This is a genomic window from Stenotrophomonas sp. ESTM1D_MKCIP4_1, assembly GCF_003086895.1.
Taxonomy (GTDB): Bacteria; Pseudomonadota; Gammaproteobacteria; order Xanthomonadales; family Xanthomonadaceae; genus Stenotrophomonas.
In genome coordinates this window covers 2,588,733-2,703,240 of record NZ_CP026004.1, presented here as the reverse complement: position 1 = coordinate 2,703,240, position 114,508 = coordinate 2,588,733, and the positions used below count along the sequence as shown (strand labels likewise).

General features: G+C 66.3%; 104 protein-coding genes and 1 tRNA gene (2 of these 105 only partly in view). 54 read left to right on the top strand and 51 right to left on the bottom strand.

The genetic code is table 11. From position 1 onward, the window contains the following. The 3 genes in view from metH to C1924_RS12375 are tightly spaced (at most 7 nt apart) and all read right to left on the bottom strand, a layout consistent with a single transcriptional unit that may run on beyond the window. Positions 1-2,335 carry the 5' portion of a methionine synthase gene (gene metH / locus C1924_RS12385; protein WP_108765572.1) on the bottom strand. Its footprint begins 350 nt before the window's first position, so only the first 2,335 of its 2,685 coding nucleotides appear in the window; it begins with the start codon at positions 2,333-2,335; the stop codon falls past the left edge of the window. Continuing rightward, complete coding sequence (locus C1924_RS12380; protein WP_108765571.1) at positions 2,332-3,426, bottom strand: homocysteine S-methyltransferase family protein; 1,095 nt, start codon at positions 3,424-3,426, stop codon at positions 2,332-2,334. The genes metH and C1924_RS12380 overlap by 4 nt, the downstream gene beginning before the upstream one ends. Positions 3,427-3,433: 7 nt before the next feature. Continuing rightward, entirely contained in the window at positions 3,434-4,363 is a 930-nt protein-coding gene (locus tag C1924_RS12375; RefSeq protein ID WP_108765570.1) for a metalloregulator ArsR/SmtB family transcription factor, read from the bottom strand. Between the two features lie 163 nt (positions 4,364-4,526). On the opposite strand from C1924_RS12375, the gene C1924_RS12370 reads away from it, so the two are divergent. After that, complete coding sequence (locus C1924_RS12370; protein ID WP_108765569.1) at positions 4,527-5,675, top strand: acyl-CoA dehydrogenase family protein; 1,149 nt, start codon at positions 4,527-4,529, stop codon at positions 5,673-5,675. 196 nt (positions 5,676-5,871) lie between these two features. On the opposite strand, the gene C1924_RS12365 is transcribed toward C1924_RS12370, so the two are convergent. The 3 genes from C1924_RS12365 to C1924_RS12355 are packed head-to-tail and all read right to left on the bottom strand — an operon-like array spanning position 5,872 to position 10,976. Then, a complete protein-coding gene (locus tag C1924_RS12365; protein WP_108765568.1) occupies positions 5,872-9,042 on the bottom strand; it encodes a multidrug efflux RND transporter permease subunit in 3,171 nt (1,056 codons plus the stop codon). A gap of 15 nt (positions 9,043-9,057) precedes the next feature. Further along, positions 9,058-10,320: an efflux RND transporter periplasmic adaptor subunit gene (locus C1924_RS12360; protein ID WP_108765567.1), complete on the bottom strand. Its 1,263-nt coding sequence runs from the start codon at positions 10,318-10,320 to the stop codon at positions 9,058-9,060. Then, positions 10,320-10,976, bottom strand: coding sequence for a TetR/AcrR family transcriptional regulator (locus tag C1924_RS12355; protein WP_108765566.1), 657 nt, complete (start codon positions 10,974-10,976; stop codon positions 10,320-10,322). The genes C1924_RS12360 and C1924_RS12355 overlap by 1 nt, the downstream gene beginning before the upstream one ends. Before the next feature lie 263 nt (positions 10,977-11,239). On the opposite strand from C1924_RS12355, the gene C1924_RS12350 reads away from it, so the two are divergent. From C1924_RS12350 to C1924_RS12340, 3 genes are all read left to right on the top strand, one after another. Further along, positions 11,240-16,216, top strand: coding sequence for an NAD-glutamate dehydrogenase domain-containing protein (locus C1924_RS12350; protein WP_108765565.1), 4,977 nt, complete (start codon positions 11,240-11,242; stop codon positions 16,214-16,216). 282 nt (positions 16,217-16,498) lie between these two features. After that, positions 16,499-17,272 (top strand): NAD kinase, encoded by a 774-nt coding sequence (locus C1924_RS12345; RefSeq protein ID WP_108765564.1) that lies wholly within the window; start codon positions 16,499-16,501, stop codon positions 17,270-17,272. A 47-nt stretch (positions 17,273-17,319) separates the two neighbouring features. After that, on the top strand, positions 17,320-18,267 hold the full coding sequence (locus C1924_RS12340; protein WP_108750020.1) for a 5'-nucleotidase: 948 nt from the start codon (positions 17,320-17,322) through the stop codon (positions 18,265-18,267). A 373-nt stretch (positions 18,268-18,640) separates the two neighbouring features. On the opposite strand, the gene C1924_RS12335 is transcribed toward C1924_RS12340, so the two are convergent. The 12 genes from C1924_RS12335 to asnS all read right to left on the bottom strand — a co-directional run bounded on the left by C1924_RS12335 (position 18,641) and on the right by asnS (position 29,158). Continuing rightward, on the bottom strand, positions 18,641-19,192 hold the full coding sequence (locus C1924_RS12335) for a DUF2939 domain-containing protein (RefSeq protein ID WP_108765563.1): 552 nt from the start codon (positions 19,190-19,192) through the stop codon (positions 18,641-18,643). Between the two features lie 42 nt (positions 19,193-19,234). Beyond that, complete coding sequence (locus C1924_RS12330) at positions 19,235-20,227, bottom strand: aldo/keto reductase (RefSeq protein ID WP_108765562.1); 993 nt, start codon at positions 20,225-20,227, stop codon at positions 19,235-19,237. Beyond that, positions 20,227-20,913: a DUF2461 domain-containing protein gene (locus tag C1924_RS12325; RefSeq protein WP_108765561.1), complete on the bottom strand. Its 687-nt coding sequence runs from the start codon at positions 20,911-20,913 to the stop codon at positions 20,227-20,229. Before C1924_RS12325 ends, C1924_RS12330 begins: the two co-directional genes overlap by 1 nt. After that, entirely contained in the window at positions 20,910-22,349 is a 1,440-nt protein-coding gene (gene sbcB, locus C1924_RS12320) for an exodeoxyribonuclease I (protein ID WP_108765560.1), read from the bottom strand. Before sbcB ends, C1924_RS12325 begins: the two co-directional genes overlap by 4 nt. Next, positions 22,349-23,716, bottom strand: coding sequence for an NAD(P)/FAD-dependent oxidoreductase (locus C1924_RS12315; RefSeq protein WP_108765559.1), 1,368 nt, complete (start codon positions 23,714-23,716; stop codon positions 22,349-22,351). Before C1924_RS12315 ends, sbcB begins: the two co-directional genes overlap by 1 nt. A gap of 30 nt (positions 23,717-23,746) precedes the next feature. Continuing rightward, on the bottom strand, positions 23,747-25,021 hold the full coding sequence (gene kynU, locus C1924_RS12310) for a kynureninase (protein WP_108765558.1): 1,275 nt from the start codon (positions 25,019-25,021) through the stop codon (positions 23,747-23,749). A 163-nt stretch (positions 25,022-25,184) separates the two neighbouring features. After that, entirely contained in the window at positions 25,185-25,706 is a 522-nt protein-coding gene (locus C1924_RS12305) for a 3-hydroxyanthranilate 3,4-dioxygenase (RefSeq protein WP_108765557.1), read from the bottom strand. A 19-nt stretch (positions 25,707-25,725) separates the two neighbouring features. Continuing rightward, positions 25,726-26,388, bottom strand: a complete 663-nt coding sequence (can, locus tag C1924_RS12300) for a carbonate dehydratase (RefSeq protein WP_108765556.1) — start codon at positions 26,386-26,388, stop codon at positions 25,726-25,728. Between the two features lie 71 nt (positions 26,389-26,459). Beyond that, a complete protein-coding gene (locus C1924_RS12295) occupies positions 26,460-27,098 on the bottom strand; it encodes an FMN-binding negative transcriptional regulator (protein WP_108765555.1) in 639 nt (212 codons plus the stop codon). 10 nt (positions 27,099-27,108) lie between these two features. Then, positions 27,109-27,423 carry a hypothetical protein gene (locus C1924_RS12290; RefSeq protein ID WP_108765554.1) on the bottom strand — a complete coding sequence of 105 codons (315 nt, stop codon included), beginning with the start codon at positions 27,421-27,423 and terminating at the stop codon, positions 27,109-27,111. Positions 27,424-27,430: 7 nt separating this feature from the next. Then, on the bottom strand, positions 27,431-27,730 hold the full coding sequence (locus C1924_RS12285) for a hypothetical protein (protein ID WP_108765553.1): 300 nt from the start codon (positions 27,728-27,730) through the stop codon (positions 27,431-27,433). Between the two features lie 33 nt (positions 27,731-27,763). Then, positions 27,764-29,158, bottom strand: a complete 1,395-nt coding sequence (gene asnS, locus C1924_RS12280; protein ID WP_079222389.1) for an asparagine--tRNA ligase — start codon at positions 29,156-29,158, stop codon at positions 27,764-27,766. Positions 29,159-29,288: 130 nt separating this feature from the next. On the opposite strand from asnS, the gene C1924_RS12275 reads away from it, so the two are divergent. The 7 genes from C1924_RS12275 to zipA all read left to right on the top strand — a co-directional run bounded on the left by C1924_RS12275 (position 29,289) and on the right by zipA (position 36,171). Then, complete coding sequence (locus C1924_RS12275) at positions 29,289-29,627, top strand: iron-sulfur cluster assembly accessory protein (protein WP_006452998.1); 339 nt, start codon at positions 29,289-29,291, stop codon at positions 29,625-29,627. A gap of 60 nt (positions 29,628-29,687) precedes the next feature. After that, positions 29,688-30,230 carry a CbrC family protein gene (locus C1924_RS12270; protein ID WP_108765552.1) on the top strand — a complete coding sequence of 181 codons (543 nt, stop codon included), beginning with the start codon at positions 29,688-29,690 and terminating at the stop codon, positions 30,228-30,230. Positions 30,231-30,411: 181 nt separating this feature from the next. Further along, entirely contained in the window at positions 30,412-30,849 is a 438-nt protein-coding gene (rpsF, locus tag C1924_RS12265; protein ID WP_049445625.1) for a 30S ribosomal protein S6, read from the top strand. 11 nt (positions 30,850-30,860) lie between these two features. Continuing rightward, on the top strand, positions 30,861-31,091 hold the full coding sequence (gene rpsR, locus C1924_RS12260) for a 30S ribosomal protein S18 (RefSeq protein ID WP_002804494.1): 231 nt from the start codon (positions 30,861-30,863) through the stop codon (positions 31,089-31,091). Positions 31,092-31,196: 105 nt separating this feature from the next. Continuing rightward, on the top strand, positions 31,197-31,649 hold the full coding sequence (rplI, locus tag C1924_RS12255) for a 50S ribosomal protein L9 (protein WP_108765551.1): 453 nt from the start codon (positions 31,197-31,199) through the stop codon (positions 31,647-31,649). A 234-nt stretch (positions 31,650-31,883) separates the two neighbouring features. Then, on the top strand, positions 31,884-35,387 hold the full coding sequence (smc, locus tag C1924_RS12250; protein WP_108765550.1) for a chromosome segregation protein SMC: 3,504 nt from the start codon (positions 31,884-31,886) through the stop codon (positions 35,385-35,387). Between the two features lie 46 nt (positions 35,388-35,433). After that, positions 35,434-36,171, top strand: coding sequence for a cell division protein ZipA (gene zipA, locus C1924_RS12245; protein ID WP_108765549.1), 738 nt, complete (start codon positions 35,434-35,436; stop codon positions 36,169-36,171). 184 nt (positions 36,172-36,355) lie between these two features. Here zipA and C1924_RS12240 read toward each other — a convergent pair whose 3' ends face one another. Beyond that, positions 36,356-37,459 carry a pyridoxal phosphate-dependent aminotransferase gene (locus tag C1924_RS12240; RefSeq protein ID WP_108765548.1) on the bottom strand — a complete coding sequence of 368 codons (1,104 nt, stop codon included), beginning with the start codon at positions 37,457-37,459 and terminating at the stop codon, positions 36,356-36,358. Positions 37,460-37,688: 229 nt separating this feature from the next. On the opposite strand from C1924_RS12240, the gene ligA reads away from it, so the two are divergent. The 11 genes from ligA to C1924_RS12185 all read left to right on the top strand — a co-directional run bounded on the left by ligA (position 37,689) and on the right by C1924_RS12185 (position 51,724). Continuing rightward, entirely contained in the window at positions 37,689-40,160 is a 2,472-nt protein-coding gene (gene ligA, locus C1924_RS12235) for an NAD-dependent DNA ligase LigA (RefSeq protein WP_174208994.1), read from the top strand. Between the two features lie 52 nt (positions 40,161-40,212). Further along, a complete protein-coding gene (locus C1924_RS12230; protein ID WP_108765546.1) occupies positions 40,213-40,698 on the top strand; it encodes a GNAT family N-acetyltransferase in 486 nt (161 codons plus the stop codon). Then, the gene (gene epmA / locus C1924_RS12225) at positions 40,695-41,651 is read left to right on the top strand and encodes an EF-P lysine aminoacylase EpmA (protein ID WP_108765545.1); all 957 of its coding nucleotides are present in this window, start codon (positions 40,695-40,697) and stop codon (positions 41,649-41,651) included. The genes C1924_RS12230 and epmA overlap by 4 nt, the downstream gene beginning before the upstream one ends. A gap of 132 nt (positions 41,652-41,783) precedes the next feature. Beyond that, the gene (locus C1924_RS12220) at positions 41,784-42,521 is read left to right on the top strand and encodes a DUF3011 domain-containing protein (RefSeq protein ID WP_108765544.1); all 738 of its coding nucleotides are present in this window, start codon (positions 41,784-41,786) and stop codon (positions 42,519-42,521) included. Between the two features lie 47 nt (positions 42,522-42,568). Beyond that, positions 42,569-43,633 carry an S-methyl-5-thioribose-1-phosphate isomerase gene (gene mtnA / locus C1924_RS12215; protein WP_108765543.1) on the top strand — a complete coding sequence of 355 codons (1,065 nt, stop codon included), beginning with the start codon at positions 42,569-42,571 and terminating at the stop codon, positions 43,631-43,633. A 258-nt stretch (positions 43,634-43,891) separates the two neighbouring features. Further along, the gene (gyrA, locus tag C1924_RS12210) at positions 43,892-46,606 is read left to right on the top strand and encodes a DNA gyrase subunit A (protein ID WP_108765542.1); all 2,715 of its coding nucleotides are present in this window, start codon (positions 43,892-43,894) and stop codon (positions 46,604-46,606) included. Positions 46,607-46,801: 195 nt separating this feature from the next. Continuing rightward, positions 46,802-49,342, top strand: a complete 2,541-nt coding sequence (locus C1924_RS12205; RefSeq protein WP_108765541.1) for a membrane-bound PQQ-dependent dehydrogenase, glucose/quinate/shikimate family — start codon at positions 46,802-46,804, stop codon at positions 49,340-49,342. 177 nt (positions 49,343-49,519) lie between these two features. Continuing rightward, on the top strand, positions 49,520-49,987 hold the full coding sequence (locus C1924_RS12200; RefSeq protein WP_108767052.1) for a transposase: 468 nt from the start codon (positions 49,520-49,522) through the stop codon (positions 49,985-49,987). 696 nt (positions 49,988-50,683) lie between these two features. Continuing rightward, positions 50,684-51,067 carry an energy transducer TonB gene (locus C1924_RS12195; RefSeq protein ID WP_159094799.1) on the top strand — a complete coding sequence of 128 codons (384 nt, stop codon included), beginning with the start codon at positions 50,684-50,686 and terminating at the stop codon, positions 51,065-51,067. A gap of 10 nt (positions 51,068-51,077) precedes the next feature. Beyond that, positions 51,078-51,311 carry a hypothetical protein gene (locus C1924_RS12190; RefSeq protein WP_159094798.1) on the top strand — a complete coding sequence of 78 codons (234 nt, stop codon included), beginning with the start codon at positions 51,078-51,080 and terminating at the stop codon, positions 51,309-51,311. Next, the gene (locus C1924_RS12185; RefSeq protein WP_343125668.1) at positions 51,284-51,724 is read left to right on the top strand and encodes a serine hydrolase domain-containing protein; all 441 of its coding nucleotides are present in this window, start codon (positions 51,284-51,286) and stop codon (positions 51,722-51,724) included. Before C1924_RS12190 ends, C1924_RS12185 begins: the two co-directional genes overlap by 28 nt. Before the next feature lie 238 nt (positions 51,725-51,962). Here the strand turns inward: C1924_RS12185 and C1924_RS12180 are convergent, their stop codons facing one another. Then, positions 51,963-52,355 carry a DUF3037 domain-containing protein gene (locus tag C1924_RS12180; protein WP_108765538.1) on the bottom strand — a complete coding sequence of 131 codons (393 nt, stop codon included), beginning with the start codon at positions 52,353-52,355 and terminating at the stop codon, positions 51,963-51,965. Continuing rightward, on the bottom strand, positions 52,333-53,109 hold the full coding sequence (locus tag C1924_RS12175) for a HipA family kinase (RefSeq protein ID WP_108765537.1): 777 nt from the start codon (positions 53,107-53,109) through the stop codon (positions 52,333-52,335). Before C1924_RS12175 ends, C1924_RS12180 begins: the two co-directional genes overlap by 23 nt. Before the next feature lie 156 nt (positions 53,110-53,265). Here C1924_RS12175 and C1924_RS12170 point away from each other — a divergent pair, with 156 nt between their 5' ends. The 8 genes from C1924_RS12170 to C1924_RS12135 all read left to right on the top strand — a co-directional run bounded on the left by C1924_RS12170 (position 53,266) and on the right by C1924_RS12135 (position 61,375). Next, entirely contained in the window at positions 53,266-53,595 is a 330-nt protein-coding gene (locus C1924_RS12170; protein WP_108765536.1) for a hypothetical protein, read from the top strand. Positions 53,596-53,728: 133 nt separating this feature from the next. After that, positions 53,729-56,191, top strand: a complete 2,463-nt coding sequence (locus C1924_RS12165; protein ID WP_108765535.1) for a prolyl oligopeptidase family serine peptidase — start codon at positions 53,729-53,731, stop codon at positions 56,189-56,191. Positions 56,192-56,336: 145 nt separating this feature from the next. Continuing rightward, complete coding sequence (locus tag C1924_RS12160; RefSeq protein WP_108765534.1) at positions 56,337-56,663, top strand: hypothetical protein; 327 nt, start codon at positions 56,337-56,339, stop codon at positions 56,661-56,663. Between the two features lie 60 nt (positions 56,664-56,723). Then, positions 56,724-57,023: a hypothetical protein gene (locus C1924_RS12155; protein WP_108765533.1), complete on the top strand. Its 300-nt coding sequence runs from the start codon at positions 56,724-56,726 to the stop codon at positions 57,021-57,023. A gap of 133 nt (positions 57,024-57,156) precedes the next feature. Then, complete coding sequence (locus C1924_RS12150; protein ID WP_108765532.1) at positions 57,157-59,541, top strand: GH92 family glycosyl hydrolase; 2,385 nt, start codon at positions 57,157-57,159, stop codon at positions 59,539-59,541. Between the two features lie 131 nt (positions 59,542-59,672). After that, a complete protein-coding gene (locus C1924_RS12145) occupies positions 59,673-60,092 on the top strand; it encodes a hypothetical protein (protein WP_108765531.1) in 420 nt (139 codons plus the stop codon). Positions 60,093-60,139: 47 nt separating this feature from the next. Further along, a complete protein-coding gene (locus C1924_RS12140; protein ID WP_254051277.1) occupies positions 60,140-60,892 on the top strand; it encodes an SGNH/GDSL hydrolase family protein in 753 nt (250 codons plus the stop codon). Positions 60,893-60,907: 15 nt separating this feature from the next. Beyond that, entirely contained in the window at positions 60,908-61,375 is a 468-nt protein-coding gene (locus tag C1924_RS12135) for a hypothetical protein (RefSeq protein WP_108765529.1), read from the top strand. A 9-nt stretch (positions 61,376-61,384) separates the two neighbouring features. Here C1924_RS12135 and C1924_RS12130 read toward each other — a convergent pair whose 3' ends face one another. Further along, positions 61,385-61,930 (bottom strand): thioesterase family protein, encoded by a 546-nt coding sequence (locus C1924_RS12130; protein ID WP_108765528.1) that lies wholly within the window; start codon positions 61,928-61,930, stop codon positions 61,385-61,387. Between the two features lie 69 nt (positions 61,931-61,999). Between C1924_RS12130 and C1924_RS12125 the strand changes: the two genes are divergently transcribed. Genes C1924_RS12125 through C1924_RS12110 form a run of 4 tightly spaced genes read left to right on the top strand, consistent with a single transcriptional unit; the run spans position 62,000 to position 64,664 of the window. Continuing rightward, positions 62,000-62,581, top strand: coding sequence for a TetR/AcrR family transcriptional regulator (locus tag C1924_RS12125; protein WP_108765527.1), 582 nt, complete (start codon positions 62,000-62,002; stop codon positions 62,579-62,581). A gap of 44 nt (positions 62,582-62,625) precedes the next feature. Beyond that, a complete protein-coding gene (locus C1924_RS12120; protein WP_108765526.1) occupies positions 62,626-63,006 on the top strand; it encodes a VOC family protein in 381 nt (126 codons plus the stop codon). Then, positions 63,003-63,782, top strand: a complete 780-nt coding sequence (locus tag C1924_RS12115) for a hypothetical protein (RefSeq protein WP_108765525.1) — start codon at positions 63,003-63,005, stop codon at positions 63,780-63,782. Before C1924_RS12120 ends, C1924_RS12115 begins: the two co-directional genes overlap by 4 nt. 9 nt (positions 63,783-63,791) lie before the next feature. After that, positions 63,792-64,664, top strand: a complete 873-nt coding sequence (locus C1924_RS12110; RefSeq protein WP_216821541.1) for a hypothetical protein — start codon at positions 63,792-63,794, stop codon at positions 64,662-64,664. A gap of 70 nt (positions 64,665-64,734) precedes the next feature. On the opposite strand, the gene C1924_RS12105 is transcribed toward C1924_RS12110, so the two are convergent. The 8 genes from C1924_RS12105 to hutI form a co-directional block, all read right to left on the bottom strand. Then, positions 64,735-66,843, bottom strand: coding sequence for a TonB-dependent receptor (locus C1924_RS12105; RefSeq protein ID WP_108765523.1), 2,109 nt, complete (start codon positions 66,841-66,843; stop codon positions 64,735-64,737). Between the two features lie 213 nt (positions 66,844-67,056). Next, the gene (locus C1924_RS20335) at positions 67,057-67,929 is read right to left on the bottom strand and encodes a hypothetical protein (protein WP_159094796.1); all 873 of its coding nucleotides are present in this window, start codon (positions 67,927-67,929) and stop codon (positions 67,057-67,059) included. 1 nt (position 67,930) lies between these two features. Then, positions 67,931-69,553, bottom strand: a complete 1,623-nt coding sequence (locus C1924_RS12100; protein ID WP_108765522.1) for an AAA family ATPase — start codon at positions 69,551-69,553, stop codon at positions 67,931-67,933. An 89-nt stretch (positions 69,554-69,642) separates the two neighbouring features. Next, on the bottom strand, positions 69,643-71,112 hold the full coding sequence (locus C1924_RS12095; RefSeq protein WP_108765521.1) for a serine hydrolase domain-containing protein: 1,470 nt from the start codon (positions 71,110-71,112) through the stop codon (positions 69,643-69,645). 125 nt (positions 71,113-71,237) lie between these two features. After that, positions 71,238-72,905, bottom strand: coding sequence for a urocanate hydratase (gene hutU / locus C1924_RS12090; protein ID WP_108765520.1), 1,668 nt, complete (start codon positions 72,903-72,905; stop codon positions 71,238-71,240). After that, positions 72,902-73,756, bottom strand: coding sequence for an N-formylglutamate deformylase (hutG, locus tag C1924_RS12085; protein WP_108765519.1), 855 nt, complete (start codon positions 73,754-73,756; stop codon positions 72,902-72,904). Before hutG ends, hutU begins: the two co-directional genes overlap by 4 nt. Next, entirely contained in the window at positions 73,753-75,294 is a 1,542-nt protein-coding gene (gene hutH, locus C1924_RS12080; protein WP_108765518.1) for a histidine ammonia-lyase, read from the bottom strand. The genes hutG and hutH overlap by 4 nt, the downstream gene beginning before the upstream one ends. Then, complete coding sequence (gene hutI / locus C1924_RS12075; protein WP_108767051.1) at positions 75,291-76,514, bottom strand: imidazolonepropionase; 1,224 nt, start codon at positions 76,512-76,514, stop codon at positions 75,291-75,293. The genes hutH and hutI overlap by 4 nt, the downstream gene beginning before the upstream one ends. Positions 76,515-76,581: 67 nt before the next feature. Between hutI and C1924_RS12070 the strand changes: the two genes are divergently transcribed. The 4 genes from C1924_RS12070 (at position 76,582) to C1924_RS12055 (ending at position 79,380) form a co-directional block, all read left to right on the top strand. Continuing rightward, positions 76,582-77,952, top strand: a complete 1,371-nt coding sequence (locus tag C1924_RS12070) for a formimidoylglutamate deiminase (RefSeq protein WP_108765517.1) — start codon at positions 76,582-76,584, stop codon at positions 77,950-77,952. Between the two features lie 44 nt (positions 77,953-77,996). Beyond that, entirely contained in the window at positions 77,997-78,725 is a 729-nt protein-coding gene (hutC, locus tag C1924_RS12065; protein WP_108765516.1) for a histidine utilization repressor, read from the top strand. Between the two features lie 71 nt (positions 78,726-78,796). Then, positions 78,797-78,979, top strand: a complete 183-nt coding sequence (locus C1924_RS12060; RefSeq protein ID WP_108765515.1) for a type II toxin-antitoxin system HicA family toxin — start codon at positions 78,797-78,799, stop codon at positions 78,977-78,979. Positions 78,980-79,002: 23 nt separating this feature from the next. After that, complete coding sequence (locus C1924_RS12055; protein ID WP_254051134.1) at positions 79,003-79,380, top strand: type II toxin-antitoxin system HicB family antitoxin; 378 nt, start codon at positions 79,003-79,005, stop codon at positions 79,378-79,380. Between the two features lie 337 nt (positions 79,381-79,717). Here C1924_RS12055 and C1924_RS12050 read toward each other — a convergent pair whose 3' ends face one another. The 3 genes from C1924_RS12050 to C1924_RS12040 form a co-directional block, all read right to left on the bottom strand. Next, positions 79,718-80,755, bottom strand: coding sequence for a restriction endonuclease (locus tag C1924_RS12050; protein ID WP_108765513.1), 1,038 nt, complete (start codon positions 80,753-80,755; stop codon positions 79,718-79,720). Positions 80,756-80,993: 238 nt separating this feature from the next. Continuing rightward, the gene (locus C1924_RS12045; protein WP_108765512.1) at positions 80,994-81,485 is read right to left on the bottom strand and encodes a phasin family protein; all 492 of its coding nucleotides are present in this window, start codon (positions 81,483-81,485) and stop codon (positions 80,994-80,996) included. A gap of 81 nt (positions 81,486-81,566) precedes the next feature. After that, on the bottom strand, positions 81,567-81,842 hold the full coding sequence (locus tag C1924_RS12040; RefSeq protein WP_108765511.1) for a polyhydroxyalkanoic acid system family protein: 276 nt from the start codon (positions 81,840-81,842) through the stop codon (positions 81,567-81,569). Between the two features lie 124 nt (positions 81,843-81,966). Between C1924_RS12040 and C1924_RS12035 the strand changes: the two genes are divergently transcribed. The 4 genes from C1924_RS12035 to aroA all read left to right on the top strand — a co-directional run bounded on the left by C1924_RS12035 (position 81,967) and on the right by aroA (position 86,699). Next, positions 81,967-82,776 (top strand): FHA domain-containing protein, encoded by an 810-nt coding sequence (locus C1924_RS12035; RefSeq protein ID WP_108765510.1) that lies wholly within the window; start codon positions 81,967-81,969, stop codon positions 82,774-82,776. Between the two features lie 215 nt (positions 82,777-82,991). Further along, positions 82,992-84,077, top strand: a complete 1,086-nt coding sequence (serC, locus tag C1924_RS12030; protein ID WP_108765509.1) for a 3-phosphoserine/phosphohydroxythreonine transaminase — start codon at positions 82,992-82,994, stop codon at positions 84,075-84,077. A gap of 51 nt (positions 84,078-84,128) precedes the next feature. Beyond that, positions 84,129-85,319 carry a prephenate dehydratase gene (pheA, locus tag C1924_RS12025; RefSeq protein WP_108765508.1) on the top strand — a complete coding sequence of 397 codons (1,191 nt, stop codon included), beginning with the start codon at positions 84,129-84,131 and terminating at the stop codon, positions 85,317-85,319. Positions 85,320-85,391: 72 nt separating this feature from the next. Beyond that, positions 85,392-86,699 carry a 3-phosphoshikimate 1-carboxyvinyltransferase gene (aroA, locus tag C1924_RS12020; RefSeq protein WP_108765507.1) on the top strand — a complete coding sequence of 436 codons (1,308 nt, stop codon included), beginning with the start codon at positions 85,392-85,394 and terminating at the stop codon, positions 86,697-86,699. A 218-nt stretch (positions 86,700-86,917) separates the two neighbouring features. Here the strand turns inward: aroA and C1924_RS12015 are convergent, their stop codons facing one another. Both C1924_RS12015 and C1924_RS12010 read right to left on the bottom strand, forming a co-directional pair. After that, complete coding sequence (locus C1924_RS12015) at positions 86,918-87,481, bottom strand: energy transducer TonB (RefSeq protein ID WP_108765506.1); 564 nt, start codon at positions 87,479-87,481, stop codon at positions 86,918-86,920. 118 nt (positions 87,482-87,599) lie between these two features. Beyond that, positions 87,600-88,238 (bottom strand): energy transducer TonB, encoded by a 639-nt coding sequence (locus C1924_RS12010; RefSeq protein ID WP_108765505.1) that lies wholly within the window; start codon positions 88,236-88,238, stop codon positions 87,600-87,602. A 113-nt stretch (positions 88,239-88,351) separates the two neighbouring features. Between C1924_RS12010 and serS the strand changes: the two genes are divergently transcribed. Next, the gene (serS, locus tag C1924_RS12005) at positions 88,352-89,632 is read left to right on the top strand and encodes a serine--tRNA ligase (protein WP_108765504.1); all 1,281 of its coding nucleotides are present in this window, start codon (positions 88,352-88,354) and stop codon (positions 89,630-89,632) included. 62 nt (positions 89,633-89,694) lie between these two features. On the opposite strand, the gene C1924_RS12000 is transcribed toward serS, so the two are convergent. After that, the gene (locus tag C1924_RS12000) at positions 89,695-90,045 is read right to left on the bottom strand and encodes a ligand-binding protein SH3 (RefSeq protein ID WP_108765503.1); all 351 of its coding nucleotides are present in this window, start codon (positions 90,043-90,045) and stop codon (positions 89,695-89,697) included. A 147-nt stretch (positions 90,046-90,192) separates the two neighbouring features. Next, the gene (locus tag C1924_RS11995; RefSeq protein WP_108765502.1) at positions 90,193-90,777 is read right to left on the bottom strand and encodes an NAD(P)H-dependent oxidoreductase; all 585 of its coding nucleotides are present in this window, start codon (positions 90,775-90,777) and stop codon (positions 90,193-90,195) included. A gap of 124 nt (positions 90,778-90,901) precedes the next feature. On the opposite strand from C1924_RS11995, the gene C1924_RS11990 reads away from it, so the two are divergent. The 4 genes from C1924_RS11990 to C1924_RS11975 all read left to right on the top strand — a co-directional run bounded on the left by C1924_RS11990 (position 90,902) and on the right by C1924_RS11975 (position 93,762). Further along, on the top strand, positions 90,902-91,894 hold the full coding sequence (locus tag C1924_RS11990) for a LysR family transcriptional regulator (RefSeq protein ID WP_079222336.1): 993 nt from the start codon (positions 90,902-90,904) through the stop codon (positions 91,892-91,894). Positions 91,895-91,996: 102 nt separating this feature from the next. After that, positions 91,997-92,086 (top strand) — tRNA-Ser (locus C1924_RS11985). A gap of 441 nt (positions 92,087-92,527) precedes the next feature. Then, positions 92,528-93,556 carry an RHS repeat-associated core domain-containing protein gene (locus C1924_RS11980; protein ID WP_108765501.1) on the top strand — a complete coding sequence of 343 codons (1,029 nt, stop codon included), beginning with the start codon at positions 92,528-92,530 and terminating at the stop codon, positions 93,554-93,556. Then, positions 93,553-93,762 (top strand): hypothetical protein, encoded by a 210-nt coding sequence (locus C1924_RS11975; protein ID WP_108765500.1) that lies wholly within the window; start codon positions 93,553-93,555, stop codon positions 93,760-93,762. Before C1924_RS11980 ends, C1924_RS11975 begins: the two co-directional genes overlap by 4 nt. 117 nt (positions 93,763-93,879) lie before the next feature. Here the strand turns inward: C1924_RS11975 and C1924_RS11970 are convergent, their stop codons facing one another. Beyond that, entirely contained in the window at positions 93,880-96,633 is a 2,754-nt protein-coding gene (locus tag C1924_RS11970) for a UvrD-helicase domain-containing protein (protein ID WP_108765499.1), read from the bottom strand. 624 nt (positions 96,634-97,257) lie between these two features. Here C1924_RS11970 and C1924_RS11965 point away from each other — a divergent pair. Then, on the top strand, positions 97,258-97,665 hold the full coding sequence (locus C1924_RS11965; protein ID WP_108765498.1) for a hypothetical protein: 408 nt from the start codon (positions 97,258-97,260) through the stop codon (positions 97,663-97,665). Between the two features lie 21 nt (positions 97,666-97,686). Here C1924_RS11965 and C1924_RS11960 read toward each other — a convergent pair whose 3' ends face one another. After that, positions 97,687-98,058 (bottom strand): DUF805 domain-containing protein, encoded by a 372-nt coding sequence (locus C1924_RS11960; RefSeq protein ID WP_108765497.1) that lies wholly within the window; start codon positions 98,056-98,058, stop codon positions 97,687-97,689. Positions 98,059-98,213: 155 nt separating this feature from the next. Here C1924_RS11960 and C1924_RS11955 point away from each other — a divergent pair, with 155 nt between their 5' ends. Further along, positions 98,214-98,669 carry a hypothetical protein gene (locus C1924_RS11955; protein ID WP_108765496.1) on the top strand — a complete coding sequence of 152 codons (456 nt, stop codon included), beginning with the start codon at positions 98,214-98,216 and terminating at the stop codon, positions 98,667-98,669. Between the two features lie 29 nt (positions 98,670-98,698). On the opposite strand, the gene C1924_RS11950 is transcribed toward C1924_RS11955, so the two are convergent. From C1924_RS11950 to C1924_RS20580, 10 genes are all read right to left on the bottom strand, one after another. Further along, a complete protein-coding gene (locus C1924_RS11950; RefSeq protein ID WP_108765495.1) occupies positions 98,699-100,384 on the bottom strand; it encodes a PAS domain-containing sensor histidine kinase in 1,686 nt (561 codons plus the stop codon). Positions 100,385-100,458: 74 nt separating this feature from the next. Next, entirely contained in the window at positions 100,459-101,652 is a 1,194-nt protein-coding gene (locus tag C1924_RS11945) for a GAF domain-containing sensor histidine kinase (protein ID WP_159094795.1), read from the bottom strand. A gap of 154 nt (positions 101,653-101,806) precedes the next feature. Next, the gene (locus C1924_RS11940) at positions 101,807-103,570 is read right to left on the bottom strand and encodes a sensor domain-containing phosphodiesterase (protein WP_108767050.1); all 1,764 of its coding nucleotides are present in this window, start codon (positions 103,568-103,570) and stop codon (positions 101,807-101,809) included. Positions 103,571-103,762: 192 nt separating this feature from the next. Further along, positions 103,763-105,883, bottom strand: coding sequence for a methyl-accepting chemotaxis protein (locus tag C1924_RS11935; RefSeq protein ID WP_108765493.1), 2,121 nt, complete (start codon positions 105,881-105,883; stop codon positions 103,763-103,765). A 144-nt stretch (positions 105,884-106,027) separates the two neighbouring features. After that, complete coding sequence (locus C1924_RS11930) at positions 106,028-106,297, bottom strand: hypothetical protein (RefSeq protein ID WP_108765492.1); 270 nt, start codon at positions 106,295-106,297, stop codon at positions 106,028-106,030. Between the two features lie 122 nt (positions 106,298-106,419). Further along, on the bottom strand, positions 106,420-107,163 hold the full coding sequence (locus C1924_RS11925) for an SOS response-associated peptidase family protein (RefSeq protein ID WP_108765491.1): 744 nt from the start codon (positions 107,161-107,163) through the stop codon (positions 106,420-106,422). A gap of 15 nt (positions 107,164-107,178) precedes the next feature. Beyond that, positions 107,179-107,361 carry a hypothetical protein gene (locus C1924_RS11920; protein ID WP_108767049.1) on the bottom strand — a complete coding sequence of 61 codons (183 nt, stop codon included), beginning with the start codon at positions 107,359-107,361 and terminating at the stop codon, positions 107,179-107,181. A gap of 16 nt (positions 107,362-107,377) precedes the next feature. Continuing rightward, positions 107,378-107,626 (bottom strand): hypothetical protein, encoded by a 249-nt coding sequence (locus C1924_RS11915; protein ID WP_108765490.1) that lies wholly within the window; start codon positions 107,624-107,626, stop codon positions 107,378-107,380. Between the two features lie 141 nt (positions 107,627-107,767). Then, complete coding sequence (locus tag C1924_RS11910; protein WP_108765489.1) at positions 107,768-108,964, bottom strand: MFS transporter; 1,197 nt, start codon at positions 108,962-108,964, stop codon at positions 107,768-107,770. A 97-nt stretch (positions 108,965-109,061) separates the two neighbouring features. Then, positions 109,062-109,964 carry a hypothetical protein gene (locus tag C1924_RS20580; protein ID WP_254051133.1) on the bottom strand — a complete coding sequence of 301 codons (903 nt, stop codon included), beginning with the start codon at positions 109,962-109,964 and terminating at the stop codon, positions 109,062-109,064. A gap of 70 nt (positions 109,965-110,034) precedes the next feature. On the opposite strand from C1924_RS20580, the gene C1924_RS11900 reads away from it, so the two are divergent. Beyond that, positions 110,035-110,541, top strand: coding sequence for an N-acetyltransferase (locus tag C1924_RS11900; protein WP_108765488.1), 507 nt, complete (start codon positions 110,035-110,037; stop codon positions 110,539-110,541). Positions 110,542-110,581: 40 nt separating this feature from the next. Here the strand turns inward: C1924_RS11900 and C1924_RS11895 are convergent, their stop codons facing one another. Both C1924_RS11895 and C1924_RS11890 read right to left on the bottom strand, forming a co-directional pair. Then, positions 110,582-110,806 (bottom strand): hypothetical protein, encoded by a 225-nt coding sequence (locus tag C1924_RS11895; RefSeq protein WP_108765487.1) that lies wholly within the window; start codon positions 110,804-110,806, stop codon positions 110,582-110,584. Between the two features lie 62 nt (positions 110,807-110,868). Beyond that, on the bottom strand, positions 110,869-111,306 hold the full coding sequence (locus C1924_RS11890) for an acetyltransferase (protein WP_108765486.1): 438 nt from the start codon (positions 111,304-111,306) through the stop codon (positions 110,869-110,871). A gap of 152 nt (positions 111,307-111,458) precedes the next feature. On the opposite strand from C1924_RS11890, the gene tadA reads away from it, so the two are divergent. The 4 genes from tadA to C1924_RS11870 all read left to right on the top strand — a co-directional run. Beyond that, positions 111,459-111,986, top strand: a complete 528-nt coding sequence (tadA, locus tag C1924_RS11885) for a tRNA adenosine(34) deaminase TadA (RefSeq protein WP_108765485.1) — start codon at positions 111,459-111,461, stop codon at positions 111,984-111,986. Between the two features lie 75 nt (positions 111,987-112,061). Continuing rightward, positions 112,062-112,634 carry an oligoribonuclease gene (gene orn, locus C1924_RS11880; protein WP_108765484.1) on the top strand — a complete coding sequence of 191 codons (573 nt, stop codon included), beginning with the start codon at positions 112,062-112,064 and terminating at the stop codon, positions 112,632-112,634. Between the two features lie 156 nt (positions 112,635-112,790). Beyond that, entirely contained in the window at positions 112,791-113,663 is an 873-nt protein-coding gene (locus C1924_RS11875) for an EcsC family protein (protein WP_108765483.1), read from the top strand. Between the two features lie 281 nt (positions 113,664-113,944). Next, on the top strand, positions 113,945-114,508 hold the 5' portion of the coding sequence (locus tag C1924_RS11870; RefSeq protein WP_108765482.1) for an alkene reductase. It continues 552 nt past the right edge of the window; the window shows 564 of its 1,116 coding nt (coding positions 1-564); it begins with the start codon at positions 113,945-113,947; its stop codon lies off the right edge, out of view.

The window sequence follows — 114,508 nt, the reverse complement described above, 5'->3', positions numbered from 1 at the left end:
AGAATTCCGTACGCACGCGCTGGTGCAGGCGCTCGGCCAGGGCTTCGGCAAAGCGGTCGGCAAGGGCCTTCAACAGGATCGCGTTGTAGTCGTCATGCTCGGCCTCGAAGCGCGCCACGTGGGCGTCGATGCCGATGCCGGCAGTGACCGCGAACGCGCCGATCCAGTCCTGCCGGCCGCTGTCGGCCGGGGCGATGAAGTCGGCCAGGCAGAAGTCCGGGCGCTCGGCGGGCTTGTCCACCTGCTGGCGCAGGAAATGCAGGGTGGCTTCGCCCTGCGGGTGCTGCACACGCACGTCATCGCCGACGCTGTTGGCCGGCCACAGGCCGAACACGGCCTTGGCCTGCAGCCACTTCTCATCGACGATCCGTGTGAGCATCGCACGCGCATCGCGGTACAGCTCGCTGGCCTGGCTGCCGACAATCTCGTCGGTGAGGATGGCCGGGTACTTGCCGGCCAGCTCCCAGGCCTGGAAAAACGGTGTCCAGTCGATGTAGTCGACCAGTTCGGCCAGCGGGTAATCATCGAACACGTGCAGGCCGGGCTGCTTCGGCGCTGGCGGTACGTAGCTGGCCCAGTCGCTCTGGAACTTCTGCCCGCGTGCGTGTTCCAGCGACACCAGGCGCTTGGCATCGCCGCGGTTGCGGTGGCGCGCGCGGATCTCGGCGTAGTCGGCCTCGTTGGAGGCGACGAAGGCGTCGCGCAGATCGCGCGAGATCAGCGACTGGGCCACGCCCACGGCACGCGAGGCGTCCTTCACCCACACCGTCGGCGCCTTGTAATGCGGGTCGATCTTCAGCGCGGTATGCGCGCGTGAGGTGGTTGCGCCACCGATCAGCAGCGGCAGATCGAAGCCCTGGCGCTCCATTTCGCGCGCGACATGGCTCATTTCTTCCAGCGAGGGCGTGATCAGCCCGGACAGGCCGATCAGGTCGGCGTTGTGCTCGCGCGCGGCGTCGAGAATCTTCTGCGCCGGCACCATCACACCCAGATCCACCACCTCGAAGTTGTTGCAGGCCAGCACCACGCCGACGATGTTCTTGCCGATGTCATGCACATCGCCCTTCACCGTGGCCATGATGATCTTGCCGTTGCTGCGCGCGGTGTCGCCGCTGCGCGCCTTCTCGGCCTCGATGTACGGCAGCAGGTAGGCGACGGCCTTTTTCATCACGCGCGCTGATTTCACCACCTGCGGCAGGAACATCTTGCCCGCACCGAACAGGTCGCCGACCACGTTCATGCCGTCCATCAACGGGCCTTCGATCACGTCCAGCGGTCGGCTGGAGGCCTGCCGGGCCAGTTCGGTGTCTTCTTCAACGAACGCATCCAGGCCGTGCACCAGCGCATGCGCCAGGCGCTGCGCCACCGGCTTTTCGCGCCAGGCCAGGTCTTCGGTTTTCGCCGCGCCCTTCCTGCCCTTGTAGCGCTCGGCGATCTCCAGCAGGCGTTCGGTGGCGTCACTGCGGCGGTTGAGGATCACGTCCTCCACGCGCTCGCGCAGTTCCGGGTGCAGTTCGTCGTAGATCGGCATCGCGCCGGCGTTGACGATGCCCATGTCCATGCCGGCGGCGATGGCGTGGTACAGGAACACCGAGTGGATGGCCTGGCGGACGGTTTCGTTGCCGCGGAACGAGAACGAGACGTTGGAAACGCCGCCGGACACATGGCAGTGCGGCAGGGTCTGCTTGATGATGCGGGTGGCTTCGATGAAGTCGACCGCGTAGTTGTCGTGCTCTTCGATGCCGGTGGCAACGGCGAAGATGTTCGGATCGAAGATGATGTCCTGTGGCGGGAAGCCGATTTCATCGACCAGGATGCGGTAGGCCCGCGTGCAGATCTCGACCTTGCGCGCGCAGGTGTCGGCCTGGCCGGCTTCGTCGAAGGCCATCACCACCGCGGCCGCGCCATAGCGCAGTACCTTGCGCGCGTGCTCGCGGAACAGCGCCTCGCCTTCCTTCAGCGAGATCGAATTGACCACGCTCTTGCCCTGCAGGCATTTCAGGCCGGCCTCGATCACGCTCCACTTGGAGGAGTCGACCATCACCGGAATGCGCGCGATGTCCGGCTCGGACATGATCAGGTTGAGGTAGCGGGTCATCGCCGCTTCCGAATCGATCAGGCCCTCGTCCATGTTGACGTCGAGGATCTGTGCACCGCTGGCCACCTGCTGCCGGGCCACATCCACGGCTTCCTCGTAACGGCCTTCCTTGATGAGCTTGCGGAACTGCGCGCTGCCGGTGACGTTGGTGCGTTCGCCGACATTGACGAACAACAGGTCGGGCGTGATGACCAGCGGCTCCAGCCCGGACAGGCGGGTGTAGGGCACGGTGCTCATGCGGCGTGCTGCTCCACGGAGGCGGGCAGGGCCCGTGGCGGCAGGCCGGCCACAGCCTCGGCAATGGCGCGGATATGGTCCGGGGTGGAACCGCAGCAGCCGCCGACCAGGTTCAGCAGCCCATCCTCGGCAAAGCCGCGCAGCGTGGCGGCCATTTCCTCGGGGGTCTCGTCGTACTCGCCAAAGGCATTGGGCAGGCCCGCATTGGGATGGGCGCTGACGTGGCAGTCGGCCACCTGCGAGAGGGTTTCCACGTGCGGGCGCATGGCATCGGCGCCCAGCGCGCAGTTCAGGCCGATCGACAGCGGGCGCGAATGTGCCAGCGAGGCATGGAACGCATCGGCGGTCTGCCCCGAGAGGGTGCGGCCGGAGGCATCGGTGATGGTGCCGGAGATCATCACCGGCAGGCGCGCGCCGCGTGCATCGAAGGCCTCTTCCAGCGCATACAGCGCGGCCTTGGCGTTGAGGGTGTCGAAAATCGTCTCGACCATCAGGGTGTCCGCACCGCCGTCGATCAGCCCTTCGATGGCTTCGCGGTACGTATCGCGCAGTTCATCGAAGCTGGTGTTGCGGAAGCCAGGATCGTTCACGTCGGGGCTGATGGACGCGGTGCGGCTGGTCGGCCCGATCACGCCGATGACGAAGCGCGGCTTGTCCGGCGTGGTCGCTTCGACCGCGTCACAGCAGGCGCGGGCGACGGCGGCGCCTGCCTTGTTCAGCTCATACACCAGGTGTTCCAGATGGTAATCGGCCTGGCTGACCGAAGTGGCGTTGAAGGTGTTGGTTTCCACCAGGTCCGCGCCCGCCTCGAGATAGGCGGTGTGGATCCCGGCGATGATCTCCGGCCGGGTCAGCAGCAGGAGATCGTTGTTGCCCTTCAGGTCGTGGCCCTCCGGCGTGCCGTGGTCGCAGCCGGGGCCATGGCTGTGGTCGTAGCCGCCGGCAAAACGTTCGCCGCGGTAATCCGCTTCCTGCAGGCCATGGCGCTGGATCATCGTGCCCATCGCGCCGTCGATGATCAGGATGCGCTCGCGCAGTGCGGCGAGCAGGGCATGGGCACGTTCGGGATGCAGCCAGGGCAGGGCGGACACGGCGACCTCAGGGCTTGTTGGCGATCAGCGAGATGACTTCAAAATGCGGCGGGCGCTTTTCACGGGTGACGGTTTCCAGGCTGGAGACCTGCAGGCCGGCCTTGTCGACGAACCTGCGCAGTTCCTTGTCGCTGAAACCCAGGTTGACGTGGCCATAGGCTTCCACCGCAGCCTTGTGCTCGTGGCGGGCCAGGCTGCACAGCAGCAAGCGGCCGCCCGGGCGCAGCACGCGTGCGGACTCGGCCACCGCCTGCGCCGGCTTGCTGGCGTAGGTGAGGGCGTGCATCAGCACGACCAGGTCGAAGCTGCTGTCCTTGAAGGGCAGGGCGTGCATGTCGCCCTCGCGCACTTCCACGTTGGGCAGGCGGCGCAGGCGCTCGCTGGCAGCGGCCACCACGCGCGCGCTGGTGTCGATGCAGACGTAGCGGCTTGCGTGCGGGGCCACCAGTTCGGCCAGCACGCCATCGCCGGAAGCGATGTCCAGCACGTCACCGGTCTCCAGCAGCGGCAGCGCGGTGCGGGCCAGGGCTTCCCAGGTGCGGCCCGGCGAGTAATGGCGTTCCATGTCTCCGGCCACGCTGTCGGCCCAGTTCTGGTCGGCGGCGCGGTTGGCCATCACCGTGGCAACACGCTCGGCATCCTGGCGCAGCAGCGGATCGTCGCTTCCGTTGCTCAGGGCATGCCACAATGCGCGCTGCGCCGGGTCCAGCTGGGCATCGTCGAAGCGGTAATAGGCCGACACGCCGGCACGCCGGTCGCGGACCAGGCCGGCCTCTTTCAGGCGCGCAAGGTGGGTCGATACCCGTGGCTGGGCCAGCCGGGTGATCGCCGACAGTTCGGCCACGGTCAGCTCTTCCTGTTCCAGCAGCGCCAGCAGGCGCACGCGGGTGGCGTCGGCGAACACCTTCAGGCGGGTCGACCAGTCTTCCAGATCCATAAATATCTACCTATCGCGATATAGAGATATATTCGCCGACCGCACCCGTTCCGGTCAAGCCGCCGCCCTCCCCAAGTCAGCCTCCGTTGCGCGGCCCCGGTACAATCGGCGCACCTGGGCGCGCTGTGCGTGGCCCATATCATCATGTCCCTGGGAGGGTGTTGTGGATTTCAGCTTTACTGAAGAGCAGTTGATGCTGCAGGACGTGGCGCGGCGCATCGCGCAGGAGAAGATCGCCCCGAGCGCGGAGCACCATGACCGCACCGGCGAGTTCCCCCTGGAGAACATCCGCCTGCTGGGCGAGAACGGCCTGATGGGCATCGAAGTGCCGACCGAATACGGTGGCGCAGGCATGGACCCGATTGCGTACGTGCTGGCGATGGTGGAGGTCGCCGCCGGTGATGCTGCGCACTCGACCATCATGTCGGTCAACAATTCGCTGTTCTGCAACGGCATCCTGACCCATGGCAGCGAGGCGCAGAAGCAGATCTACGTGCGCGCCATTGCCGAAGGCACGGCCATCGGCGCGTTCGCCCTGACCGAGCCGCAGTCCGGTTCGGATGCCACCGCCATGCGCTGCCGCGCGGTCAAGCAGGCCGACGGCACCTACGTCATCAATGGCAAGAAGAGCTGGATCACCTCCGGCCCGGTGGCCAAGTACATCGTGCTGTTCGCGATGAGCGAGCCGGACAAGGGCGCGCGCGGCATCACCGCGTTCCTGATCGATACCGACAAGGCCGGTTTCGGCCGTGGCAAGACCGAGCCGAAGCTGGGCATCCGGGCCTCGGCCACCTGCGAGATCGAGTTCAACGATTACGTGGCGCAGCCGGAAGACGTGCTGGGCCAGGAAGGCGAAGGCTTCAAGATCGCCATGGGCGTGCTCGACGCCGGCCGCATCGGCATCGCTTCGCAGGCCATCGGTATCGCCCGTGCCGCGTATGAGGCGACCCTGGAGTACGTGAAGGACCGCAAGGCCTTCGGTGCCGCCATCGGTACCTTCCAGATGACCCAGGCCAAGATCGCCGACATGAAGTGCAAGCTGGACGCGGCCCTGCTGCTGACCCTGCGCGCGGCGTGGGTGAAGGGCGAGGGCAAGCGTTTCAGCAACGAGGCGGCCATCGCCAAGCTGACCGCCTCTGAAGCGGCGATGTGGATCACCCACCAGGCCGTGCAGATCCACGGCGGCATGGGGTATTCCAAGGAAATGCCGCTGGAGCGTTACTTCCGCGATGCCAAGATCACCGAGATCTACGAGGGCACCTCGGAAATCCAGCGCCTGGTGATTGCCCGCAACGAGACGGGCCTGCGCTGACGGCCTTGAAGAGCGCCAACCAAGGTTGGCCTCTACAGACGTTGCTGCGCTGAGGGGCGGTGCATGCTGCGCTGGCAGGTGCCAGCCTTGGCCGTCATGCATTGAAGCGCGCCAACCAAGGTTGGCCTCTCTACAGAAACCTGCAAAAAAGGCCCCGGATCGCTCCGGGGCCTTTTCATTTCACTTCACTGCCGGATCAACGATCCGGGCGGTGTGCCGATTCGGCGTCGCGCTGGCGCTCCATGAACTCCTTGGAGGGCTCGTCCAGCTTGTCGCCCAGCATGCGGCGCACCACCACGAAGAACACCGGGATCATCAGCAGGCCCAGCAGGGTGGCGAACAGCATGCCGCCGATCACGCCGGTACCGATGGCGTGGCGGGAGTTGGCGCCCGCGCCGGTGGAGATGGCCATCGGGATCACACCCATGATGAACGCGAACGAGGTCATCAGGATCGGGCGGAAGCGCAGGCGGGCCGCTTCGATGGTGGCATCGCGCAGGGTCTTGCCCGCTGCACGCTGCTCCACCGCGAACTCCACGATCAGGATCGCGTTCTTCGCGGCCAGGCCGATCACCGTGATCATGCCGATCTTGAAGAAGATGTCGTTGGGCAGGCCGCGCAGCATCGACAGGCCGATGGCACCCAGCACGCCCAGCGGCACCACCAGCAGCACCGCCACCGGGATCGACCAGCTTTCATACAGTGCGGCAAGGCAGAGGAACACCACCACCACCGACAGCACCAGCAGCAGCGTCGCGGCGTTGCCGGCCAGGATTTCCTGGTAGGACATGCCCGACCAGTCGTAGCCGTAACCGGCCGGCAGGTCGTTGGTGACGATGTCTTCCATCGCCGTCATCGCTTCACCCGAGCTCTTGCCCGGCGCCTGCGAGCCGACGATGTTGATGGCCGAGTAGCCGTTGTAGCGGCTCAGTGACGGCGGCGCCGACACCCATTCCGACTTGACCACCGTGCTCAGCGGGATCATGGCGTTGGTGCCGTCGGCATTGGTGGTCAGGCTGGACGGGCTGTAGAAGCTCTTCAGCGATTCCTGGCCGGTACGGAACGGCGCGTCGGCCTGCATGGTCACGCGCTTGATGCGGCCCTGGTAGAAGAAGTCGTTGACGTACACCGGGGCCAGCATCAGCTGGATGGTGCTGTAGACGTCCGACACCGACATGCCCATCGACTGCGCCTGCACGCGGTCGACGTGCAGCGCCAGCTGCGGGGCGTTTTCCAGGCCGTTCGGGCGCACGCCGGCCAGCTTGTCGCTTTCCTGCGCCGCCTTGCCCAGCAGGATGTTGCGTGCCTGCGTCAGCTGTTCATAGCCCTGGCCACCACGGTCCTGCAGCCACATGTCGAAGCCGCCGAACTGGCCCAGGCCCTGCACGGTCGGCAGGTTGACCACGAAGATCTGCGCTTCCTTGATGCCGTAGAACGCGCCGTTCATGTTCTGGATGAACTCCGGCACGGTCACCTTGCGCTCGTCCCACGGCTTGAGGCGGATGAAGCCCATGCCCACGTTCTCGCCGGAGCCGACGAAGCTGAAGCCGGCAATCTGCATCAGGCCTTCGTAGCCTTCCTGGTCCTTCAGGATGCCGCGCATCTGGGCGAAGACTTCGTTGGTCTGGCCCTTGGTCGAACCCGGCGGCAGCTGCACGATGGCCAGTGCGTAGCCCTGGTCTTCTTCCGGCAGGAAGCTGCCCGGCATGCGGGTGAACAGGAAGCCGCACAGGGCGGTCAACACCACCGCCAGGATCATCCAGCGCGGCGCATGCTTCACCGCCGAGGTGATGTGGCCGACGTAGGTGCCGCTGATCTTGTCGTAGTACTTGTTGAAGGTACGGTAGACGATGTTCGGGTGGTCGTTGTGGGTCGGCTTGAGGAAGGTCGCGCACAGGGCCGGGGTGAAGCCCAGCGCCAGGAACGCGGAGAACGCCATCGAGATGGCGATGGTCAGCGCGAACTGCTTGTAGATCTCACCGGCCGCACCGCCCTGCAGGGCTGACGGAATGAACACCGCGGCCAGCACCACGGTGATGGCCACCACCGCACCGGTGATCTGGGTCATCGCCTTCTGCGTGGCCGGCTTCGGCGCCAGGCCTTCCTCGGTCATGATGCGTTCGACGTTCTCGATCACCACGATCGCGTCATCGACCACGATGCCGATTGCCAGCACCATCGCGAACAGGGTCAGCTGGTTGATGGTGAAGCCGATCAGCCACATGCCCAGGAAGGTACCCAGCAGGGCCACCGGGATGACCAGGGTGGGGATGATCGTCGCGCGGAAGTTCTGCAGGAAGATCAGCATCACCAGGAAGACCAGCAGGACCGCCTCGAACAGGGTCTTGACCACTTCCTCGATGGAGATCTTGACGAAGGTGGTGCTGTCGTACGGAGAGAACCAGCTGACACCGGCCGGGAAGCTCGGCTGCAGCTCGTCCATCTTGGCGCGCACGGCATCGGCCACGTTCAGGGCGTTGGCGCCCGGCAGCAGCTGGATGGCGAACGCGCCGGCCGCCTGGCCGTTGTACTGGGTGTCGAAGCCGTAGTTGTTGGCACCGAACGCCACGCGGGCGACGTCCTTGAGCAGCACGCGCGAGCCGTTGGCATTGGCACGCAGGATGATGTTCTCGAACTCTTCGGGCGAGCTGAAGCGGCCTTCGGCCGAGACCGTGGCGGTGAAGTGGCCGTCAGGCGAGGGGTCCGAACCCAGCGAACCGGCAGCGAACTGCACGTTCTGCGCGCGGACCGCAGCCAGCACTGCGCTGGCCGACAGGCCGTAGCCCTGCATCTTTTCCGGGTTGAGCCAGATGTTCATGGCGTACTCGGAACCGAACTGCTGGGTGCTGCCGACGCCGGGGATACGCGAGACCTGGTCGAGCACGCGCGAACCGACGATGTCGTTCAGTGCGTCGCGGCTTATGGTGCCGGTGTCCGAGCGCAGGCCGACCACCATCAGGAAGCCGGCGTTGGCCTTGGCCACCACCACACCCTGCTGGGTCACCTCCGAAGGCAGGCGTGGCGTGGCCAGCGACACCTTGTTCTGCACCTGCACCTGGGCGATGTCCGGATCGGTACCGGTCTCGAAGGTCAGGGTGATCTGCGCACGGCCGTTGGAGGACGATGACGAGCTGAAGTACAGCAGGTGATCGATACCGGTCAGCTGCTGCTCGATCACCTGGGTGACCGACTTTTCGGTGGTGTCCGCGCTGGCGCCGGGGTAGGTGGCCTGGACGGTCACCTGCGGCGGGGCGATGTTGGGGTAGGACTCGACGCCCAGGTTGAGGATCGCGATCACGCCGCTGAGCGAGATCAGGATCGCCACCACCCAGGCGAAGACTGGATGTTCGATGAAAAATTTAGGCATGACGGAAGGTTCCCGTTACTGCTTGTTCGATTCGGTGGCGGCCGGTTCGGCCTTGTCGGCCGCGTCGGGCGTGGCCGGTGCCTTGTCGGCGCCGGCTGCAGCAGCGGCTGCCGGGGCAGCGCCACCAGCGGCAGGCTGGCCGTTGGCATCCTGGCCCGGCGTCCAGGGCTTGGCCGTGGCCGGCGCCCCTTCCTTCACCTTCTGCACGCCCGCCACCACGATCTTGTCACCGGCGGCCAGGCCGTCGCTGACCATCCAGTTGCCGCCCTGTGCGCCTTCGGTCTTGACGTTCTTGCGCACGACCTTGCCATCAGCGCCGACCACCATCACGAAGCCGCCCGCGCTGTCACGCAGCAGCGCCTGCTGCGGCACCAGGTAGGCGTTGTTGCGCTCGCCCAGGTTGGCCTGGAAGCTGACGAAGGCACCCGGCAGCAGGATCTTCTGCGGGTTCGGCAGCACCGCGCGCAGCGAGACCGCGCCGGTGGTCGGGTCGACCGTGGTGGAGGAGAAATCCAGCGTGCCGGCTTCGCTGTAGGCGGTGCCATCGGCCAGCTTGACGTTGACGGTGGCCTTGCCATCGCCGGACAGCGCCAGGGCACCGCGGGCCTGCTGCGCACGCAGCTGGCTCAGTTCGTCCACGCTCAGCGAGAAGTTGACGTACAGCGGGTCCAGCTGGTCCACGGTGGTCAGCAGGGTCACATCCCCCTGGCCGACCAGCGCACCTTCGGTGACCTGCTGCTTGTTGGCCACGCCGCTGATGGGCGCGGTCACTTCGGCATAGCCCAGGCTGATGCGCGAGGAGGTGACCGAGGCTTCGGCCTGCTTCACCGCCGCCAGGGCGGTGCGCTCAGCGGCTTCGGCGCTGTCCAGGTCGGACTTGGACACGAACTGCTGCGGTGCCAGCGAACGGGCGCGGTCGGCGGCAACCTTGGCATTGGCATAGGTCGCGCGGGCCGAGGCCAGCTGTGCTTCGGAGGCGTTGAGGGTGGCCCGCAGCGGCGCCGGGTCGATCAGGAACAGGGTCTGGCCCTGCTTGACCTCGCTGCCTTCCTGGTAGACGCGCTTGAGCAGCACGCCCGGTACGCGCGCACGCACATCGGCGCTGCGGAACGGCGACAGGCGGCCGACCAGTTCACGCTGCAGCGGCAGGGTCTGCGGCTTGGCGTCGATGACGCCCACCTCCGGCGGCGGGGGCGTCTGCTGTTCCGGCTTCTTGCAGGCGGCCAGCGCGACGGCAACGGCGCACGTCAAGGCAAGGGTGCGGAGTGGGGCGGTCATCAGGAGAAACTCCGGGGTTGGTTTGTAGTGGGGGCCGGCGACCGCAGTGGCGCAAAGGCGCGCAGGAAGCTGTCGACGGAGAATTCTGCCCAGCGCCGACGCAACTGCGCGTCATCACGGTGGGGGGTATGGAAGCGCTGTTTGTCGAAATCCTGACCGGCGATCATGCTCAGCAGCAGTTCGGCCATGAAGTGCGGGTCGTCATGCCGGAGCTGGCCACGCATGCAAACGGTTTCAATCCATTCAGCAAGATGAAGCGTCAGCGCGCCTGCACCCTCGCGGTACAGCGTACGCGCCTCTTCGGGAAACTGGGACGCATCGGCAGCAATCAATCGGCAGGCCTGGCCCACGTGGGGCTGGTTGAAGTGCTCCAGGAAGTCGGTGGCGAACTGCAACAGGCTGGCACGCAGGTCGTCACTGCGGAGTGCACGCAGCAGGATGCCGCTGGCATCGCCGACGTGCCGCTGCACGACCCGGCGCAGCAGGTCCTGCTTGCTGCCGTAGCGCGAATACAGTGTCTGCTTGGAGCACCCGGCCTGCTGGGCCACCGCGTCCATGCTCACCTGCATGCCCTGCCGGCCCAGCAGTTCGCGCACGGCATCGAACACGCGCTGATCGCGCGCATCCAGGGCAGCGGGGAGGTAGGCCGGGTTCACGCGGTGGACTATACCGTCCAGTTCAGGATTGTGGAATCGTGCCGTTAGTCCTGCATCCGCTTCTGCGTGCCTGTTCCGGTAACACGGTTTGCCGATCCTGTCGGCAGCGTTGCGAAGGTTGCCGATGCCATACCCATGCGAACTGAATAGGCGTCTAAACCGGAGCAAACCCGGCATTTCATTATTCCGTCCTGCAGCAAGGCCTTTTCCTGCAACAGGGCTACAATTTCATTTTCCCAACTGAGCAAGCGCCCCGCTCTGCCATGAAACCGCAAAAAACCGCAGCCAAGACCGTGAAAAACAAGACCAAACCAGCTGAGTCGGAGGTCGCAGTGACCGCTGGTTTCTCCCTGGAGCCGGTGTACACGGCCTTGCGCAAGCGTTACCCCGCGGCCGCGCAGGCCGAGGCAGTGGCATTCGCCGCCGATTTCTACAAGCGCATGGAGTCGGACGAGTTCCCGCACCACACCGCTGAAGAGTGGGCGGCGCTGGCGGCAGACACCCTGGAGTTCGCACGTGCACGCAAGGCCGGCAGGGCCAATGTGCGCGTGTTCAACCCCACCGCCAAGGCCAACGGTTGGGAATCGCCGCACACCGTGCTGCAGATCATCAACGACGACATGCCGTTCCTGGTCGACACCGTGACCATGTCGTTGGCCGAACTGGGCGTGGGCGTGCATGTGCTCGGCCACCCGGTCCTGCGTTTCACCCGCGACAAGGCCGGCAAGCTGGCCAAGGTGGGCGAGGGCGATGCCGAATCGGTGATGCTGCTGGAAATCGACCGCCAGCCGGCCGAAGCCATGGCCGCCATCGAGCAGGCCATCAACAAGGCGCTGGATGAAGTGCGCGCCATCGTGCGCGACTGGCAGCCGATGAAGGACAAGGCGCTGGCGCTGGCCGACGATCTGGGCAGCCGCGCGCTGCCGGTCGACGATGCCTCGCGTGCCGAAGCGCAGCAGTTCCTGCGCTGGGCGGCCGACAACCACTTCACCTTCTTCGGCTACCGCGAATACCGCGTGGAGAAGCAGGGCAAGGAAGAGGTGCTGGCGCCGCTGAACGACACCGGCCTGGGCCTGATGCGTGGCAAGGACAAGTCTGCCGCCCGTCCGGTCAAGACTCTGGCCGCGCAGGGCCTGAACACCACGTCCGGGCTGAAGGACGCGCTGATCCTGACCAAGACCAATGCCCGTTCGCGCGTGCACCGCGCCGGCTACATGGACTACATCGGCGTGCTGGAATTCGACGCCAAGGGCAAGATCATCGGCGAGCAGCGCTTCCTGGGCCTGTTCACCTCCAGCGCCTACAACCGCCGCCCGTGGGAGATCCCGCTGGTGCGCCAGCGCCACGAATACGTGATGAAGCAGTCCGGCCTGGCCCCGGCCAGCCACAGCGGCAAGGCCCTGCGCCACATCCTGGAAACCCTGCCGCGCGAAGAACTGTTCCAGTCCAGCGAGGACGAACTGTTCCGTACCGCCATGGGCGTGCTGGGCCTGCAGGAGCGCGTGCGCAGCCGCCTGTTCCTGCGCCGCGACAAGTACAGCCGTTTCATTTCCGCGCTGGTCTACCTGCCGCGCGAGCGCTTCAACACCGATGTGCGCCTGCGCATCGAAGCCATGCTGAAGGACGCGCTGCACGGTGAGTACGTGGACAGCTCGGTGGTGCTGGGCGAATCGCCGCTGGCCCAGGTGCACCTGATCGTGCGCCCGAAGCCGGGTGAAATGCTGGACGTTGATACCGCCGAACTGGAACAGAAGCTGGCCCAGGTGCTGCGCAACTGGCAGGACGACCTGCGCGAAGCGCTGGTGTCCCGCCATGGCGAGACCGAAGGCCTGCGCATCGCGGCCCGCATCGGCAAGGCGCTGCCGGCCGGCTACATCGAAGACAACAGCACCGCCGTTGCCGCCAACGATGTCAGCCAGCTCGACGCCCTGACCGGCCCGGACGATCTGCGCCTGAGCCTGCAGGCCGTGCCGCGCGAAAGCGGCGATGGCCTGCGCCTGAAGCTGTACCGCCAGCTGGATGACATCCCGCTGTCCGATGCGCTGCCGATGATGGAAAACATGGGCCTGCGCGTGATCGCCGAGCGTCCGTACCGCCTGTCGGTCGACAACGCCCCGGTGTACGTGCAGGACTTCGAGGTGGAATCCACGGCCGGTGCCATCGATGCCGCCCGCGTCGATGAAGCCTTTGGCGAGACCTTTGCCCGCGTCTGGCACGGCGATGCCGAGAACGATGGCTTCAACCGCCTGGTGCTGGCCGCCGGCCTGCACTGGCGGCAGGTCGCCATGCTGCGTGGCTACTGCAAGTACCTGCTGCAGACCGGCGTGCCGTTCTCGCAGGCCTATGTGGAAGGCACCTTCTCGCGCTACCCGCTGCTGGCGCGCCTGCTGGTGGAACTGTTCGAGGCCCGCTTCGACCCGGCCACCGGGCACGAGAGCAAGGACGACATCGCCGCTGGCCAGGCCCACCTGAAGGCGCACTTCGATGTGCTGGCCGCCGGTGATGACGCCACCCTGAAGGTGCTCAAGACCGTCGTCGATGCGCGCAAGGGCAACCGCGATGCGCAGATGCAGGCCGCGCGCGAAGCGCTGCTGAAGCTGATGGACCGCGTGTCCAGCCTGGACGAGGACCGCATCCTGCGCTCGTTCATGGGCGTGATCGACGCGACCCTGCGCACCAGCTACTACCAGACCGATGCCAACGGCCAGCATGGCCACGTCATCAGCTTCAAGTTCGATTCGGCGCTGGTGCCGGACCTGCCGAAGCCGCGCCCGTACCGCGAAATCTTCGTCTACGGCCCGCGCGTGGAAGGTACCCACCTGCGCTTCGGCGCGGTGGCCCGTGGCGGCCTGCGCTGGTCGGACCGCCGCGAAGACTTCCGCACCGAGGTGCTGGGCCTGGTCAAGGCGCAGATGGTGAAGAACACCGTCATCGTGCCGGTCGGCGCGAAGGGCGGCTTCTTCGCCAAGATGCCGCCGGTCAACGGGGATCGCGATGCGATCTTCGCCAACGGCGTGGCCTGCTACAAGCTGTTCATCCAGGGCCTGCTGGACATCACCGACAACATCGTCAACAACAAGATCGTGCCGCCGGTGGATGTCGTGCGCCACGACATGGACGATCCGTACCTGGTGGTGGCCGCCGACAAGGGCACCGCGACCTTCTCCGACATCGCCAACGGCCTGGCCATCGCGCACGGCTTCTGGATGGGCGATGCGTTCGCCTCCGGCGGTTCGGTGGGTTACGACCACAAGGGCATGGGCATCACCGCCCGCGGTGCGTGGGAATCGGTCAAGCGCCACTTCCGTGCGCTGGGCCGTGACAGCCAGACCCAGGACTTCACCACCGTGGGTGTGGGCGACATGTCCGGCGACGTGTTCGGCAACGGCATGCTGCTGTCGCGCCACATCCGCCTGCTGGCCGCGTTCGACCACCGCCACATCTTCCTCGACCCGAACCCTGATGCGGCTACTTCGTTCGTCGAGCGCGAGCGCATGTTCACCGTGCCGCGTTCGAGCTGGGCCGACTACGATGCCAAGCTGATCAGCAAGGGCGGCGGCATCTACCCGCGCAGCCTGAAGTCGATCGAGATCACCCCGCAGGTGCGTGAAGCGCTGGGCCTGGACGAGAACGTCAAGGCACTGTCGCCGAACGATCTGATGAGCGCGATCCTGAAGGCGCCGGTCGACCTGCTGTGGAACGGCGGCATCGGTACCTACGTCAAGGCCGCCAGCGAGCAGCACAGCGATGTCGGCGACCGCGCCAACAACGCCCTGCGCGTGAACGGTGGCGAGCTGCGCTGCAAGGTGGTGGGCGAGGGTGGCAACCTGGGCATGACCCAGCTGGGCCGCATCGAGGCCGCCCAGGCCGGCGTGCTGCTCAACACCGACTTCATCGACAACTCGGCCGGTGTGGACACCTCCGACCATGAAGTCAACATCAAGATCCTGCTCAACGATGTGGTGCGCGCCAAGAAGCTGACCGTCGAGCAGCGCAACAAGCTGCTGGCGTCGATGACCGATGAGGTCGCCGACCTGGTGCTCAACGACAACTACCGCCAGAACCAGGCCCTGAGCCTGATGGAGCGGATGGCGGTCAAGCGCCTGGGGTCCAAGCAGCACTTCATCCGTACCCTGGAACAGCAGGGCCTGCTGGATCGCCAGATCGAGTTCCTGCCGTCCGATGCGGAGCTGTCGCAGCGCAAGGCACGTGGCCAGGGCCTGACCCGTCCGGAACTGTCGGTGCTGCTGTCCTATTCCAAGCTGGTCGCGTTCGCGCAGCTGCTGGATTCGGACATCCCGGAAGATCCGTACCTGTCCAAGGAACTGCAGCGCTACTTCCCGACCCCGCTGCAGAAGAAGTACGCCGACGCGATGGAGCGTCACCGCCTGAAGCGCGAAATCATCGCCACGGCCGTGACCAACCAGACCATCAACCGCATGGGCGCCACCTTCCTGATGCGCATGCAGGAAGACACCGGCCGCACCATCGCCGAGGTCGCCAAGGCCTACACCATCAGCCGTGAAACGCTGGATGCCCGCGCGCTGTGGGCGCAGATCGACGCCCTCGACGGCACCCTGCCGGAGTCGGTGCAGATCGACGCACTGGAAGTGATCTGGAAGCTGCAGCGTTCGTTCGTGCGCTGGCTGCTGTCGCGCCCGGGCCCGATGCCGGGCATCACCGAGGCGGTCAACCGCTACCAGGGGCCGTTCAACGACATCCGCGTCGCCTCGGGCGTGCTGCCGGATGCGCAGCGTCCGACCTACGAAGCCCTGGTGGCCGAGTGGAAGGAAAAGGGCCTGCCGTCGGCGCTGGCCCAGCAGCTGGCCGAACTGCACTTCCTGGAACCGGCGTTCGACATCATCGAACTGGCCCGTACCCGCAAGCTGAAGCCGGTGGACGTTTCCAAGGTCCACTTCCGCCTGGGCGATGCCCTGCAGCTGCCGTGGCTGTTCGAGCAGATCGACGCGCTGGAGGTCAACGGCCGCTGGCATGCCGTGGCCCGTGGCGTGCTGCGTGACGAACTGGCCGCACACCACCGCAACCTGGCGGGCCAGGTGCTGGGCACCAAGGGCAGCAGCGCTGAAGCGAAGGTCGCCAGCTGGATCGGCCGTGACGACAGCAGCCTGCGCTTCACCCTGTCGATGCTGGCCGAACTGGCCGAGCAGAAGACCCTGGACTACCCGACCGTTTCGGTCGCGGTGCAGCGCCTGGGCCAGCTGGCCGCACATGGTGCGTAAGCGCATTCGCGCTGACGCCCCACGGTTTGCTCTGCAAACCGTGGGCCCCATGCCAACCATGCTCCCAGACCCCCGCGCCGTTGGCGCGCCCCCCTGACTCGGGGGGGCTCCTGATCTGCAGCAGTTGGAGGAACGGCCCCGCGAAAGCGGGGCCGTTCTGCGTTGCCTGGTAGTGCCGGCCGCTGGCCGGCAACCGCATGAGCCGCAACCGGGTGCGGCTGCCGGCCAGCGGCCGGCGCTACCGGGTATGCTCTTGCTGGCACACCCCACCCGGATCCACCGATGAGCGACACCCCCCGCATCGCTTTCCTGGCCAGCACCACCGAACCGGCGCAGATGGCCCGCGCGGCGATGGTTTCCCGCTATGGCGACCACGCACCCGACCAGGCCGATGTGCTGTGCCCGTTGGGCGGCGACGGTTTCATGCTGCAGACCCTGCACCGGCATGGCCACCTGGGCAAGCCAGTGTTCGGCATGAAACTGGGCACCGTCGGCTTCCTGATGAACCAGTACCGCGCCGAGGATGACGTGATCGCCCGTATCGCCCGTGCCGAACCGGCCAATCTGCGGCCGTTGCAAATGGTGGCGCTCACCGAATCGGGTGCCAGCACCGGTTCGCTGGCCTACAACGATGTCTCGCTGCTGCGCCAGACCCGCCAGGCTGCACATATCGGCATCGATCTCAACGGCCAGGAGCGGGTGGCCGAGCTGATCGGCGATGGCGTGCTGGTAGCCACGCCGGCCGGCAGCACGGCCTACAACTATTCGGCGCACGGTCCGGTGCTGCCGCTGGGCTCCCACACCATCGCCTTGACGCCGCTGGCGCCGTACCGGCCGCGGCGCTGGCGGGGCGCCATCCTGAAGGCAGACACGGAAGTGCGTTTCCGCGTGCTTGACCCGTACAAGCGTCCGGTCAGCGTCACCGCCGATTCGCACGAAACCCGCGACGTGGTGGAAGTCACCATCCGTGAATCGAAGGAGCACCGGGTGACCCTGCTGTTCGACCCGGAACACAACCTGGAAGACCGGATTCTGAGCGAACAGTTCGTTTTTTGACGACAATACGCTGCCGGCCCCGCCGATCGCTTGAAGGACCCCCACCGATGGGAGACAACACCCCCCGTCTGCTGACCGTCGCGGTGACCTCGCGCGCGCTGTTCGATCTGGAAGAAAGCCACGCGCTGTTCGAGAGCGACGGCGTGGCGGCCTATGCCGAGTACCAGCGCCAGCACGAGGACGACATCCTCGGCCCCGGCGTGGCCTTTCCGGTGGTGCGCAAGCTGCTGGCGCTGAACCAGGGCGCCAGCCCGGAAAACCCCCGGGTGGAAGTGATCCTGCTGTCGCGCAACTCGGCCGACACCGGCCTGCGCATCTTCAATTCCATCCAGCACTACGGCCTGGGCATCATCCGCGCGACGTTCACCGCAGGCGAACCGACCTGGCCATACGTGAAGCCGTTCGGCACCGACCTGTTCCTGTCGGCCAACCCGGAATCGGTGCGCAGCGCGTTGCGCCATGGCATCGCCGCGGCAACCATCCTGCCCAAGCCGCCGGGTGAAACTGCCGCAGCGGCGGAAGACCAGGTGGTGCACAGCGAGCGCAATGCCGGCCAGCTGCGCATCGCCTTCGATGGTGATGCGGTGATCTTCGGTGATGAGAGCGAGCGCATTTCACGCGAGCAGGGCGTGGAAGCGTTTGGCCGCCACGAGCGCGAGCGTGCGCGCGAACCGCTCAGCGGTGGCCCGTTCCGTGGCTTCCTGTCGGCCCTGCATACGCTGCAGGAAGTGTTCCCCGCCGGCGAAAGCGCACCGATCCGCACCGCGCTGGTGACCGCACGCTCGGCGCCGGCGCACGAGCGGGTGATCCGCACGCTGCGCGAATGGGGCGTGCGCCTGGATGAGGCGCTGTTCCTGGGGGGCCGGCACAAGGGCCCGTTCCTGCAGGCGTTCGGCGCGGACATCTTCTTTGACGATTCGCAGCACAACATCGACAGCGCCCGCGAGCACGTAGCGGCCGGCCACGTCCCGCACGGCGTCGCCAACGAAGGCTAGGCCCGGTAGCTGCCAACCTTGGTTGGCATCGCGGCGCAGCCGCGCCCACCAAGGCGCACGAGGCCCCGGTAGCTGCCAACCTTGGTTGGCATCGCGGCGCAGCCGCGCCCACCAAGGCAGACGAGGCCCGGGTAGCTGCCAACCTTGGTTGGCATCGCGGCGCAGCCGTGCCCACCAAGGCAGACGAGGCCCGGGTAGCTGCCAACCTTGGTTGGCATCGCGGCGCAGCCGTGCCCACCAAGGTGGGCATCTACCAGAGCGGGGTACGGCGAATGCGAGCATCGCGGCGCAGCCGCGCCCACCAAGGTGGGCGTCTACCAGAGCGCGGTACGGCGGATGCGCACGAGCCAGGTGGGCATCTCCCAGAGCGGACCTACGGGCTGCCCGACATCCCCAACTGCAGATCCACCACCTTCCAGCGCAGGCCCTGCGGTTCCAGCACCACCTTCAACGGCGGTTCGCCGGGGCCGCGCTGGACCTCGACGACAAATCGGTCCAGCGACTCGAAACGGTGCTCGGCGTCTTTCAACGGCCGGGCCGGTTCGGTCGGGCCGAACGCATCGCCACCCTGCAGTTCATTGCGGCCGCGCTTCCAGAGGACGTGGCCCTGCAACATCGCGCCGATGCCGGTCGGCGTGACCATGGTGTCCACCGCCGCGCCACCCAGCTGGTCGCCCAGCCCGTACAGCAACGCCCCGAACGGGCTGGCTGCCACGTCCGGTCCGGCCTGCCGAACCAGGTAATCGTTGAGCTGAGCACGTAGGCTGCTGCGCACGCGTGGGAAGTCCACGTAGCGTTCCAGTTTCGCCGTATCGCGCTGCTCGATGGCCTTGGACAGGCCGTGCACGGTCAGGTACGGGCCACTGAACCACCAGGCGACCACGGCCAGGGCGAGGGCAACCAGGATGCCGATGAGTTTCTTCATGGTACCCAGACTGCCGCAAGTGCGGCCGCCGCAGGTTAAGCGTCAGTGACTGGGTGAGCCGCTGCCATCGCCGAACGCGGCCACCAGCCGCTGCCGTTCGGCGCCGTCCAGCCGATCGACGCGGGTCTGCAGCACCTGCTGCAGGCTGGCGACGCGGGTCGTGCCGAGGATGCCGCAGGCCACGCCGGGGTGCTGCAGCACATAGGCAAAGGCGGTCTGGGCCGGGCGCTGGCTGTGCACAGACGCCACCGCGCGGCGCATCGCGTGGGCGCTGCGCATCAAGGCGCGGCTGCTGGGCTTGAGCCACGTGCGCGCGAGATACCAGGCATCAGCCAGGCGGGGCAGGCGCGGCCGCGCCGGCAGCAGATGGCCCTGGGCCAGCACGGTGCCGGCCAGCACACCGATGCCGGCGGCGTGCAGCGCGTCGATCAGCGGCTCGCGGTCCTGCTGCAGCGCGTTGTAATCCAGCAGCACCACGTCGAAGGCCTCGGGGTGGGCGATCATCCAGCGCAGGGTCACCGCCGAATGGGTATTGATGCCGGTGTAACGGATCAGGCCGCGCTCACGCAGACGCTGCAGCGCGGCCAGCAGGTCATCGGTGATGTCGTGCTCGCTGGCGCCGTGCAGCTGGTAGATGTCCAGGTAATCCAGGCCCAGGTTGCGCAGCGACGCTTCGCAGCTGGCGGTGATCGCCGCGGCGGAAAAGTCGCGCTGCTCGGCGCCACTGATGCCGGCCTGGCCGGTAAGCGTGCCGCCCTTGCTGGAGATCACCAGGGAATCACGCGGGAAGCGTGCCAGCAGCGGGCGCAGGATGCGGCCCAGGCGAGGTTCGGCATGGAAGCCGGAATAGTTGTGGCCGGTGTCCAGCAGGTTCACCCCCTGCGCCAGCGCGTGTTCGACCACGGCGGCCGCCGCGCTTTCGGCGAAGCGGCGGTGGCCCCAGAAGCCGGAACAGCCCAGGCCGATGGGCGAGACCTGCAGGCCGGTGCGGCCGAGCACGCGCCGCTGCTGCGCCAACGGCAGTTCCGCCATCATCAGAATTCCAGGTCCAGTGCAGCGCAGAGATAGTCGACGAACGGGCCCAACGCCGCCAGATCCTTGCCCAGCGTGGAGAGCAGGCGTGGACCGGTCATGGTGTCGTCGTCCAGCGAGCGCCACATGACCCAGTTGCGATGCTTGAGATCGTCGATGAACTCGAAGTCGGCCGGGAAGCCGCGTGGCGGTCGCACCAGCTTTTCAGTCTGCTCGAAATCAAAGCGCTTGCGCAGGGCCGGTGCGTGGGCGGCCGCCTTCCAGCTGCCCGGGTTGTCGAGGATGAAATGGCGGATGCGCCGCTGCGTGTCTGGCTCGGGGTGCCACACGCCGGCGCCGACGAAGCTCTCGCCCGGCTGCAGGTGGATGTAGAACGAGGGCGCTGCCACTTCGCGGCGGCGCTCATGGAACAGGCGGGCGCCCTGCCAGGTCTTGTAGGGTGATTTGTCGTTGGAAAAACGCGCGTCGCGATGGATGCGGAACAGGGAGCCACCGACGCCGCGCGTGTCGGCGCGGAAGTGGTCGCTCACCTCGGTCAACGCCGGCTGCAGGTCGCCCAGCAGGCGAAGGAAGGGCTGCCGTACGTGGTCCTCGTACTGCTGCCGATGGTCGTTGAACCAGGCTTTCTCGTTGTGCCGCGCCAGGCTGCGCAGAAACTTGAAACTGGCGTCGGAGAAATACGTGCTCACAGGTTCTCCTGCAGGTGGTGGCCCCAGTCGCGCAGCGACTGCAGCAGATGGGTCCGGCGCGCGTCGTCTGGCGCTTCGGCGGCCAGTGCCTCGATCTGCTGCTGGTACTGCGGCAGGTTCAGTTCGCCCAGGCCGCCATCGCCCAGCAGGCGCTGGCGGCGGTAATCCTGCCAGCGCTCGCGTTCAGCCGGTGCGAGGCTGTCGGGATGGTTGCGTGCGCGGTAGCGGAACAACAGTTCGGGCAGGCGCGGGTCACGGAAGCGGCCTTCCAGCGCGGCCAGCTGCTGCGGCGCGCTGGTGCGCGCCAGGGCCAGCAGGGGCTTGTCGCCGGCACCGAGGAAGCCGTCGTACAGCGATGCGTCGACGTCGGATACGGTGGCCGGCCGCGGCTGGTTGAAGACCTGTCGGGCCTTCTCGGCCAGCTGCGGGGCGACCGCACGCAGTTGCTCGGCTTTGGCTTCGATCGCCGCCACGTCCAGCCCGAGGCGGGCGTGATCGTCAGCGCGCAGGTGGTTCCAGGCCACCAGGGCGGGCACCTTGTTCAGATGCACTTCCTTCAGCGGCACGCGTGCCACGCCCTCGGGCAGTTCGCTGGCACGCAGGTACAGGCGTTGGGCGATGACCTCGGCCGGCAGTTCCAGCAGGTCGTCGATCCCGCCGTCCAGGTCGAACACGATCACCCGGTTGTTGATGGTCGGGTGCATGGCCAGCGGCAGCACCGGCGCGGCACACAGGCGGCTGGCCGGGTAGCGCATGGAAATGTGCAGCACCGGCTTCATCGCGCCCACGTCCAGCAGGCTGCCGACGAAACGCTTGTCGCGCAGCTTCAGCGCGTACTCCCACAGCCGTGTCTGCGACTGCTTGAACAGGCGCGCCATGCCGATGGTGGCGCGCACGTCCGACAGCGCTTCGTGCGCGTCGCCCTCGCGTACGCCATTGGCCTCGGCAAGATGCTCCAGCTTGAACGACGTGGCGCCATCCTCGCGCAGCGGCCACTGGATGCCCTCCGGGCGCAGGGCGCGCATCATCCGCAGCATGTCCAGCAGATCCCAGCGTGAGTTGCCGTTGCGCCACTCGCGCTCGTAGGGATCGTGGAAGTTGCGGAACAGGCCGTAGCGGATGAACTCGTCATCGAAGCGCAGGGTGTTGTAGCCCAGCGCGCAGGTACCCGGCCGCGACAACTGCTCGTTGATGCGGTCGAAGGCCTCGGCTTCGCTGATGCCTTCGGCCATGGCCTGCTGCGGGGTGATGCCGGTGACCAGCGTTGCCATCGGTGAAGGCACCAGATCGTCGGCCGGGCGCACGAAGAAGCTGACCGGTGTGTCGATCACGTTGAGGTCGGCATCGGTGCGCATTGCTGCGAACTGCGCGATGCGGGTGCGGCGCGGGTCCTGGCCGAAGGTTTCCAGGTCGTAGAACAGGAAGCTGTCGGCCATCAATGTGCGCCCTCCAGGACCGGCAGCTGCGCATGGATCTGCGCTTCCAGCGTGGCCCAGTCGATGTTGTCCAGGGTGGTGTGGCCGGCCGTGGCCGCCACCAGCAGGTCGCGCTGGATCTCCGTGCGGCGCAGCGCTTCGGCATACGGCGTGTGCAGGAAGGTCACCATGGTGTAGTGCGGTACGAAACGGGTCGGCCAGCGGCGCTGCAGTTCCTGTTCCAGCTCGCGCTGCAGGAGGAACGCCGGATCGGCCACGCGATCCCGCATTTCCAGGTAGTTGTCCAGGGCCATCTGCTGGATCGCACGCGCGTTGGGTTTGCGCTCGGCTTCAAAACCAGCGAAGGCGCTTTCCAGGTCGTCGGCGTCCTGCAGGTGGCGGGCCAGCGCCACGCAGTCCTCGAAGGCACAGTTCATTCCCTGGCCGTGGAAGGGCACCATCGCGTGCGCGGCGTCGCCGATCAGCACGGCGCGCCCGGCCTGGTGCCAGCGGTCCAGGGTCAGGGTGCCCAGCAGGCCCGGTGGGTGCTGTTCCCAGTCCGCGCGCAGGTCCGGTATCAACGGCAGCGTGTCGGCGAACTCACGCGCGAACAGCGCCTCGGCCTGCGCACCGGTGGTGACCGTGGCGAAACTCGGCTCGCCCTTGTTCGGCAGGAACAGGGTGACGGTGAAGGTCCCTTCGTGGTTGGGCAGGGCAATGCACATGTAATGCCCGCGTGGCCAGATATGCAGCGCGTTGCGCTCGATGCGGAAGCTGCCGTCGGCTGCCGGGGGAATTTCCAGTTCCTTGTACGAGTGGTCGAGGAACGCGATGTCCTCGCCCAGCGGCGCACGCCGGTTCATCGCTGCGCGCAGTGCCGAACCGGCACCATCGGCACCGATCAGCGTGTCGAAAAGGATGTCGTGCGGGCTGTCGTCGCGGTCGTCGATGAAGCGCGCGTAGCCGGCATCGAAATCCACGGTGTGCAGGCGGCGGTGGAAATGCACGGTGGCACCGGCCTGCTCGGCCAGTTCCAGCAGGGTGGTGTTCAGATCGCTGCGGTGGATCGACCAGATCACTTCGCTGTCGTCGCGCCCATAGCGCTGCAGCTGCGGTTCGCCCTCGCGCGGGTGCACCATGCGTCCGCGCATCATCACCGCGCGCGCCATCACCTCATCCTCCACGCCGGCCTGGCGCAGCGCGTTGCGGCCGCGCTCGGCCAGCGCCAGGTTGATGGACCGGCCACTCTCGTAGTCGGCCACGCGCGGGTCGCCGCGGCGCTCGTACAGGGTGATGCGCCAGCCCTGCCGGGACAGCAGGATGGCCAGCAGGGAACCGGCGAGGCCGGCACCGATGATGCTCAACGAGCGGGAAGCGTGTGCGATCAACGAACTGTCCAGCAGTAGGGGAGGGGCGGCTTACAGGCCGGCCCAGGCTTCCACTTCCTCGACGAAGTGGTGCACGTCCAGGTAGCGGTTGTAGAGAGGAGTGGGCGAAATGCGGATCACGTCCGGTTCGCGCCAGTCACCCAGCACGCCGATGGCGCGCAGGTGGTCGAACAGGGCTCGGCCACGCTCGCGGCCGGCGATCACCCGCAGCGAGAGCTGGCAGCCGCGGCGCTCGGGTTCGGACGGGGTGACGATGTCCAGCACCTGCGGCAGCCGTGCCCGCACCAGCGCATCGAGCAGGCCGGTCAGGGCAAGCGACTTGCGGCGCAGTGCCTCCATGCCCGCGCGCTCGAACAGGTCCAGCGATGCTCGCAGCGGCGCCAGGCCGAGGATCGGTGGGTTGCTCAGCTGCCAGCCTTCGGCACCGATGGCGGGGGTGAACTGCGGCGCCATCTGGAAGCGCGTTGCTTCATCGTGGCCCCACCACCCGGCGAAGCGGGGCAGGGTGGCATCACGATGGTGGCGTTCGTGCACGAAGGCACCCGCGACCGCGCCCGGGCCGCTGTTGAGGTACTTGTAATGGCACCACACGGCGAAATCCGGTGCGACCTCGTGCAGATGCAGCGGCATGTTGCCGACCGAATGGGCCAGATCGAAGCCGATGCGTGCGCCCTGCAGGCGGGCGATGCGGGTGATCGCATCAAGGTCGAAGGCCTGGCCCGTGCGGTACTGCACGCCTGGCCACAGCACCAGCGCCAGGCGCGGCCCATGTTCCCCGATGGCGCGCTCGATGGCGTCCATCGAGATCGTGCCGTTGGCTTCGTCCGGCTGCACTTCCACCAGGCAGTCGGCGGGGTCGAAACCATGGAAGCGGATCTGCGCTTCCACCGCGTGGCGGTCGGTCGGGAACGCGCCGGCCTCCATCAGGATGACCGGGCGCTCGGCAGTGGGCCGGTAGAAGCTGACCATCATCAGGTGCAGGTTCACGCTCAGCGTGTTCATCGCCACCACTTCGCTGGGCAGCGCACCGACCACGCGGGCCAGCTGGGCGCTGACCAGGCGGTGGTAGGACAGCCACTGGGTGGGGCCGGTGAAGTGGCCTTCCACGGCCAGTTCGCCCCACTGCTTCATCACTTCCTGCACGGCGGCCTGCGCACCACGCGGCTGCAGGCCCAGCGAGTTGCCGACGAAGTAGGTCTGTTCGCCGCCGCCATGGCGCGGAATCAGGAATTCGTTACGCAGCGGGCGCAGCGGATCGGCGGCGTCCAGCGCGATGGCGTGGGTGCGGTTGAGCAGGTCGGACATGGGCGGGCAACAGGCTGCAACGGGGCTGCCAGTGTAGCGCTTGGGGCTTGACCCGGTAGTCGCCAACCTTGGTTGGCGCACGTGCAGGCAGGCGCCCACCAAGGTGGGCATCTACCAGAGCGGGGGCGGGCAGGCGCCCACTACGGTGGGTATTTACGACCCTTCAGCCCGCCGCCGGCGCAGGCAGCGGGTCCACGTGCCCGCACTGGCTGCAGGTGCGCAGTTCCAGGCTGGCCTGGTACCGCGCGAATACCTTGGGCAGGTCGGTTTCGATGTTCTGCAGCGGGAAATACTCTTCGTGCAGTTTGTGGTTGCAGCGCTCGCAGTGCCAGATCACGCCGTCCTTTTCGTGCGGCAGGCGCTTGCGCTCCACCACCAGGCCGATGCCACCGGGCGGGCGCCGCGGCGAATGAGGTACCTTCGCAGGCAGCAGGAAGATCTCGCCGGCGCGGATGGGAATGTCGCGCACCGCGCCCTCCTCCTGCACCTTCAGCACCATCTCGCCTTCCAGCTGGTAGAACCACTCCGGGCCTTCGTCATAGTGGTAGTCGGTGCGCGAATTCGGCCCGCCCACCACCATCACGATGAAGTCGCCGTTGTCGATCATCTTGTTGCCAACCGGCGGCTTCAGCAGGTGGCGGTTTTCTTCGATCCAGGCATGCAGGTTGATCGGCGCGGCGAGCATGGTTCGTTTCCTCGGGGGGTCAGTCGCGCTTGCCCTTGCGCGGCACGTAGGACAGGGCCTTTTCGTAGGCCGGCTGCAGTTCTTCCGGTGAACCGACGTCGATGCCCATCTCGCGCACGCGGCCGTCCTTCAGGCTGTAGACCCAGCCATGCACCATCAGCTTCTGGCCGCGGGCCCAGGCGTCCTGCACGATGGTCGAGCGGCACAGGTTGGCGACCTGCTCGATCACGTTCAGCTCGCACAGGCGGGCATGCTTGAGTTCATCGGTGTCGATCGCATCGATGATCGCGGTGTGCTTCTGCATCACATCGCCGACGTGGCGCAGCCAGTTGTCAGCCAGGCCGACGCGGGTGTTGTGCAGGCACGCATGCACGCCACCGCAGCCGTAGTGGCCGACGATCAGGATGTGCTTCACCTTCAGCTGGTCCACCGCGTACTGCACCACGCTCAGGCAGTTCAGGTCGGTGTGGGCGACCACGTTGGCCACATTGCGGTGCACGAAGACTTCGCCCGGGGCCATGCCGATGATCTGGTTGGCCGGCACGCGCGAATCGGAACAGCCGATCCACAGGTACTCCGGGTGCTGCTGCTTGGCCAGCTGGTGGAAGAACTCGGGGTCTTCCTTCTCGATGCGGTCGGCCCAGTCGCGGTTGTTCTGCAGCAGCTTGTGGATGTCTTTCATGTTCGGGTCCCTGGCGTCGGGTGGGCGAAGCGCGTGGCCGTCCGGTCACGTCATCGCGGGAAACAATGCGCTCAGCCGCTGGCGGCGGTCTGTTCGCGGTGCCAGCGCATCCACTGCGCCAGCTCGGTGAAATGCGGGGTGTCGAGCTTTTCCAGTTCGGCGATGACTGCCTGCTGGTTGGCCTCGGGGTGGTTCTGGCTCAGTTTCAGCTTCAGCTGTACCTGTTCGACCTGGAAGCGGAAACCGATGATGCCGCGCAGCTGGCGACGGTGGTCGTCGCGCTGTGGCTCGAACTGCCAGGCCTGGCCGACACTGGCTTCAAAGCGGTCGCCGATGTCGGAGACCAGCTGGGCCAGTACGTCGGTATCGTCGAAGCGCTGCAGCTGGCCGCGCAGTTCGGCGGCGGCATAGTTCCAGGTCGGTACGCGCGATGCCGCTTCCTTGTCCGGGTACCAGCTGGCGGACACGTAGCCGTGCGGGCCGTCGACCAGTACCTTGGCCGCGCCGTCGTGGCGCGCCTGCGGGTTGGCCCGGGCCCAGTGGCCGCGCAGTTCGATCCGGTCGCCGTCGCGGCGGTACAGCACTGGCACGCGGGTCAGTTCGGGCAGGCCGTCCTCCCCGGTGGTCAGCACGGTGACGAACGGATCACGCGCCAGCAGGCGATCCAGCCAGAGCAGGTCGGTCGCGGCGAAGTCGCGCGGGGTGAACATCGGTCGCGCCTTACGCGCGCGCGCCCAGCGACTGCACCATGCGACCGCGCAGTCCTTCATCGCTGCCGGCCTGCGGCGGCTGCACTTCGTGCAGGCTGAAGCCACGCACCAGGGCGTCTTCTTCGTCCAGGCCGTCGTACTCGACGAACTCGGCGTCGAACAGCTGCGAGCGCGCGGTGTCTTCGCTGTCATAGCTCAGCGTGTTGCCATCGCTGTCGAGCACTTCGGCGGTGCCCGCCGGGCGTACCCGCAGGCGGGCCCAGATCAGGGTGTTGCCGAGGCTGGCCAGCCACCAGCTGTCGCGGGCGTCGGTGTTGTCGTTCATCGGTGTGTTACCAGAGCGAGGCCAGCCAGAGCAGGGCGGCCATGCCCAGTCCAGCCAGCAGGGTCAGCAGCGATACCCAGGCCGGTGTCGCCAGCCCGGACAGCGAACGGTCCGGCTGCTGGCGGTAATCGCGGCGCAGCAGCCAGGCCAGGGCGTCGGGCTTGAGGAAGGCGCCAGTGCCGAAGCGCGCGGCGAGCGCCGGATGGCGGTCACGCACGTGCACCAGGGTCAATGGCCAGAAGATCACGAAGGCACTGAACCCGGCCACTGCGACGCCAACGAAACAGAGGGCGAAGAACAGGGTCATGGGGGCAGTACCTCCGTGGTCGTGGGGTGTGGCTTAGAAGTCCGCGCTGCCCGGGGCGCGCGGGTAGGGGATCGCATCGCGGATGTTGGACAGGCCGCAGACGTAGACCACCAGGCGCTCGAAGCCCAGGCCGAAGCCGGCGTGCGGCACCGAACCGTAGCGGCGGAAATCGCGGTACCAGCTGTAGTGCTCGCGATCCAGGCCGAACTGGGCCATGCGCGCATCGAGCACGTCCAGGCGCTCTTCGCGCTGGCTGCCGCCGATGATCTCGCCGATGCCCGGGGCCAGCACGTCCATCGCGGCGACGGTCTTGCCGTCGTCGTTCAGGCGCATGTAGAAGGCCTTGATGTGCTCCGGATAGTTGGTCACCACCACCGGGCGGCCGACGTGTTCTTCGGTCAGCCAGCGCTCGTGTTCGGTCTGCAGGTCCAGGCCCCATTCCACCGGGAAGTCGAACTTCTTGCCGGACTTCTGCAGCAGGCTGACCGCATCGGTGTAGTCGATGCGCTCGAACGGGGCATTGATGAAGTCTTCCAGCTTGGTGATCGCGTTCTTGTCCACGCGCTCGGCGATGAAGGCCAGATCGTCACCACGTTCGTTCAGTACGGCGCGGAACAGGTACTTCAGGAACTCTTCGGCCAGACGCGCGTCTTCGGCCAGGTCGGCGAAGGCGATTTCCGGCTCGATCATCCAGAATTCCGCCAGGTGGCGGGTGGTGTGGCTGTTCTCGGCACGGAAGGTCGGGCCGAACGTGTAGACCTTGCTCAGCGCCAGGCAGTAGGCCTCGACGTTCAGCTGGCCGGACACGGTCAGGAAGGTTTCCTTGCCGAAGAAATCGCGGCTGAAATCGATCGCGCCCTTCTCGTCGCGCGGCAGGTTCACCATGTCCAGGGTGGACACGCGGAACATCTGGCCGGCGCCTTCAGCGTCGGAGGTGGTGATGATCGGGGTGCTGATCCAGTTGAAGCCGTTCTCGTGGAAGAAGCGGTGCACGGCCTGGGCCAGGCAGTTGCGGATGCGGGTGACCGCGCCGAACAGGTTGGTGCGCGGGCGCAGGTGCGCCACTTCGCGCAGGAATTCCGGCGACATCGGCTTGGGCTGGATCGGGTAGGTGAGCGGGTCTTCCACCCAGCCGACCACTTCCAGCGCGCTGGCCTGGATCTCGAACGACTGGCCCTTGCCCTGCGACTTCACCAGGGTGCCGGTGGCGATGACCGAGCAGCCGCTGGTCAGGCGCTTGATCTCGTCGAAATTGGCCAGCGTGTCGTTGGCCACGACCTGGATCGGCGCGAAGCAGGAACCGTCGCTCACATTGACGAAGGCCAGATTCGCTGAACCGCGCACCGTGCGCACCCATCCGCGTACCGTGACTTCTCCGCCTTCCGGGATCTTCCCGGCAAGCGCATGTTCAACGCTGACCACCGTCATGACTTGAATCCTCTGCTGATCGACTCGATCTGTGAACACGGGAGTTTACCGGTTGCAGCGTTCTGCTTGCGAGGCATTTTTCGCGGCCGCCGGCTCCTTATAATGTCCCCGTACCCCTGGAGTAAGCCTCATGGCCGTCAGCCTGACCCCCATCGCCTTCGAGCGCGTGCAGCGCTTCGTCGCCCAGACCCCCGGCGCCCTGGGCCTGCGCTTCGGCGTGACCAAGACCGGCTGCTCCGGCTGGGGGCACGTGACCGACCTGGCCCGTGACGAACGCGAGGGAGACACCGTGTTCGACCAGGATGGCGTGAAGATCTATGTCGACGCCAAGAGCCTGGCCCTGGTGGATGGCACCGTCATCGACTTCGGCAAGCACGGCCTGAGCGAGACCTTCACGTTCAGCAACCCGAACGCCACCGCCGAGTGTGGCTGCGGCGAGAGTTTCACCACCGACGCCGACAAGGCCTGAGGGCCGGCCGCCGGGCGTGGCACTGCGGCGCTGGGAACTGCCCTGGACTGGAATTCGTCGATGGAACGGCCGGTTTTCACCTATCACCCCAATGCCTACGTGACTGCCTTTGAAGCGGTCGATGGGGTCTGTGACGGCTGCGGCCAGCCCCGCACGCTCCGCTACCGCGGGCCGTTCTACTCCCACGCGAACCCCGATTATCTGTGCCCCTGGTGCATCGCCGACGGCAGCGCATCAGCACGCTATGACGGCGAATTCACCGGCTGGAGCGATATCGAGGGGGTATCGCCGGATCCGGCTGATCCGCCTCCGACCATCCCCCGCGAGCTCCTGCTGGAGATCTGCGAGCGCACGCCGGGCTACCCCTCGTGGCAGCAGTCTGTGTGGCTCAGCCATTGTGAACGGCCCTGCGCGTTCCTCGGATTTGCCGGCAGCCAGGACCTGCTGCCGATCCTGGATCAGGTCCGGCCGGACGTGCTGGCGGTCAACCCGCGCGACGCCGATTGGGTACTCGAACACCTGACCCGTGATGGGGAGATGGTCGGCTGCCTGTTCCAATGCCTGCAGTGCGGCCAGCACCGCCTTCACGTCGATCTGGGCTGACGATCCGGGCTGAATGGGCTGCCGGGTTCAGCTTGCCGGCGCGCCGCCTGGTTGCCCGCCACCCCCAACTGCGCCATAATGCGCGGCTTCCTGCCTTCCTGGCGGGAACCCTTGCCCCACCGCGGTATCCACGGCGGGGGGCTGTCCGGCCGCAAGGCCACATCCGAAAGGTAGAAAAAACATGAGTCGTCATTACGAAATCGTGTTCATGGTCCACCCGGACCAGAGCGAGCAGGTCCCGGCCATGATCGAGCGCTACAAGTCGCTGGTCGAGAACGGCAACGGCACCATCCACCGTCTGGAAGACTGGGGCCGCCGCCAGCTGGCGTACCCGATCCAGAACCTGGTGAAGGCGCACTACGTGCTGCTGAACATCGAAGCCGACCAGGCCGTTCTGAACGAACTGACCGAAAGCTTCCGCTTCAACGACGCCGTGCTGCGCAACCTGGTCATCAAGCGTGACGAGGCTGACACCGAGCAGTCGCTGATCATGAAGAGCAAGGACGAGAAGGGTGACAAGCCGGAGCGCGGTGAGCGCCGTCGTCGTGACGACGAAGAAGGCGAGTCCACCACCACCGCTGACAACGAAGCCGGCGACGACGCCGCTTCCGCCGCCTAAGGAGCCTTCCCATGTCCAAGTTCTTCCGTCGCCGCAAGTTCTGCAAGTTCACGGCTGAAGGTGTGAAGGAGATCGACTACAAGGATCTCAACACCCTGCGCCAGTACCTGACCGAGAACGGCAAGATCGTGCCGAGCCGCGTCACCGGTACCAAGTCGAAGTACCAGCGCCAGCTGGCGACCGCCGTCAAGCGCGCTCGCTTCCTGGCCCTGATTCCGTACACCGACAACCACGACGTCTGATGCCCGGCGGGGCGGCCCGGTGCCGCCCCCGCTGTGCCAGCTATTCGGACAGCCTTTGTTGCGGGGCATGACCTCGCTAACGAATAACTTACCTGGAGCAATACCATGCAGCTGATCCTCCTGCAGAAAGTCACCAACCTCGGCAACCTGGGCGACCTGGTCGACGTGAAGCCGGGCTACGGCCGTAACTTCCTCGTGCCGCAGGGCAAGGCCGTTCCGGCCACCGAGAGCAACAAGGCCGAGTTTGAAGCCAAGCGCGCCGAGTACGAAGCCAAGGCCCAGGCCATCCACGCCGACGCTGACGCCCGCAAGGCCAAGCTGGAAGGCGCGAGCGTGACCATCGCCGCCAACGCTTCGACCGAAGGCAAGCTGTACGGCTCGGTCGGCGCCCGCGAAATCGCCGATGCCTTTACCGCTGCCGGCCTGCCGCTGAGCAAGAGCGAAGTCATCCTGGGCGAAGGCGCCTTCCGCAACATCGGTGAGTACGACGTCCTGGTGCACCTGCACGCCGACGTTGAAACCACCGTCAAGGTTGTGGTTGAAGCCGAAAAGGCCTGATCCCACGCCGCAAGGCCTGGTGTCACCAGAACGGGCGCCCGCAAGGGTGCCCGTTTTGTTTTGGGGAAGGCCCGGCGCCCGCAGCCTTGGCCGGATCACGTTCCACGCCCCTCGTAGAACACAGCCACATCGGTATACTCAGGGCGTCACGCCCGTTCCACGGCCAGCGATCCCAGCAGGATCAAGGACTTGGAGGGTAAGCAGGCCGCTCGCCGGCCCCAGTCCGGAACCTCTATGCGTCTTTCCACGATCAAGCTGTCCGGCTTCAAGTCGTTCGTCGATCCGACCACCCTGCACCTGCCGACCAACATGACCGGCGTGGTGGGGCCCAATGGCTGCGGCAAGTCGAACATCATCGACGCCGTGCGCTGGGTCATGGGCGAAAGTTCGGCCAGCCGGCTGCGCGGCGACTCGCTGACCGACGTGATCTTCTCCGGTTCCAACGCCCGCAAGCCGGTTTCGCAGGCCACCGTCGAGCTGATCTTCGATAATTCGGACCACACGATTTCCGGCGAGTACGCCTCGTTCAACGAAATATCGGTCAAGCGCACGGTCAGCCGCGACGGCAGCAGCAACTATTATCTCAATGGCACCAAGTGCCGCCGCCGCGACATCACCGATCTGTTCCTGGGCACCGGCCTGGGGCCGCGCAGCTACTCGATCATCGAGCAGGGCATGATCAGCCAGATCATCGAGGCGCGCCCGGAAGACCTGCGCGTGTACCTGGAAGAAGCGGCCGGCATCTCCAAGTACAAGGAGCGCCGCAAGGAAACCGAAACCCGCATCCGCCACACCCGCGAGAACCTGGACCGCCTGGGCGATCTGCGCGATGAGATCAGCAAGCAGCTCGAACACCTCAAGCGCCAGGCCCGGCAGGCCGAGCAGTACCAGGCGCTGCAGGAAGAGCGCCGGGTCAAGGATGCCGAGTGGAAGGCGCTGGAGTTCCGTGGCCTCGACGGCCGCCTGTCCAAGCTGCGCGAAGGGCTGTCGCAGGAAGAAACCAAGCTGCAGCAGCTGATTGCCGACCAGCGTGAGGCCGAAGCCCGCATCGAGACCTCGCGCGTGCGCCGCGAAGAGGCCGCCGATGCACTCAATACCGCACAGGCCGCCGTCTACCAGGTCGGCAGCACGCTGGCCCGTGTCGAGCAGCAGATCCAGCACCAGCGTGAACTGTCGCAGCGCCTGCACAAGGCGCGCGACGAAACCCGGCAGGCATTGTCCGAGCTTGGCCAGCACATCAGTGGCGACGAAGCCAAGCTGAGGGTGCTGCGCGAGGCCGTCGACGATGCCACCCCGCAGCTGGAAGCGCTGCAGGAAGAGAACGAGATCAAGCAGGAAAGCCTGCGCGAGGCCGAAGACCGCCTGGCCAGCTGGCAGCACCGCTGGGAACAGCACACCTCGCAGAGCTCGGAAGCCTCGCGTGCCGGCGATGTCGAGCGGACCCGCGTGGACTACCTGGACAAGCAGATCCTTGATGCCGACCGGCGCCGCGAAGCGCTGGCCGGCGAGCGCGCCGGGCTGGACGTGGATGCGCTGGAAGAAGCCTTCGAGCAGCTGTACCTGCAGCATGAAACGCAGAAGACGGCGCTGGACGAACTCGGCGAGGACGTCGAACGCCGCAAGCAGGGCGTGACTGCCGTGCAGGAACAGCAGCGCACCGGCCAGAATGAACTGGCCGAGCTGCGCAAGCAGTCCAATGGCCTGCGTGGCCGCCTGGCGTCACTGGAAACCCTGCAGCAGGCCGCGCTCGGCCAGGAGCAGGGCGCCGCCGTGGCGTGGCTGAAGGCTCACGGGCTGGATTCGGCTGCACGCGTGGGCGAGCGTTTGGATGTCGATGCCGGCTGGGAAAATGCCGTGGAAAGCGCGCTCGGCCAGCTGATCGAGGGCGTGCTGGTGGAGGAGCCGGCGCGTCTGGTCGATGCGCTGGGCGAACTCGGCGATGGTCACATCGCGCTGGTGGCCGACGCATCCGGCGAACTGAACGTGGCGCCGACCTCGCTGGCCGCACGCGTGCGGGGCCCGGTGGCCATCCGCCGCCTGCTGGCCCACCTGCACGGTGCCCGTGACCTGGCCGAAGCGAAGACGCTGCAGGCCGGCCTGCCCGAGGGCGATTCGATCATCACCCAGGGCGGCGAGCGCCTGGGCCAGGGCTGGCTGCGGGTGTCGCGTTCCGGTGCCGCCCAGCAGGGTGCACTGCTGCGCGAACGCGAGATCAACGAACTGCGCGAGCAGATCGAACAGCTGCAGGACCGCGAGGCCGCAGTGGAAGAGCAGCTCGCGGCATTCCGTGACCAGTTGCTGGCGGCGGAGCAGCAGCGCGAGGACGCGCAGCGGGCGCTGTACCAGGCGCATCGTGCGGTGTCCGAACTGGCCGGCCAGTTGCAGGGCCAGCAGGGCAAGGTGGAAGCAGCGCGCACGCGCATCGATCGCATCGAAGGTGAGCTGGGCCAGCTGCTGGAAACCCTGGACGTCAACCGCGAACAGGCGCGCGAGGCGCGTTCGCGGCTGGAGAGTGCGGTCAGCAGCATGGGCGATCTGGAATCGACCCGGCAGGGCCTGGAAGGCGAGCGTCGTCAGTTGACCGATGCGCGCGATGTGGCCCGCGAAGCCGCGCGCGCGGTGCGCGAGCGTTCGCATGCACTGGCCCTGACTCTGGAGTCGCAGCGTGCGCAGGTGGCATCGCTGAGCCAGGCATTGGAGCGCATGAGTACCCAGCGCGGGCAGCTGGATTCGCGCCTGGGCGAACTGCATTCGCAGCTCGACGAAGGCGATTCGCCGGTCGAATCGCTGCAGGCCGAACACCAGAACGCGCTGGAAGAACGCGTGCGTGCCGATCGCGTGCTGACCGAAGCACGCACGCTGCTGGACGGCATCGACGCCGAACTGCGCAATTACGAACAGACCCGCCACCAGCGCGACGAACAGGCGCTGGCCCAGCGTGAGCGAATTTCGCAGCGCAAGCTTGACCAGCAGGCGCTGGTGCTCAGTGCCGAGACCCTGCAGGGTGCGGTGGAAAAGGCGGGTTTTGTGCTGCGGGACGTGCTCAACGCGCTGCCGGACGATGCCCGCCTGGGCGACTGGGAACAGGCCGTTCACCAGATCGACGGACGCATGCGCCGGCTGGAGCCGGTCAACCTGGCCGCCATCCATGAGTACGGAGAAGCATCGCAGCGTTCGGACTATCTGGACGCGCAGCACACCGACCTGACCACCGCGCTGGAAACCCTGGAAGACGCCATCCGCAAGATCGACCGCGAAACCCGTGGCCGCTTCAAGGACACCTTCGACCGCGTCAATGCGGGCGTGCAGGCACTGTACCCGCGCCTGTTCGGTGGCGGCCATGCCTATCTGGAACTGACCGGCGAGGACCTGCTGGATACCGGCGTGACCATCATGGCGCGCCCGCCGGGCAAGCGCGTGTCCAGCATCTCGCTGCTGTCCGGCGGTGAGAAGGCGATGACCGCGGTCGCCCTGGTGTTTGCGATCTTCCAGCTCAATCCCGCGCCCTTCTGCCTGCTGGACGAGGTGGACGCGCCGCTGGACGAGGCCAACGTCGGTCGCCTGGCCAACATGGTCAAGGAGATGAGCGAGAAGGTGCAGTTCCTGTTCGTCAGCCATAACAAGGCGACGATGGAGGCGGCCCACCAGCTGTCGGGCGTCACCATGCGCGAGCCGGGCGTCAGCCGCCTGGTCAGCGTGGACCTGGAAGAAGCCGCGCGATTGGCGGGCGCGGCCTGACGTGCCATTCTAGTTACCTGAATGAACTAGCCGGAGAACCTACCGAATGACCGACACGGCATTGTTGCGCATCGGCATCCTGGCCGCCGGCCTGCTGCTGGTTGCCGCGATCTTCCTGTTTGGCCGTCCGAAAAAGAAGCCGCAGGGGCGCCGCGTGGAAAGCACGGAACCGAGCAGCGGTGAGCGCCGCGAGCCGGTGCTGGGCGAAGACGGCGTGGCCTTGGGCGAGAGCCGAAGCGAGCCGGGGCTGGGCGACGAAGGCCAGCAGGCGGAACTGGGCCTGGCCGATACCGACCCGGGCAGCAGCGATCTGGGCAAGCGTGCGACCCAGGACTTCGACAAGATCGTGTCGTTGTTCGTGGCCGCCCGCGCCGGTGAACAGCTGCGTGGCGAGGACATCGTGGTGGCGGCCGAAAAGACCGGCCTGGTGTTTGGCCATATGAACGTGTTCCACCGCCTGGTGGAAGGCCATCCCGAGCGCGGCCCGATCTTTTCGATGGCCAGCATCATGAAGCCGGGCAGCTTCGACATGGGCAACATCCGCGCCATGGAAACCCCGGCCATCGCCTTCTTCCTGACCCTGCCGGCACCGCTGACCGCGCTGGATGCCTGGGAAAAGATGCTGCCGACCGTGCAGCGCATGGCCGAGCTGCTTGATGGCGTGGTGCTGGATGACAGCCGCAACGCCTTGGGCCGCCAGCGCATCGCCCACATCCGCGACGAGCTGCGTGCCTACGATCGCCAGCACCAGGCACCGCCGCTGACCAAGCCGCCGCGCTGGTAAATGCTGATGTGCCGACCCACGGTCGGCACCTACCGGGATTGATGTGTCGGCCAACGGTCGGCACCTACCGGGACGGATGTGCCGACCAACGGTCGGCACCTACCGGGACGGATGTGCCGACCCACGGTCGGCACCTACCGGGGATGATGTGCCGATCAACGGTCGGCACCCACCGCGGAGGGTGTTACGCCGGCACGCCGGCGACCTTGGCGAATGCGCTGCGGAACGCCGCCATTTCCTCTTCGGTGCCTACGGTCACCCGCACGCGCTGCGGCCAGATCGGCCAACTGCGGCCGATCACCACACCGTTGTCGGCCATTGCCTTGGCAAAGGCGTTGCCGTCGCGCTGCACATCCACCACGAAGCAGTTGGCTTCCGACGGCACGCAGCTGAAACCGCGCTTGCCCAGCCAGGCGATGGTGGTCTGGCGGACCTTCGCGTTCTGCAGGCGGCGCTGCGCGATCAGCTGCGGATCACGCAGGCTGGCCAGCCCTGCAGCCAGCGCGGGTACCGGCAGCGGGTTCTCGCCCAGGCTGGCCAGGTCGCGCAGGCGGTCGGGATGGGCGGCCGCCACGCCCAGGCGCAGGCCGGCCATGCCATACAGCTTGGAGAACGTACGCAGCACGATCAGGTCATCGCGCTGGGCCACCTGCGCGATCAGGCTGGGCTGCTCGCTGTACTGCAGGTAGGCCTCGTCCACCAGCACGCGGGTGGCGGCAGGTTTGTTGGCCAGCAACCAGGCCAGCTCGGTCGGCGGGCTGATCGAGCCGGTGGGATTGTTCGGATTGCAGACGTAGATCAGGCCGGTCGGCTGGGCGTGCGCTGCTGCCGCCATCGCGCGCAGATCGTGCGCGCCATCGGTACGCAGCGGAACCTTCTGGACAGGGGCGCCACGTGCACCGGCCATGTCACCCAGGCTCTCGAAGGTCGGGTCGGCCACCACCAGCGCCGCCTGAGGGCTGGTCCACAGGGTGGCGGCACGGTTCAGGGGTTCGCTGGAACCCGGGTACAGGCGTACGTGGTCAGCCGGGAGGCCGGCCTCGGCGGCGAAGGCGTCGCGCACCTGCCCGGCCAGGGCGAACTGGTAACGACCACTGCCGGCAATACTGTCGCGCGCGGCCTGCTGGGCGGCGGGCGAGGGGCCGTACGGGCATTCGTTGAAGCTGAGCAGGACCGGGCCACGGGGGACCGATTGGGCCTGGGCCAGGTGGGGCAGGCCGCTGCCAGCGGCGACGAGGCCGGCACCGGCCAGCTGCAGGAAGTGGCGGCGGGAGGCGGGCAGGGTCACGTGCAGGATTCCGAAGGGTGGCCGATGCACGCTAGCGCTGCCGGCGGCGGGCGGCAACCCGCACTGTTAGCTTCAAGCTCGCTCGACTGCCGCTCTTGTAGAGTCGAGCTCGCTCGACTCTACCCAGCCGCAGTCGAGCAAGCTCGACGCTACATGCCACCCCGGCGGGGCATTACGGGGGGCTGACACCCGGGCGCGGTAGAATTCCCGGCCATCCCAGAAGCACCGGATTCCGATGAGCCCCAGCCCCGCCGAACGCGCCGAAGACCTTCGCCGGCAGATCGCCCAGGCCAACCGCGCCTACCACGAGCTGGATGCGCCGGAGATCCCCGACGTCGACTACGACCGCCTGGTGCGCGAACTGGAAGTGCTGGAACGCGAACACCCGGAACTGGCCCGCGCCGACAGCCCCACCCAGCAGGTGGGCGCGCGCCCGTCCGGCCGCTTCGCCGAGGTGCGCCATGCGGTGCCGATGCTGTCGCTGTCCAATGCCTTCAGTGATGAGGAAGTGGCCGACTTCGTGCGCCGCATCGACGAGCGCCTGGGCCGCCGCAGCCTGCAGTTCTCGGCCGAACCGAAGATGGATGGCTTGGCGATCAGCCTGCGCTACGAAGACGGGCAGTTCGTGCTGGGCGCCACCCGTGGCGATGGCAGCACCGGCGAGGACGTGACCGCCAACCTGCGCGAGATCGCCGATATTCCCAAGCGCCTGCACGGGCAGGATTGGCCGGACGTGCTGGAAGTGCGCGGCGAGGTCTACATGGCCCGTGCGGATTTCGAGGCCTACAACGATCGGGCACGGCTGCACGGTGGCAAGGTGCTGGCCAACCCACGCAACGCCGCCGCCGGTTCGCTGCGCCAGCTGGATGCGAAGATCAGCGCGCAGCGCAGGCTGAGTTTCTTCGCCTATGGCACCGGCGACGTGCAGGGCGGTGCGCTGCCCGATACCCATTCGGGCACGCTGGCACAGCTGGGTGCATGGGGTTTCCCGGTAAGCGCGTTGTGCAAGGTGGTGGAAGGTACGGACGGCCTGCTGGGCTACTACCGTGATATCGGCGAACGCCGTGACGGCCTGCCGTTCGATATCGACGGCGTGGTCTACAAGCTGGATGACCGCGCGGGCCAGCAGGCCATGGGCTTCGTCTCGCGCGCACCGCGCTGGGCCATCGCGCACAAGTTCCCGGCACAGGAACAGAGCACCACGGTGGAGGCGATCGAGATCCAGATCGGCCGCACGGGTGCTGCAACGCCGGTCGCGCGCCTCGCACCGGTCGCGGTGGCCGGGGTGATCGTGTCCAACGCTACCCTGCACAACGCCGACCAGATCGCGCGCCTGGACGTGCGGGTGGGCGACAGCGTGATCGTGCGCCGTGCCGGTGATGTCATCCCCGAAGTGGTCAGCGTCATTCTCGACCGCCGCCCGCAAGGCACCACGCCGTGGCAGATGCCGGACCGCTGCCCGGTATGCGGTTCGGAAATCGTGCGCGAGGAGGGCGCCGCCGCATGGCGCTGTTCGGGCGAACTGTCCTGCCCGGCGCAGCGCAAGGAGGCCATCGCCCACTTCGCGTCGCGCCGCGCGATGGATATCGACGGTCTGGGTGACAAGTACATCGAAACCCTGGTCGACGCGGGCATCGTCACGCGCGTGGCCGATCTCTACCGGCTCACCCGCGACCAGTTGCTGCATCTGAAACTGGTGCTCGATGCAGAAGATCCCTCGGCGCTGGCCAACGGCCTCAAGCCGCACCTGCCTGCCGAGGGCAGTGGCGATGTCCTGAAGGCCGTGCTCGCGCTCGACGCACACGACCCCGCCTGGCGTGCGCAGGCGCTGGTGCAGCCGGCCACGTTCGAGTGGAACACGAAGAAGATCGCGACCAAGTGGGCCGACAACCTGATCGCCGCCATCGACGCCAGCCGCGAGGCCAGCCTGGAACGGCTGCTGTTTGCGCTGGGCATCGAGCACGTGGGCGAAAGCACAGCCAAGGCGCTGGCGCTGTGGTTCGGTGATCTGACGCTGATCCGTCGCCTGCCGTGGCCGCTGTTCAAGCGCGTGCCGGACATCGGCGGCGAGGTGGCGCGTTCGCTGGGTCATTTCTTCGAGCAGCAAGGCAACCAGGAAGCCATTGATGCGCTGCTGGAGGTTGGCCAGGTACGCATCCGCGATGCGCATCCGCCCAGCGCGAAGCTGCGCGAGGGCCTGGATCTGGCCCAGCTGCTGGTCGAGGCCGAGATTCCCGGCATCACCCGCCTGCGCGCCGAGAAGCTGGTGGCAGCGCTGCCCAGCGCACAGGCCGTGCTCGATGCCGAGCATGGCCAATTCGTCAACGCCGGCCTGCCGGATGACACCGCACGTGGCGTAGCCGAATGGCTCGACAGTGGTGACCACGGCAAGCTGCTGCTGGCGGCGGAAGCCGAGATGCGGCACATCCTGGACACGGCGCCGGCACTGGCCGAGGTGGTGGCCGGCCCGCTGGATGGCCAGACCGTCGTGCTCACCGGCACCCTGGCCCAGCTCACCCGTGATGCCGCCAAGGAACGTCTGGAAGCGCTGGGGGCCAAGGTCTCCGGCAGTGTGTCCAAGAAGACCAGCTTCGTGGTGGCAGGCACCGAAGCGGGTTCCAAGCTGGACAAGGCGCAATCGCTGGGCGTGCCGGTGTGGGATGAAGACCGCCTGCTGGCCTACCTGGCGGAGCACGAGTAACGACACCGCCGGGCGCCGTCCGCGCCCGGCCTGATACACGAGAGGACACCCGATGCAGACCGCCCCGCTGGATTTCCGCCTGGCCACGCGCGCCGATGAGGAACTGCTGATCGCATTGATGCGCGAGTTCTACGCCGAAGACAGGATCGACTTCGATGATGCGCGCGTGCGCCGTGGCGTCGATGCGCTGCTGGCCGACCCGCGCAACGGCGAAGTGCTGCTGTGGCTGGACGAGGCCGCAGAAGTCTGTGGCTACGCGGTCATCGCCATGGGTTTCAGCCTGGAGCAGGGCGGCCATTTCATGCTGCTGGACGAGCTGTACCTGGCGCACCGCGCGCGCGGTCGTGGCCGTGGCAAGCAGGCGCTGGCCATCTGTGAGCAGCGTGCGCGCGGGCGCGGTGTCAGCCGCCTGCGCCTGGAAGTGAACCATCACAATGAACTGGCCCGTCGCCTGTACCTGGCCAGTGGCTACATCGATGACACCCGCGATCTGCTGACCCTGCCGCTGGATCACCCGCGCCCGGAGGGCATCCTGTGAGCGAAGCCCTGTTGCACGCACTGCGGCAGCGTGCGGCGCTGAACGCGCTGGTGCGCCGCTTTTTCGCCGAACGCGATGTGCTGGAAGTGGAGACGCCAATCCTGTCAGTCGCCGGCAACACCGAGCCGAACATCGACAGCTTCCATACCGATTTCAGCGGCCACGTCGATGCCGGTGGTCGCCGCCGCTGGCTGCGCACCTCGCCGGAATTCCCGCTCAAGCGCCTGCTGGCGGCTGGCGTGGGCGATTGCTATGAGCTTGGGCGGGTGTTCCGCAATGGCGAGGCCGGTGGCCGTCACAATCCCGAATTCACCATGCTGGAGTGGTACCGCGTGGGCTGGGATCACCATCGCCTGGTGCAGGAAACCGCCGCATTGGTGGGCCAGGCGCTGGCCCTGGTCGGGCGCACGGCGACGCTGCTCGTGCTCAGCTACCGCGAACTGTTCCTGCAGCATGCCGGCGTGGATCCGTTCGATGCGGATGAGCGCGCGCTGCGCGCCGCGTTGGGCGAGGTGCACATCGACCCGGTGGGCCTCACCCGCGACGACTGGCTGGATCTGCTGATGACCCATCGCATCCAACCGCACTTCGATGACGCGGTGATGACGGTCGTCCACGATTGGCCAGCCAGCCAGGCGGCGTTGGCACGCATCCGCCCCGGCACGCCGGCGCTGGCCGAACGCTTCGAGCTGTACCTGGGTGCGGTCGAGCTGGCCAACGGGTATCACGAGCTGAATGATGCAGGCGAGCAACGTACGCGCTTCGAGCGCGACCAACAGCGGCGGCACGAACGGGGCCAGGTGCAACCGGCACTGGACGAAGCCTTGTTGTCGGCGTTGCCTGCCATGCCGGCCTGCGCAGGCGTGGCTGTAGGCGTGGATCGCCTGCTGATGGCGATGAACCGTACGCCTCGCATTGCCGACGTGCTGGCGTTTGATTTCGCACATGCCTGAACGACATGGCGCTCACTGCGCCTGAACAAAAACGACGGATTTCGCGCTTGATTCAGCAAGCACGATGATGGTCTTATCACGCCTGATGCGGGACACTGGCATCGTGGGTCATCCGCTCCGTTGGGGAATGCTTTGGTCAAGTGGTTTGCGGTCGTCGCGGCACCGGTGTACTCCATGGCGATATGGGGCGGCCTGCTGCCTTCGTTGGCGTCAGCGCAGCCGGCTGGCTACGAAGGCGAAGTGGTGACCTGCGAATCGCGCGACATGGGCTGGGTGCACTGCGACATCGACGTCAGCAACGGCGTGGATCTGGTGCGCCAGTTGTCGAGCAACACCTGCATCCGTGGCAGCGAGTGGGGTACCGACCGCAGTGGCGTGTGGGTGACCCTGGGCTGCCGTGCAGAGTTCCGTGCACGTGCGGCGGCGGGTACCGCTTCTGCTGCCGCCAGCGACGGCAAGGGCAAGCGCCTGGTGCGCCGCGTGGTGCGCTGCGAATCGAGCGGCCGCCCACAGAGCTGCCCCGTGCGGCTGGATGGCGCGCCGGTGCGCCTGCTGCGCCAGCTCTCGGTGCTGCCGTGCCGCGAAGGGCAGGGCTGGGGCTACAAGCGCAACGAGGTCTGGACCAGCCGCGGCTGCCAGGGGGATTTCGAGGTGGCTGATGATGATGGCCGTTTCGTCGACGTCGCGCGCAAGGTGACCTGCGAATCCAAATCCAAGCGGCGGCGCTTCTGCGGTGCCTCCATTTCCACCCAAGCCACGGTGATCAAGCAGCTGTCCGGCACGGCCTGCGAGGAAGGCCGTACCTGGGGCTGGAGCCGCAACGGCATCTGGGTGGACGGTGGCTGCCGCGCCGAATTCTCGGTGAATTGAGGCCGGGCAGGCTCGAACCGTATGGGGCGTGGCCCTACAATGGGCTCATGAACACTGCCACCGACCTCGACTACGCCCGCTACGACCACATCCGCCCGATCCTGTGGACCGGCGATGCCCTGCAACTGCTCGACCAGCGCAAGCTGCCGTTCGTGGTTGAACACGTGGTCTGCCATGACAGCGACGACGTCGCCATCGCCATTCATGCGCTGACCGTGCGCGGTGCGCCGGCCATCGGCATCGCGGCCGCCTGGGGCGTGGTGCTGGCCGCACGTGATGTGCAGGCCGCCGATGGTGCGCACGCCCTGCAGCAGCTGGAACCGGCCCTGCAGCGGCTGAATGCCTCGCGCCCGACCGCGGTGAACCTGGCCTGGGCACTGGCGCGCATGCGCCGTTGCCTGACCGCTGCCGGTGCCGACTGGAAGGTGCAGCTGGAAGCCGAGGCGCAGGCCATCGCCGAGGAAGACCTGGCCGCCAACCGTCACATGGGGGCGCTGGGTGCGGGTCTGATCGACGCCGGCAGCGGCGTGCTGACCCATTGCAACACCGGTTCGCTGGCCACCGCAGGCTTCGGCACTGCACTGGGTGTCATCCGTGCCGGCATGGCTCAGCATCGCATCGCCCGCGTGTTTGCCGGCGAGACCCGTCCGTGGCTGCAGGGTGCACGCCTGACCGTGTGGGAACTGCAGCAGGACGGCATCGACGCCACCCTGATCGCCGATTCGGCCGCCTCGCACCTGATGAAGACCGGTGCGGTGCAGTGGGTGATCGTCGGTGCCGACCGCATCTGCGCCAACGGCGATACCGCCAACAAGATCGGCACCTACCAGCTGGCCATCGCCGCCCGCCACCACGGGGTGAAGTTCATGGTGGTGGCGCCGTCCTCCACGGTGGACATGGACACCGTGGATGGCAGCCAGATCGAGATCGAGCAGCGCGACCCCGGCGAACTGTACGGCGTGGGCGGTACCCGCACCGTGGCCGAAGGCATCGCCGCCTGGAACCCGGTGTTCGACGTCACCCCGGGTGAGCTGATCGACGCCATCGTGACCGAGCGCGGGGTCATCCTGAACCCGACCCCGGAAAACATGCGGGCCGCCTTCGGCGGTTGACGGACACGCGGGGTCAGAGCTCTTTCCTGCGGAAACGGATCTGACCCCGGCCCCGAATCCGCCGCAGCCGAGCATGGGCTCGGCTCTACAGGGCCGGCAACCCCCTAAGTTCCTGATTTGTGCCGGTAAAATCCCCGTAAAGGGAGGCGGAAAACGGCCTGTTGTGGTAGTATCCACCGGTTGAATCGAGGTTCCGGCACGACCCCCTCCCGCAGAGGGCTGCGCCGGACTGGACCGCTACCAGACAACGGAACCCGAATGGCAGAAACCGCCAAGGAAATCATCCAGGTCAACCTGGAAGACGAGATGCGCAAGAGCTACCTCGATTACGCCATGAGCGTGATCGTGGGCCGCGCGCTCCCGGATGCGCGCGACGGCCTCAAGCCGGTGCATCGCCGCGTGCTGTTCGCGATGAACGAGTTGAACGCGCACAGCAACAAGCCCTACTTCAAGTCGGCGCGTATCGTCGGTGACGTCATCGGTAAGTACCACCCGCATGGCGATCAGTCGGTGTACGACACGCTGGTGCGTCTGGCACAGCCGTTCTCGCTGCGTTACATGCTGGTCGATGGCCAGGGTAACTTCGGCTCGATCGACGGCGACTCCGCTGCAGCCATGAGATACACCGAAGCGCGCATGTCGCGCCTCGCGCATGAGCTGATGGCCGACATCGACAAGGAAACCGTCGATTTCCAGCCCAACTACGACGAAAAGGAACTGGAGCCGACGGTCATGCCGACCCGGTTCCCGAACCTGCTGGTCAACGGTTCGGCCGGTATCGCGGTGGGCATGGCCACCAACATCCCGCCGCACAACCTGAGTGAATCGATCAACGCCTGCATCGCGCTGATCGACAACCCGGAAATCGATGTCGACGGCCTGATGGAGTACATCCCGGGCCCGGATTTCCCGACGGCCGGCATCATCAACGGCACCGCCGGCATCGTCGCCGGCTACCGCACCGGCCGTGGCCGCGTGCGCATCCGTGCCAAGGCCGATATCGAGGTGGCCGACAACGGCCGCGAATCGATCATCGTCACTGAAATTCCTTACCAGGTGAACAAGGCGCGTCTGATCGAAAAGATCGCCGAGCTGGTCAAGGAAAAGAAGATCGAAGGCATCAGCGAGCTGCGCGATGAGTCCGACAAGGACGGCATGCGCATCTACATCGAGATCAAGCGCGGTGAATCTGCCGAGGTTGTGCTGAACAACCTGTACCAGCAGACGCAGATGGAATCGGTGTTCGGCATCAACATGGTGGCGCTGGTCGATGGCCGCCCGCAGTTGATGAACCTCAAGCAGATGCTGGAGGCGTTCGTCCGCCACCGCCGCGAAGTGGTCACCCGCCGCACCGTGTTCGAGCTGCGCAAGGCGCGCGCCCGAGCCCACGTGCTGGAAGGCCTGACCGTCGCGCTGGCCAACATCGACGAGATGATCGAACTGATCAAGACCTCGCCGAACCCCAATGAAGCGCGCGAACGCATGCTCGCCCGCCTGTGGGAGCCGGGCCTGGTGGGTTCCATGCTGGGCGCTGCCGGTGCCGAAGCCTCGCGTCCGGAAGACCTGCCCAAGGGCGTGGGCCTGATCGAGGGCGGCTACCAGCTGACCGAGATCCAGGCCACCCAGATCCTGGAAATGCGCCTGCACCGCCTGACCGGGCTGGAGCAGGACCGCCTGACCGACGAGTACAAGCAGCTGCTGGAAGTGATCGCCGGGCTGATCCACATCCTGGAAGATCCCGACCGCCTGCGCCAGGTCATCCGCGAGGAACTGGTCAACGTCAAGGCAGAATTCGGCGACGAGCGTCGTACCGAAATCCGCCACAGCGAAGAAGACCTGGACATCCTCGACCTGATCGCGCCGGAAGACGTGGTGGTCACCGTGTCGCACGCCGGCTACGTCAAGCGCCAGCCGGTGAGCGTGTACCGCGCACAGCGTCGCGGTGGCCGTGGCCGCAGTGCGGCGGCGACCAAGGAAGAAGATTTCATCGAACAGCTCTGGCTGGTCAACACGCACGACACGCTGCTGACCTTCACCAGTTCGGGCAAGGTGTTCTGGCTGCCGGTGTACCAGCTGCCGGAAGCCGGTTCCAACGCGCGTGGCCGTCCGATCATCAACTGGATTCCGCTGGAACCGGGCGAACGCGTGCAGGCCGTGCTGCCGGTGCGCGAGTACGCCGATGGCCAGTTCGTGTTCTTCGCCACGAAGAACGGCACGGTCAAGAAGACTCCGCTGAGCGAGTTCGCCTTCCGTCTGGCCCGCGGCAAGATCGCGATCAACCTGGACGAGGGCGATGCCCTGGTCGGCGTTGGCCTGACCGACGGCGAGCGTGACATCCTGCTGTTCGCCTCCAACGGCAAGACCGTGCGCTTCGGCGAGGACAAGGTGCGCTCGATGGGCCGTACCGCCACCGGCGTGCGCGGCATCAAGATGCCGGCCGGCGAGGAAGTGGTCAGCCTGATCGTGGCCGAGAGTGCCGGCGGCAGCGAGGACGAGAACGAGGACGACAATGGTGTCGAGGAAACCGCAGCCACGGGCGAAGCGGTGATCGACGGCGCCGATGACGCCAGCGTGCAGTACATCCTCACCGCCACCGAGAACGGCTACGGCAAGCGCACCCCGCTGCCGGACTACCCGCGCAAGGGGCGTGGCACCCAGGGCGTGATCGGCATCCAGACCACCGAGCGCAACGGCAAGCTGGTCGCCGCGGTCCTGATGGGTTCCGGTGACGAGGTGCTGCTGATCTCCGATGGCGGCACCCTGGTGCGTACCCGCGGTTCGGAAATCAGCCGTGTCGGCCGCAACACCCAGGGCGTCACCCTGATCCGCCTGTCCAAGGACGAGAAGCTGCAGGCGGTGGAACGCATGGATGCCTCGATCGACGACGACGAGGACGAGGTGGCCGCTGCCGCCCCGGCCGCGACGGACGGCGCACCGGCGGCTGCCGGCAGCGAGGACGCCGCACAGGAGTGATCCTGCCGCGATGAGAGGTACCCGACGACGCCGGCCCTGTGCCGGCGTCGTTGTATCTGCGGGAAACGTCTGCAGGCAAAGAACGCATTCACTTCACAGGCATGAGCGCATAACGGATGGCGAACCAGCGGACGATGCCGTCCGCAGGGGCACCCCCGATCACCGCCTCCCCCCGGTCGCGTCCTGGAGCCTGACATGTCTGCCGCCCCCTCCGCCGTCCCCACCGATGGCGACGCCGTCCCGCCGCGCCGCCGGCACCCGGTGGCCACGCTGCTTTCGCTGCTGCTGATCCTGCTTGGCGCGGTCATCGGCGGGCTGGGCATCTGGCTGCTCACGCTGGGCGGCTCCTGGTACTACGCCATCGCCGGCATCGCCATGCTGGCAAGCGGCGTGCTGCTGTGGGGCAACCGGCGCAGCGCTGCGGTGCTGTTTGCCGCCATATTCATCGGTACGCTGCTGTGGACGTGGTGGGAATCGGGCAGTACCTACTGGCGATGGGTGCCACGGCTGGGGCTGGTCACCGCACTGGCGATCGTGATGGCCCTGCTGGCACCGACGCTGCGGAAGCCTTTCCCGCGGGCGGCATCGCGCATCGTGGCCGGAGTGCTGATGCTGGTGTTCGTGGCGGCGTTCGCACTGGCGTTCGTGCCGCACGGTGAAGTGCAAGGCGATCAGGCATTCCCGGACGCTGCCACTTCGACCGGTATCGATCCCACCGAGGACACCACAGGCCTGCAGGCGGCCGACCGCCCGGCCGACGGCGACTGGGCCACGTGGGGGCGCAACAACGCGGCCACCCGTTTCTCGCCGCTGCAGCAGATCACCGCGGACAACGTCGGTACGCTGCAACTGGCCTGGGAATACCGCACTGGCGACCTGCCGGACAAGCGCTGGGGTGCGGAAACCACACCCTTGAAGATCGGCAACCGCGTGTACCTGTGCACGGCGCGCAACCAGCTGATCGCTCTGGATGCCAGCACCGGCAAGGAACTCTGGCGCTTCAATCCGAAGGTCAAGGACGCCTCCATTCCCTATACCGCCGCCTGCCGCGGCGTGTCCTACTACGAACAGCCGAGTGGGGCCGCTGTGGCGGATGCCGCGCTGGCCGATGCGGCCGCCGACCTCGCACTGCCAGCGCCACCACCGACGCCGGGTGCCGCCAGCGTGCCCGGCAATCGACCGGCCTGCGCCTCGCGCATCATCGAAGGCACCCTGGATGGGCGCATCATCGCCGTCGATGCGGACAGCGGAAAGCCCTGCGCGAACTTCGGCAACAACGGGCAGGTGGACATCACCCTGGGCATGGGCAGCGCACCGCCGGGCTATGTGTCCATCACCTCGCCGCCGGCCATCGTGCGCGGCGTCATCGTCACCGGCCACCAGGTGCTGGACGGCCAGCGCCGCGATGCACCGTCGGGCGTCATCCAGGCCTACGACGCGGTAACCGGCAAGCTGCGCTGGGCGTGGGACATGGACCAGCCAGAGCTGACCGGCCTGCCGCCGCAGGGCAAGGAATACACCCGTGGCACGCCCAACATGTGGACCACCGCGACCGGCGATGAAAAGCTGGGGCTGGTCTACCTGCCGATGGGCAATTCCGCAGGCGATTACTGGAGCGGTTCGCGCACCGAAAACCAGAACCGGTATGCCACGTCGCTGGTTGCCATCGACGTGACCACCGGCAAGCCGGCATGGCACTTCCAGGCAGTGCGCAAGGATGTGTGGGATTACGACCTCGGCTCGCAGGCCAGCCTGATCGACTACCCGACCGCGCAGGGCAAGGTGCCGGCCATCCTGCTGCCGACCAAGCAGGGCGACATGTACATCCTCGACCGCCGCACCGGACAGCTGCTGACCCCGGCCGAAGAGCGCAAGGTGCCGACCGGCGGCGTAGAACCGGAGCAGCGCTCGCCCACCCAGCTGTTCTCGCTGTACCACACGCTGCGCCGCGAACATGACCTGACCGAGCAGGACATGTGGGGCATCACCCCCATCGATCAGCTGGTGTGCCGCATCCAGTTCCGCAAGGCGCATTACGAAGGCTTCTACACGCCGCCCAGCACCGACCATCACTCGATTGAATACCCCGGCTACAACGGCGGGTCGGACTGGGGCAGCGTGGCCATCGATACACGCCGCGGGGTGATCGTGGCCAACTACAACGATATGCCCAACTACAACCGCCTGGTGCCGCGCGCCGAGGCCGACCGCAAGGGCTGGCTGCCGCGCGAACAGGTCCGTGCCGACAAGGGCGGCGCTGAAGGCGCGGGCGACCCGCAGGTGGGCACGCCGTACGCCATCGACGTCAATGCCGGCTGGCGCCTGCCGTTCACCGGCCTGCTGTGCAAGCAGCCGCCCTACGGCGGCATCCGCGCGGTCGACCTGCGCACCGGCAAACTGCTGTGGGATCGTCCATTCGGCAGCGCCCGCGGCAATGGCCCGTTCGGCATCCGTTCCGGCCTGCCGATCGAGATCGGCACGCCCAACAATGGTGGTGCGGTGGTGACCGCCAGCGGACTGATCTTCATCGCCGCCGCCACTGATGATCTGCTGCGCGCCATCGACCTGAAGACCGGCAAGGAGTTGTGGCACGCCACGCTGCCGGCCGGTGGCCAGGCGAACCCGATGGTGTACGAGCAGGGCGGGCGGCAGTACGTAGTGATCGTCGCGGCCGGTCACCACTTCATGGAAACGCCGAAGGGCGATTACGTGATGGCCTACGCGTTGCCAAAGTAGCGGGGGGTAGAGTCGACCGTTGGTCGACCGTCTTTCGCGGCCAGCCCGAAATCCCGTGCTGCGCGCGACTGTCGACCAACGGTCGACTCTACCCAGCCGGCGCCGGGTGATTTCCTGATGGGCTGACTGGCCTCACACCGATGCCGGAACACAACCACGACGGGCATGTTCAACCACATGCCCAGTCCACAACTCCTCGTTGGCCGCCGCTCCGTCATCGGCAACGTGTACGCCATTACGATGATCTGCAAGGATCGCTGCCGCGTTTTCGATGATCCCCGCAATGCCCACATCGTTATGCAGGTGCTGGAAGCATTGGACCATCAAGGCCTGACCGCCTCGCTCGCGTGGGTGGTCATGCCCGACCACCTACACTGGCTCGTCCAGCTTCGCGAGAAATCGCTCGGCTATTGCATGCAGCGCTGTAAGTCGCGCAGCGGTCTTCTCATCAACCAACATCGAGGAAGCACCGGGGCCGTCCGGCACGCGGGCTACTACGACCACGCGGTCCGCAGTGAGGAATCACTGCGGAAACATGCGCGCTACATTCTGGGAAATCCCATCCGGGCAGGGTTGGCAGCCACCCTCGGCGAGTATCCATATGCATGGTGCCGCTGGCCGCTGGATGACAGCGAGGCGGGGTAGCGTCGACCGTTGGTCGACTGCGCTTCCGGTAGTCGACCAACGGTCGACTCTACCCAGTCGTCAGCCGGATCCTGGGAAATCCCATCCGGGCAGGGTTGGCAACCACCTTGGGCGAGTATCCACACGGATGGTGCCGCTGGCCGCTGGATGACAGCGAGGCGGGGTAGCGTCGACCGTTGGTCGACTGCGCTTCCGGTAGTCGACCAACGGTCGACTCTACCCAGTCGTCAGCCGGATCCTGGGAAATCCCATCCGGGCAGGGTTGGCAACCACCTTGGGCGAGTATCCACACGGATGGTGCCGCTGGCCGCTGGATGACAGCGAGGCGGGGTAGCGTCGACCGTTGGTCGACTGCGCTTCCGGTAGTCGACCAACGGTCGACTCTACCCAGTCGTCAGCCGGATCCTGGGAAATCCCATCCGGGCAGGATAGGCAGCCACCCTGGGCGAGTATCCACACGGATGGTGCCGCTGGCCGCTGGATGACAGCGAGGCGGGGTAGAGTCGACCGTTGGTCGACTGCGCTTCCGGTAGTCGACCAACGGTCGACTCTACCCTGTCGTCAGAGCCCGGCAGTCCGATTGAAACCGGCCGGGCATCTGCGGTAGGTTGCGTATTCAGAAAATTCGTACCCACGTTCGGGAAAGCGGCCTGCATCAGGCAGCTGGCGATTGTTCCCACGCAGAAAAGGATGATCATGCGTTCGACTCCGTTCCGTACCGCGTTCTTTGCACTGCTGCTGACCAGCGCAACCCCCAGCGTGCTGGCCGCTGCGCCTTCCGCGCCGTTGCAGCTCAGCCAGGCCGAGCTGCTGAAATACTGGATGCCAGCGGAAGGCACGTTCCGTCCGCCCCTTGCGGCGGACTCGCGCAAGGTGAAATTCGCAGAGAAGGTCACCCTGGAATTCACCGTCGACAAGCGCGGCCGCACGCGGGACATCAGCGTGATCGGTGCCAAGCCCGCCGGCGCCTACGCTGGCTGGGCGACGGAAGTGGTCAAGGCCATGCGCTACACGCCGACGGAAGGCAACACCGCACGCACGCCTGTACGCAGCGAGATCGATGTGAACTGGACGCCGTGAGGGCGAGGCAATGAATCGATCACTGACGGTTGCGCTTTACCTGGCCAGCTTGATGTTGCTGCATCGCGCGGTCAGTGGGCTGATTGCTGGTGGCCTCGCACCCATGGGTGAGGGCACTTCCGTTGCTTATACCCAGGGTTACCAGGTTGGCCACCTGGCCGCCACCGCGACGCTGTTCCTGGCCGCTGCGGCGTGCGCGGTGCTGGGCTGGCGTGCATGGACATCTGCCGCCCAGCGCAACTGATGGCAATGCCCGCCCACGGGCGGGCCACGAGCCGGCCTCCGTTTGCGCCCGCACCATCTTCGTCATCTCAGTCCTTAGAGCATGGCACGGCCGGCGGCGGTTACAGCACCGCGGACATGCTGAAATTCTGTGAGGCGCTGCGCAACGGCACGCTGGTGTCGCCGGCACTGCTGCAGCAGGCCACCACCGCGCAGAACCACAAAGGCTGGTATGGCTATGGCTTCGTCGTGCAGGGGCAGGGCAGCCAACACCAGTATGGACATGAGGGTGGGGCGCCGGGCTCGAACAGCGCCATCGTGGTGCTGCCCGAACAGGGCTACGTGGTTATCGGACTGGCCAACGTCGATCCGGATGCAGTCGGCAACGTGGTCAACTACATCGCGCGGCGCCTGCCGCTGCCCGGCCGGGGGTAGAGTCGACCGTTGGTCGACTGAAGCGCGCAGCGCGGGGCCCCGATGGGTCGCCCAAGGCAGTCGACCAACGGTCGACTCTACCAGTCGGCCAAGCCCAATCGGCCAAGCCCAATCGGCCAAGCCCAATCGGCCAAGCCCAATCGGCCAAACCCAATCGGCCAAATCCAATCGGCCAAACCCAGCCGGCCAAACCCAGTCGACCAAACCCAGCACACCAAACCCAACCGGCCATACCCCGTCAGCGCGGTACCCGCACCATCCTGTTCATCAGGTGCTCCACCACGCCCGCCGGATCGGCCGTGCGGCCCACGTGCGTGCTGGACATCTGCACGATCGAGCTGCGCTTGGCGGTGAGGAAATGGAAGCGCGCGCGCGCCGGCAGCTGCGCGATAGGGCCGGCGTTGGCATCGCCGCGGCAGATCGCCACGATGGCATCCAGCCACGGCTGCAGAGCGTCCTGGTCAAGTGCCGGTGCAAACGCCTGCAGGCGCGCCGCGTCGATCTCGATGGCCGCTTCCAGATGGCGGGCGCCGGGGCAGGAGACGATCACCCCGACGTTGATGAACTCTTCGCGTTCCACCCGCGGTACCACGCGGATGACGGCATAGTCATACGTGTGCAGCGTGGGCACGGATGGCCTCCTGCACGAACACCGCACGCACCTTCAGGCGGTGCTTGAGGTAATTGATGTAGCCCTGGCGGTAGGCCTGCGGGCTGTCGAAGGCAGGCTCGTCCACCAGCCAGCTGTCCGGCACCAGACCGACGATGCGCTCGATCTCCGCATCGGGCAGGCGCGCGGCCAGCTCGGCATCCACCTCGGCAATGCGGCTGGCAAACGGCAGCAGCACATGGTCACGGATCAGCACGAAGGGCTTTTCGCACGCATCGGCGGCGTTGGCCCAGTCGTGGTGGAAGTACATCGCCGCGCCGTGGTCGATCAGGTACAGCTTGCGGTGCCAGACCATCAGGTTCGGATTGCGCGTGGTGCGGTCGACGTTGCTGGTAAAGGCATCGAACCAGACGAGGCGCGAGGCCAGATCGGCGTCCACCGGCATCGCCGCCGGGTCGTAGTTGATCGCGCCCGGCAGGTAGTCCAGGCCCAGGTTCAGGCCCTCGCTGGCGCGGATCAGATCCTGGATTTCCGGATCCGGTTCGGTGCGGGCGAATTCACTGTCCAGCTCGACGAACAGGATTTCCGGGATCGGCAGGCCGACGGCGCGGGCCATTTCGCCGGCGATCAGCTCGGCGATCAGTGCTTTCGGGCCCTGGCCGGCGCCGCGGAACTTGAGGACGGCCATGCCGTCGTCGTCGGTCTCGACCACGGCAGGCAGAGAACCGCCTTCGCGGAGCGGGGTGATGTAACGGAGGGCGTGAACGGTTCGCATGAATGAATTCTACTGCAGTCTTCACTTCACCCTGCCGCCCGCAGTGGCAGCATCCTGCCTCGGGGAGCATGAACCGGCCAGGATGGCCGTGGTGTACGAGAACTGCCATCCTTCAAGCGTTTCCACGATGTTCTTGCAGGCTTTGGAGGTGCACCCATGAACGACGATTCCAATTCCCTGCTGCCGACCCTGGACAATGCCAAGGCCGAGCAGATGATCGGCAAGGTGGTCCTGGTGGGTATCACCCGCTACGGCGGCGATGGCCAGATGCGCGACCAGCAGCAGTATTCGGGTACCGTGCTGCGCATCAGCGCCGAGGAAGGGGTGGTGCTGGCCGACGAGGCCGATGGCCACGAACGTTACTTGCCACCGATGCTTGACCAGTACCTGCCGGCGGAACCGGGCGAGTACCGGCTGCGCTCGGGTGGCGAGATCGTGGTTGACCCGGATTATCTGACCACTTGGGACCTGCACGCCCAGCAGTGAACCCTGTCCTTCGTGCGCCGGGCCATGCCTGGCGTGCATTGCTTCCGGCCCATTCACAACCGATCCCCGGATGCTAGATTCGGTCGACGCCCGCTTTCTGGCGGGTACCCGATCACACCCCTGGGGATTACGGATGCTCGTTCATCGCACCTCTCTGGCTGCGGCCATTGCCGTTGCCACCTTCGGCCTGCTGGCTGCTGGCCCGGCGCTCGCCGATTATGCAAAGCCGCCGGAACACCTGCTCAAGGTGCTGAAGGCACCGCCACCGCCGGCACCGAACGTCGATCCGAGTGGCCAGCGCCTGCTGCTGACCACCGCGCAGACCTATCCGTCCATCGCTCGCGTGGCCCAACCCTACCTGAAGCTGGCGGGCGTGCGCCTGGAGCCGAAGAACCGCAGCCGTCATGACACGCCGGGTGGCTATGGCATTCCGGCCTGCGTGGCCGACTTCAGCGTGGTGGAAATCGCCAGCGGCAAGACCACCAAGGTGACGCTGCCGCAAGGCTGCGCGGGTGGCGCGCAGTGGTCGGCCGATGGCAGCCACTTTGCGTTCCAGAACGCGGTGGAGAACAGCGTGCAGCTGTGGGTGGGCGATGCAGCCACCGGCCAGGTCAAGCAGGTGCCGGGCGTGCAGCTCAATCCGATCTTCGGCAGCACCGTGCAGTGGCTGGGTGGCAGCCAGAACCTGCTGGTGAAGCTGGTGCCGGCCAACCAGGGCGCGGCCCCGTCCGACGGCGGCGTGCCCACCGGCCCGGATGCGCAGGAATCGCTGGGCAGCAGCGGCGAAAGCAGCACGTATGAGGCGCGCGACACGCTGACCAGCGTGCATGATGAAAAGCTGTTCGCCTACTACGGTGCCTCGCAGCTGGCCGTGGTCGACACCGCCAGCGGCAGCGTCCGCCCGGTCGGCAGTGCCGCCATCTTCAACGACGTCAGCGCCGCACCCGATGGCGTGCACGTGCTGACCGAATCGATCAAGCCGCCGTTCTCGCATGCGGTAACCTACCAGCGTTTCGCCAACGATGTGGCGGTGCTGGACATCACCACCGGCAAGAGCGCCGCCATCGCCAGCCTGCCGTTGGCCGACCGTGTGCCGGTGCATGGCGTGCCGGAAGGCCCGCGTGGCTTCGACTGGCGTTCCACTGATCCGGCCACCTTGGTCTACGCCGAGGCGCTGGACAAGGGCGACTGGAAGGTGACCGTTCCGCACCGCGATCGCGTGCTGATGCTGAAGGCCCCGTTCAACGGCAAGCCGGTGGAAATCGCCCGCACCGCGCAGCGCTTTGAAGGCCTGGCCTGGTCGGCGGACCCGGCGGTGTCGTTCCTGTTCGAGAACGACGAGAACCGCCACTGGGTGCAGACCCGCATCGTCGACGTCGACCAGCCGAAGAAGGAAGGCCGCCTGCTGTGGGACATGTCCAGCGATGAGCTGTACGGCGACCCCGGCAATCTGGTGTTCAAGCGCCTGCCCAACGGCGCGGCGGTCGTGCGCCAGGAGGGCAATTTCGTGTTCCTGCGCGGGCAGGGCGCTTCGCCGCAGGGCGATCGTCCGTTCCTGGACCGACTGGACCTGGGCACGCTGAAGAGCGAGCGGCTGTTCCGCAGCAGCGCCGATGCCTACGAACAGTTCCTCGGCTTCAGCAACACCCCGGGCCGCTACCTCACCTGGCACCAGTCGGTGATCGACCCGCCGAACGCGTTCGTGCGCCAGCAGGGCGACGCTGTGGCCGCTGCGAAGGACGGTGAGGCGCAGTTCGCATCCACCGCCACCGCGCTGACCACGCTGGTCGACCCGACCCCGGAGGTGCGCCAGATCAAGAAGCAGCTGGTCACCTACAAGCGCGCTGACGGCGTGGATCTGTCCTTCACTCTGTACACCCCGCCGGGCTACAAGGAAGGCCAGCGCGTGCCGGCGATCCTGTACGCGTACCCGGCCGACTTCGCCAACGCCGCGCAGGCGGGGCAGGTGTCCGGTTCGCAGCAGACCTTCACCCGTCTGCAGCCCTACCGCCTGATGCTGCTGGCCGGTTACGCGATCATCGACAACGCCTCGTTCCCGATTGTCGGCGACCCGAAGAACGCCTATGACACCTATCTGGAGCAGCTGGAAGCCGACGCCAAGGCGGCGGTGGACAAGGCCGTGGACATGGGCGTGGTCGACCGCAACCGCATCGGCGTCACCGGCCACAGCCATGGCGGCCTGATGACGGCCAACCTGATTGCCCACACCAATCTGTTCAAGGCCGGCGTGGCGACCAGCGGTTCGTACAACAAGACCTTCACCCCGTTCGGCTTCCAGAACGAGCGTCGCTCGGTGTGGCAGGCGCAGGACGTGTACCTGAAGGCTTCGCCGTTCTTCTACGCCGACAAGATCAAGCTGCCGCTGCTGCTGGTCCATGGCGAAGACGATGCCAACCCGGGCACCGAGCCGTTCCAGTCGCGCAAGCTGTACCAGGCCATCCGTGGCAACGGCGGTACCACCCGCCTGGTGATGCTGCCGAACGAACCGCACTGGTATACCGCGCTGGAATCGAACGAACAGCTGGTGTCGGAAATGCTGAACTGGTTCGACACCTACGTGAAGAACGCACGGTAAAGTCGAGCTTGCTCGACTGCCGTAACCAGGGCCGCCTCAGGGCGGCCCTTCTTTTTGCAACGTGCGAACACCAGTCGAGCAAGCTCGACTCTACGCTGGCAATGCCAGTACGCTGCAGGTCTGGTGCCCGCCACGGATGTGTTCCATGAAAGCCATCGCTCTTGTTATGTCCCTGTCATTGGCCATCGCACCGGCCTTCGCCTCGGCGCAGGCGTTGTCCGGCGAACTGTCCACGCTGGGCATCACCGTCGGCATGCCCTATGCCAAGGTCAAGCGCCTGCTTGATGCAGCGGGCTGGCACGCCACGCCGCCGGAATCACGACAGGCGGCGCTGCCGGATTTCCCCGAAATCGAATGCGGCCAGGGGCGCGATGCGGTGTGCTCGGCGGGCTTCCATAAGGACGGTCAGTCGGTCGCGATGATCATCGGCACGACCCAGGCGGGGCAGCCGTTCGTGCAGGGCACTTACTGAGCGGCCACGGATACGGCCATGAGATCCGCCATGCACCGAGGTGCCGGAATCGCAGGGCTTTTGATCGGCCTGGTGTGCAGCGGCGTAGCCGCAGTGGGGTGCACGGCACTGGGCCGGTTTGCGATACCGCAGTTCGTTGCGAGCTTTGCCGAAGCGGGCCAACCGTTGCCCATCATCACCCAGGTCTTTGCAGGCAGCTACGGGCTGGCCTGGCTTGCGCCGCCGCTTGTGGTTGCTGCGTGGCTGGCGGGTCGGCCGCGCCTGTCAGCGCTGATCGGCAGCATCGCGCTGATGCTCGCGGGGCCTGTGGCTCTGTTCGCCACGTACCTGCCGCTGTTCAAGCTGGGCACGCTGTTCTGATCCGTGCGACCGCAACTGCGGTTCGTGACCCGGTACCGGCAACCATGACCTCCGGCCCGTCGCCGGGGGGTCGACCCCGTACTACTCTCAGCGGTTCAAGGCATGTGGGTGCCTCCTTCCACTGGAGTTGTCGATGTCCCGTTCGCTGCTGGTCGTCGTTTCCGCGGTGCTGACGCTGTCCCCGTTGCCCCTGCTGGCCGCCAGGGCGCCCGCCCAGGACCTGGCCGCCGAGGTCAACCCCTTCATCGGCACCACCAATGCCGGCAACGTCTATCCGGGGCCGACGGTACCCTTCGGCATGGTGGCTTTCAGCCCGGAAATGACCGCGCTGCCGGGCAAGCGCTTTCCGATTGCCGCACCCGGTGGCTATGAGTGGCGCAGCAATGGCGTGCGCGGCTTCAGCCTGACCCATGTCAACGGCACCGGCTGCACTGGCGCCAGCGGCGATATCCCGCTGATGCCGGTCACCCTGCCGGTGGAGCTGTCACCGTCGTCGGCGGATGCAGGCATGCGCTACACCAGCCTGCTGGACCACGCGAAGGAAGCCGCCAGCCCTGGTGCCTACACGCTCACCCTGGACAACGGCGTGGCCGTCAGCCTGGCAGCCACGGCGCGCACGGCCGTGGGCCAGTTCCAGTTCCCGGCGGACAAGCCCGCCAACCTGCTGTTCCGCACCTCCGACAGCGAAGTGGGCAGCAGCGATTCAACGATCATCATCGACCCGGCCACGCGCACCGTGCGCGGTTCGGTCACCAGCGGCAACTTCTGTGGCTACCTGGCCGAGGATCGCCGCGAGAGCTATTACACCCTGCATTTCGTCGCCGAGTTCGACCAGCCGTTCGAGGTGGGGGGCACCTGGCGCGATGACACCGTGCAGGCCGGCGCGCGCGAGGGCGGCGGTGGCACCACCTATGGCAGCAAGGGCCATCCACCGGCAGGCAAGGGCGCAGGTGGCTGGATCAGTTTCGACGCCAAGCGCACGCCGCGGGTGACCGCACGCATCGGTATCTCGTACGTGGATGAAGCCGGCGCGCGGGCCAACCTGCGCCGAGAGAGTCCGCAGGGCACGACCCTGGCTGCAACCCAGGCCGCCACGCGTGCGAAGTGGAACGAACTGCTGGGCCAGGTGCGGGTGCAGGGCGGCACGGCCGATGAGCGCACCGTGTTCTACACTGCGCTGTACCACGCCATGCTGGCGCCCAACCTGCACAGCGACGTCGATGGCCGTTACCGCGGCATGGACGGCCAGGTGCATGGCCTGGCCAAGCGGCAGCAGGCGCAGTACGCCAACTACTCGGGTTGGGATGTGTACCGTTCGCAGCTGCAGCTGCTGACGTTGCTGCAGCCGCAGGTGGGCTCGGACGTGGCGCAGTCGCTGCTCAACCAGGCCGACCAGAACGGCGGCGTCTGGGATCGCTGGACCCACATCACCGGGACTACCGGGGTGATGAACGGCGATCCGTCACCGCCGTCGGTAGCGGCCATCCATGCCTTCGGTGGGCGCAGCTTCGATCTGCAGCGCGCCTACGCATCGCTGAAGAAGGCGGCCACCGTACCCACCGCGCGCGACCTCGACACGCGCGGTTGCCCGGTGCTGTGCGTGGGCCAGCGCCCGGGCCTGGACCAGTGGCTGGCACTGAAGTACATGCCGGAAGGGGCGCCGGGCTGGGGCAGTGCGGCCGATACGCTGGAAATGGTCAGCGCTGATTTCGGCCTGTCCGAACTCGCCCTCGCCGCCGGCGATGCGCAGGGCGCACGGCAGTTCCGCGAGCGCTCCGGCTGGTGGCGCAATCTCTACAACCCCAAGGCTACCGCGCAGCAGGGCTACATCCAGCCGCGTAACGCGGATGGCAGTTGGCCGGCGTTCGACCCGGCCGCCGACGATGGCTTCGTCGAAGGCAGCGGCGCGCAGTACCTGTGGATGGTGCCGTTCGATCCGGCCGGGCTGTTCCAGGCGCTGGGTGGCCGCGAGGCCAGCATCGCGCGTCTGGATGCGTTCTTCCGCAAACCCGATGGTGCGTGGGCCGTGACCAAGTCGGGCCCGCTGCACGCCGAGCTGGACAACGAGCCGTCCATGGCCGCGCCCTGGCTGTACAACTTCCTCGGCCAGCCATGGAAAACCCAGGAGACCGTGCGCCAGGCGATGCGCCAGATCTGGACCAACACGCCGGAAGGCATGCCGGGCAATGATGACCTCGGCCAGATGTCCTCGTGGTACGTGTGGTCGGCGCTGGGCCTGTACCCGGTGTACCCGGGCCGCGCGGACCTGGTGATCGGCAGCCCGCTGTTCACCGAAGCGGTGATCACCCGGCCGGGCGCGAAGATCGTCGTGCGTGCACGCGGCGCAGCGATGGATGCACCGTACGTGCAGTCGCTGAAGGTGGATGGCAAGGCCAGCAATGCCAGCTGGCTGCCGGCCAGCTTCGTGCAGCGCGGCGGTACCCTCGACTTCGAGCTGGGCGCCACGAAGAACGAACAGTGGGGCGCGCAGGAGGTGCCGCCCTCGCACGGCCCGTAGATCCACGCCATGCGTGGATGAACCATCACCCGGCCGGGCACCCCGGCCGGTGGATCCACACCGTGCGTGGATGAACGCCCCCCCGCCCGTGCTAGCCTGACCGTGCAACACACAAGCGGCAGGAGGTTCCCATGGAAATTCCACAGGACGTGTACGAGCACGTACTGGGCGTGGCGGTGGAAATGGCCAACGCCAGCACCCACGGCGATACTCGCAGCCAGTGGCGGCTGCACGACGAACTGCGGCAGTACTGCAATGCGATGGCGGTGGAAGGCCGCGACCATCCTTTCCTGTGGGAGACCCTGGGTGACTTCACCAGCGACAGTGGCGTGGCGATCGGCTACTACGAGCGCGCGCTGAAGCAGGCACGCCAGTTGGGCGTGATTGAAGGCGAGGCGTCGATCTGCCTGGAACTGGCACGGCGCCACATCGACCAGGGCGAGACCGAGCGCGGCTACGAGTTCGCGCTGCGCGCCGACGAAGCCGCGCGACAGACCGATGACCTCGACCTGCGGCGCGAGATCAGCCAGTTCCTGCTGGAAAACTCATGAGCCACCTTCTGCGTGCCCGCTGCTGCGCCACCGCCGTGGCGCTTGCCATGACCATCACCTGCGTTCAGGCGCAGCCGCCGCGTGCGGTGAATCCATTGCTGGTGAAGCCGGTGGACCAGGTCACCCCGGAGGAGGTGCGCTTCATGCAGCAGCGCCTGTCCGACTGGCCCGATCTGGCCCGCTACCGCGACGCCAACGCGCGCGTGCCGGCCAAGCAGGCCGGTGTGCCACGCGTGCTGTTCTACGGCGATTCCATCACCCAGTTGTGGGGCGAAAAGGATCCGTCCACGTTCTTTCCCGGCAAGGGCTACCTCAACCGTGGCATCAGCGGGCAGACCACGCCGCAGCTGCTGCTGCGCTTCCAGCAGGATGTCATCGCGCTGCAGCCGGATGTGGTGGTCATCCTCGCCGGTACCAACGATATCGCCGGCAATACCGGCCCCAGCACCCAGGCCATGATTGAAGACAACCTGCATGCGATGGTGGATCTCGCAGGCGCGCACGGCATCCGCGTGGTGCTGGCCTCGGTGCTGCCGGTGAGCGAGTACCGATGGATGCCTGGCATTGAACCGGCGCCAAAGGTGCAGGCCTTGAATGCCGCGCTGAAGCAGTACGCTGATGCAAAGGGTGTGGTGTACCTCGACTACCACTCGGCCATGACCAATGCGGAGGGTGGACTGGACCCCGCGCTGGCTGCGGACGGCGTGCATCCCACGGCGAAAGGCTATGCGCTGATGGCGCCGCTGGCGGAGCAGGCGATCAAGCGGGCGCTGGACACCACGCCGCCTGCCGCGCGCTGATTGCATTTACTGAGGATGGCAGCGGTTTCCATCACCCTGGTCGAGACCGTGGCACGCGCCGTGTTCAAGCGCAGCCCGGTGCTGGTCACCGAGCTCTACTCGAGCCCCGGTTCGCAGCCGCGCCGCTACGATTCCGCCGAGGCGCTCTGTGAGCACGGCAGGGCGCTGCAGTGGGTGTCCGGCGGCGTGCTGCTGGTGGGCGTGCAGTACGCGGACATGGGCGGTGCGGTGCGCGTGCGCCCGTTCGATGCCGGGCGCGGTGAAGCGGCGCGCTTGACGGTGTCCGGCTGGGGGCTGATCTCGATCCGGCTGCCCATGGCCGTGGATGCCAACTTTGCCGCGAGTGTCCATGCCCTCACCGAGCGTGCCGCACTGGCCCGCGAGCGGGGCGCGCTCGAGGTTCCGCCCGTGTGCGACTGGAACTGGAACGCGGTGGAATCGCACAAGCGTCGCCTGAAGGATGTCCTCAGGAAGGCGCTCTGATCGCCTTGCTCAGTTGTCGTCGCGCTTCAATGCCGCATCGGCGGCCAGCAGCGCTTCGGCGGCAGCACTGAGCGGCGGTGAGGGCGGCGTATCGCAGCCGATGGCGGCCATCATCTGTTCCATTCCGACGAAGCGGCGTGCACGGCGGTCGTAGATGCCGGTCACCAGCAGCGCACGTGTCGCGACTTTGTTTTCGGGCCCGACCAGCACGCGCTGTTCCATGATGACCCGCGTACCGACCCAGCCGGCCAGCCGCGTTTCCAGGGTGAACTGCTGGAATGGCTTGAGCTCGCGGCGGAACTGGATGGTGCCGGCGCCGACGATGGGCGCCCACTTCTCGCGCAGCGCCACCTTGCCCAGGCCCATGCGCAGGATCAGGTCCAGCCGCCCGAGGTCGAAGATGTTCCAGTAGCGGCCGTTGGTCATGTGCAGGTTGCTGTCCAGATCGTTGGGCAGCACCCGGAACGGCAGCCGCGAAACCCCGAACGGAGCCTCCAGCTTCGGCCGGAACAGGCTGCGCAGCAGCAGGTGGAGCAGGCGGAACCAGAGATTCATGGTTATGACGAGTGTTATAGGATGGGCGGTACGCTAATCTATGACGACTGTCCTAGCAAGGAGAGCGGCATGAGCCCGCGAGCGTCCGATGCCCCCCAGCGTGTGATCGATGCCGCCGCCCTGATGCTGGCGCGGGTCGGGCTCAATGCCACCAGCATCCGCGAGGTGACCAAGCTGGCCGAGGCGCCGCTGGGCTCGACCTACCACCACTTCCCGGGTGGCAAGCAGGAACTGCTGGCCAGGGCGACCCACATGGCCGGCGACAAGGTGGAAGCACTGCTGGTGGGCCTGCTGCGTGGTGGTGCGATGGTCGGCCTGCAGCAGTTCCTGGCGATGTGGCGCGAGCGCCTGCTGCGTTCGCAGTTCCGCGCGGGCTGCCCGGTACTGGCTGCCGCGGTTGAAGAGCCGGTCGACGCCGTTGCGAGCCAACCCCGCGTGGCGGCCGCCGAGGTGTTCGCGCGCTGGCAGGCACATCTTGCCCAGGCCTTCGTTGCCGACGGCCACGCGCCGGAACAGGCGGCCGGGCTTGCCAGCCTGGTCATCGCCAGTGTGGAAGGTGCGGTGGCCATGAGCCGCGCGCTGCAGGACATCGCCCCGTTCGACCAGGTGGCTGCGCAGCTGCTGAAGGCGGCCGTGCCGCCTGCAGGCTAGAATCGACCCGAACACAACTACGCTTGCCCGGCAAGGATGTCCGCATGCTGCACCATCTGTCCCTCGGCGTCCGTGATCTGGATGCGGCAGGCCGCTTCTACGATGCGGCGCTTGCCGCACTCGGCTACCGTCGCGTGTTCGAGGACGAGACCGCCATTGGTTACGGCCTGGTGGATGATGAAGACGCGCTGTGCCTGAAGCTGCGTGACGATGCCTCGCCGCCAGGTCCCGGCTTCCACCTTGCGTTCGCCGCTGGATCTGCCGCGGCCGTGGATGCCTTCCACGCTGCGGCCATGGTCACGGGCGGAACGGACAACGGCGCACCGGGCCTGCGCCCTGATTACGGCGATACCTATTACGCCGCGTTCGTGGTCGACCCCGATGGCCACCGTCTGGAAGCGGTGACCAAGACGTTGCCGGCATGAAGCGGACCACGCGTTTCGGTTCCAGCACCCTGAAGCTGGCGATGACCCGCAGCAGCGAAGTCGCGCGCGCGCGCCGGCAGCTGCAGCACCATGGCTGGCCGCGCCTGCAGATGGCGCTCATCGTGGTGTTGACCGGTGGCGCCGGATTCCTCGCCTCCCATCTGCTGCGGCTGGCCGGCGTGGACAGCATGCTGCTGCGTTATCCGCTGTCGGTCGTGCTGGCCTATGCCGTGTTCCTGCTGCTGATGTGGATCTGGATCCGTTGGCGCTGGGACGCCGTGGCGGACGGGGCAGGCGAAGTCGCCAGCAATGCTGGCGGTGGCGGAAGTACGCCGCGCAGCGGCCCTTCCTGGGGCGGCAGCGGTGGTCACTCCGGGGGTGGAGGCGCGTCGGCGTCCTGGGGCGAAGCGTCCGCCGCGTCGGTCATGGAAGGCGATGGCGCCTCCCTGCTGGACGCCGCCGACGGCGAGGCCGGCCTGCCGCTGCTGGCGGTGCTGGGCATCGTGGCCGTGGTGGCCGGCGTGCTGCTGGCCAGTGCCTGGGTGGTGTGGTCGGCCCCGGTACTGATGGCCGAACTGCTGGTGGACGCGGCCATTGTCGGTGGCCTGTACCGGCGCATGCAGGGCATGGGTGCGCAGGGCTGGTGGCGGTTGTGCCTGACGCACACGTTCTGGCCGCTGCTGGGCCTGCTGGTGTTCTTTGCCGGGCTGGGCTGGCTGGCGCAATCGATGGCGCCTGACGCGGTCACGCTGATGCAGGTGGTGCAGGCGCTGTAGCGTGGGTCAGTGCGCGCGCAGGCGCGGTCGTTCTTCAACCCGGATGTGGTCATGGCCAGGAATCTTGCATGGAAGCGAACAGGGGCCATTGCCGCAGCGATCGCGGCGGCGGCGCTGTTGATCCTGGCCTTCACCTTGAAGCCTTGGCGGAGCACGGCGCTTGGACCGCCGCCTGTGAATACTGGAACCGCGCAGATGCAGGCCGAGATCATGGCGCTTGCGATCAGGAGCCCCGTCCTGCCGCCACCGCCGGCGTCGCTGCCGCAGCCCATGGCGATGGATGGCCGCGGGACGAGGACGGCGCCGCAGAACGGAAGCGGGATGCAGGTCGCCGCAGCGGCGGTGAATCGCTGGCGGCCTGAAGAACAGCCGTTGCTGTCCGACCCCGTGGACAGCCGGACCCTGGTGATCGACCACACACTGCCGTACTGCTGGCCGGGTGGCCACCTGCGGTTCTGCCAGGACGATGACGACCTGGTGGAGTGGGTGGACGATCGCCCGATGTACGACCTGCGCCGACAACTGCAGGCGCAACTCCCCTTGGTCAACCGGCGCAGCGCGCGGGTGCCGGACGCTGCGCTGCAGGGCGCGGCGCATCTGAGCTTCGTGCAGCTGCGGACCCTGCAGACGCAGGGTGACCCGCACTGCATGACGGACGACAGCCTGGACGGGAAGACGATCATCCTGCTGTCGAAACCGGTGTTCAGTGCGGACAATCAATGGGCCATGATCGCCGTCGCCGGGGACTATTGCTCAAGCATCGGCGGCCAGCGGTCGCGCATGCTGTTCCACAGGGAGCAGGGACGGTGGGTGCTGGAACGACCCGAGCGCGCGCTGTCGGGCATCCGTCGGGGACAGGCGCTGTGGCCCCGCCGGCATTGAATCTTCAGTCCGGCAGCGCGGCACGCAGATCGTTGCACGTTGTCACTGCAGGCGACTGCGGTGCGGGCGCTCACTCAAAGCGCCAGCGCACCCCCGCATACACGCCGCGGCCTTCGCCCGGCGTCGAGCGCGCCACGTCCTTGCCGGCATCGTCGTAGCCGGGTGTCACCGTCGCCGCGTAATGGCGGTCGCCGATGTTGCGCACCTCCGCCCATGCCTGCCAGCGGCCGCCGGGCGCGTCGTAGCCGATGCGGCTGCCGAAGATCACATGGCTGTCGGCCCAGAAGCTGTTGGCGTAGTCCACGGCGATGCGCGAGGCGTACTCAGTGTTCAACGCGGCGTACAGGCCCGAAGCATGGTCGAAGCGCAGTTCAGCCTGGTAGCTGTGCTGCGGCAGGCCGGGCAGGCGGTTGCTGCCGAAGCGCGCATCATCGCGGTAGCGGAAATCACTGAAGGTGTAGGCCTGGCGCAGCGACAGGCGTCCCGGCGTGGCCTGCCACAGGGTGCTGTCCAGCCCGGCCTCGATGCCACGATGTACCGTGGGGCTGGCGTTGTTCTCGGCCACGAACAGGTTCGGCACCGGTCGCAGTTCGACGCTCAGCAGTTCGTGGTTGACGTGTGCGTAGTAGCCGGTCAGTTCCCAGCGGCCCAGCGCTGCCTCGCCACGCGCGCCCAGTTCCAGCGTGGTGGCGGTCTGGTTCTGCATCGCCACCGGTGCGCTCTGGCGGCCGGTGGACGGTCCGTTGCCCGCACCGAAAAACTGGTTCGAGCCCCAGATCATCGACCACGGGTGCGGTGCTTCCACCGACCGGCTGAGGTTGCCGAACCACTGCGTCTGCGCGCTGTGCTGCCAGGTAACGCCCAGGCGCGGCGCGTAATCCCAGTCGTGGTCGCGCAGGCGGCCGCCGCTGCTGGGCCAGGTCACCTGCACATCGCTGCGGGTATTGATCAGCGCCAGGCCGGTCTGCACGCGCAGGCGATCATTCAGCGCAAGGTTGTTGCCGATATGCAGCGTGCTCTGGGTGCCCAGGTGCTGGAAGTCGCGCGTGCGCGTGCCTGCCGCATAACCGTTGCCGGCAAAGCGCAGCGACTCGCGCACGTTGGCGTCCAGATCGTGCGTCACGCGCAGGCCGACGGTGGTTTCGCTGTCCAGACCCAGCAGCGTGTGGCGATGGCGGTAGTCCAGCGTCGCGTTGAGGTCGGCGTAGTCCAGCTGCTGGCGGTACAGGCTCTCGCCGAGGTCCATGGGGTATTTGTGGTAGACCAGCCCGGCCTGCAGCGAGGAATCCTCGTCGATCTGCAGGGTGGTCATGTTGCCGATCCAGGTGCTGCCTGGCTGCGGGCGGCGCGCATCGATGGCGAGGTTGGCCGGGTTGGCCGCGCGTGGATCGTTGCGGATCTGGTCGCGGGTCAGGCGCCCGGGCGTTTCGTGATTGGTCTCGCGGTAGCGCACGAAGAAGCGCGTCTGCAGGTCGGGGCTGATCTGCCAGCCGATGTTGGCCATCGCGCCCTTGCCGTCGCCGCGCGCATGCTGCTGGTAGCCGTCGAACTCGCTGTCGGTGTAGGCCAGGAAGTAATCGACATCACCACTGACGCCGCCCCAGCTGATTCCGCGCTTCTGGTAGCCACGGCTGCCGGCTTCGTAGTGCAGCTGCACGCCGGCCGAATCGCGGCCGCTGCGGCTGACATAGTCGATGGCACCGCCCAGCGCCAACGCGCCGCGCTCGAAACCATTGGCGCCGCGCAGCACTTCCACCCGCGACAGCCACAGCGGTTCCAGCAGTTCGTAGGGCGTACCGCCGGGTCCGGTCAGCGGCAGGCCATCGAGGGACACGGCGATACCCGACGCATGCGCACCCGGCCCGCGGTTGATGCCCGAACCACGGATCGACACCTTGGTGCCCTCGTTGCCCGGCGACTGCGCGCTGATGCCGGGCTGGTAGGCCAGCACGTCGGCGCTGCTGGACAGGCGGCTGTCGGCCTTGGCGACGTCGATGACGTTGCTGGCGCCGGGCACGCGCTTGAGCGCCTCGCGGGCTTGGGCGCTGGCATCGGCGGCAGTGACCTGCACCGCGTCCAGCGTGGTGGCCTGCGGGGCGGCGTGGGCGGTGGCGGCAAGGCCGAGGGAGACGGCCAGGAACAGCAGCGACGGGGTGGGGCGGTAAGACGAGAGCGACATGCGGACAGGCTGTAAACCACGAAAGTGGTGCGCAAGTTAACAGGTCGCGGGCGGTACGTCACCCAGCAGCGGCATAGCGACGATAGCTCTCTCGAATCGAACATCGAATTCTCCCTAACCCTGACCTTTCGCGACATCATTGGATGTGCATTGTTGCCGCTCGACCACCAGTCAGCATCGCCGCGATAAAAGTATTCACGAGAGGCGTGTATCTCATATTTCTGCGATTAGTGGGTCGTCGTCACATCTTTCTGGAGAAGTGAGTCTGTTAAAAAGCCAATCAAGTGTGACGTCCTCTAGCAGTCCGGATATAAATATGGATGACCAGCTATTCTTGCTTTGTTGACGGTCGTCTGATTTGTATAGCTCTTCGGATAGAATTTCTATTAATTCAAATTTAGATGCAGGGGCGGTACCAAGACTGGAATGTATTAAGCTTGGCTTTCTAACAAGCGTTCCCCAGTCTTTGCGTAATGACCCGGATATTGCGCTTTTCCTAACTACACTCTTTATGTGAAACTCGACCGATGCAAAATTCGCATCTGCTGCTGAAAGGTTGTTTAAAATTTCGATCGATGGTGCTCTGTCATGGTCCCGGAACCTGCAAGTTACCAGCCTTTCCCGCATGAATTCATCGAAGTAGGGGTGGAGGACTCGTTCTCCCGCTCCGCCCCGATAGACGTCCTTTCGCTTGTTATTGCACAAGCATGCGGGGACTAGGTTTGCAGAAAATAAGCTGAATTCTGGATATATGGCCTTGGGTAAGATGTGGTCGAGTGTTCCACAGTTTGGCGATCCGCACATGGTGCAGGTCATTGCGGCATTATCATCCCTTAATTTTTTAATGAATTTATGGGAGGTTGGGGGATGTTTGTAGTGAGCGTGAAGGTATTTGGAAGTCGTTCCGTCGACGCCTTTTGGTTCGATAGAGCTGGCGTCCCCCTTCGAGGACAAATAAGCTATGTAGGCTAATGATATTGTTGCGGCCTTCGACCTTAAGTGGGGATGGCTCGATAGGTTTTTATTTCGCGCTAGTGATCTTAGGAACATGTGATCATTTATTTTCCAGGCGTTCAGGTGTCGCATCTCAGATCGACTCCTTGTTCAAAATCAATTCATGTATTTCGCCTAGGGTCTCGAGCGAGAGTTCATCCTTATATTCGTCATATATATTATCCCATGACTTGTTGGAATTAACTATCCTTCTCTTGACTCTTTTTGATATGCTTGAAGTGGAATTTTCGCCAAATACAAATCTTGAAATTGCTCCTACATCGGCGCCAAACGTTCTGAGTCGAGGCTTGAGTACTTGGATTCTTCCATCTTGATCTCTTTCAATAACGGATACCTGTTCCTTGAAGACTTCCCGAACGAAGTAGGATGAATGAGTTGCAATGATGGCAGAAGAGCCTGTTAGCTCGAGAATTCGATCCAGTAGTGCTGCAAACTCGCTGATGAAATTTGGGTGAAGGTGGGTTTCTGGTTCGTCAAGAAGAATTAGTGAGCCGTTCTCGATGGACTCGCAAGCAAGGGCTGAAAAATTTATAAAGGAGAGTTCGCCGCTGCTGAGTTTGGTTGCTTTTCCATCCACCATGCGAACGGGATCTTTGTTTGGATCGATCGAGGCTTGTTGCTCTAAGTTTCGAATGCTGGTTCCGTTTCTTATTTCTGAAATTCCAATTGGTCTCCCGCCATCGGCTCGTACCAATGCCAGCTGCTCATGGTCACGGATCGCGGAAAGTGAATCATTGAAAATTGAGAGTCTGCTGCGCCTTGCAATTGATTGGTCAGACTGAGCTACCCTGATTATCGTTTCCGGAAGCTTTGATCCTGTTTTTTGCTTGGATACAGAGCCAATATGATGTCGCTTGTACCACGTTCGCTGAGTTCGTCTCTCGATGGGGAAGGTTGATATTGATTCCATAGTCGATGCAAAAGCAATTAAGCGACTGACTTGGGGGCGATCGCCCGATTCCGACTCTCGCAGATAGGTCTCTCTGCCGAGAAGGCTTCTTGATATTGCGTTGAGGGATTGTGATTTCCCTACGCCGTTTTTTCCGATTATTACGGCGATGCGTCGCGGGAGTTCCGCTTCATGGTTGAAGTTTAGGTCGATCTCATAGCGCGAAAGGTCATTGCCAAGATCGAAGTTGAGTTGCCATTTTGTGGCGGGCCTCACTGTTCTCTCTTTGGAAAGTCCCTGTATTATTGATCCTGCGTTGTGCAATGCAAAGTGAACTTCTGAGTCTCGGAGAAATCCAAGGTTAAAGGCGCGCTCTTTGCTTGCTTTGGATATTATTTTTGAGGTCGGTTTAAAGTGCTTTATAGTGGCAAGCTCATTTGCATTAATGAGCATTTTTTTGAGGGCTTTCGGTTTAATTGATGACGCCAAATCTCGATAGCTCTGCATCGACGGGAGCATGATGAAGAACTTATGGAGATTTGCCGAAACTCCTTCTTTCAATGATCCAACTATTTGGATGAGTCGGGTTCGTCCGTTCTCCTCCTTTGCATCTTCTTCGTAAAATCCGATTAGTATATCAGCCACTATTGTGGTTGTTTCATCGGTTTTTAAGGCAATTTTTGCTCTGAGCTTGTATCCATAGTCATCCCGGTCATTGTCTGATGGGAATATTATGGATGTACCGATTGGCATTCTCTTTGCTGGTGTTGAGTCTTTGAAGAAGATACAGGTCGGCGGATGGTTCATGACGATTTGCAATGAATGAGTTCCCTGTTGGTTGTGTTGGTAGTGCCAATTATTTAATTTGGACGATTGCCGTACTTTAATATCTATCTTTAAGGCCTGGGAAAGCTGTCCGGCTGTGGGTTTGTCGATGGGTCGATAAGAAGTGCAGCCTTTGCATACAGCGCCTTTGCAGTCTCCGCATCGCCCAGAGCCGCATGGCACTCGGCCAGGCTGTCCCAGGCATTGGCCGAATCCGAGTACAGCTCGGTGTTGAGCGTGAATACCCTCAGTGCCTTGCCCGCACCCAGGCTCTCGCGGATCGCGTAGCTGCTGGCGTTGATGGCGCGCTCGCGTTCGCTGCCGGTGATGCGGATGTTGTCCTGCAACCAGTCGCGCATCGCCTGTGCCGCGCCAGCCGTCTCATCCGACGCATAGGCGATCAGGCGCTCGGACAGCACCGCACTCGGAAACTCCTGCGGTGCAGCCACCGCCATCGTGCTTTCCACCAGGGTGCTCGACCACACATTGCGCGCGCTGCCATTGGTCAAGTACACGAACACCCAGTAGCCGCTGGCCAGGCTGCCCTTGTAGGCCAGCCGTGCCCGCACGCGGGTGCCGCCGTCATGGCCGACCTGGGTGTAGCCATCGCTGCGCGTGGTGTCCCAGCCGGTGGAGAAGAAATTGCTGCCGCCGTTGGCGAGCTTCTGCGGCTGCCAGAGCTTTTCCAGTGTCGCTGTACGTACCAGTTTCCCGGTGGCCAGCGCCTGCAGGAAGCGGTTCATGTCGCCCACGGTGGTCTGCAGGTCGGCATGGCCCCAGCCGTAGCGCGGCCACGGATCTTCATCAGCCGCCTGCAACGCGCCGTCCTTGCCGGTGTACGGCACTGCCGCGCGTGCTGCCGGCACGCTGTCCAGCCCCCACGAAGTACTGCGCATCTTCAGTGGCTGCAGGATGCGTTCGCGGGCGATGGTCGGGTAGGGCTTGTGGTAGTGCGCTTCCAGCAACGCGGTCAGCACCAGGTAGTTGGCCTGGGTGTATTGCACGCGGCTGCCGGTGGCGAACTGCATCGGCGCCGCGCCGGCCACCTTCAGTGCAGCGGCAAGATCCGGCGCAACGCCGGGGTAGCCCCTGCTCACCCAGCGGTTGTCCACGCGGTCGTAGTACTCGGCGATGCCGGAGCTGTGGTTGAGGAAATCGCGCACGGAAATCGCCCGCCAGGCAGTGGGCAGATCGGGTAAATAGCGGCTGGCGGGTGCGTCCAGATCCAGCGTGCCCTGATCGACCAGCTGCATCACCAGCGTGCTGGTCAGCAGCTTGGCCATCGACTGCGCGGCGAAGATGCTGTCGACGGTGGCCACTGCATGCGTGGCCGGGTCGCGTTCACCGCTGGCGCCCTGGTAGAGCACGTGGTCGTTGTGGGCGACCAGCATGGCCTGGCCGGCGATGCCGTAGCGCTCGCGGTTGGCGTGCAGTTGGGTGTCCAGGCGGGCTGAAAGATCATCATCGGGAACATCACGCGCCGAAGCGGGCAGGGTGACTGCCAGGGCGCAGAAGAGTGCAGCGGCAAGCGCGCGATACATCGCGGTGTTCCGTCAGCGGCGATGGCGCATCTTGGTCAGGGCGGGAGATCGGGTCAAGAGCACCGATTCCCGCACCAGGCAGAGCACGTTCAAGGTAGCGCCGGGCCGTGCCCGGCGACGCTCGATCAGCCCAGAATCCCCGGCAGATCCAGCCCCTTCTCCTTCGCGCATTCCACCGCGATCTCATACCCGGCATCGGCATGGCGCATCACACCGGTGGCCGGGTCGTTCCACAGCACGCGCGCAATGCGCTTCGCGGCCGCCTCGGTACCGTCGCAGACAATCACCATGCCGGCGTGCTGCGAGAAGCCCATGCCCACGCCGCCGCCGTGGTGCAGCGACACCCAGGTCGCGCCGCTGGCGGTGTTGAGCAGGGCGTTCAGCAGCGGCCAGTCGGACACCGCATCGGAACCATCGGCCATCGCCTCGGTCTCGCGGTTTGGCGAGGCCACGCTGCCGCTGTCCAGATGGTCACGGCCGATCACCACCGGCGCCTTCAGTTCGCCGTTCGCCACCATCTCGTTGAAGGCGAGGCCCAGTCGATCACGATCGCCCAGGCCCACCCAACAGATGCGCGCCGGCAGGCCCTGGAACTTGATCTTCTCGGCAGCCATGTCCAGCCAGCGGTGCAGGTGCGGGTTGTCCGGAATCAGTTCCTTCACCTTGGCATCGGTCCTGGCGATGTCTTCCGGGTCGCCGCTCAGCGCGGCCCAGCGGAACGGGCCGATGCCGCGGCAGAACAGCGGGCGGATGTAGGCCGGCACGAAGCCGGGGAAATCAAAGGCATTGGCCACGCCTTCTTCCAACGCCATCTGCCGCAGGTTGTTGCCGTAATCCACGGTCGGCACGCCCAGTGCGTGGAAGCCGAGCATGGCGCGGATGTGGTTGGCCATCGAGGCGCGCGCGGCCTTCTCCACGTCCTTGGGTGCGGACACCCGCTTTTCGTCCCACTGTTCGACCGTCCAGCCCTGCGGCAGGTAGCCGTTCACCGGATCGTGCGCCGAGGTCTGGTCAGTCAGCAGGTCGGGCTTGATGCCGCGTTCCAGCAGTTCGGCCAGCACATCGGCGACGTTGCCCAGCAGGCCCACCGACTTCGGCGTACCGGCCTTGCAGGCTTCGTCGATCAACCGCAGCGCTTCATCCAGGTTGTCGGTCCAGGTGTCCAGGTAACCGGTGCGCAGGCGCATGTCGATGCTGCTCCTGCGGCACTCCACGGCCAGGCACGAGGCACCGGCCATCACTGCGGCCAGCGGTTGTGCACCGCCCATGCCGCCCAGGCCACCGGTGAACAGCCACTTGCCGGTGAGGTCGCCACCGAAGTGCTGGCGGCCCATTTCCACGAAGGTTTCGTAGGTGCCCTGCACGATGCCCTGCGCACCGATGTAGATCCAGCTGCCGGCGGTCATCTGGCCGTACATGGCCAGGCCCTTCTTATCCAGTTCGTTGAAGTGGTCCCAGTTGGCCCAGCGCGGCACCAGGTTGGAATTGGCGATCAGCACGCGCGGCGCATCGGCATGGGTGCGGAACACGCCCACGGGCTTGCCCGACTGCACCAGCAACGTCTGGTCATCGTCCAGCCGCTTCAGCGTCTCCACGATGGCATCGAAGCTTTCCCAGTCGCGCGCGGCGCGGCCGATGCCGCCGTACACCACCAGTTCCTGCGGGCGCTCGGCCACATCCGGGTGCAGGTTGTTCATCAGCATGCGCAGCGGCGCTTCAGTCAGCCAGCTCTTGGCGTTCAGCGTGGTGCCGGTCGGCGCGGTGATGGTGCGGGACGGATCATTGCGGGTCATGCGGCACTCCGGTTCGTAGCGAATTCAAGGCACGCCGTCAGCACCTGCGCCAGCGTGCGGCGCAGCGGAGCGGCATGGTCGGGGTCCAGCGGGGTCGGCCAGCTGTGCTCGTCCACCTGGTCGGGCAGGGGTTCGTGCATGTAGCCACGGCAGGCCAGCTCCATCTGCAGGGTGTGCACGCCGCCGGGAACATCGCTGTAGTGGCGGGTGATCCAGCCGCCCTTGAAGCGGCCGTTGCGCACCTGGCTCATGCCGCTGATCTTCAGCAGGTTTTCCACGACATCACTCAGCGCGTTGTCGCAGGACGTGTCCGGTGTTCCGGATGGACCGGCCGTGCCCAGGTTGAACTGCGGCAGCTCGCCGTCGAACAGATGCGGGATATGCGAGCGGATCGAATGCGCGTCATACACCACCACGGTGCCGTGGTGCGCGCGCAGGCGTGCGATCTGCGCGGCCAGCGCATCGTGGTAGGGCGCGAAATACGTATCGCGCCGCCGTGCGATTTCCGCCTCGTCCGGTTCGCGGCCGGCGTGGTACAGCGGCTGGTTGTCGAAGGTGGTCAGCGGGCACAGGCCGGTGGTGTTCTGGCCGGGGTAAAGCGAAACACCGCTGGGGTCGCGGTTGAGGTCGATCACCGAACGCGAGATGGCCGAACGCACCGTGGTGGCGCCCATGCCGCGCACGAAATCGTACAGATCGTGCACCCACCAGTCGGCATCGCGACGTGCCAGCCACGGCGAGTGGTAGTCGCCCATCAGCTCGTGCGGCAGTTCGCTGCCGGTGTGCGGGAAGCTGACGATCAACGGGGCATCGCCCTCGTGCACCGTCAGCCACTCGGGGTGGGCCGTCATGCCTGCGGCTCCACAGTCGGCAGCAGTTCGCCCAGGCCGTGGGCCAGCACGCCGCTGCGAACCAGCTTCGTGGCGGCCACCATGTCCGGGTGGAAGTAGCGGTCTTCTTCCAACGTCGGCACCTTCGCGCGCAGGGTCGCGCGCACGGTTTCCAGTGCGGCGCTGGAGCGCAGCGGCGCGTGGAAATCGCAGCCCTGCGCGGCGGCCAGCAGCTCGATGCCGATCACGTTGGCGGCATTCTCGGCCATCTGCATCAAGCGGCGTGCGCCGTGCGCGGCCATCGACACGTGGTCTTCCTGGTTGGCCGAGGTCGGGATCGAATCAACGCTGGCGGGGTAGGCGCGCTGCTTGTTTTCAGAAACCAGCGCAGCGGCGGTCACCTGCGGAATCATGAAGCCGGAATTCAGGCCCGGGCGCGGGGTCAGGAAGGCCGGCAGGCCGGACAGCGCCGGGTCCACCAGCATCGCCAGGCGGCGCTCGCTGATCGAACCGATCTCGCACACCGCCATCGCCAGCATGTCGGCAGCGAAGGCCACCGGCTCGGCGTGGAAGTTGCCACCGGACAGCGCTTCGCCGGTATCGGTGAACACCAGCGGATTGTCGGACACGCCGTTGGCTTCGATTTCCAGCGTGGTGGCGGCCTGGCGCAGAATGTCCAGCGCCGCGCCCATCACCTGCGGCTGGCAGCGCAGGCAGTAGGGATCCTGCACACGCACGTCGTTGTCGCGGTGCGATTCGCGGATGTCCGAGCCCTGCATCAGCGAGCGCAGCGTGGCGGCGGTGGCGATCTGCCCGCGCTGGCCGCGGATGGCATGGATGCGCGGATCGAACGGCGTGTCCGAACCCTTGGCTGCTTCCACCGACAGGGCGCCGGTCACCAGTGCGGCCTGGAACACGGTCTCGATCTCGAACAGCCCGGCCAGCGCGTAAGCGGTGGAAAACTGGGTGCCGTTGAGCAATGCCAGGCCTTCCTTCGCATCCAGCTCAACCGGCTGCAGCCCGGCGCGTGCCAGCGCCTCGCTCGCCGGCAGGCGCGCGTCGCCGATGAAGGCTTCGCCCACGCCCAGCATCACGCTTGCCAGGTGCGAGAGCGGCGCCAGGTCGCCCGATGCGCCGACCGAGCCCTGCGCCGGCACCACCGGCAACACGCCCTTCACCAGCATTGCTTCCAGCAGCAGCAGCGTTTCCTCGCGCACGCCCGAAGCACCCTGGGCCAGGCTGACCAGCTTCAGCGCCATCATCAGCCGCACCACGTCAGCCGGCATCGGCTCGCCCACGCCGGCCGCATGGGACAGCACGATGTTCCGCTGCAGGGTCGCCAGGTCTTCGCGCTCGATGCGCACGCTGGCCAGCTTGCCGAAGCCGGTATTGATGCCGTACACCGGCGCACCCTTGGCGACGATGGCGGCCACGGCGGCGGCACTGGCACGCACCACCGGCAGCGCGTCCGGGTCCAGTGCGAGCGGCGCACCGCGGTAGACCTGCCGCCACTGGGCAAGGGTGACATGGCCGGGGCGAAGAACCAGGGTATTGCTCATGTGTTGCTCCAGGAAGCAGGCAGGTCGGGCTGCCCGCGCACCACGCGCGCGTGCAGCGGGTTGAATCCCATGCGGTAGACCAGGTCGGCCGGCGCGTCGATGTCCCAGATCGCCAGGTCGCAGTCCATGCCCACCGCCAGGCGGCCGATGCGTTCGCCATGGCCAAGGGCACGTGCCGCTTCACGGGTGAAGCCGGCGATGCACTCGTCCACGGTCAGGCGGAACAGGGTGGCGCCCATGTTCATCGCCAGCAGCGGGCTGGTCAGCGGTGAGGTACCGGGGTTGCTGTCGGTGGCCAGGGCCAGCGGCACCCCGGCCGCACGCAGCGCGGCAATCGGGGGCAGGGTGGTATCGCGGGTGAAATAGAACGCGCCGGGCAGCAGCACGGCTACGGTACCGGCGGCGGCCATCGCGGCGATGCCCGCATCGTCCAGGTGTTCGATATGGTCGGCCGAGAGCGCGCCGAAGCCGGCCGCCAGTTCGGCGCCGTGCTGGTTGCTCATCTGCTCGGCATGGATCTTCACTGCCAGCCCGTTCGCACGCGCCGCCTCAAAAACCTGCCGCGCCTGCGCCGGCGAGAACGCGATGGTCTCGCAGAACACGTCCACGGCCTCGGCCAGGCCCTCAGCGGCGATGGCCGGGATCATCACGTTGCACACCTCGTCGGTGTACTCCTGTGCCTCGCGCCCCGGCGGCACGGCATGCGCGCCGAGGAAGGTCGGCACCACGTTCACCCGGCATTCCTCGCCAAGTGCGCGGGCCACCTGCAGCTGCTTGCGCTCGTCGTCCAGGGTCAGGCCGTAGCCGGATTTGATCTCGACCGTGGTGATGCCTTCGGCGCGCATCGCCAGCAGGCGCGGGCGGCTTTCCGCGGCCAGCTGCTGCGGCGAAGCGGCGCGGGTGGCGCGCACGGTGGAGACGATGCCGCCGCCGGCGCGGGCGATGTCGGCATAGCTGACGCCCTGCAGGCGCTGCTCGAATTCGTTGGCGCGGTTGCCGGCGTAGACCAGGTGGGTATGGCAGTCGACCAGGCCTGGCGAGATCCAGCGGCCTTCGCCATCGATGCGGGTGGTCGGCTGCAGGTGCGCATCGCTGCCGGCCGGGCCGACGTGGACGATGCGGCCCGCGGCGCAGGCCAGCACGCCATCGGTGATGACACCCAGGCCCTCGCCATCGAGGGTCATCAGGTGGACGTTGGACCAGAGGGTATCGACGTGCATGGCATCCACAACGCGGCTGTGCTTATATGTCTATACAATATAGGCGTCCATTTCGGGTTGTCCAGCCATGTCCGATTCGCGTTACCCGCTGTGTTTCCATGCCGCCCATGCGCTGTTGCCGCAGGGCTGGGCGCGCGACGTGCGCCTGCAGGTACAGGGCGGCCGCATCGCCGCCCTTGACGCGGGGCAGGGCGCAAAGGACGGCGACGCACGCGTGGGCATCCTGTTGCCGGGCCTGCCCAACCTGCACAGCCACGCCTTCCAGCGCGGCATGGCCGGGCTGACCGAGATCGGTGGCGGTGACGGTGACAGCTTCTGGAGCTGGCGCGAACTGATGTACCGCTTTCTGGCCCATCTGCGCCCCGAAGCGGTGCAGGCCATTGCCGCCCAGGCCTACATGGAAATGCTGGAAAGCGGCTTCACCCGCGTCGGCGAATTCCACTACCTGCACCACCAGGCCGATGGCCAGCCCTACACCGACCGGGCCGAAATGAGCTCGCGCATCGCGGCCGCTGCCGCGCAGACCGGCATCGGCCTGACCCTGCTGCCGGTGTTCTACGCCCACGCCGATTTTGGTGGCGCCGCGCCCAATCCCGCGCAGCGCCGGCTGATCCACGATGTGGACGGATTCGCACGGCTGCTGGAAGGCGCGAAGACCGCCCTGTCCACGCTGCCCGATGCGGTGCTGGGCATCGCGCCGCACAGCCTGCGCGCGGTCACTGGCGCGGAACTGGATGCGCTGCTGCCGCTGACGACCGGGCCGGTGCACATCCACATTGCCGAGCAGGTGCGCGAGGTCGAGGCCTGCCTGGCCTGGAGCGGCCAACGACCGGTGCAGTGGCTGTACGAGCACGCCCCGGTGGATGAGCGCTGGTGCCTCGTGCACGCCACCCACATCACCGATGCCGAGCGCGCGCAGATGGTGGCCAGCCGGGCGGTGGCCGGGCTGTGCCCGATCACGGAAGCCAATCTGGGCGATGGCCTGTTCCCGATGCAGGCGTTCGCACGCGAAGGCGGGCGCTTCGGCGTCGGCTCCGATTCCAACGTACTGATCGACGCTGCCGAGGAACTGCGCCTGCTGGAATACGGCCAGCGCCTGGCGCTGCGCGGGCGCAACGTACTGGCCCCGGATGCGACCCGCAGCAGCGGCCGCTTCCTGTTCGAGGGCGCACTGCACGGCGGCGGCCAGGCCTTGGGTGTGGCTGCGGGGTTGCAGGTCGGGGCCAGTGCCGATCTGGTCGAACTGGACCCCGCGCATCCGGCGCTGCAGGCCCGCCAGGGCGACGCGTGGCTTGACAGCTGGGTGTTCGCTGCACGTAATGGCGCGCTGCGTTCGGTCTGGCGCCATGGCCGCCAGGTCGTGGCCGACGGCCGCCACCTGCAGCGCGAGGCCATCACCACCGCCTTTGCCGCCGCCCTGCGTGGCGTGCTGGGCTGACTGCCGCCCCGCTTATCTAGACCCTCATCGAGACCCCCGCACCCGTGAAGGCCAGCAAGTCCGCCACGCTCAACCAGCGCATCCGCAGCGATCTGGAAAGCCGCATCCTCAGCGGAGAATGGGCGCCGGGTTTCCGCATTCCCTACGAGCACGAACTGATGGAGCAGTACGGCTGCTCGCGGATGACGGTGAACAAGGTGCTGACCGCCCTGGCAGAGAGCGGCATGATCGAGCGGCGGCGCCGTGCCGGTTCCTTCGTGGCCCGGCAGCCCCCGCACCTGGAACAGGTGGCGCTGGAAATTCCCGATATCGCCATGGAAGTCGGCTCGCGCGGCCATCAGTACGCCTACCGGCTGCTGCAGCGCGAACTGCGCCTGGCCGAGCCCGGCAATGCCGGTGAAGTCGAACTGGCTGGCAGCGAGCCGCTGCTGGCGATGCGTTGCCTGCACCTGGCCGATGGACGGCCCCTGGCGCTGGAACATCGCCTGATCAGCCCGGTGGGCGTGCCGGAAGTGCTGGAGATCGATTTCAGCACCACCGCGCCGGGCAGCTGGCTGCTGCAGAACGTGTCCTGGACCCGCGCCCAGCACCGCATCAGTGCCTGGGGTGCGGATGCGGCCACGGCCAAGCTGCTGGACGTGAAACCGGGCACGGCCTGCCTGGTCATCGAGCGCCTGACCTGGCGCGGCGATCAGCCCATCACCCGCGTACGGCAGATGTTCCTCGGCGATGCCTGGGATCTGGTGGCGCGGTTCGCGCCCGGGGCGCGGTAGCGGGACGACCGGACGCTCGACTGTCGCCTTGAACTCTGTCGGCGCGTGTGTACGATGTGTATGGTTCTCGCATGAAAAGCGGGGACCTCATCCGGGAACTACGCGCGGCGGGCTGGACGTGCAGCCGTATTGGTGGCTCCCACCATGTGTTCACACATCCGCGTAGCCCGCACATCATTACCGTGCCGCATCCCAGGAAAGATCCGGGAATTGGCCTGGTCCGGGCAATCCGGAAGCTTGCTGGGCTGACGTAGAGGGTCCCATGCGATATCCAGTCTTGATCGAAGCCGGTGACGAACGCACAGCCTGGGGTGTGGTGGTGCCCGATCTGCCGGGATGCTTCTCGGCCGCCGATACCCTCGATGATGCGCTCAGTTCTGCCGAGGAGGCCGCGCTTGGGTGGATTGACGCCGCGCTGGATGCGGGTCGCCCCATCCCGACGCCGTCCGCGCCGCAGGAGCTCGTCTGCGAAGCGGATACTGAAACGCGGTGGATTCTTGCTTACATCCACGTTGACCCGGCCCTGCTGGATGACACCGTTGAGCGGGTCAACATCAGCCTGCCACGGCGGATCCTGGCGAGGCTGGATGCGCAGGCCAAGGCGGCCGGTGAATCGCGTTCGAGCTACATCGCTCATCTGGCTGCGTTGCGCTGACGCCGAGGGCGATCGCCCATCCACGCATGGCGTGGATCTACCGGTGCGGGGTTGATGCCTCGGGCTCGCCCATCCACGCATGGCGTGGATCTACCGGTGCGGGTTGTTGCCTCGGGCTCGCGTATCCACGCATGACGTGGATCTACCGGTGCGGGGTTGATGCCTCGGACTCGCCCATCCACGCATGGCGTGGATCTACCGGTGCGGGGTTGATGCCTTGGACTCGCGTATCCACGCATGACGTGGATCTACCTGCGTTGCGTTGATGCCGGGTTGCGCGTATCCACACGTGGCGAGGAACCCGGGTAGATCCACGCCATGCGCGGATGTTTTCCCATCAATACGTAGCGCACTGCCGCCAGCGCACCGGCTCGTCCACGCCGGGGCGTGCATTGAGCTGCACGCGCACGTTGCGCAGGGCCGGGTAGCGCAGCACTTCCTGGCAGACCCGCGGCCACACGGCTTCAAGTTCGCCCGTGCGGTTGATGGCCAGGGTCTGCCGGGTCAGCCAGACGCCGCTGGCGATGCCGGGCTGGCGCGACAGCGCGCGTGCCAGGTCCGCCTGGTAACGGTCCAGCGTGGCCGTATCGGGATTGGGATCGTTGCGGTCGTCGTCGGCGGCGGCTGCAGCGGGCGCGGCCGTTGCCGGCACCGCGGGCGCAGGTTCGGCCGGTGCGGGGACTTCCTCGGCGCTCGACACCGCCGCAGCAGCGGGCGGGGCGGCGGCCACCGCAGGTGCCGGTGGCGGGGTGCTGGTGGCCGCAAATGCGCTGGGCTCCACATGCAGGCCCTGCAGGCCCAGCCCGACCAGCAGGCCCAGGGTCACCGCGCCCAAGGCGGCAATGGCAATGCGGCGCAGTGCCTCGTGGCGGGCCGTCGCGCGCACGCGCGTTTCAATTTCAACCGGCAGGTACGGCTGCAGCAGCGGCCACAGGCGCGGACCGTCCAGCACCTCCACCGCTTGCTTGTCCGCTGCGGCCAGGCCGTCGCGCTCGACGCGACCCTCGGTGATCAGCAGGCCACCCTTGGCGCCGCCCAGGCGTGCAACGGCGCCCAGCTCATTCACCGCGGCCGTACCAATGCGGTACGCCAGCCCGTGCTTGCAGGAGACCAGCCAGGTATGGGGCCCATCGCTGAGCAGGAAATCACTGCTCGGCTCGCGGGCTTCCTCGGTCGGGTCGGCCACTTCGCGCAGGCCGCGCTGCTCGCGCAGCATGCGCTTGATCAGCGTCGAGAACTCGCGCCAATGCATGCCCGCCAGGGCCTGCAGCCCCAGTTGCATTTCCGTTCGCCGCCGCTTGATCCACCACAGATAGACGATTGCCAGGGTGCAGGTAAGCAGGGCCGACAGCAGGGCCAGAATCCAAGGGAGCATGCAGGAAGGGAGCGGAAGGGGCGAAAACGGAGACCGACAGTGTAAAGGTCGCGCTGTCCTGTTGGGTCAGGACGTTCCCCACACGGATCGTGATGCAGTGCGCATTTCTGTAGGGCGCAGGCACGAAAAAACCCGCCAATCCTGGAGCCGTGAGGGGAGGGAACAAACGGCAGGCAAAGCGATTGGCGGGTTCTTCGCGATTGTCAGCGAAATTTTATTGCATTGCAACAATCGGCAGTCAGGGCACGCCACCGGGCGATTGATGGCTGCCCGGCGCCGGCGCATCGCTGCCCGAGGCGTCCCGGTTTTCCAGCTTGGCCAGCCGCGCATGCAGGGCGTCAAGGCGCGCTTCGAGCGCGGCCAGTTCATCGGCGGTGGGCACGTGCAGGCGCTTGAGTACGCCCTGCACCTGGTCATCGAAGGCCTTTTCCACCTTGTTCCAGGTGCCGGAGGCCTTTTCGCGGGCCTCGTCCAGCGAGGTTTCCACGTTGTCGCGCCAGCCCGGCCCCTGCTCACCGCTGCGCTCGCGGCGGCGTGCTTCCCAGGCTTCGCCTTCCTTCACCAGGCCATCGAAGAAGCGGCCGCCTTCGGCCTGCGCGCGGCCCAGGGCACCCAGGCCGGCCAGCCAGACCTGCTGTGCCGAATCACTGAACCTGCGCGAAAAGCGCTCGGCCTGTTCGCCGAACGAAGCGTCGTCGTCGCGGCGGTCGTCATTCTCGTAGTGGTTCATTGCGCTTCCCCGGGGGAGTTGGGCCTGTCCCGAGGGTAGCGCGCACGGACGTTGCAGGGCCGTGATGGCCGCCGCCCGGGTTCAGCCCAGCTTTTCCTTCAGCACACGCTGGATCTCGCTTTCCACCATGCCCTTCATGGCCGACAGCAGGAAACCCAGCTTGGCGGTCACGCGCACCGCGCCCGGCTGCAGTTCGATGGCGCCATCCACGCCGCTGCCGCTGAAGTTCAGCACGTCGGCGCTCCAGGCGGATTTCAGGCCGAAGCGTTCCCCCAGCTTGGCAGCAACCTGTTCGATGGCTTCGCGGGCCTGTGCATCAGGCAGGGCGTGGGCGTGGCGGACATCAATGGTGGACATGCGGGCTCCTGGCGGTGCGCGGGGATGGCAGAGAGGGCGGCCATTGTGCGCATCGGCGGGCGCCACGCCAAGCGCTCATCGGCGGTTCTTCTGCGTTGGCGAGCAACCTGCTAGTCTGCGCCGCGTGCAGAACCTGCTTGTTCACTTCAGTCAGCAACAACAGCCCGACCAGCCCCTGCGGCCCGGGGTGCAGCGCATCGTGCGCCAGGCAAACGGCAGTGTGCGGCTGGGCGACCCCGGCCATGGCGCGCTGCTGCTGGCGCAGTTCTGCATGGACGACCGCGGTCTCTGGCTGCAGGTGGGCAACGGCATCCGCAGCATCCACGTGAACGGCCGCCCGGTGCGGCGCATGGCCCTGCTGCGCGCAGGCGATGCGGTGTACGTGGATGGCGTGGAAATGGTCCTGCAGGGTGAAGTGGAAAGCCTGCTGCAGGCACCGTCGCCGCTGCCGGGCAGCGAGGGCAATGCCGATGAGCAGCGCCTGCTGCGTGGCGTGGGCGGCCTGCATCATGGCCGCAGTTACACCCTCTCGCGCCCGCGCCTGATCGGCCGTGGCGGCGATGTCGATATCGAGATCGACGATCCCGCATTTGCCGAACAGCACGCGCGCGTGGAAGTGCATGGCGACCGCGTGCTGCTGCGCGACCTGGGCAGTGCCGACGGCACCCGGGTCAACGGTGTGGCGGTGCGCCACTGCTGGCTGCAGCCGGGCGACCAGGTGGTGTTTGATGGCCAGCACCGGTTCGTGCTGGAAGTGCCGCATGATCCACGTCGGCGCCCCTTGCCGGCCGAAGACGACGCAGGCCAGGACGCCGAACAGGTCGCGCATGCCCCCGTGGCGCCGCGCCGGGTCCGGCGTTGGCCCTGGCTGCTGGCCAGTGCGCTGCTGCTGGCTGGCGTGATCAGCCTGCTGCTCTGGTTCGGCGCCCGCTGACGATCGCGCAATCACGGTAGTGCCGGCCGCTGGCCGGCAGACTGTTGCTCTGGTAGATGCCAACCTTGGTTGCCATGCGCAGTATTGCCGGCCAGCGGGCGGCACTACCCGGCGGGGCGCAAATGGATTCCGATGAAACCAAATTTCCCTTGCCGCACTAGGCCGCAAGGCTGGTGCACTGCGGCATACTAGGCGTCTTGCCCCACAGGTGTGACATGACGCGCGCGTTCAACTTCAGTGCCGGCCCTGCAACCTTGCCGGAATCGGTCCTGCGCCAGGCGCAGGCGGAAATGCTGGACTGGCACGGTGCCGGCGCCTCGATCGTGGAAATGAGCCATCGCGGCCCGGAATTCATGTCCGTGGCGGCCGAGGCCGAGGCCGACCTGCGCCGCCTGCTTGATATCCCCGATGACTACGCCGTGCTGTTCCTGCCCGGCGGCGCCACCACCCAGCAGGCGCTCATCCCGCTCAACTTCGCCCAGGCCGGCCAGCGTGCCGATTACGTGGTCAGTGGCCACTGGGGCAAAACGGCCGTCAAGCAGGCCGGACCCTATGTGGACGTCAACATCACCGCCAGCAGCGAAGCCAATGGCTATCGCGAACTGCCCGCGCGCGCCGGCTGGCAGCTCTCGGCCGATGCTGCGTACGTGCACATCACCGCCAACGAGACCATCCACGGCGTTGAATTCCGTGATGTGCCCGATACCGGCGATGTCCCGCTGGTGGCCGATTTCAGTTCGTCCATCGCCAGCGAACCGCTGGATGTGCGCCGTTATGGCGTCATCTATGCCGGCGCGCAGAAGAACCTGGGCCCGGTCGGCATCGCGGTGATGATCATCCGCCGCGACCTGCTCGAGCGCAGCGGCCAGGCCCGCGCGGACATCTTCGATTACCGCTCGCACGTCGCCCGCGATTCGATGCTAAACACCCCGCCCACCTGGAACTGGTATCTGGCCGGCCTGGTGTTCAAGTGGATGCTGGCCGAAGGCGGCGTGGTGGAGTTCGCCAAGCGCAATGCCGCCAAGGCCGCGCTGGTGTACGGCGCCATCGATGCGTCCGGCGGCTTCTACCGCAACGAAGTCGCGCATTCGGCGCGCTCGCGGATGAACATCCCGTTCTTCCTGCCCAACGCCGATCTCGATGCCCGTTTCGTGGCCGAAGCCAAGGCCGCCGGCCTGCTGGCGCTGAAGGGCCACAAGGTGGTCGGTGGCATCCGTGCCTCGCTGTACAACGCCATGCCGCTGGCCGGGGCCGAGGCGCTGGTCGCCTTCATGGCCGATTTCCAGCAGCGCAACGGCTGAGCAATGAACGGCGCGCACCGTCGGGTGCGTGCCCCGCAACAAGGAATTCCCATGGCAAGCAAACCCAGCAAGAAGGCCGCGAAGAAGGCCGAACCGGCCAAGACCGCTGCCGCGCCCAAGGCCAAGGCCTCGTCCAAGGCCACCCCGGTGCCGACCCAGGCGCCGCTGGCACTGGCCGATGTGCGCTCCAAGATCGACCAGATCGACCGCGACATCCAGGGGCTCATCGCCGAGCGCGCGCAGTTCGCCCACCAGGTCGGCAAGGCCAAGGGCAAGCTCGCCGCCGCCGTCGATTACTACCGCCCCGAGCGCGAAGCGCAGGTGCTGCGCATGGTGGTGGACCGCAACGAAGGCCCGCTCAGCGATGAGCTGCTGGTGCATGTGTTCCGCGAAATCATGTCGGCCTGCCTGGCCCAGCAGGAACCGCTGAAGATCGGCTACCTCGGCCCGGAAGGCACCTTCAGCCAGCAGGCCGTGCTCAAGCATTTCGGCCGCTCGGCGATGGGCCTGCCGATGGCCAGCATCGAAGAAGTGTTCCAGGAAGTGGAAGCGGGCAACGCCGATTTCGGCGTGGTGCCGGTGGAAAATTCGGGGCAGGGCACCATCCAGATCACCCTGGACATGTTCCTCACCTCCAACCTGAAGATCTGCGGCGAAGTGGAACTGCGCGTGCAGCAGTACCTGATGTCGCGCAGTGGCCGCCTGGAAGATATCGAGCGCGTCTACGGCCATCCGCAGTCCTTCATGCAGACCTCGGCGTGGATGCGCGCCAACCTGCCGAAGGCCGAGAAGATTCCCGTGGCCAGCAACGCCGAAGGCGCGCGCCGTGCGCGCAATGCCGATGACGCCGCGGCCATCGGTGGCGAGAGTGCCGGCCACGTGTACGGCCTGAAGAAGGTGGTGACCAAGCCCATCCAGAACGATGCCGACAACACCACCCGTTTCCTGGTGGTGGGCCGCAACATCTTCCCGACCTCCGGCCACGACCGCACGTCGGTGCTGGTGTTCATCCATGACAAGCCCGGCGCGCTGTTCGATGTGCTCAGCCCGTTCGCCCGCCACGGCATCAGCATGAACCGCATCGAGTCGCGCCCGTCGCACCACGGCAAGTGGGAATACGGCTTCTTCATCGATCTGGCCGGCCACATCGACGATGCGCCGATGCAGGCCGCGCTGGCCGAGCTGGAAGCCCATTCGGCGCAGATCAAGGTGCTGGGTTCCTACCCGGTGGCCGTGCCCTGATTGCCGTTGCGGCCGCGTGCCGCGCCCTTTGATGCACCGCCGGTCCGCCGGCGCCCATGGAATGATCGAACGATGAGCAACACGCACCACTGGATTGCCCGCAAGGGCCAGCCGCTGCAGGGCAGCCTGACCATTCCCGGCGACAAGTCGGTCTCGCACCGGTCGGTGATGTTCGCCGCGCTGGCCGATGGCACCTCGCATATCGAAGGCTTCCTGGAAGGCGAAGACACCCGCGCCACGGCGCGCATCTTCAGCCAGCTCGGCGTGCGCATCGAAACCCCCAGTGCGTCGCTGCGCGTCGTCCACGGCGTCGGCATCGACGGCCTGCAGGCGCCCAGCGCGCCGCTGGACTGCGGCAACGCCGGCACCGGCATGCGCCTGCTGGCCGGCCTGCTGGCTGGCCAGACGTTCGACTGCACCCTGGTGGGCGATGAATCGCTGTCCGGCCGGCCGATGCGCCGCGTCACCGGCCCGCTGGCGCAGATGGGCGCGAAGATCGACACCGAAAGCGATGGCACGCCGCCGCTGCACGTGTACGGCGGCCAGTCGCTGCACGGTATCGCGTTCGCTTCGCCGGTCGCCAGCGCACAGGTGAAGTCGGCCGTGCTGCTGGCCGGTCTGTACGCACAGGGCGAAACCAGCGTGGTCGAACCGCACCCGACCCGCGATTACACCGAGCGCATGCTGTCGGCCTTCGGCGTGGATATCGCGTTCTCGCCCGGCAAGGCCCGCCTGCGTGGCGGCCAGCGCCTGCGCGCCACCGACATTGTCGTTCCGGCCGACTTCTCCTCGGCCGCGTTCTTCCTGGTGGCCGCCAGCATCATCCCCGGTTCCGAACTGCGGTTGAAGCAGGTGGGCCTGAACCCGCGCCGCACCGGCCTGCTGCACGCACTGCGCCTGATGGGTGCGGACATCACCGAAGAAAACCCGGCAGAGCAGGGTGGCGAACCGGTGGCCGACCTGGTGGTGCGCTACGCCCCGCTGAAGGGCGCGCGCATTCCGGAGGCACTGGTGCCGGACATGATCGACGAATTCCCGGCGCTGTTCGTGGCGGCTGCCGCGGCGGAAGGCCAGACCGTGGTGACCGGCGCCGCCGAACTGCGGGTGAAGGAATCGGACCGTTTGGCCGCCATGGCCACCGGCCTGCGCACGCTGGGCATGCAGGTGGATGAAACCGAGGACGGCGCCACGCTGCACGGTGGCATCACCCTGGGCAGCGGCACCATTGAAAGCCACGGTGACCACCGCATTGCCATGGCCTTTGCCATCGCCGGCCAGATCAGCGGCGGCGAAGTGCGCATCAACGACATCGCCAACGTCGCCACGTCCTTCCCGGATTTCGACGGCCTGGCCCGCAGCGCCGGTTTCAACCTCGCCTGACCCGACGGTAGCGCCGGCCGCTGGCCGGCATCAGACCTCCATCACGGGTAGTGCCGGCCGCTGGCCGGCATACAGGCCTTCATCACGGTAGCGCCGGCCGCTGACCGGCCCTCACAGGCTTGCCGGCCGGCGGCCGGCACTACCGGGTCGTATCGCGCAAAAAAAGACGGAGGCCGAAGCCTCCGTCTCCCGATCGATCACGAACCCCTCGCTCGCGATCAACGCTGCTCGGTACGGAAATCCACCGGCACGCGCACCACACTGGCTACCGCACGGCCGTCCTGCATGGCCGGCTGGAACTTCCAGCTCTGCACAGTGCGCAGCACCGAACGGTCCAGATCACGGCTGCGCTCACCACTGCGCGACACAATGCTCGCATCGGTCACGTTACCGCGCGTATCCACATTGAGGCTGGCAATCACGCTGCCCTGCACACCATTACGCAGCGCAGTGGCCGGGTACGTCGGCTTTTCATTGCTGGCCAGCGGGCTCGCCTCGCGGTTGCGTACGGCCGGGGCCGCCTTGCGCTGGCTGTTGGCCGGCGCCGCATTACGTGCCGCAGGGGCCGCCGCCACCGGAGTCTCGCTGGCGGGCAGCATGCGCTCACCCACCGGGGCCGGCGCCACATCTTCCTGGTTCGAGAACCGCAGCCACATCAGTGCGGCAGCAAACATCGCCACAATCAACGCCAGCCACAGCCAGGGGGAGGTGCGCTGCGGGCGCTCACTCACATCCTGCTGCAGGTGCGGGGAATGAAGGTGTTCGTGGGTAGTAGCACTCATTGCAGACTCCTCGCGTCAGTAACGACGCCCAGAGTCTTGCCCGAGCCGGGGTAGCGATGTGTCAGCGTTGCGTCAACGCAACCGGCAGGGTTCAGGTTGCCTGCCGGGATGCGTTCAGTTACTGCGGCTTGAAGTCAAACGGCACTTCAATGGAGCCCGGAACCGGCTGGCCGTTGCTCAGTGCAGGGGTGAAGCGCCAGCGGCGCACCGCGTCGGTGGCCGCACGGTCGAGCTCGCGCGAGCCGCTGCGCTGGATCACCGTGATGTTGTTGGCATAGCCGGTGGCATCCACGTCCACCCGCACCACCACGCTGCCCGATTCGCCACGGCGCAGGGCGGCAGCGGGGTAGGCCGGCGGCGGCGACTGGCCGGCCACGGGCATCGGCTGGCTGTTGCCGGTCGCCGGGGTGGCGCTGCCCGGTGCGGCCGGGGCCGGTTCGGTGGTGGCCGGCGGCGGCGGGGCGGTTTCCACCAGCTTCGGCGCCTCTTCCTGCACCGGCGCCGGCTTGGCATCGGGCATGTCGCTGGAACCCGCCGCCGCAGGCAGGGGCTCGGGCAGCGGCTCGACCTGCGCGGTTTCCTGCGGGGTCTGCGTGGCCGGATCATCGGCGCGGAAGAATTCCTTGTCGCGGCCGGTCAACCAGACCACCACGAACAGCAGCACGCCCACGCCGAAGGCGATGCCGGCGATCTTCAGGGCGTTGCGCGGGATATGCACGGTGAACGACTTGGCAGGCGATGAGCGGGGTGCAGACATGGACCGGACCAGCAGGGAATGCCCCGATTCTGCCACGGCGGGAATGAACCGGGCGGCAGAAATCCGTATAACAGGCGATAATCCCGTTCCTGATACCCACCACGACACCTGCCATGCTTGATCCAGCCCTGCTCCGCCACCAGCCCGCCGACCTCGCCGAACGCCTGCGCACCAGCCGCGGCTTCGAGCTCGACGTGTCTGCCCTGGAGTCCCTGGAGGCTGATCGCAAGCGCATCCAGGTGCGGACCCAGGAGCTGCAGAGCCTGCGCAACAGCCGTTCCAAGGCCATCGGCCAGGCCAAGGCCAAGGGCGAGGACGTCTCGGCCATCATGGCCGAAGTCGCCGCGTTCGCCGACGAGCTGAAGGCATCGGAAGTGGCACTGGACGAACTGCGCGAGAAGATCGACACCATCGCCGCCGGCATCCCGAACCTGCCGGCCGATGACGTGCCGGCCGGCGCCGACGAGAACGACAACGTCGAGCAGGGGCGCTGGGGCACCCCGCGCACCTTCGATTTCCCAGTGCTCGATCACGTCGAGCTGGGCGCCCGCAACGCCGGCCTGGACGCCGAAACCGCCGCCAAGCTGTCCGGCTCGCGCTTCACCGTGCTGCGCGGCCAGGTGGCCCGCCTGCACCGCGCGCTGGCCCAGTTCATGCTGGACCTGCACGCCGGCGAACACGGTTACGAAGAAACCAACGTGCCGCTGCTGGTCAACGCCGATTCGCTGCGCGGCACCGGCCAGCTGCCGAAGTTCGAGGACGACCTGTTCAAGACCGCCGTGGGCGATTCCACGCGCTACCTCATCCCGACCTCGGAAGTGCCGCTGACCAACCTGGTGCGTGATGAGATCGTCGACGCCGAGCGCCTGCCGCTGCGCGTGACCTCCCATTCGATGTGCTTCCGCGCCGAAGCCGGCAGCGGTGGCCGTGACGTGCGCGGCATGATCCGCCAGCACCAGTTCGAGAAGGTCGAACTGGTGTCGATCTGCCGCCCGGAAGACAGCGACGCCGAGCACACCCGCATGACCCGCTGCGCCGAAGTCGTGCTGGAAAAGCTGGGCCTGCCGTACCGTAAGGTGCTGCTGTGCACGGGCGACATGGGCTTCTCGGCCATCAAGACCTACGACCTGGAAGTCTGGCTGCCTTCGCAGAACACCTACCGCGAGATCAGCTCGTGCTCCAACACGGGCGATTTCCAGGCCCGCCGCATGCAGGCCCGCTGGCGCAACCCGGCCACCGGCAAGCCGGAACTGGTGCACACCCTGAACGGTTCGGGCGTGGCGGTGGGCCGCGCCATGATCGCCGTGATGGAGAACTACCAGAACGCCGACGGCACCATCACCGTGCCGGACGTGCTGCGCCCGTACATGGGCGGCGTCGAAATCATCGGCTGATGCGTCGTGGGTGTGGGGTCGGATCCCTTTCCGCAGGAAAGGGCTCTGACCCCATCCATTGATCACCCCGCAACCCGCACCTTCTCCAACGGCACCCAGCCGGGCTCGCCCGTCTCCGGCGCGCACCACGCCCATCCATTGAAGGTGCGCACCCCGCGCAGCCGCTGCCCCGCGTCCACATCCAGCTCCCGCGCGCAGTAATTCTCCGTCGCAAACGCGACACCCTGCGCATCGCGGCCGATCACCGGCGCGGGCACAAATCCCGGTTCCTGCCCCTCGGCCTGGCACAGAAACCAGTCCTCCCAGCCCTCCGGGCCCTCATAACGCTCGCCCACCACCAGCGCCTGTCCACGGCGCAGGGTGATCGGGTGCGGGAATTCGCTGCGGTGGGCAGCCGTCACGATGTAGTCCATGCCCCCAGCCTACCGGCACGCCGCAACAAAAAACGGCCCCGCAGTGCGGGGCCGTCAGGGGTGGGCCAGGATGGGGGAGGGGCTCCCGGCCCGCAATCAGCGCCCCCGACGAGGAGGGGGAGGGCGCCGATCGCTGGAACGCAGTACTTACGCAGCCACTTCTTCAGCAGCGTGCGACGGCAGCGCCGACAGCGCGCCGGCAATGGCGTCTTCGCGGTGCTTCGGCGAGTAGGCAATGCCCTCGGCACGCACGAATTCCACGTTGTCGATACCCAGGAACGCGAACACCTGGCGCAGGAAGGGCTCCTGGAAGTCAGCCGGCGAATCGGTGTAGATGCCGCCGCGGGCGCTCACCACGATCACGCGCTTGCCACCGGCCAGGCCCACCGGGCCGTTCTCGGTGTACTTGAAGGTGCGGCCGGCCACGGCAACGCGGTCGATCCAGGCCTTCAGCGTGGACGGAATGCTGAAGTTGTACATCGGCGCGCCGATCACCAGGATGTCAGCGGCCAGGAACTGCTGCATCACCTGTTCAGCATCGGTCGCCTCGGCGGCGTCCAGGCCGGCCAGCGAGCTGCTGCGCAGATGAGGTACCGGATTGGCGTCAAGATCGCGATAATCGACCTGCAGGCCGTCAATCTGGTCCTTGAACTGGGCGACCACCGCGGCGGTCAGCTGGCGGGAGACGGAGTTGTCGCCAAGCACGCTGGCGTCGAGATGCAGAAGCTTCATGGCAGTCACCTATGGTCTGGAAGGAGGGGCGGGTTCGCCGCCGACGGAGAGAACGATAGGTTGTTGCATGGGCGGGATAAAGGTGATTCAATGCCACGAATTGTTCTAGATATGGAACTCGGGTATGCATGACCTGAATGACCTGTACTACTTCGCCATGGTCGTGGACCACGGCGGTTTCGCTGCCGCCGAACGTGCCCTGGGCATCCCCAAGTCACGCCTGAGCCGCCGTATCAGCCAGCTTGAGACCGATCTCGGCGTTCGCCTGCTGCAGCGCTCCACGCGCCGTTTCGCCGTCACCGACGTCGGCACCAGCGTGCACCGCCATGCGCAGACCATGCTGGCCGAGGCCCAGGCCGCGCGCGAGGTGGTCGACCGCCTCAGCGCTGAGCCGCGCGGCGTCGTGCGTGCCAGCGTGCCCGTTTCGCTGGCGCAGATGCAGTTGCCCAAGCTGCTGCCCAAGTTCCTCGAGCAGTATCCGAAAGTGCGTTTGCAGCTGAACATCAGCAACCGCCGCGTGGACATCATCAACGAAGGCTACGACGTCGCCCTGCGCGTGCGCTCGCGGCTGGATGACGACGGCAGCCTGGTGATGCGCAGCTTCGGCCAGGTGCAGGAACTGCTGGTGGCCAGCCCGAAGTATCTGGACCGCGCCGGCCGCCCCAAGGACCCGGAAGAGCTGACCCAGCACGTCACTCTCAGCATCAGCGAAGACGAAGCGCGCCAGCGCTGGGAACTGCATGGCCCGGAAGGCGAAGTGCGCCGGGTGGACCTGCAGCCGCGCGTGGCCGGTTTCGACTTCCCCCTGCTGCAGAGCATGGTGAAGGACGGTTTCGGCATCACCATGCTGCCGGAAACCGTCTGCGCCGAAGCCGTGCGCAATGGCGAACTGGAAGTGGTGCTGCCGGACTGGTCGCTGCCGCAGGGCGTGTGCCACGCCGTGTTCGCCTCGCGCCGCGGCCTGCTGCCGGCCGTGCGCGTGTTCATCGATTTCCTGGCCGAACACCTGCCGCCGCAGCTTGAGGCCTCGCGCCTGGACTGCGGTGGCGCGTGCGAGAAGGCCAAGGAGAAGATCAAGGCCAGTGCGCTGGGTGCGCTGGCGGTGGACGCGGGCTGAGGCCTGCGGGTAGCGCCCGGGTGCACCCGGCGTTACGCCGGTCTTGGGCAAATCGCCCAGCCGTGCGAGAATGCGTGCCCGGCCAGCAGGCTGGGCCGATACGGAGAGATGGCCGAGCGGTTTAAGGCACCGGTCTTGAAAACCGGCGAAGGGTTAAACCTTCCGTGGGTTCGAATCCCACTCTCTCCGCCACGCCGCGGGCCGTGAACACGATTCCGCCCCGGATTACAGAATCCATTGGTGACCGATGGCCTGCCCGACCCCCGGCTGGCGCGCGTGGCCAACTGTCGCATTTGGACAGGCTCTGGAGATGCGCAGGCGAGCAGAATCAAATCTGCCGCGGGTGTTACCGCCTCTTCTCAACCATAGCCTGAGAAGCTGATGCAGCACAGAACATAGTCCAGAACCGGCGATCCTTGGCGTCGTTTGTGCCGTGGAATCAATCGGTTGCATCGGTCCCATCAAGCCTTTTCTTAATGGACGATCCATATCGATAGCGCTAGGACCAGACTGTGGTTGCGCATCGGTAGAGGTTGCCCCTGATAGCTGCCTCGCTCTGGTGATCAAACCACATCAAGCACTGTGGTACGAAGACGGCTCTTGCTGTGAAGCTCACTCAAGGGGACTGAGACGATGGAAAAGCTTGCCGAACACTACGTGTCTCTCCGCCGCACCAAGCGTGCAACGCGCGTTCTTGAGCCGGGTTTCATGAGGCTGCTGCTTTGTTGCGCGCCGATTATCAGTTTGGCGCAGGTCCCAGAAGCAAGTGCCGAGACCGTCACCTACATTCATACGGATGCACTTGGTTCAGTGGTTGCCGAGACCGACGCCACTGGCAGTGTGGTCAAACGCTATGACTACGAACCCTATGGAGGCATTGTTGGCGGCCCCGTTGCGGACGGGCCTGGGTACACGGGTCATGTAAGCGACGCTGCTACCGGACTGAGCTACATGCAGCAGCGCTACTACGATCCTCAGCTTGGACTGTTCCTTTCAGTAGATCCAGTTTCTACGCACTCAAACCCGAAACACTTCAATCGGTACAGTTACGCGTACGGAAATCCTTATTCTTTCACTGACCCAGACGGAAGAATCCCGGTAATGCCCTTCATCTACGGAGCGGTTGTAGGTGGCCTTGCAGATATTGCCGTGCAGAAGGCCCTGAATCCGGGAAAGCCTATCGATAAAGTAGAGGTTCTTGTCGCTGCCGCCGTTGGCTCTGTTTCCGGAGGCGCTGGTGGACTAGCGGTTGGTGCGGTCAGTTCCGGGTCACTCTCCGTTGGCCGTGCAGTTGCCATACAGACCGCAGTCAATGCAGTGGCTGGCGGAGCCGGTTCTGCCGCAGAGAGTGCAATCAAGGGCCAGCCCATCACTGCAGAGGGAGTCGCTTCAAATGCGCTGGGGAGCGCTGCCGCTGGTTTGGCCGCTTCCGGGGTTGGCGCTGCCATGGGCGATTTCGCAGGCCCCGCTGCACGTGGCACCCTGCAAAAGCTGAGCCAGTCTTCCGCTCCAGGCGCGCCAAGCATCGCCAGCACCACGGCATCCACCGGAGTGGCTGTCCCGAGGCAATCGGCGCTTCAAGGCGCTGCGTCTCAGGCCGGACAGAATCTAGCGGGAGCGGGCGCAACCATCGTGCAGAAAGATCTGGAGAAGAAGAAATGAGTTCCATGGTGAAAACTCTCTTGGGCACCCAGTTTCTCGCCGCTCTGTTTGGCCTTTCATACTTTGCAGTTCTCAGCTATCGAAGCCACCCGGATGCCTTGTCCGTAGGACTGCGCATCTGGGGCTATTTCGCGCTGATCTTTCTATGCATTCAATTGTTTTTGGCGCTGAAGCAGTGGTGGCAATGGCCGAATCGAAGGCGGTGAGCCGCAGGGGCGGCGATTGAGGCGCTTGCGGCCGCACCATGGCGCGGCGGTGGCTACCGAAAGCCGTGGTTCAGCGACTGGGAATCTGCATCGAACTGTGTTCGCCCTTTCCACGTTTCACCCGCGACGCCCACCCTTTGGTTTGTTGTGGCACAACGGGTAACTGGAACACGACCGGAACGCCCCATGCGGTCCATTGCGCTCGACGAACACGCCCACCTTGCACACCGGGCATCGCTCTTCATTGATCGCCACACCAGACAGGCTCGTCACCTCCACAACCCCGTCTTCCACCAGCTCATCCAGGAAAGGCGAGTGCTTGCCCTGCAGGGTGAACATTGCCACCGACCGCCGCGCACGCGTCAGCGCCACATAGAACAGTCGCCGCTCTTCGCTCAGCGGATAGGTATCCCCATCCGGCATCGCCAGCGACAGCACCGGGTCATCCGCGCGCAGGCTGGGGAATACACGATTCACCATGCCCGGCAGGATCACGTAGTCCGCCTCGCGCCCCTTGGAGCGATGCGCAGTGAGGAACTCGACCTCCATGGTGCTGCCAAAGGACGTCTTCCAATCCACGGGCATGGCACTGCGATCCGCGCGATAGCGTCCCAGAATGAAGACGGTCACGCGCCCGTTGCGCCCTTGCGGCAACGCCCCGGACAAGAGCTGCTGATGCAGCTTGGCCAGGTACTGGCGAACCCCATCCTGCACCTCCTCACGCCGCGTCATCTGGAAGGCCTGCAGCATCGGGCCGATTGCCGGCGTGACAGAGCGCACCGCCTTGGCAACCTGCGAGGGATTGCGGCTGATGAAGCGACTTGAGATATCGCACAGTTCCTGCGGGCAGCGGAAGGTCTGCTCCAGCTTCAGTACCTGCGCATGGCCCATCCACTCGCGGAAACCGGTCATCACCGAAACATCCGCACCGGCAAAGCGATTGATGGACTGCCAGTCATCGCCCACCGCAAACAGGTGGCGGCCCGGTTGGCTGACCAGTGCACGGCAGAGACGGGCGCGGGCGCGCGAGGCGTCCTGGAATTCATCAGCCATCACCAGGTCGTAGGGCGATTCGTAATGCCCCTGTTCCAGGATTCCGGCGGCCATGTTGAGCATGTCCTCGAAGTCGATGTCGCGCTCGTCCGCCAGTGCGTTGTCCCACGCCTGGAAAACCGGCGCAGCGATTTCCAGGAATCGCCGATGGCGTTCCTTGAACTGGTCTTCCGGCATCTGCCTCAGGCGTGCGGCCAGATCGTCCAGCGTCAGGCAGTTGCTCTTGGCGTGGGCGATGAAGGTCCGCATCAGGCCGATCAGATCCGCATCCGGCATCGGCTTGGCGCCCTCGGTGGGCAGCTCGCGGTCGGGGTTGGGGTCGAGCTGGACATCGGAATCGCCAAGTTTCCCGGCAAGGTGTTCCAGGGCGTGGCCGCTACGCAGGCCGAACGAGGTGGTCTCGACCAGCGTGGTGCCTCGCGCCAGATGTTGCTGGCGCTTCCACTGCATGCCTTCGGCGTAGTTGGCAAAGTGCTTCGGCGGCTGGCCATCGGCATCCAGCGCAAAGTGCTCGTGATACAGCCCGGCGTCCGGGTAATAGAAGTCCGGCCGATACTGGCGATGGGTGTCGGTGGCAGTATCAAATTCGTAACGACGTTCGTAGTCGTACGCCACGCCGTTGTAGAACAGCCAATCGGCAATGACGCACTCTTCCAGGCTCTTTACCCGCTCGCCCTGCAGTGTGCGGATGTACGGGGTGCCGTCGCGGTCGTAGCCATCGGCCATCATCTCGGCGCCGAATGGCGGGAGATCGCGCCCGAACACCAGCCGGAACATGTCCCACTGGGTACGGAAGTGGATCGAGCGATCCTTCAGATCGTCCACCAGTTCGGCCAGCTTGTTGAAGCCCTGCGTGGCGTCGATGGCCCATTCGGGAATGTCGGGCTTGCGGCCGGTGGCCTTGCCGATGATGGCCAGGCCCAACGCGTGGAAGGTGCGCGCTTCGACCACGGTGTCGCCCATGCCAAGCCGCTCGAAGGATCGCTGTGCTCGCTCTTCCAGTTCCCTGGCGGCATCCTTGTTGAAAGCGAGCATGACAATACGCTCAGGCTCAACGAAGCCACGATCGATGGCATACGCCGCCTTGGCGACCATCGTGGAGGTCTTGCCGGAGCCGGCCGAGGCGACGACCTGTACGCGATTGTCAAAGCAGATGACCGCGCGGGCCTGCTCCTCCGTCAGTGGCTTGCTTTCCACCCGGTCGAGGAAGTCCTTGGCGAGAACCAGCTCGCGTGTTGCCATGGTGGCGTTGGCATCCGCCCAGAATGCAGGCCAATCCAGCTTCCAGTCCTGCAGGGCTTCCAGTGCCGCGCGATGGCTCTGGGAATGCAGATCGTCGTGGACGTCCTTATCCAGGAAAAGGCGTTCCAGCTCGGCCGGTGAGAGGGGCAGGGTGGGGCGCTCGGCCAGCAACGCCTGTTGCTGCTCGTGGGTAATCCAGCGACGTCCCGCGCTGCCCCGGTCGGTGAGAGCGTCGGCGTCAGCCAGCCATGACTGGATCTGCTGCAGGACATCCTCAAAGAGCGCCTTGCGCCCCCGCGTGGTGCGCACGAAGAGCGCGTGCTGCACGGCGGCTGACAGGCGGGACGCCTCGCGATTGGGCAGGCCATCCACGGACAGCGGGTCACCGTCGTCGGTAAGCAGCGCGACCGTGGCCCAGAACACGCCCGGAATGATCTGCAGGCGCCGGTCGTCATCCAGATGCTGGCGGTAGTGTCTGCCTTCAAGCAGAAGCTCGACATACTCGCCATCCAACCGCAGCCGCCAGTCCGGCGAGCGGGTCACACGCATGCCCCAGGCCGAGGGGCGCCATTCCATAGACATCCAGATACTGCCTTGCGTACGTCACTGGGCGTAAAGCGCCTTTACAAGCCCATGATAAGGGGGCTTGGTCCCGTGCGTGGCAGTTGTGGCCTGGCAACCTGAGCGATCCGCGTCATTGGCGTCACCGGGTCGGTCAATGGCGGCGCGGGCGGTTCACCAGGTAGTGCGCTGAGGCGCGGGAGCCTGCAGAAGATCAGCGTGGCGTGGCGTCAGGTGTCGCGTTTGGCTTGGCAGCATGCGTGGTCAATGGTCTGCCAGAGGCAAGCGTTCCCAGCCATACAGGGCATTTAATGCGTAGCTCGTCATCACATGACGCAAGTGCCGCGACCGCATCCGGACGCGGCATTTCCCTACTTTTCATCCACGAACGAGTGCGCCAATCATCGCCACGCCAAGGCACCCGCCTTGGCCGGGATTGGCGTCCCGAACTTACATGATGCGCGGTGTCGCGGTTGCAGCCTGAGTTGCAGCCGCGACAATGCACTGCCCGCCGGTTCATGGCGGACGGTGCGTGGGGATCATTCGATCCGCCGGCTTCTTGCATCATGTATCCGGCACGCCAACCCGCACCGTCCGCCACCTTGCATCTGCAGGTGGCCACACCGTGAGGTTGCCGCCATGTCTGACCGTCGTCCCGACTATCCACGCCTGCACGCGCTGCTTGGTTCCGCGCTGAAGGATCTTCCCCTCGCCCTCGCAGAAAAGCTGGAAGATGCGCTCCGCGAATCGCCCGAGGACACTGTGCCTTCTGCTTTCCTGGCCCATCTGAAAGGCTATGGCAAAAATCTGCGTGCCGATGGCGAGCGCTGGAGTGAAGTCCGCCTCAGCCCAGGGCGTGCCTTCGATATGGCCCTGGCGACCCGTGGTGCCGCGGGTGTTACTGCGTTGACCGCTGTGCTGCACGCGGCCCACGTGGCGCGGGAGAGCGAGGACCCGGACCACTGTCCGTCGGCGGCGGTGATCGAAGGCCTGTTCAATGCCTGTCACGTGCTGTCGCTGCAGGTTGAGCGCTATCTCGTGCCGTAATGCGGGGCGTTGGCTCAGCGCTTATGCGTGACGCCGCTCCTGCCCGAACCGGTTGTCGTCGCCCGTTCCCGGCAGCAGCATCACCGGGAACAGCACGAACACGCCCAGCGGTATGAAGGCGATCACCGCGTACCAGCCTGACTCGTCGATATCGTGCAGCCGGCGCACGATCGCGGCCAGGGTCGGGATGAACAGGAACACAGTTGCCGTCATTCCCAGCAGGTTGCCGATGACCCGCAGAGTGTAAGCGTGCTCCCCCTGCGGCAGTTCGATGAGGGCATGGCATGCGGCAAACACGGCGAACACGAACAGGAGGTACGACCAGAACTCCGTGCGGTCACAGCGGCCGGAGAAATCAAAGTAGCGCCTGAGCGGCTCGAACGGAGGAGGCATCGGTAGTGGGCTCAATTCATTGAGTGCTGTGTTATCAGGCGGCCGTTGAGCGCATCCTGAACCAAAGCGCGCGTTTGCATGGCCTCACGCGGTCTTTGCAACTTCGCGTCGAGCGATTGCTAAGTTCGCGTGGTACCCACTTCAGGAACTCTGCAATGACCCGGACGTCCCCGTTTGTTCTGTTCGCCCTGTGTGCCATCCCGTCGCTGGCCTTGGCCCAGTCCGACCGTCAGGTGGCCGAAGACATGATCACCCGCGCCGCCAATGTCTGCCCCGGCCACAGCACCGAGCGCACTGCACCCACGGTAAAGAAAGTGCCGGTGGGCGCGCTGCGCGTCATGTTGGACCGTGGCTTGGTGATGTGCCCGGATCGCAGGCTTGATGCCGCTGCGCCTGCGGTGTTTTACGGCCGTGTGGGCGTGTTCGGCTGGAACCCGGACGTGCCGGCGGCGGCGACGGTGGTGGTGGCGAAGATCGACCAGATGACCCGCAAGGATGAGTACCCGGTGGAAACGCTGGTGTGGGATGGGAAAGGCACGGCGTTGACGCAGCAGACGGTGCCGGCGTTTGAACCGCGGCCGGGGGCGGCGGTGTTGTACAAAGTGCGTTGAGCGTGAAGCGTGCCCACCCAGCTGGGCACTTACCGCCCGCTCTGGCCGGCTTCGCTGATGACCTGGGCCAGTTGTCTCAATGAATAGGGTTTACGCAGCAGGGTGAACCCATGGCCGGGATCGCGCGCCAGCAGCTCGCTGTAGCCGCTGGTGAGGATGACGGGCAGCGAGGCATGGCGCTGGCGAATGGTGCGGGCCAGGTCCAGGCCGTTCACGCCGGGCATCACCACGTCGGTGAACACCACCTGGAAGCGGCTGGCATCACGTTCCAGCTCGGCCAGCGCCTCGGTTGCATTGCGTGCCAGCACCACGTGGTACTCGAGTTCGCGCAGCGCTGCCACGGCGAACTCGGCCACGTCGATGTTGTCCTCGACCACCAGCACGCACAGGCCGTTGCCGTGCGCCAGGCCTTCGTGCGGCACGGTGCGCGGCGCGCTCTCGCCACTCTGGCTGAGCGGAAGGTACAGGGTGAACCGTGTGCCTGCGCCGGGCTGGCTGTGTACGTCCACTTCGCCTTCGGACTGCTTGACGAAGCCGAACACCTGGCTGAGGCCCAGCCCAGTGCCCGCGCCGACATCCTTGGTGGTGAAGAAGGGCTCGAAGATGTGATCCAACACCGCCGGGTCGATGCCGGTGCCGTTGTCACTGACGCTGATCGCGGCGAAGTCGCCCTTCATCGGCGCGGCGAAACGCACGGAAGGAACGGCGGTGACACGCTGCACATCGATGCTGACGTTGCCATGGCCGACGATGGCATCGCGCGCATTGACCACGATGTTGATGAGCGCGGTATCCAGCTGGCTGCGGTCCAGCAGCACCTGCAGCGGTGTTTCCGGCAGGGTGATGGCCACCGAGACGCGTGCGCCGGCTACCGTGGTGATGATGTCTGAGAGTGCCTGCACGCTCTCGCGCAGGTCGAACACTTCCGGCGACAGGCTTTGCCGGCGTGAGAAGGCCAGCAGCTGCGCGGTCAGCCGGGTTGCGCGTTCCGCGGCGGCCACGATGGACTGCACGTACCTGCGGCGGGGATCCTCGGGCTGGGCGGTATGCAGCAGCATGTCGGCCGAGCCGGTGATGACCTGCAGCAGATTGTTGAAGTCGTGCGCCACACCACCGGTCAGCTGGCCGATGGCTTCCAGCTTCTGGGCCTGCCGCAGTTGTTCGCGTGCGCGCACCAGTTCCAGGTGGGCTTCGCGCGCTTCCTGGGTGATGGCCGCCACCTGGCGGCTGTGCAGATTGCGTTCGATCACCCGTTCGGTCTGCTCGCTCACCACGCACAGCAGGCCGGCAACTTCGCCATTGGTCATGCGCAGCGGGGAATAGGAGAACGTCCAGAACGTTTCCTTCAGCGTGCCGTCGCGGTTCATCATCAGCGGCAGATTGTGGAAGCTGCGGCTGCTGCCGGCAAAGGCATCGGCGATGGCGTGCCGCACGTCGTCCCATACATCGGCCCAGACCTGCTGCAGGCCGCTGCCCATCGCGCCGTGCAGCTTGCCTCCCAGCATCGGCAGGTAGGCGTCGTTGAAGAAGAAGGTCATCTCTTCGGCGCCCCACGCGATCCAGAGCGGCTCCGGCGAGTCGAGGATCATGGACAGCACGGTGCGCAGTTCGACCGGCGCGGCGGCGGCAGCCGGTGATCGCGCCCAGTCGCTGTCCTGCAGCAGGCGGTAGGCAAGCTGCCCTGGATCGGACGCCGGGAGAGAAAAGGGGAACATGGCCGCTCTGGGCAGGGAGGTGGCACAGCGTAGCGGGTCGGGTGTGTACCCGCTCTGCACGCGATGCGGCGGGTTCAGAGGCGCAGGGTCAGCACGGTGCCTGCTTCGTTGGAACTGGTGACCGCCAGCGTGCCGCCGTGGGCCTTGGCGATCTGCGCGGCGATGTACAGGCCCAGCCCGAGGCCGGAATCCAGCCGGCGTTCCTGCGGCCGTGCGAAGGGCTCGAAGAGGTGCCCCATCTGCGCGGCGGGAATGACGCCCTGGTTGGCCACACTGATCTCGATGCCAGTCTCCGTGCTCCGCCCCTGCACGCGGATCGGCTGGTCGGGGGTGCCGTGGATGGCCGCGTTGATGACCAGGTTGGCCAGCAGCTGGCACAGGCGCGCCGCGTCGCAGACGAACGTCAGGGGCAGCTGCAGGTCCACTTCGCAGCGCCGGCCTGGGTAGGGGCGCATCGCCTCGCGGCAGGCCATCGCCAGCACGCCGGACAGGTCCGACCATGGCTCCAGCTTCAGTGCAATGCCCGTACCCAGCCGGCCACGGGCGAAGTCCAGGGTGACATCGATCAGCTCGGCGATACGGTCGGCGCTGTCATTGATGTGGCCCAGCACCTTCTGCTGCGAATCGCTCAGCTCGCCCAGAGAGAGCAGGTCTGCACCGGCGCGGATGGCCTGCACCGGGTTGCGCAGGTCGTGCGCCAGTACACCGATGAATTCCTCGCGCTGCTTGGCCACCCGCTGCAGTTCGGCATTGGACTGCTCGAACTCGGCCAACTGTCGGCCAACGGTATCGCCCTGTTCCTTCAGTGTGTCGATGGTGCGGGTGTCGGCATCATGGCTGCGTAGGGCGTCGATCTGTGCGGCCACCAGCGCGGCGAGGGCATTCATCGACTGCACCTGTTCCTCGTCCACCGGCTTGGGTTCCGGGTCCAACGTGCAGAGGGTGCCGAAGATGGAGCCGTCGGCCAGCAGCAGCGGCACCGACACATAGCTGCGGAAGCCGTACATGCCGGGCACCGGGCTGTCTTTGAACAGCGGGTGGGTGAGCGCATCGCCGAACCAGACCGGCGCGCGTGACGAACGCACGTCCTTGCAGAAGGTGCGGTTGATATCGAGGATCATGCCGCTGGAGATGCCCAGGCCTGCGCTGTCGATGCTCTGGATCGAGCGCCAGGAGGTGTCGGTGACTTCGCCGACAAGCGCCACGCGCATGCCGGTGATCCTGCATGCCAGGTCCAGCGAGGGCCGGAAATCGATTCGTGAAGGCATGAAGGTTCCGGGCAAGCTACGGTGTAGTGCCAGTATAGCGATGGCCGTATTGCGCGTCCCACAGCCGTAGCGTCCAGCTTGCTCGACTGCACCCATTCCGTAGAGTCGAGCGTGCTCGACTGCTCCCGCCAACAGCAGTCGAGCAAGTTCGACTCTACAAAAGATCGCGCGCCACGCCGAATCGTTCGCTTAACGCTTCAGCCGTCATCGGTCGGGCCAGGGCGAAGCCCTGTATTTCATCGCAGCCCATCGCCTGCAGCCGCGCGACCTGCTCGGCGGTTTCCGCACCCTCGGCCACGGCGGTGTAGCCCAGGCGCTGCGCCAGGCCGATGATGGCTTCGGCTTTCAGGGCGGCACGCGGGTCCTGGACCAGCCGGTCGATCACGGTCTTGTCCAGCTTCAACGTGCTGATGGGCAGTTCGGACAGGTAGCCGAAGTTGCTGTAGCCGCTGCCGAAGTCGTCCACGGCAATGCGCAGGCCGGCCGCGGCCATCTGCCGCAGCTGCTGGCCGGCCGGTGAGTCCACGCGCAGCCACTGGCTTTCGGTGATTTCCACCTCGACATCAGCACAGGACAGTCCCTTCTGTTCGATCGCGCGGATCAGGCGCAGCGCGGCATCGTCCTCGGCCATGTCGCGGGCCGAGTAGTTGATCGACAGCAGCAGGGCGATGCCAGCCTGGCGCCAGGCCAGCAACTGGTTCAGCGCGTTGTCGGTCACCCAGCGGGTGATGCCCTGCATGACCGCCGTGCGCTCGAATACCGGGATGAACTCGGCGGGGCTGACCGCGCCCAGGTGCGGGTGATCCCAGCGGATCAGCACTTCGGCGGCAACCGGCACCAGATCCGATGCGCGGAAGCGGGGCTGGTAGACCAGATGAAACTGCTGTTCCTGCAGCGCAATGCGGGCATCGGTGGCCAGGCGGTAGCCACGGCGCGTGCGTGCATCGCGGGTTTCGGAATACCAGCGGAACGGCGAGCGGCCGCTGATGGCGGCGTTGAGCCCGACCAGCATCCGGCGGATGATTTCATCGGCGCTGTGCTGGCCCAGGGTGATGCCGCAGATGCCGGCATGGAACGACGGCGACATCGGTACCTGCGCGGCCATCATCGGCCGGGTCAACCGCACCTGCAGCTCACCGACGAGGTCTTCCATGGCGCTGGATGAGGCATCCTCCAGCACGAACGCAAAGCGCGCGACGCCCACGTGGTAGACCTCGGCCATGCCGTCGAGCGCTACACGCAGGCGTACCCCGATGCGCCGGATCAGGGTCTCCAGCGGTGCCATGCCCAGCACCTGCCCGGCCTCGGTGGAGGTGGTGGCGTCGAAGACATCGATCAGCACCGCATGCAGGAACGAATCCGGTTCGCGCACGGCCTGCGCCGCCAGGTCGAGGGCGAACTGATGCCGGTCGGGAAGCCCGCTGACCGGGTCGCGTCGCCCGGTGAGGGCGCGAAGCTCCAGCTCGTTCATCGCCGCGCTGGCCAGCGTCTGCAGCTGCCGACGCTCGGCCTCAGAGAACTGCCGGGGCGTGTCGTCCATGATGCAGAACGCACCGATGGCCACACCGTTGCGGGCCACCAGTGGCGTGCCTGCATAGAAACGAAGCTGGGTTTCGCCGGTCACCAGCGGGTTGCTGGCGTGGCGGGGGTGCGCGCGCAGGTCATCGATGACCAGGGTTTCGGGGGCGTCGATGGCCGAAGCGCAGATGGAATCGCGGATATGCGTCTGTGTCATCTGCAGGCCGCGGCGCGAAACCAGCCGCTGGCGATCCACCTCCAGCAGTGAAACAAAGGCCACCGGCACCTTGAAGGCGTGCGTGGCCAGTTCCGTGAGGCTGTCCAGAGCGGCGCCGGAAACCTCGCCCAGGGCATTGAGGCCGGCCAGGGTGGATAGGCGTTCTTGTTCGGGGGAGGGCATCAGGACCACATTGAAACGTACGGGGGGACTGCACGCGCGGAACGGCCGCGGCAGCGCCACCACAATGTCGCGCCGCCGATGCTGGAGGAAGGGGCGCAGGCCGTTGCGTACTGAATGCTTCAGGCCTGCAGCCACATCGTAGGCCGTCGTGCATGCGGGCAGTGTGAGTGCCCGCATGCACATCCGCTGTTGTCAGGCGGCGCGTTTGAGTGCGGTGGTTGCCTGTGCGGTGACCCGGAACACGGCCGCGGCCTGGTCCAGATCGGCGGCCTGGCCCGCCATCGCGCGGGCAGCGGCACTGGCTTCCTCCACCAGTGCGGCGTTCTGCTGGGTGGCCTCGTCCATCTGCGCGATGGTCTGGTTCACCTGCTCGATGCCCGCAGCCTGTTCGACACTGGCCTGCGCGATCTGCTGCACCAGGTGCCCGGTCTGGCCCGCAGCGTCGGTCAGCTGCCCGATGGCGGCTTCGGTCTGGCGGGCGATGGTGATGCCCGCTTCCACCCGGCCGGTGGACTCGTCGATGAGTGCCTTGATGTCCTTGGCCGATGCCGCTGCACGCTGGGCCAGGGTGCGCACCTCGCTGGCCACCACGGCGAAGCCGCGGCCCTGCTCACCTGCGCGGGCCGCTTCCACCGCGGCATTGAGGGCCAGGATGTTGGTCTGGAACGCGATGCCGTCGATCAGGCTGACCATCTCGCCGATCCGCAGCGAGGAGGCATTGATCTGGCCCATCACCTGCACCACGTCCTGCACGGCCTGCGCCGTCTGCTGCAGGGCTTCGCCCGCGCTGCGGGAGGCTGCATCGGCCTGCTGCGCGTGCTCGGCGTTCTGCCGCACGGTTGAGGTGAGTTCTTCCATCGAGGCAGCGGTTTCTTCCAGGTTGGCCGCCTGGCTCTCGGTACGCCGTGACAGGTCGGCATTGCCGGCGGCAATCTCATCGGACGCGCTGGCGATGGATCCGGACGCCTCCTGGATGCGGCGGATGATGCCGGCCAGGTTCTGCGCTGTGCGGTTGGTATCGCGCTGCATGGTTGCGAACACGCCCTGGAAATCGCCGTCGATGCGGCGGGTGAGGTCGCCCTCTGCCATGGCGCCCAGCACCTTGGACAGGGCGCTGAGGCTGCCGTCGGCAGTGGCCATCAGGCGGTTGAGGTCTTCGATCATGCGGCGGAAGTCGTGCTGGTAGGCCGTGGCATCGCCGCGCACGCTGAAGTCGCCGGCCGCCGCCGCCGATGCAAGGCGCTGGATGTCCTGGTTGATGGCATGCAGGCTGGCCTTGGCGGCGTCCATGGATTCGTGCAGCAGCGCACGGCTGCCGGGCAGGCGCCGCGCATCGCGGCTCAGATCGCCTCGGGCGTACTGGTTCAGCACCTCGATGGCATCGACGATCGCGTCCAGGTGCTCGAACACCATGGTGTTCATGCCCTGTGCCAGTTCGCCGTACACGCCGGGGAAATCCACCGGCATGCGGTGGCTGATGTCCTCGGCGGCGTGCTTGTAGATCATCAGCTGGGTCTGCTGCGAGAAGCGCTGCAGCAGGCCCACCATGCCATCGGTGGCGCGCAGCATCTGGCCCACTTCGTCGGGGCTGTCATCCTGGTGGCGGATGCTGAGGTCACCACGGGTGACCGCGTTGATCGAGGCCTGCACCTGCGCCAGCGGGCGGGTGAGGCTGCGCGAGATCAGCCATGCGGCGATGATGCCCAGGCCCAGGCTGATGATGCCGAACAAGGTCAGCAGCGCAGTGGTGCGGGCGGCCAGGGATTGCATCTCGCGGGCGGCTTCGTTGACCAGTGTCTGCTGCAGCTCGGCGAATTCGGTCAGTGCGGCATTCCAGTCAGCGGCAGCGGGGCCGGCGCGGGTCAGCAGCTGGGTGTTGGCCGCATCGAAATCGCCGGCCAGCATGGCGGCATCCAGGTTGCGGTTGAGTGCAAGGGTCGCCTGCTGCTTCTGCGCGACTTTCCTGCGCATGGACTCGGCCAAGGGGCTGGTGGCCGGGCGCTCGGTGAAATGGGTCCAGATCCCGTCGTATCGGTTCGACATCCCCTGCAGCTTGGCGAGATCCTGCTGCAGTCCGTCACCGCGCTTGATCAGCATGTCGCGGCGCAGGAGCAGCAGTTCCTTGTTGAGAATGAGCATGTCGTACAGCTCGCCCATGCGGGTCACGCGGACGTTCACCGCGTTGTCGAACTGCTGCCGCTGCTGGTAGTTGCTGTGGAGGGCGATCGCAAGAATGGTGGCGATCAGAAGAAGCAGGATGGAAAAGCCCGCAGTGAGGCGGGTGCCAACCTTGAAGCGGCGCAACGTGTTCATTTTGTGAAATCCGGTAGTCGTTGTAGGCCCGACTGCCGGGCGTGTCTGCGCAGGAGAGAATCCCGGCAAGCAGTAGACCGGTAGCGGCCGCGAAGGCCGAAGCTTTAGCGCCGCGAATGATTTTTTTCTGGAAGCGCCTGGAATTCAGGCGATGCAGAGCACGAACACGGCCGACAGTGCGAGCATCAGCACGAACACGCGGCGGCTGAGGGCCAGGCAGGCCAGGCCGGCGGCCAGTGCCCACGCACCGAGCAGGATGCAGGCCAGCAGCCAGATTCCCATGCCCATCAGCGAGCCGTTGACAAGGCCGGACAGGGCAAGCGCCTTGAACAGAGCGACGCCCAGCAGGCTGCCCAGCATCCCGGCCTGCAGGGCGACGGCATCATGGCGGGCAGGGGCAGGGCGGTCGTGCATGCAGTGCACTGTGCCGCACGCCACATCCACGCCGTGTGTTTTTTGCGGTTCAGCAACGGGGTCAGATCCCTTTCCGCAGGAAAAAGGCTCTGACCCCGTTGCGCGAAGGAAACACCCCTGGCTCACGCGTCGTCGTCCAGCGCATCCCCGTCCCAGTCCGGCAGCGCGCCGTCAGCACGCAGCGCGTCCGGGTCCACGGGCTCAAGCAACGTGTAGTCATCGTGCCTGGCATCGCGGACGGCGAGGCCTACGTAGTACGCCTCCAGTGCGGGGGTGCGTGCACGCCGACGCAGCTGGGCCGGCGTGTTCAACGTGCCCCGCAGCCAGTCCGCAGCAGCGGCCGGGTCGAGGAACACGGGGCCGTCAGGAGACAGTGGCTCCGGTATGGCGGAGTTTTCGTCGGTCAGGATTGAAAACGTGTCGCGCTGCTCGCCCGCCTCATCCTGCCAGTGTTCCCATAGTCCCGCTGCCAGCAGGGCTACGCCATCCTGGCGTTGCACGAACATGGGCCACGGCGGTCGCCGCTGGCGGTCCCATTTGAAGTACCCGGTCATGGGCACGATGCAGCGCCGTTTGTTCCAGGCATCGGCAAACAGCCGGCTGCGGGGTGCGCGTTCCAGCCTGGCAGTCACGGTGGTGTAGGGCGTGGAGGGTTCCTTGGACCAGCGGGGCACCAGGCCCCACTGCATTTCCGCAACGACCGTACCGGCGGCATCGTTGGTGGCGCCAGCAGCCCACAGCCACGCCGCGCCTTGTTTGCCGATGTTGTAGCGTGCGTCGGCGGTGGCAAGGGCATTTGCCACCGGGCCGGGCAGTGCTGCAGGAAAGCTGTCTGCGTCGACGAAGGCCTGCACGAAACGCCGCATGCCGGTCCTGTGGCCTCAGCGCGATGCCTGCGTCCGCAGCACTTCGTGGCCGCGCGGGGTCAGGTCGATATCGCCGTCTTCGGCCTGCACGGCTAATCCGGCGGTCACCGCCCAGGTGGCGTCATTGCTGTCCACTTCGTCGGCTTCGGCGATGGTCTGCAGAATGCGAATCTGCCTGTCGTTGAGACTCGGATGCATGTTCATACGCCCAGTCTCATACGCCCAGTACGCGCGGCAGCGGCCAATCGGCCACGCGCGCATTGCTCACCGCCTGGTGGCAGCCACAGTCATCGCAGCGGAACAGGGTGCCGCCGGGCAGATGCAGCAGGTTCCCTTCGGTGGACGACGTGGTGGCGTCGCAGTGCTTGCAGGTGACCGTCAACGCGGTGATGCGTTCGATGCCGCCGGCCATGTTGAAGACGGCCTCGAAGGCGCGGATGGCGAAATGACCGGTGTCCGACATGGGCAGGGAGGGCAGAGAGAAGGTGCATGCATCGTCACACTTTCCCCTGTGACGACACCGTCAGCCCGATGCGGCGGCGGGGTCAAATCCGCCGTGGGCGGCGCAGCCCCTGCCAGCGGCAAGGACTGCGACCGCGGAGGTTCAGGCGGTCCTGCGGCGGCGGTCCACCAGCACGGACACGCCCCACAGCACCAGGCCGCCGATGGCCGTGGCCGCGCCGACATAGCCGGTGCTGGCCGGGCTGAAGCCGGCGCTGATGGCCATGCCACCCAGCCACGGGCCCAGCGCGTTGGCGGTATTGAAGGCCGCGTGATTGGACGCGGCAGCCAGCGTCTGCGCCTCGCCGGCCACGTCCATCAGGCGCGTCTGCAGCACGGCGGCCAGCGCGCCCATCATGCCCACGGTGATGATCATCGGCCCAATGGTCCACACGGACTGCGCGGCCAGCGGATACAGCAGCAGCATCACGATGGACCACACCAGCACCACGGCAGCTGCCTTGAAGTGGAACTTGTCCACCAGCCAGCCACCGGCGATGTTGCCGATGATGGCGCCGATGCCGAACACGCCCACGGCGAGCGGCATCCACGATTCGGCCACGCCGGTCACCTGCACCAGGGTCGGCGCGAGATAGGTGAACACGCAGAACATGCCGGCAAAGCCGACCGCGCCGATGGCCAGCGCCAGCCACACCTGGGTGGTGTTGAACGCGCGCAGTTCACGCATGGGCGAGGTGCGCACTTCGTCCGGATCGGGCAGCAGGAAGCGGGCGATCATCACCACCGTGGCGATGGCCAGCACGCTGACCAGGGCAAACGCGGTGCGCCAGCTCAGCTGTTGGCCCAGCCAGGTGGTCAGCGGGTTGCCGATGAGGATCGCGATGGACAGGCCCAGCAGCACCCGCGACATCGCCTGGCCACGCTGGCCGGCCGGGCTGATGGCTGCGGCCACCAGCATGGCCACGCCGAAGTAGGCCCCATGCGGGAGGCCGGCCACGAAGCGCGCGATCAGCATCGTGCCGTAATTGGGGGCCAAGGCGCTGGCCAGGTTGCCCACTGCATAGAAGCCCATCAGGGCCAGCAGCAGCTTGCGGCGCGGGAACGAGGCGCCGATGAAGGCCAGGATGGGGGCACCGACCACCACGCCGATGGCATAGGCGCTGATCAGGTGGCCGACCTGGGTTTCACTGATCGACAGGCCACGGCTGATTTCCAGCATGAGGCCCATACTGGCGAATTCGCTGGTGCCGATGGCAAAGCCGCCCAGCGACAGGGCAAGGATGATCCAGGTGCGCTGACGCGGTGTCAGCCGCGCGGCCAGGGAGGAGTTGGGGCTCATGCGGGGGCGGGCAGGGGCGGGGAAGCCCTCCATTGTACTGCTGCACTGCAGCAGCGGCACCCGCACCCAGGTAAAACAGTGTTCGATGGGTGGAGGGTTACGCCGTCCCACCCGACTTAGCGTGTGGCGCCAGGGGCTGCCAGCGCGGCAGCGGGCCACAGGTGTTCATGAAGCGCTGCAGGATCTGCTCGGCGCTCTCGCCGTAGGGCGGCGTCCAGTCCGGCGTCCCCTTGTCTGTCCAGGTGTCGTAGGCGTCAGTCTCCATCTGCGCTTCGAGTTCCTGGGAAACGATGCTGCGGATCTGTGCCAGTGACTGCAGCACCTTCTGGCTGTGTACGAAGAGCAGCAATGCGGCAGCTTGTTCAGGTTCTTCGCTGAAACCGGAATGGATGCGATCCAGGCCGCACACCAGGGTGTCCAGTTCCTCCCCGGCTTCCATCAGCAGCGCAAGGCGCTGGCGTGGCGTGGCTTCATCGCGCCCGGCGTTGTGGCTGTAGCGCGGCGGGTGCAGCGGGGTACGGCGGGCACCCAGGGCAGCCAGCGCATGCCGGTACTTGCCACGCAAGCGCGCTGCGGTAGCCGCATCCAGCGCGACCAGGCGGGTTTCGTCGGCGTTGTCGGCGATGTCGGCCAGCTTTACCTTCAGCGCCACCGGGTCGGCCGCGATGCGCGCGTAGTAGGTGTCGGCGTCGGGCGCGCTGTTGCGGCTCATCAGCTGGACCGCATGCTGGATCGGGGCAGGGAAGTCCGCCACGCGGCCCGCGTGCCCGGCGCAGTCTTCCACCACATCGTGCAACCAGGCGACGGCCTGGGCGGTTTCGTCATCCTTGATGGCGGCCGCGACGCGCGCTACATGTTCGATGTAGGGGCGCCCCGCTTTATCCTGCTGCCCCGCGTGGGCTTCGTTTGCCAGTGCACGTGCCTGTTCGACCCAATCCATCATCGCCTCCTGCAGGTAGAGCATGAAGTATCGCCCAACGGCGGTGGTGTCGAGGTTCATCCGTGGCCGGTCTGGTCGCGGTGTGCCGGCTGCTGGACAATGAGGTCCACTGCACTGAACGGATTGCCACGTGAATTACCTCATCCGTCCTGAAACACCGGCCGACACCACCGGCATCCATGCGCTGACGGCCGCCGCTTTCGCCAATGCCGAGCACAGCAGCCATACCGAGCAGTACATCGTGGACGCACTGCGTGCACGTGGCGAACTGGCGGTTTCGCTGCTGGCGGTGGACGACGGGCTGCTGCTGGGCCATGTGGCCGTGTCGCCCGTGGCGATATCCGATGGCAGCGATGGCTGGTTCGGCCTCGGCCCCATCTCGGTAGCGCCGGCATGGCAGGGGCGGGGCATCGGTGCGGCACTGATGGGCGCAGCGATCGAAGCGCTTCGCCAGCAGGGTGCGCGGGGCTGCGTGCTGTTGGGCGAACCGGCGTACTACGGCCGCTTCGGCTTCCGCGCCGAACCGGGGCTGGTGCTGCCTGGCGTTCCTGCCGAGTACTTCCAGGCGCTTTGCCTGCAGCCGCCGTTGCCACAGGGGGAGGTGCGCTATTCCCCCGCGTTCGAGGCCACGTCCTGAGCGTTGGGCGCAGCAGGCGATGCCGTGTGCCCGCCTGGGCTCAGGGCGTTTCGTCGTCTGCCATTGGCACCCACGGCACCGGCTCGGGTTCCGGCGGCGGAATGCGCCGGCCACCGATGTGGGTCAACAGTGCATTGGTGCGCTGCTGTTCGGCCAGCAGCCGGGCCAGCAGCGAGCGGCACGAAAAGAGCGCGAAGGGCACGAACAGCCACACCGCGCCCATCACCACCATCAGCAGGCCCCACATCACTTCGCCTGGGCGCATCGTTCGTCATCCATGTCGAGGGAGTGCAACGCTAACACCCCGCGAATGGCGTGTGGACGTGCTCAGCCACCGTAGCGCAGATGGATCAGCGGATACGGCCGGCCCTGGCCATCGAGCGGCGAGCGGCCGGTTTCCACGAAGCCCCGGTGCAGATAGAAACCGACGGCCTGGGTGTTCTGTGCGTTCACATCGGTGCTGAGGTGCGGGTGCTCGGCCAGCGCCTGCTGCAGCAGCAGGCTGCCCACGCCGGTACCGCGCGCGGCCGGGTCGATGAACAGCGCTTCCATGTGGCTTCCATCGAGCAGCATGAAGCCCTGTGGCTGATCCTCGGCATCGACGGCCAGCAGCAGCGGCGCCTGCGGCAGGAAGGCGGCCACCTCGGCATCGATGGCCTGGCGGTCTTCGGCGCTGAGGAAAGAGTGGGTGGCATCGACCGAACGGCGCCACAGATCGACCAAAGCGGCGCCTTCGTCAGGGCGGCAGGGGCGGAGTGTGGGCATGTGACTGTCCAAGGTGCTTGTGAAGGCCGTGCAGTATGCCGCTGTGCGAAGCGACCTTGCAGCCAACCGGCAATGGCGTGCAGCGCATCTGAAGTAAACTGCCCTTGGCGCTGCTGGCCGCCGTTGAACAGCCCCGACGCGGGAGGAAACCCATGACCGATACCCCGCTGGCTGTGCCTGTACACGACACAGACGAACGCTGGATGCGACACGCGCTGGCCCTGGCCGAGCGCGCGCAGCACGAATTCGATGAGATTCCGGTGGGCGCGGTGCTGGTGGGCGCCGATGGCAAGCTGCTGGGTGAGGGCTGGAACCTCAACATCGCCTCGCACGATCCCAGTGCGCATGCCGAGATCGTCGCGATGCGCGAAGGTGGGCGGGCACTGGCCAACCATCGGCTGATCGGCAGCACGCTGTATGTAACGCTGGAGCCGTGCGCGATGTGCGCAATGGCCATCGTGCATGCGCGCGTGGCGCGGCTGGTCTATGGGGCCAGCGATCCCAAGACCGGCGCCTGCGGCAGTGTGTTCAACCTGCTGGGCGATGGACGCCACAACCACCGCGTGGAGATTCACGGGGGCGTGCTGGCCAAGGAGGCCAGCCTGCGCCTGACCAATTACTTCCGGGCCAAGCGTGGCAAGCCGCCGCTGCTGCTGGAAGACCATGCCGGCGAGGGCTGAGCAGCGAAAGGGTATGATGGGCGCCTCTTTCCTTTACCGGCCGGCCGTGCGCCTGCCCAGCAACGAGGCGACACGATGGTGGAGAACGGCGCGGCCAACGAACGACTGATCTGGATCGACCTGGAAATGACCGGGTTGGACACCGACAACGATTCGATCATCGAGATCGCCACGGTGGTCACCGATGCGCAGCTGAACGTCCTGGCCGAAGGCCCGGAGTTCGCCATCCACCACTCGCTGGAAACGCTGGAAGCGATGGACGAGTGGAACCGCAACCAGCATCGTCGTTCTGGCCTGTGGCAGCGCGTGCTGGACAGCACCACCACGCTGGGCCAGGCCGAGGCGCAGACCGTGAACTTCCTCGCGCAGTGGATTCCCTCGGGCGCTTCGCCGATGAGCGGCAATTCGATCTGCCAGGACCGCCGCTTCCTGCACCGTCAGATGCCGCGGCTGGAAAAGTACTTCCATTACCGTAATCTGGACGTGTCCACGGTGAAGGAACTGGCCAAGCGCTGGGCACCGGCTGTGGCCGCCGGGCTGACCAAGAACAGCAACCACACCGCCCTGAGCGACGTGCACGACTCGATCGCCGAGCTGCGCCATTACCGCCAGTTCATGGGCGCGCTGTCGGGCCTGCCGACCGCCTGAACAACGACGCCGGGCATGGCCCGGTGCTACCGGGTGACACACGAACGGGTTGTGCCGGCCGCTGGCCGGCAATTCGGCGGCGTTCGCAATGTGTATCGGGTTGCCCAGCGGCCGGCTCCACCTTTCGTTCAACCGCAGGGCGCTACTATCGGCCCCATGAACGAGCCGATCCTGCTGCCGCGCGATATCGCCCACGATGCCCGGGACTGGGCCGACCTGCAGCGGGCCGTCGCCCTGCTGGAGGCGCCGACGATCACCGCGCGCATGGCCAACCTGGTGGGCACGCCGCTGGAGTTCGCGGTGAAGGCGCTGCCCCGATCCATTTCCGGCCGCATTCACGGCGCTGTGGAAGCGGCACTGTCGAAATCCGCGCAGGCCGCGCTGTGGAGCATGGGCAACACGCCGGGCAAATCGGCATCCACCCGCTGGCACAAAGTCGCGGCGGCGACGTCCGGTGCTGTTGGCGGTGCGTTCGGCTTCGCCGCACTGTTCATTGAGCTGCCGGTGTCGACCACCATCATGATGCGTGCGGTGGCCGACGTGGCCCGCAGCGAAGGCTTTGACCTGTCGCAGTTCAGCACCCGCCAGGCCTGCCTGGAGGTGTTCGCGCTGGGCGGCAATTCGCCGCGCGACGATGCCAGCGAGACGGGTTACTACCTGGCGCGCGGGTTTACCACCGATGTGATGCGCCATCTCTCGGCGGAGCTGGCCGGGCGCGTGGTGACGGGGCGCGATCTGACCCTGGGCGTGGCACCGAAGGAGGCCGGCAAGCTGCTGGCCAAGCTGGTGGAGAAGGTGGCCGCCCGCTTCGGCGTGGTGGTGACCGAGAAGTTCGCCGCCCAGGCGGTGCCGATCGTGGGCGCTGCGGCTGGCGCGACCCTCAATACGATGTTCACCGATTACTACCAGGACATGGCGCGGGGGCATTTCATCGTGCGCCGCCTGGAATTGAAGTACGGCGAGGACGTGGTGCGCACCTGCTATGACCGGGTGGCGCAGGGTGCTGCCCGGATCGAGCCGACCCTGTAGCCGCGTAGCGTCGACCGTTGGTCGACTGCTTCGGAAAGCCCGCGCTGCGCGCGACAGTCGACCAACGGTCGACTCTACCCCTTGCCTTCACGGCGCAACGGTTTTGCCCAGGCGGTGCCGATCGTGGGTGCTGCCCGGATCGAGCCGACGTTGTAACCGCGCACCGCTGGTGCGGCCTGCATCCTTGCCTTCACGGCACAACTGTTTTGCCCATGCGCGCCTGTTGCGCGCGGCGGTGCATCCCCATTCTTGCGGTCAGTCCCCCGCAAGAGAATTGCGCCATGTTGTTCACTCCCCATGCCCTGGGCGCGCTCGCCCTGCCGAACCGTATCGTGATGCCGCCGATGACCCGCTCACGCGCGGCGACCGGCAATGTCGCCACCGCGCAGATGGCGCAGTACTACGCCCAACGGGCCGGCGCTGGCCTCATCGTCAGCGAGGGCACCCAGATCAGCCCGCAGGGGCAGGGTTACGCCTGGACCCCAGGCATCCACAGCGAGGCGCAGGTGCAGGGCTGGCGCACGGTGACCGAAGCGGTGCATGCCGCCGGTGGCCGCATCTTCGCGCAGTTGTGGCACGTCGGCCGCGTGTCCCATGTGGCGCTGCAGCCGGGCGGCGCGGCACCGGTGTCGTCGTCGGCGCTGCTGGCCGACGGCGTGAAGGTGTTCGTCGATCCGACCGGTGCGGGCCCGGAAGCGGGCGTGGGTGAGATGATCCAGCACTCGATGCCGCGCGCGCTGGCCGTAGCGGAGATTCCGGGCATCGTGGCCGACTACGCGCAGGCTGCCCGCAACGCACTGGCGGCCGGCTTCGATGGCGTGGAACTGCACGGCGCCAATGGCTAC

Excerpts from the sequence above, each read along its gene's own strand:
- C1924_RS11890 (WP_108765486.1), bottom strand. The coding sequence starts at position 111,306 with ATGCCCACACTCCGCCCCTGCCGCCCTGACGAAGGCGCCGCTTTGGTC.
- serC (WP_108765509.1), top strand. The coding sequence starts at position 82,992 with ATGACGCGCGCGTTCAACTTCAGTGCCGGCCCTGCAACCTTGCCGGAA.
- C1924_RS12140 (WP_254051277.1), top strand. The coding sequence starts at position 60,140 with ATGACCATCACCTGCGTTCAGGCGCAGCCGCCGCGTGCGGTGAATCCA.
- C1924_RS12290 (WP_108765554.1), bottom strand. The coding sequence starts at position 27,423 with ATGAACGACAACACCGACGCCCGCGACAGCTGGTGGCTGGCCAGCCTC.
- C1924_RS12230 (WP_108765546.1), top strand. The coding sequence starts at position 40,213 with ATGCAGACCGCCCCGCTGGATTTCCGCCTGGCCACGCGCGCCGATGAG.
- rpsR (WP_002804494.1), top strand. The coding sequence starts at position 30,861 with ATGTCCAAGTTCTTCCGTCGCCGCAAGTTCTGCAAGTTCACGGCTGAA.
- C1924_RS12120 (WP_108765526.1), top strand. The coding sequence starts at position 62,626 with ATGCTGCACCATCTGTCCCTCGGCGTCCGTGATCTGGATGCGGCAGGC.
- C1924_RS12275 (WP_006452998.1), top strand. The coding sequence starts at position 29,289 with ATGGCCGTCAGCCTGACCCCCATCGCCTTCGAGCGCGTGCAGCGCTTC.
- C1924_RS11955 (WP_108765496.1), top strand. The coding sequence starts at position 98,214 with ATGACCCGGACGTCCCCGTTTGTTCTGTTCGCCCTGTGTGCCATCCCG.
- C1924_RS11980 (WP_108765501.1), top strand. The coding sequence starts at position 92,528 with ATGGAAAAGCTTGCCGAACACTACGTGTCTCTCCGCCGCACCAAGCGT.
- C1924_RS11920 (WP_108767049.1), bottom strand. The coding sequence starts at position 107,361 with ATGCATCCGAGTCTCAACGACAGGCAGATTCGCATTCTGCAGACCATC.
- C1924_RS12360 (WP_108765567.1), bottom strand. The coding sequence starts at position 10,320 with ATGACCGCCCCACTCCGCACCCTTGCCTTGACGTGCGCCGTTGCCGTC.
- C1924_RS12195 (WP_159094799.1), top strand. The coding sequence starts at position 50,684 with ATGCGTTCGACTCCGTTCCGTACCGCGTTCTTTGCACTGCTGCTGACC.
- C1924_RS11910 (WP_108765489.1), bottom strand. The coding sequence starts at position 108,964 with ATGAGCCCCAACTCCTCCCTGGCCGCGCGGCTGACACCGCGTCAGCGC.
- C1924_RS11875 (WP_108765483.1), top strand. The coding sequence starts at position 112,791 with ATGAACGAGCCGATCCTGCTGCCGCGCGATATCGCCCACGATGCCCGG.
- C1924_RS12375 (WP_108765570.1), bottom strand. The coding sequence starts at position 4,363 with ATGGATCTGGAAGACTGGTCGACCCGCCTGAAGGTGTTCGCCGACGCC.
- C1924_RS11975 (WP_108765500.1), top strand. The coding sequence starts at position 93,553 with ATGAGTTCCATGGTGAAAACTCTCTTGGGCACCCAGTTTCTCGCCGCT.
- hutG (WP_108765519.1), bottom strand. The coding sequence starts at position 73,756 with ATGACGGCCCACCCCGAGTGGCTGACGGTGCACGAGGGCGATGCCCCG.
- smc (WP_108765550.1), top strand. The coding sequence starts at position 31,884 with ATGCGTCTTTCCACGATCAAGCTGTCCGGCTTCAAGTCGTTCGTCGAT.
- C1924_RS12190 (WP_159094798.1), top strand. The coding sequence starts at position 51,078 with ATGAATCGATCACTGACGGTTGCGCTTTACCTGGCCAGCTTGATGTTG.
- C1924_RS12330 (WP_108765562.1), bottom strand. The coding sequence starts at position 20,227 with ATGATGGCGGAACTGCCGTTGGCGCAGCAGCGGCGCGTGCTCGGCCGC.
- C1924_RS11935 (WP_108765493.1), bottom strand. The coding sequence starts at position 105,883 with ATGAACACGTTGCGCCGCTTCAAGGTTGGCACCCGCCTCACTGCGGGC.
- C1924_RS20580 (WP_254051133.1), bottom strand. The coding sequence starts at position 109,964 with ATGAACCTCGACACCACCGCCGTTGGGCGATACTTCATGCTCTACCTG.
- C1924_RS20335 (WP_159094796.1), bottom strand. The coding sequence starts at position 67,929 with ATGCGACACCTGAACGCCTGGAAAATAAATGATCACATGTTCCTAAGA.
- C1924_RS12060 (WP_108765515.1), top strand. The coding sequence starts at position 78,797 with ATGAAAAGCGGGGACCTCATCCGGGAACTACGCGCGGCGGGCTGGACG.
- C1924_RS12175 (WP_108765537.1), bottom strand. The coding sequence starts at position 53,109 with ATGCGAACCGTTCACGCCCTCCGTTACATCACCCCGCTCCGCGAAGGC.
- C1924_RS12100 (WP_108765522.1), bottom strand. The coding sequence starts at position 69,553 with ATGAACCATCCGCCGACCTGTATCTTCTTCAAAGACTCAACACCAGCA.
- C1924_RS12095 (WP_108765521.1), bottom strand. The coding sequence starts at position 71,112 with ATGTATCGCGCGCTTGCCGCTGCACTCTTCTGCGCCCTGGCAGTCACC.
- C1924_RS11990 (WP_079222336.1), top strand. The coding sequence starts at position 90,902 with ATGCATGACCTGAATGACCTGTACTACTTCGCCATGGTCGTGGACCAC.
- C1924_RS12335 (WP_108765563.1), bottom strand. The coding sequence starts at position 19,192 with ATGAAGAAACTCATCGGCATCCTGGTTGCCCTCGCCCTGGCCGTGGTC.
- serS (WP_108765504.1), top strand. The coding sequence starts at position 88,352 with ATGCTTGATCCAGCCCTGCTCCGCCACCAGCCCGCCGACCTCGCCGAA.
- C1924_RS11950 (WP_108765495.1), bottom strand. The coding sequence starts at position 100,384 with ATGTTCCCCTTTTCTCTCCCGGCGTCCGATCCAGGGCAGCTTGCCTAC.
- C1924_RS12145 (WP_108765531.1), top strand. The coding sequence starts at position 59,673 with ATGGAAATTCCACAGGACGTGTACGAGCACGTACTGGGCGTGGCGGTG.
- sbcB (WP_108765560.1), bottom strand. The coding sequence starts at position 22,349 with ATGGCCGACAGCTTCCTGTTCTACGACCTGGAAACCTTCGGCCAGGAC.
- C1924_RS11960 (WP_108765497.1), bottom strand. The coding sequence starts at position 98,058 with ATGCCTCCTCCGTTCGAGCCGCTCAGGCGCTACTTTGATTTCTCCGGC.
- C1924_RS12045 (WP_108765512.1), bottom strand. The coding sequence starts at position 81,485 with ATGAACCACTACGAGAATGACGACCGCCGCGACGACGACGCTTCGTTC.
- orn (WP_108765484.1), top strand. The coding sequence starts at position 112,062 with ATGGTGGAGAACGGCGCGGCCAACGAACGACTGATCTGGATCGACCTG.
- C1924_RS11945 (WP_159094795.1), bottom strand. The coding sequence starts at position 101,652 with ATGCCTTCACGAATCGATTTCCGGCCCTCGCTGGACCTGGCATGCAGG.
- C1924_RS12050 (WP_108765513.1), bottom strand. The coding sequence starts at position 80,755 with ATGCTCCCTTGGATTCTGGCCCTGCTGTCGGCCCTGCTTACCTGCACC.
- C1924_RS12200 (WP_108767052.1), top strand. The coding sequence starts at position 49,520 with ATGCCCAGTCCACAACTCCTCGTTGGCCGCCGCTCCGTCATCGGCAAC.
- can (WP_108765556.1), bottom strand. The coding sequence starts at position 26,388 with ATGAAAGACATCCACAAGCTGCTGCAGAACAACCGCGACTGGGCCGAC.
- asnS (WP_079222389.1), bottom strand. The coding sequence starts at position 29,158 with ATGACGGTGGTCAGCGTTGAACATGCGCTTGCCGGGAAGATCCCGGAA.
- C1924_RS12170 (WP_108765536.1), top strand. The coding sequence starts at position 53,266 with ATGAACGACGATTCCAATTCCCTGCTGCCGACCCTGGACAATGCCAAG.
- C1924_RS12185 (WP_343125668.1), top strand. The coding sequence starts at position 51,284 with ATGGACATCTGCCGCCCAGCGCAACTGATGGCAATGCCCGCCCACGGG.
- C1924_RS12205 (WP_108765541.1), top strand. The coding sequence starts at position 46,802 with ATGTCTGCCGCCCCCTCCGCCGTCCCCACCGATGGCGACGCCGTCCCG.
- gyrA (WP_108765542.1), top strand. The coding sequence starts at position 43,892 with ATGGCAGAAACCGCCAAGGAAATCATCCAGGTCAACCTGGAAGACGAG.
- rplI (WP_108765551.1), top strand. The coding sequence starts at position 31,197 with ATGCAGCTGATCCTCCTGCAGAAAGTCACCAACCTCGGCAACCTGGGC.
- C1924_RS12070 (WP_108765517.1), top strand. The coding sequence starts at position 76,582 with ATGTCCGATTCGCGTTACCCGCTGTGTTTCCATGCCGCCCATGCGCTG.
- hutH (WP_108765518.1), bottom strand. The coding sequence starts at position 75,294 with ATGAGCAATACCCTGGTTCTTCGCCCCGGCCATGTCACCCTTGCCCAG.
- hutI (WP_108767051.1), bottom strand. The coding sequence starts at position 76,514 with ATGCACGTCGATACCCTCTGGTCCAACGTCCACCTGATGACCCTCGAT.
- C1924_RS12160 (WP_108765534.1), top strand. The coding sequence starts at position 56,337 with ATGAAAGCCATCGCTCTTGTTATGTCCCTGTCATTGGCCATCGCACCG.
- C1924_RS12105 (WP_108765523.1), bottom strand. The coding sequence starts at position 66,843 with ATGTCGCTCTCGTCTTACCGCCCCACCCCGTCGCTGCTGTTCCTGGCC.
- C1924_RS11940 (WP_108767050.1), bottom strand. The coding sequence starts at position 103,570 with ATGCCCTCCCCCGAACAAGAACGCCTATCCACCCTGGCCGGCCTCAAT.
- C1924_RS12305 (WP_108765557.1), bottom strand. The coding sequence starts at position 25,706 with ATGCTCGCCGCGCCGATCAACCTGCATGCCTGGATCGAAGAAAACCGC.
- C1924_RS12130 (WP_108765528.1), bottom strand. The coding sequence starts at position 61,930 with ATGAATCTCTGGTTCCGCCTGCTCCACCTGCTGCTGCGCAGCCTGTTC.
- C1924_RS11930 (WP_108765492.1), bottom strand. The coding sequence starts at position 106,297 with ATGCACGACCGCCCTGCCCCTGCCCGCCATGATGCCGTCGCCCTGCAG.
- mtnA (WP_108765543.1), top strand. The coding sequence starts at position 42,569 with ATGAACACTGCCACCGACCTCGACTACGCCCGCTACGACCACATCCGC.
- C1924_RS12010 (WP_108765505.1), bottom strand. The coding sequence starts at position 88,238 with ATGTCTGCACCCCGCTCATCGCCTGCCAAGTCGTTCACCGTGCATATC.
- zipA (WP_108765549.1), top strand. The coding sequence starts at position 35,434 with ATGACCGACACGGCATTGTTGCGCATCGGCATCCTGGCCGCCGGCCTG.
- aroA (WP_108765507.1), top strand. The coding sequence starts at position 85,392 with ATGAGCAACACGCACCACTGGATTGCCCGCAAGGGCCAGCCGCTGCAG.
- C1924_RS12040 (WP_108765511.1), bottom strand. The coding sequence starts at position 81,842 with ATGTCCACCATTGATGTCCGCCACGCCCACGCCCTGCCTGATGCACAG.
- C1924_RS11915 (WP_108765490.1), bottom strand. The coding sequence starts at position 107,626 with ATGTCGGACACCGGTCATTTCGCCATCCGCGCCTTCGAGGCCGTCTTC.
- C1924_RS12340 (WP_108750020.1), top strand. The coding sequence starts at position 17,320 with ATGGGAGACAACACCCCCCGTCTGCTGACCGTCGCGGTGACCTCGCGC.
- C1924_RS11970 (WP_108765499.1), bottom strand. The coding sequence starts at position 96,633 with ATGGAATGGCGCCCCTCGGCCTGGGGCATGCGTGTGACCCGCTCGCCG.
- C1924_RS11925 (WP_108765491.1), bottom strand. The coding sequence starts at position 107,163 with ATGCGGCGTTTCGTGCAGGCCTTCGTCGACGCAGACAGCTTTCCTGCA.
- C1924_RS12115 (WP_108765525.1), top strand. The coding sequence starts at position 63,003 with ATGAAGCGGACCACGCGTTTCGGTTCCAGCACCCTGAAGCTGGCGATG.
- C1924_RS12295 (WP_108765555.1), bottom strand. The coding sequence starts at position 27,098 with ATGTTCACCCCGCGCGACTTCGCCGCGACCGACCTGCTCTGGCTGGAT.
- C1924_RS11965 (WP_108765498.1), top strand. The coding sequence starts at position 97,258 with ATGTCTGACCGTCGTCCCGACTATCCACGCCTGCACGCGCTGCTTGGT.
- C1924_RS12165 (WP_108765535.1), top strand. The coding sequence starts at position 53,729 with ATGCTCGTTCATCGCACCTCTCTGGCTGCGGCCATTGCCGTTGCCACC.
- C1924_RS12285 (WP_108765553.1), bottom strand. The coding sequence starts at position 27,730 with ATGACCCTGTTCTTCGCCCTCTGTTTCGTTGGCGTCGCAGTGGCCGGG.
- pheA (WP_108765508.1), top strand. The coding sequence starts at position 84,129 with ATGGCAAGCAAACCCAGCAAGAAGGCCGCGAAGAAGGCCGAACCGGCC.
- C1924_RS12150 (WP_108765532.1), top strand. The coding sequence starts at position 57,157 with ATGTCCCGTTCGCTGCTGGTCGTCGTTTCCGCGGTGCTGACGCTGTCC.
- C1924_RS12015 (WP_108765506.1), bottom strand. The coding sequence starts at position 87,481 with ATGAGTGCTACTACCCACGAACACCTTCATTCCCCGCACCTGCAGCAG.
- C1924_RS11995 (WP_108765502.1), bottom strand. The coding sequence starts at position 90,777 with ATGAAGCTTCTGCATCTCGACGCCAGCGTGCTTGGCGACAACTCCGTC.
- kynU (WP_108765558.1), bottom strand. The coding sequence starts at position 25,021 with ATGTCCGACCTGCTCAACCGCACCCACGCCATCGCGCTGGACGCCGCC.
- C1924_RS12135 (WP_108765529.1), top strand. The coding sequence starts at position 60,908 with ATGGCAGCGGTTTCCATCACCCTGGTCGAGACCGTGGCACGCGCCGTG.
- C1924_RS11895 (WP_108765487.1), bottom strand. The coding sequence starts at position 110,806 with ATGCGCCCAGGCGAAGTGATGTGGGGCCTGCTGATGGTGGTGATGGGC.
- C1924_RS12270 (WP_108765552.1), top strand. The coding sequence starts at position 29,688 with ATGGAACGGCCGGTTTTCACCTATCACCCCAATGCCTACGTGACTGCC.
- C1924_RS12125 (WP_108765527.1), top strand. The coding sequence starts at position 62,000 with ATGAGCCCGCGAGCGTCCGATGCCCCCCAGCGTGTGATCGATGCCGCC.
- C1924_RS12350 (WP_108765565.1), top strand. The coding sequence starts at position 11,240 with ATGAAACCGCAAAAAACCGCAGCCAAGACCGTGAAAAACAAGACCAAA.
- hutU (WP_108765520.1), bottom strand. The coding sequence starts at position 72,905 with ATGACCCGCAATGATCCGTCCCGCACCATCACCGCGCCGACCGGCACC.
- rpsF (WP_049445625.1), top strand. The coding sequence starts at position 30,412 with ATGAGTCGTCATTACGAAATCGTGTTCATGGTCCACCCGGACCAGAGC.
- tadA (WP_108765485.1), top strand. The coding sequence starts at position 111,459 with ATGACCGATACCCCGCTGGCTGTGCCTGTACACGACACAGACGAACGC.
- C1924_RS12345 (WP_108765564.1), top strand. The coding sequence starts at position 16,499 with ATGAGCGACACCCCCCGCATCGCTTTCCTGGCCAGCACCACCGAACCG.
- C1924_RS12000 (WP_108765503.1), bottom strand. The coding sequence starts at position 90,045 with ATGGACTACATCGTGACGGCTGCCCACCGCAGCGAATTCCCGCACCCG.
- C1924_RS12365 (WP_108765568.1), bottom strand. The coding sequence starts at position 9,042 with ATGCCTAAATTTTTCATCGAACATCCAGTCTTCGCCTGGGTGGTGGCG.